The sequence below is a fragment of the Nocardia sp. NBC_01730 genome, assembly GCF_035920445.1.
Lineage (GTDB): Bacteria > Actinomycetota > Actinomycetes > Mycobacteriales > Mycobacteriaceae > Nocardia.
Genome location: NZ_CP109162.1, coordinates 5974526 through 6089868, shown reverse-complemented (window position 1 = coordinate 6089868; position 115343 = coordinate 5974526). Strand labels below are relative to the sequence as shown.

The following is a 115343-nucleotide window of genomic DNA, read 5'->3' as shown; positions in this document are numbered from 1 at the left end:
ACCGAGCACGGTGAGACCGACCAGCAACGGAACCACCGCGGTCGAGACGCCCACTTCCTCCGCCAGCAGAGCGAAGTACTCGTCGAATGCCGTGATGCCGAACAGCAGCGCCTCCAACAGCACGCCATAGCGCACCGTTCGAACCCGAACCGCTTCCCGCACACCGGCCTTCAGCATGCCGAGGTATCGCGCGAACGGCCGTGGCCGAGTGACATGCCGTTCCGGCACGGACACTCCCGCACACAGTGCGGCGTCGTGCACTGTCGGATGCGCCTCGAAGGGGGCCGACACCTCGTCTTCCAGATCGTCCACGTCCACCGCGGACACCGCCTTCGGCGCCGTGGGCAACGACAGTGCGAGTGCCGCGTGCACGGCGGCGAACGCGACGCTGGACCAGCCGACGAGCGCGTAGCCGCCGTAGCGGTAGAGCGGGGTCGCGGCGAGGATTGCGACCACGACGGCCGCTTCCGCACCCGCGCGCGTGTAGCCGAGGATGCGCGGGTAGGCGGCGGATTCGCCGCGGGCGGTGAGGTCGTCGTAGAGCAGCGCCTCGAACGTACCGGAGGCCAAGGCGCCCGAGGTACCCCACAGCACGAATCCAGCGGCGAAACCCGCGAAGCCGGGCGCGACGGTCCACAGCATGAAGCCCGCCGTCAGCAGCACACCGCTCAGCACGAGCAGCGCACGTCGCGAAACCGTGTCGGCCCACGCCCCGGAAGGCACCTCCAGCAGGAACGACGTCGTCGACCATATCGCGAACAGCACGGAGATCTGCATCGTGCTCATGCCATGGTCGGCGAACAGCAGGGCATAGAGCGCGTAGAGCGGGATCAATTCACCGATGCTCTTGAAGAGCACGGCCCGAACTGTCAGCGAGTGCAGGCTGAGGGGCTGCCCGGTGTGGGCGCTACCCGTCGGACGGGCGCGCAGCGATTCGACGAATCAAGAGCCATAGATGAGCAAACGCATGTCGTCAGCATGTACACCGTCGCAACACGGCGTCAAGAGAATTAGCTTCCTGCGCCGATCAGCCACACGGCGCCAAGAGATCGAGGCACCCGTGTCGAGGGAATCAGCCACCGAGCGCCGACGGAATCAAGACATCGGCACCCAGCCGTTGGCGTGGATCGAGTCTCCGTCGCCGAGTTCTCGGTCCACGACGCCGGGGCCGACCCGGCCCTGGTGCTCGTTGAGGTCGCTGATCAGCTCGGACACTGGATGCGAGTCACTGTAGTGGTAGCCCTGGGCGAGCGCGAAGCCCAGCTCGGTGAGCACCGCGGCCTGGTATTCCGTCTCCACGCCCTCGGCGATCACCTGCAGGTCGAGCGCGCTGGACAGGGCGGCGATCACACCAAGCAGTGGCGGCGCGGGCGAGTCCGAGCGGATCGCGGCGACGAAGGACTGGTCGACCTTGAGGATGTCGCTGGGCAGGGTCGCCAGCCTGCTCAGCGAGGAGTACCCGGTGCCGAAGTCGTCGATGGCGATGCGCACGCCCCGCTCGCGCAGAGTATGCAGATTCGCGATCGCGGTCTGAGATTCGGCGGCCAGCTCGCTCTCGGTTACCTCGAGCACCAGCTGATCGGCAGGCCAGCCGGTGCTGGCGAGGATGTTTGCCACCCGGTCGGCGTAACCGGACTCGGCCAACTCGAGCCCGCTGACGTTCACGTTCAAGGTCAGATCGAGCTGGGCGAAAGTCTCCTGCAGTCGCGCCGCGTCCGCACATGCCCTGCGCAGCACCAGTTCGTCCAGGTCGGAGATAAGGTCGTATTCCTCGGCGACGCGGATCAGGCCTTCGGTGGTGACGTCCGGCTGCGCACTGGATGACCAGCGCAGCAGCGCCTCGACGCCGACCGCCTTGCCGCCGCCCTCGGTCAGGCTGACGATCGGCTGGTAGTGCACGTCGAGGGCGCCTCGGTCGATCGCCTCGCGCAGTTCCACCGCCAGCGGCAGCTGCCGGGAAGACTCGAGCACTGTCCGGTTGCGACCCGCCTGCTTGGCCCGATACAGACCGACGTCCGCCCGGCTGACCAGCAGCGATCCGGACTCTCCCTGCTGCCAGGAGGTCACGCCTGCCGAACAGCCGGTGGTCACCGCCGCGCGGAGCTGTTCGGTGAGCAGGATCGCGGCCTGCTCGGTGGTGTTCGGCAGCAGCAGCGCGAACGCGTCGCCACCGTAGCGGGCCAGGCGCTGGTCCGGGACGAGCAGTTTGGACCAGGTATCGGCGACCCGCTGCAGGACCGCGTCGCCCGCGCGGTGACCGAGATGATCATTGATCTTCTGGAAGCGGTCCAGATCGACCAGCACGAGCGCCAGGCCGTGTCCGTTCCGGGTGGCCTGCTCGATCGCGGTGTTGAGTGCCCGATCGAAGCCGCGGCGGTTGAGCAGGCCGGTGAGCACGTCGATGTCGGCCTCCGACGCCATCCTGGTCAGCACACCGACGACCACGCCGACGCCGACGGTCACCCCCGCCGGTATCAGGCCCGACCACCAGGGCAGCGCAGGGGTCACCGGCCGCGCCGGCAGCACCCACAGGCACAGGACGAGCGCGAAAGCGATGTGAGCCGCCGCCTGTGACCAGGCGAAGAACAGCGCGGCGTCGCACGCGATGAACACGTAGAACGCGGCGAGGCTGATCGCGCCCACTGTGTTCGGGAACGAATGCACCGCGATCGTCACCAGCACCGTCGCGATCGCGACATAGATGTGGTGGATCGTATGGGGCAGCCGTGGCCCCCACGCGAGCAGCGTGAGACCGAGCGCCAGCGCTACCGCTGCCGCCCCACCAACCAGCGCCCGATTACCCTCGTCACCAGGGGCGATTCCGGTAATCAGCAGACCAAGAATCCCACCCATGACGTAGAACGCCCCGGTGGTTCGAGCCATGACCATAGCTGTCGCCAGCGCAGACGCGGCCCGTACCCGGGTTCGGGTATCGCCGCGAGACCCGATTCCTCGCACAGGGAATAGCCTAGACACAACGGATCTCGACGGTTGCCACATCCCGGGAATCCGGTGCGGCGAACCGGTGGCTATTCACTTGAAGATCATTGCACGCGCCTAGTTCGGCGGTCGCAACACGTCGGTGCCGACGAACGGAACCAGTGCCGCGGGAACGCGCACCGAGCCGTCGGCCTGCTGATGATTCTCCAGAATCGCCACGATCCAGCGAGTGGTCGCCAACGTACCGTTCAAAGTGGCTGCGATCTGCGGCTTTCCGTTCTCGTCGCGGTAGCGGACGGCGAGGCGGCGAGCCTGGAAGGTGGTGCAGTTGGAGGTCGAGGTGAGTTCCCGGTAGGTCTGCTGGGTGGGCACCCATGCCTCGCAGTCGAACTTGCGCGCGGCCGAGCTGCCCAGATCACCGGCGGCCACGTCGATCACCCGATAGGGCACCTCGACCGCCGCGAGCATGTCCCGCTCCCACTCGAGCAGGCGCCGGTGCTCGGCGTCGGCCTCCTCCGGCGTGGTGAAGACGAACATCTCCACCTTGTCGAACTGGTGCACGCGGATGATGCCGCGGGTGTCCTTGCCGTAGCTGCCCGCCTCCCTGCGGAAACACGACGACCAGCCCGCATACCGCTTGGCGCCGCCGCTCAAGTCGAGGATCTCGTCCGCGTGGTAGCCGGCCAGCGGCACCTCCGAGGTACCGACGAGGTAGAGGTCCTCGTCCTCGAGGTGGTACACCTCGGCCGAATGCTTGCCGAGGAACCCCGTGCCCGCCATGATCTCCGGACGAACCAGCACCGGCGGGATTATCATGGTGAAGCCGTTGGTCACGGCCTTCTGCGCGGCCAGCTGCAGCAGACCCAATTGCAGCAGCGCGCCGTAGCCGGTGAGGAAGTAGAACCGCGCGCCCGAGACCTTCGCGCCGCGCTCCATGTCGATCAGACCGAGCGACTCGCCGAGCCCCAGATGGTCCTTCGGCTCGAAGTCGAACTCCCGTGGCGTACCGGCGGTTTCGAGCACGACGTAGTCGTCCTCCCCGCCCGCGGGCGCGCCCTCTTGCACTACGTTCGAGATGGCGCGGTGCGCGGCGTCCAGGTCGGCGTCGGCGGCGTGCTGAGCGGCCTCGGCCTCCTTGACCTTGACCGACATCTCCTGCGCCTGCGCGAGCAGCGCGGACCGCTCCTCCTTGCTCGCCTTCCCGATCAGCTTGCCCATCGCCTTGTGCTCGGCGCGCAAGTTGTCCGCGGTAGCCACCGCGGCACGGCGCGCCGCGTCCACCTCGAGCAGGGCGTCGACGAGGGCGGGGTCTTCGCCGCGGGCGCGCTGCGAGGCGCGGACCGCGTCGGGGTTGTCCCGCAGGAATCGGAGGTCGATCATGGGCCATCAGCCTAGTGGTCGCAGTATTGCCGTTTCACGCCGATATCCCAGGATGTGAGCCAACCGCCCAGGATCGCGCGCATAGTTGGGTTGTGGGTACCCCATTCGACGAGACAGCCATCGACAACGCGCTGGCCGACCTCTCCGCAGGCGAGAAGGCGTGGGCCGCGACCTCGCTGCGCCGTCGCCGCGAACTTCTCGACGAGATCCACGCCCGAACCGGCCGCTTCGCCGAGGACTGGGTACGCGCGGCACGCACCATCAAGGGACTGGACGCGGACTCGTCGCTGGTCGGCGAGGAGTGGATGTCCGGCCCGCTCACCCTGCTGCAGGCCACCGCCGCGCTCTCGGCGACCCTCTCCGCGCTGGAGACCGGGTACAGCCCGCTGGCCGGCATCGCACTGCAGGAAGCGCCGGGCGGACGGGTCGCGGTGCCGATCCTTCCACGGGGCGTATACGACCGGCTCCTGCTCAACGGCTTCCGCGGCGAAGTGTGGCTGCGTCCCGGCGTCGACGCGGAGACCGCGCGCAAACGGGCCGGGCTCGCCCAGCTGGATCCCACTGCGACCCGCGGGATCGGCGCCGTCCTCGGCGCGGGCAACATCACCTCGATCGCGCCGCTCGACGCGCTCTACGAGCTGTACGCGCACAATCGGGTGGTTGCGCTGAAGCTGAACCCGATCACCGACCCGCTGTACACGGTGTTCGAGATGGTGTTCGCACCGCTGCTCGAGCTGGGCGTGCTCCGGATTCTCACCGGAGGCGCGGTGGAGGGCAGCTACCTGGTACACCACGACGACGTCGCGCACGTGCACATGACCGGAAGCGCACACACGCACGACACGATCGTGTGGGGGCCGGGCCAGGAGGGGCTGGAGCGCAAGAAGGAGCACCGGCCGCTGCTGGACAAGCCGATCACCAGCGAGCTGGGCGGCGTCTCGCCGACCATCGTGGTGCCCGGCGACTGGTCCGACGCCGACCTGCGCTACCAAGCGCAGCATGTGGCGACCCACCGGCTGCACAACGGCGGCTACAACTGCGTCGCCGCGCAGGCGATCGTGCTCAGCGCGGACTGGGATCGCAAGGACAGGTTCCTCGCCGAGCTGCGTACCGCGATCGAGCGGGCGCCGCGGCGCGCCGCGTACTACCCGGGCAGCGATGGGCGTGTCGCGGACGCGCTGGCATCCTATCCGGATGCCGAGCGCCTCGGGCCCGGGGCGGGCCGGGTCCTGGTCGAGCAGCTGCCGCGCACCGACACGCCGCTGCTGCGCACCGAATACTTCTCTCCCGTGCTCGGCGTGGTCGAACTGCCTCACCTGGGCGGTGCGTTCGTGCACCATGCAGTGGACTTCGCGAACACCGAGCTGACCGGAACGCTCGGCGCGAACGTCATCGCCCATCCGGCGACCATCCGCAGGCTCGGCATCGGTTTCGACCGCGCGATCGAGCGGCTGCGCTACGGCGCGATCGCGGTGAACACCTGGACCGGGCTTGCCTTCCTCGCGCCGCGCGCGGCATGGGGGGCCTTCCCCGGGCACACCCTGGACGACGTGCAGAGCGGAATCGGCGTGGTGCACAACGCTTTCCTCCTGGACGACGTGGAGCGCACGGTGGTGCGCGGTCCATTCCGGCCCGCGCCGCGCTCGCTGTTGCGCGGCGAGCCCACCCTCTCGCCGAAGCCGCCGTGGTTCGTCGACAACGCCACCGCCGCGACGACCGGACGGAGGCTGACCGAGTTCTACGCGAGCGCCAACCCGGCCAGGCTGCCCGGGATCTTCCTGTCGGCGTTGCGCGGCTGACCCGACGCGCGGGCTCGTGTCGATCAGGCCAGGTCGTAGCACCACGGCCCTGACACTGCCATGATGGATCGCGATGTCACCCGCACAAGTGCCCCCGCAGAAGCTCAGGCGTGGCGTGTCGACGCGCGCCGACGAGGTTCGCCGGTTGTTCGATTCCGCGAAGGCCGCGGTGTCCGACGGCAACCTGCACCTGTCCGCGCCGACCCTGCGCTGGGGTCTGCTCGCGGTGGCTGTCGGCGCGGTTCTGGCTGCCATGGTGACGCTGTTCGTGACCGGCTTCGACAACGGGAAGGGCCTTGCGGCGCACAACCCGGGCTCGCCGGCGCAGACCGTGCTGGACAAAGAGTTCGGCACCGCCGCGACGGGCGACTGCCTGAGCTGGACCAGGAACGACCGGTCCGACCTGGTCAAGGTGAACTGCTCGAGCAAGCACATGTTCGAGGTCGCGGCCGATATCGACATAAGCAGGTATCCGGGCAAGGAGTTCGGCCCCGGCTCGCGGTTCCCGGACTCACTGCGGCTCACCGAACTGAAGGAAGAACACTGCGTTCCGGCCGTGCAGGAGTACATGTCCGGGCACTTCGATCCGCGAGGCAAGTACATCGTCGGCCTGATGTATCCCAGCCCGGACGGCTGGCAACACGGTGACCGCACGCTGCGCTGCGGACTGCAGGTAGCGGCCAGCACGGGCACGCCACCCTCGGTCGGCCGCGCCGCCGAGCACGACCAGTCCAAGGTGTACGAGCAGGGCATGTGCCTCGGCATCAACCAAAACCTGCCGACCGATCCGGTGGATTGCGCACAGCCACACGCCGTGGAGATCGTCTCCACCGTCGACCTGGGCACGCGCTTCAACGGCGGACCGCCGCCGAAGGAGGAGCAGGACAAGTTCGTCGAGGAGGAGTGCGCGCGGACTTCGACCGACTATCTCGGCGGCCCGGACGTGATCCGCAACAAGACGCTGACTCTGTTCTTCGACTACATCGACGCCCGCAGCTGGATGGCGGGCAGTCGCAAGCTGGATTGCATGCTAGGCAAGGGTGCCGATCGGGAAGGCTTCGCGCCGATCACCGGTTCGGCCAGGGGAGACATCCTGATCAACGGCCAGGCACCGGTGCCGCCGCCGAACAACGGGCGCTCGACCCCCGCACCGCTGCCCGGCGCGGCTCCGCTGCCGCCGCAGTCCCAGCCGAGGTAGACCGGCGCCGATGTCCGTCTCGATGTCCGCGGACCGGTTCGAGGAATTGGTCGGTGACGCGCTCGATCTCATCCCGCCCGAGCTGACCCGCGCGATCGACAACGTGGTCGTGCTGATCGAACCGCGCGATCCGGAGGATCCACATCTGCTCGGGCTCTATCACGGCATCGCGCTCACCGAACGCGACAGCCATTACGGCGGAGCGCTTCCGGACACCGTGACGATCTACCGCGCCGCCATTCTCGACATCTGCGCCGATGAATCGGAGGTGGTGCGACAGGTGGCGATCACTGTGATCCATGAAATCGCACACTATTTCGGGATTGACGAAGACCGTCTGCATGAGCTGGGATGGGGCTAGTCTTGATCGAGCTGAATGGCGTACCCGGAACGTTGGGTGTGTAATCAGCAGGGAGACCGGAAAGTAGGGGATCCGATGGAACCGATCGCGTTGCTGTCGCGTCCTATCACTCGTAGGGGGAATTCTCGTGGTTCCGCCCCATAACCACTAGAAGGAGTCGAGTCATGGTCGGACATGTACTGATCGCACCCGAAGCCATTCTCGCCGCCGCGGCCGAGCTCGACCTCGTTGCCGAGCGGCTGGCCGCCGCAGCAGCGATAACCGCGCCCGCGACGCACGTGTTGCCCTCCGGCGCGGAGGAAGTCTCGTTCCTCGGCGCAGGCCATTTCAACCAAGGGGCGATGTCCCACGATCGTGCTGTCGCGCAGGCCATTCTGGAATGCCACCACGCCGCGGCAACGCTGCGCATGCAGTTGGCCCAGCACATCGCGGGTGATGTGGTGCGCGCCACGGGCATCAACGCCATCCAGGTGTAGTTCCGACACCGAGACCCGTCAGCAACACCTAGTCAGGGGAGAAGACAAACATGGTTGCAGGAGTCACCGGGGTGATCTGGGCCGCCCGGCCGTCGGAGATCAATTCGGCCACCCTTCACGCGGGCGCGCACGCGATTCCGATCTCGGCGGCCGCCACCGCCTGGGGTGGGCTCACCGCCGCCTGGGTCGACGCGACAACGACCGTCGCCAGGGTAATGGCCGAACTCGGCGTCGGTATGCAGGGCATCAACGGTATCGCCGTGCTGGGCAAGCTCACGGGTTTCCTCGGCTGGTCCGAACAGCAGGGCGTCCAAGCCGCCGCGATGGGCGCGAAAGCAGCGGGGAATGTCATCGCGTACACCGTCGCCGCGCTGGCGATGCCGAGCCCGCCGGAGATCGCGGCCGTCAACACCGCACTGGCCGCTTCCGCGAACCCGCCGGGGGTGTTGACCGGCGCCTTCGAGGCCGCGGAGGTCACAAGGAACCTCATGGACATCCGTGCCGCGCTGGTCATGGAGACCTATGAGGCCGCGACAAGCGCCATGCTCGCGACCCCCGCCGAGTTCCTGATGCCGCCGCCGATCGCCAGCGGCGCCGGAACGGCCAACCCGGGGCAGGCGGCAGACGCGGCGTTTGAGGTACCGGCCGATCCGATCCAGACGGCCATTGCCGCCACGCAGGCGTTCTTGAGCAACCCCGGCGTGGCGAGCGCTGCCACACAGGCCGCCCAGGCTGTCGGTTCGATCGCCACCACCGGTGTTTCGACCGTTGGCAATGTCGCGGGCAGTGCGATAGCGGCGGCCACCAACACCGCACCCGCCATGTCCGGCATCGCTCCGATGGCCATGGGCGCCGGTGTGGCTGCCGCCGGTAGCGCCGCCACGACCCGCGCCGTGTCGTTCTCCGGCACCGGGTCCCCGGCAGGCATGAACAACGGCTCCCTCAAGCTCCCAGAAGGCTGGGGCACGAACGGTACGGTCGGCGGCTCCCCAGCGCAGGAGACCGTCGCGGTCAACCGGGTCGACGCGGCGCCGGTCCGGTCGGCGAATACAGGCAACGGCAACCCCCTGCTGGGGAACCAGGCCCGCAGTGCCGAGGACGATGGGGCCGAGCACAACGGCCGGGACTACCTGCGGTCGACCGAGCACTTCAACGACGGTCGGTTTGCCGCCGATGGAGTCATCGGCGGCGGTGACTTCAGCGGGACGGCTAGGTGACCGTACTCGGTGCGGGCCACGGCCCATCGACGCTCGAGGCGGTCGTCCTGTCGCTCGACGAGATGCAGTTTCTCCTGGAGAAGCTGGAGATCGAGGTCCCGGTCGTGTTGAACGCGAGGGGACGCTACGACAACGTGACCCACCACAAGGCGGCGATGGACGTGGCCGCCGAGTCCCTCATCCAGCGGGAGCTACTCATCGATGATGTGGTGCACCTCGATCTGGAGGACCGGCTGCGCGCGCTGAACCGGCCGCACTGGATCATCGCGCTGCGGTTGGTTGTCGATGGGTACGTGAGCCGCTTCTGTCTGGCGAAGAGCGACGACCTCTCGGTCGTCACTCTTCGCGGGCAGGACTCCTACGTCATCGACGAGGCAGGGACCGATCTGCCTGGCACGGTGCTTGCGGCACTCGGCTACGCCGAACCGCTGGAGCTCTACGGTATGAACGCTCCGACCGACCAGCTCGCCACGATCTTCGCAGCCACCGGTGACGCCGCGGCCACCGCCGAACGGCTGACGAAAGTCGGCAACCCTGCACACGATGCGAGGACCCTGGCCGCCGCCCTGGTCGAGATCCACTCGTATGCCGAGGTCGTCGGCGTGATGTACGGCGACGGCACCCGGGACGCGGCCGACAACCACATCGCCGTATTCAACACGCGCGCAGGACGATTCATCGCGACCGCGAGCAAGTCCGACGACGGCGTCAAGTGGACGTCACTCAGCAGTGGAACCACCGCACGACTGCGCGCGGCAGTGCAGGATCTGATCAGCTCGCTGCCGGAACGCGAAGACTTCCCGAGGAACCCGAAGCTTTCCTGAACACGCGGTGTCCTGACACGCGACGGCACTCAGGTAAGTGCATGGCTCCTGCGCCGACGGTCCTGGCGCGCACCGTGGGCCCCGCACCATGCTGATCGGCGACCACCTGTATCCCGGGCGCGGATCACTGGATGGGCGACTTGACCTGGTGCAGGATGTCGATGAGGCCCTCCAGCGGGCGGCCCTGATTCAGGATGATTGCCGCCTGGGCGAGTTGCGCACAGGCATCGTCAAGAGCTGCCGTGGCGCGGTCGCGCTGCGCCGTGATCGTCGCGAGCAGCAGGGCGGTGAGAGCGACGGACCCGTTGAATGCCTGCAGCGTGATCATCCTGGCCGTGAGGTCGAGGCCGATGAATGTGGAGAAGTTCCGAGAAGCGGCGAAGATGACGACGACCGACCCGACCAAGGCGCACGGCAGCGCGCCGGACAGATGAAAGCGCAGTGCCGCCCAGATCAGGAACGGGAAGATCATGAACAGCAGGTTTGCCGACTGGAGCGTGGCCACCAGAACGACGACGAACGTGCCGAGAATCACTGTCACGGCCTCGAGTACCCGCAACGGGTTGACCCGCGTGGGTATTCGCCAGGACCAGGCGACGAGGATCAGCGGGGCGACGATGAGCACACCCATCGCGTCACCGGTCCACCACACCGACCAGGCCGCCCAGAACTCGCGTGCGGGGGTGGCGCCGACGACGACGCGGGTCAGGCTGCCTACGGTGGCGCTGATCAGCATTCCCACCATGGCACCGAGGAAGACCAGCGCCAGCGCGTCGGTGACCCTGTCGAAATTCCGACGGAATCCCACCCGCTCGAGCAGCAGATACGCGGCGATCGGTGCCAGTGTGTTCCCGGCGGCGATTATCAGTACCGCGAGCGCCGTCGGTCCGAGCAGGATGTTCACCGCGAACGCGCCGAGGGCAATGCCCGGCCAGATCCGCAATCCCAACAGCAGCAGGCACGCGAGGCCGACCCCGGTCGGGGGCCAGAGTGGGGTGACCTGGTTGCCCACCAGCGCCAGTCGCAGCCCGATCTGAGCAGCCAGGAAGTAAGCGCTGGCGGTGAAAATGATCCGCAGTGCCGCATCGGCATATCTGCGGGAACGGCCCACTAGCCGAGCATAGATCTGTTTCGCACGTGGCGGGAGGGTGTGTGGAATGCGCACCGGTCGGTGGATTCTTGTCCGCGGCGCACTGCCGACCGGCCCCGGTGTGGGCCACCGGCCGTCCCACTGCCAGTGGGCGTTCGGCCTAACCCATCGGGTCGTCGGAAGTCGGCGCGACGTCGTCACCGAACGGTGGGGTGAACCGCCCCCAGCGTGTGCACTCCCACCCACCGTCTGGCATCGAGACCAGCTCGATGGTTTCGGTGTTGTCCAGGTGGTTGTTCGTCGTGAACGGTGGTTGCACACCGGTGAGCGCGCGGCCGACGAGTCGCATGGCGGCGCCGTGGCTGACCAGCAGCACATCACCATCGCCCGATTCGGGCGTCAGATAGGTCTCCCGCAACTGCACGATCGCGGGCAGAAAGCGGTCCAGGACATCCTGGCCGGATTCCCCTCCTGGCACTCGCCGGGTGAGATCACCGTCGTGCCAGGCACGGTAGATCCGCTGAAAGGTCCGGTGCGCCTCTTCGCTGTGCTGTCCTTCCAGGTCACCGGCCTGCACCTCGTGCAGACCATCGAGCACGGTGGCGGTCACACCGGTGGCCGCCTCGATGTAGTTCGCCGTCTGCCGTGCACGCAGCGCCGCCGAGCTGAGCAGAACTTTCGGCGGATCGAGCAGCCCCTCGCCGAACGTCTTCGCCTGTGCGGCACCGCGTTCGGTGAGCGGGAAGCCCGGCACCCTGGTGTCGAGCAGCTTGGCGACGTTCCCTTCGGTCTCTCCGTGCCGGACCAGGATCAACCTTCCACTCACAGGTCCGCCACCCCCTTTCTCAGCTGAACCAACCACTCCGCCGCCGTTTCGTCCGATGGCGGCGGCGTGCCGGTCGCCGAGGTCGCCGCCCAGGATCCGAGAAAGCGGATCCGTGCGGTGCGGTGCAACGCCTTCAGCGCCTCGGCCACCGCCGTGTCGTCGATATGCCCGACGCAGTCGAGATAGAAACGGTACGTGCCCATGCCGGTTCGGGTCGGACGGGACTCGATCCTGGTCAGATCGATACCGCGCGTGGCGAACTCGGCGAACGCGCGCATCAGCGAACCGGACTCGTTCGGCAGCTCGAGCACGATCGAGGTGCGGTCCGTTCCGGTGGCGGGCGGCGCCACCCTGGGTCGGGTGCACAGCACGAAACGTGTGATCGCCTGCTCGTGGTCGGCGACACCGGAGGCCAGCGCGACCAGCCCGAGCCGTTCCCCCGCCAACGCCGTCGAGACGGCGGCATCCGCATTGCCCGCCACTACGTCTTCCGCGGCTGCGGCATTGGACGCCGACGTGTACAACCGGGCGTGCGGCAGGTGCCGTGAAACCCACAACCGCACCTGGGCGGCGGCAACGGGATACGCGGCGAGCGTGCGCACGTCCTGCTTGGTCGTCCCCGGCTTGCCGAGGATCGTGAAACTCACCTCGAGCTCGGTTTCGGCGATGATCTGCAGGCGCGGGCCGATCGCCAGGGAGTCGAGCGTCGCCGAGATCGAGCCCTCGACCGAGCTCTCGATAGGCACCACCGCCCCCTCGACGTCGCCGGAGCGGATCAGGTCCAGCGCGGCGCCTTGGCTGGGCGCGGCGACCCGCTCGACGGGCCCGTAGAAGGCCCCCGAGGATTCGAGTTCGGCGAGGGCCATCTCGGTGAAGGTTCCGGACGGCCCGAAGTACGCGATTCGCGGCACGGTTACGACAGTACTTGCGTGTTCGCCCGGCCCTTCGCGTATTGCGCCGAGCATGCCACACGCGACGGGTGTACGGCGGCCGTAAGTGTGCGGCTCAGCTGCCGGTCAACACACTCAGCGCACTGGTGACCTGGTCGGCGGCCTCGGTTTCGATCGCGAGCAGGACCGATCGGACGGCCTCGACCGCGGGCGGTTTCAGCGCGGTGAGGAATGCGACGTCGGGGTTACTCAGTGCGGCACGGATGTCGTCGCCGCACAACGCTGCGGCCGTAGCGGCGACAATGGCCAGCGCTCGTTCGCCGGACGAAGTGCGTGCTACGAAACCGCTGTCGGCGTGCGCCACACCTGCGAGGAAATCGGCGATCTCCGCGTCCGGCGCATCCAGCCTGAGGATCGGCGCGGCCGCGCCTGCGCCGACACCGCGCACCAAATCGTCGACCAGACTGCGCCGGGCGGGCGCCGACAACGTCACCAGCACCGGTTCCCCGGCCGCTTCCGTCCGCTCTGCCACGTCTTCACGGTAACAACCCGTCGAGGCGGCTCGAACGCAGGCGATTCGCGGGGCCTGCGGAATCTCGCTCCGATCAGGTCGATCGGAGCGCTTGCTAAATCCCACCCCACTCACTTAGCTTAGGGTAACCTAATCATTCTGGCGCCCGACTACCGGAGGTTTGTATGCCGCGTCCGACCCCGACCGTCGCACCTTCCACCGCCGAACGGGTACGCAGCGCATGCGCGCATGCCGAGCAGGCGGTGTTGGCCATGCCGGGCATCGACACGACGCCGACCTCGGTGCACCACGTGCGTCAGTGCGGTGACACGGTGATCGCGGTGCCGACCACCTCGGTCGCGGCGTTTCTGGCGAGCAATTCGGGCGACAGCGGAGCGCCCGCGGTGCTCGAGCTGACCGACCACGCACCGCTGCCGCTACGCGAACCGGTGCGCGCACTGGTCTGGTTGCGCGGCTGGATACGCGCGGTACCCGCCCGGGCGCAACGCGCCTTGGCCGGCGAAGTGGCCAAGGAGAACCCGCATCCCGGCCTGCTCGACATCGGCCACGGCGCGACCCTGCTGCGGCTGGTAATCGGCTCCGCGGTGGTGGCCGACTCGACCGGTGCGGAATCGGTGAGCAGCGACGAGCTACGGCTGGCCCAACCGGATCCGTTCTGCGCCATGGAATCCGCCTGGCTGCAGCATATGGACGCCGACCACGCCGACGTCCTCGCCCAGCTGGCCCGGCACCTGCCGCCCAGCCTTCAGCGCGGCATCGTGCACCCGCTGGCCATCGACCGCTACGGCCTCACCCTGCGCGTCGAAGGACTCGACGGCGACCACGACTTCCGCCTGCCGTTCAGCGCACCGGCCGACGATATCGAGGCGCTCAGCCGTGCCGTGCGGACCCTGGCCGGCTGCCCGTTCCTCAACGGCCTTCGCCGCATCTGATTCGCGGTTCACGGAGCCGGCCGCAACCAGCTCCCGACCATGGCCGCGGTTTCGTCGACCAGCCCCTCGGGATCCGGGTTCGCGGTCGCATCGATCCCGATCCGAGGAAGTCCGACACTGACGCGCCGCGCACCCCGCGGTCCGCGCGCAATAGATTCGACCCATGCGTGCGAAGTCCGGTGCCGAGTGGGACGAGGCCGAGCCGACGGCTCGGGAGCGGCTCGGGATCAAACTCGAGATCCTCGTGGTGTTGCTCGTCACATTCGGCCTGAGTGGGCTGAATGCGGCCCTCTCACTGGTGGACAGTGCGCTCGCACCAGGCGGCGTCCGCGAACGGACCGTCGCGCTGAATCCGTCGCGATCCACCCAATCCACGATCGATCTGCTCTTCCAGCTGCTCAGTGTGCTGCGCCTGGCCGGGTGGGCGGCGCTCGGCCTGTATCTGCTGTGGCGTGGCGGCATGGGACCGCGGCTGATCGGCCTGGCGAACCGGATCCGGTGGCGCGCGGACGTGCTGCCCGGCATGGTGCTCGCCGCGATCATCGGGTTGCCAGGGCTCGCGCTCTATCTCGTCGCGCACACCTTGGGCTTCAGCGTGACGATCGTGCCTGCCTCGCTCGGCGACTACTGGTGGCGTTTGCCCGCGCTGATCCTGTCGGCCTGCGCAAACGCGGTGGCCGAGGAGGTCGTCGTGGTGGCGTTTCTGATCACCCGGCTGCGCAAGCTCGGCTGGTCGGCGAACTCCGCGTTGCTGGCCTCAGCCCTGCTGCGTGGCAGCTACCACCTGTACCAGGGTCTGGGCGGCGGGCTCGGGAACGTGGTGATGGGATTCGTCTTCGGGCGCTACTGGCAGCGCACGAACCGGCTGTGGCCGCTGGTGCTGGCGCATGCGACCATCGACACGATCGCCTACCTCGGCTATACCGTTCTGCGCGGCCATGTTTCGTGGCTTCCGTGACGCAACTGTTCCCTCCGGCGCGCTAACGGCTGGGTTTCCCCCGCGAATTACGGAGGACAGCGTTCACCGCGGTGCTGACACACGCGGCACCCGAAGCCCACCCGATAAGTAGAGTCTCAGTGATGAACGGCGACGACCCCCAGCGCAACGCGCGGATGCGCCGGGTGCCGCCGCCCGGCCGGCCCGGTGTGCCGCCGGCGCGGGGCGGCGCGCCGGCGGCGGGTGATCCACAACCACCGCGCATCGAGCCCACCCAGGTGTTGCGCCGCGACGGCACATCGGGTCCGTATCCGCCACCGCTCGCTTATTCGCAGGTCCCGCCGGCGCCGGTGCCGCCGCGAATGCCGCCACGCAAACCCTCGCAGGCACGCACGCATGCGCCGACCCAGCGCCCGGTCCCGCACCACGAAGGCCCACCGCACGCCCCCACGCAGCGCCCGGTCCGGTACGGCGAAGGACCGCCACACGCACCGCCACAGCAGCCTCGGCCGTACCGCGAAGGTCCGCCTCCGCCACCGCCACCGCCGCCACGCGGCGAGCGACCGCCGAGAGCTCCGCGACCTCGCCGCAAGCGCCGCCCCTTCCGCTGGTTCCTGGTGTTCCTGCTGGTGCTGGTGCTCGCGGCGGTCGGAGCCGTCGTCCAGCTGGACGGCTCGCTGAACCGGATCCCCGCCCTGGCGAACTACGCCGACCGAGTCGGCAACACACCCGGAACGAACTGGCTGCTGGTCGGCTCCGACGGACGCGGCGGCCTGAGCCCCGAGCAGGAGCAGGAGCTCGCCACCGGCGGTGAGGTCGGGCCGGAGCGCACCGACACGATCATGCTGGTGCATGTTTCCGAATCAGGTAAGACCACCCTGGTCAGCCTGCCGCGCGACTCCTACGTGAGCATCCCCGGCCAGGGCAAGGACAAGCTCAACGCCGCGTTCGCGCTCGGCGGCCCTGCGCTGCTCGTGCAGACCGTGGAGATCGCCACCGGCGTGCGCGTCGACCATTACGCGCAGATCGGCTTCGGCGGTTTCGCCAGCGTGGTCGACACGCTCGGCGGCATCGACGTGTGCGTCCCGAAGCCCATCGACGACCCGCTCGCGGGCATCGACCTGCAGGCGGGCTGCCAGCGGCTGAACGGACCCCAGGCACTGGGCTTCGTGCGCAGCCGCGCCACCGCCCTCGCCGACCTGGACCGGATGAACAACCAGCGGATCTTCATGGCCGCCCTCCTGAAGAAGGCGACCAGCGGTGCCACCCTGGCCAACCCGTTCACGCTCTGGCCGCTGGCCACCGATACGGCAAAGTCGCTGAAGGTCGACGACGGCGACCACATCTGGGACCTGGCGAGGCTCGGCTGGGCGCTGAAAGGCGAAACGGTCACGACGGCGGTGCCGGTCGGCGGATTCGCCGACACCGATAGCGGCAACGTGCTGCTGTGGGACAAGGACAAGGCGAGCCGGTTCTTCGACGCGCTCGCCAAGGACCAGGCCGTCCCCGAGGATCTGCTGACGAGGTAGCGTCAGTGACATGCCGGACACCGATGTCGCTGAGTCCTTCCCCGACTTGCTGCGCGCACAGATCCGTCACGGGTTCACCGCCGCCCAGCAGTATCTCGCCGCGGCCGTGTACTTCGACTCGAACCGGTTGCCGCAGTTGGCCGGACACGGCTACGGCCGGTCGCGCGAGCAGTACGCGCACGCCCTGCGGATGGTGCAGTACCTGCTCGACCGTGACTTCTATGTGCAGATCGGCGGGTTGGACGAGATCTGCTCGACCTTCGAAGACCCTCGCGCCGCAATAGCTTTCCTGCTGGAGCTCGAACAGACCCGCAGCACACAGATCAGCGACCTGGCCCGCGCGGCGCGTGTGTCCGGTGACTATCTCGGCGAGCGATTCATCCAGTGGTTCCTCGAAGAACAGGTGCGGAACGTGGCCAGAACGACCACGCTGCTGACTGTCATCGATCGTGCCGCGGGCCAGTTGTTCGACGTCGAGGAGTTCGTCGCCCGCGAGCTTCAGGCACCGCAACCTTTCGACGGCACGGCGCCGAAAATGGCAGGGGCAGCGAAGAATTAATTAGGCAACACTAGCCTCAATAAGGTTGCACTTGGATGACATGCGGCATGACCAGCGCTAATGTCGCTGCTATGTCCAGCCATCCGGAATCCCCCCGCAGCAAATTCCATGGCCTGCTGCACGACCAGATCCGGCACGAATTCAATGCCGAACATCAATACATTGCGATAGCGGTGTGGTTCGATAACGCGGATCTGCCCCAGTTGGCCAAGCGCTTCTACGCGCAGGCGGTCGAAGAACGCAACCACGCGATGATGATCGTGCAGTACTTCCTCGATCGGGATATCAGTATCGAGCTTTCCGGCGTCGACGCCGCCAAATCCCACTTCGAGACTGCCCGCGAACCGATCGCGCTGGCCCTCGCCCAGGAGAAGACGGTCACCGACCAGATCATCCAGCTGGCGAGCACAGCCCGGGAAGAGGGCGACTACCTCGGCGAGCAGTTCATGCAGTGGTTCCTGAAGGAGCAGGTCGAAGAAGTCGCCAATATGACAACCCTGCTCACGATCGCCGATCGCGCGGGGTCGAACCTGTTCGACCTCGAAGAATTCATCGCCAGGGAAATGAGCGGCCCCAGTGATACATCCGGTGCCCCTTCGACAGCGGGCGGCAGCGTCTGACAGCGTTTCCGAAAGGTGACAGGCCCAGCTCCTCGCGAAGAGCTGGGCCTGTCACCGTGTTATAGGAATGCCTTACTGAAAGCTTCTCCGCTTTCCGAATCGGTTCGCCAGAGGACTGCCCTTACCTCCCACCAACGTTCGGTGGCATCGAGAACCCCACGAAATTCCCGGCGACAATCTCCCGGCTCAGCGCAGGGTGATCTGACGAGACCGCAGACCGTCCCGCGAACGCCGCTCGTCGGCCGTCAGCGGAACATCGGTGGCCAACGCCTCGGCCAGCCGGGCGCCGAACTCGATGGCCGGCTTCACCCACTCGTCGGCGTGCCGCTCACGATCCAGGTCGAACACCGGCACCAGCAGGCCGTGCGTGCGGAACGAACCCGCGAACCGCGAACCGTCACCGAGGTGCAGACCACCGGACGCGTGCAGGCGGGCCAGGGCCTGCATCAGATTGTCTTCCTCCTCCGGCCGGACCCAGCGGATGTGGGCCTTCTCGCCCGCGTCCACCCACCAGGCCGCGCCGATCACGTCCGCGTCCAGCCCGAGTCTCGCCGACGGCATGATCGCCTGCTTGGCCTGCTCTATAGTCGCCGCGACCTGCGGGTCGGGATCGACGCCCTCGGGCACCCACCAGTCGAAGTCCTGGTGCACAGTGAGATCCAGCGCCACACCGGGATCGATCACGTCGGCCAACCTAGGGCCGCCCGCCACGCTCTCCACGGAGGTCAGCGAGTCGCCGGGCTCGGCCGACTGCGTCCACAGGATCGCCGCGGCAAGATCAGCGGCCGGATCGGCACCCTGGAACTGCACCTGCGCACCGACGTAGCCACTCGGCTGATCATCGGCCCGGACCAGCGCGGCCACCGCGCCAGGCAGCACCGTGGCGAGCACGACCGTGCGCTCGGCCGCGACCTCGGGCGCCAGCGTCAGCTGCGCCGTCGCCGACGGAACGAACTCGCGCAGCGCGACGAGATCACACTCCGCGGCCAGGCCCTCGAACGGACGCGTGACGGCCTGCGCCGCCTGCTCCAGCGCCGCCCGCCGCTCCGCGAGACGCTGGGCCCGGTTCCCGCCGGGCTTAGGACTGTTGCGCTTGCTCTTACCCACGAGGGGTCAACCTACAGGGTGAGATGTTGAATTGGCAGCGCTGTGTTTTTGGCCGCGCGGGCGCGGCGTGTTCGCGGCCCCCTTATGGCTCGCGTCCGAGCGACCGACGCTGGCGACTTCGTCGCGGACGCGTCGGCCGCTCGGACGCGAGCCGGGCCGCGAACGGGGCAAAGCTCGGTCTCGCTGCGCTCGGAAGCGGGGGTTGGGCCGATCTGGTGTGTTCGGTCGGGGGCGGCTGCGGCACCAGCGGTTTGCGACAGGCGCAGCGCCCCTGAACAAGCTCCACTCAGAACGGGAGTGTCGCCGATGTGATTGTGTGAGGCGCTAGCCGTCGGTTTTGGAAGTACGCGCGACGGTCCAGGTGTGTAACCAGTTCAGGCGGCGCTGAGCAGTGATTTGGTGCGTCTGGGGTGGTTGGTGGCGATCCAGCTGACGCCGAGGTCGGCGCACAGCTGGACGTCGACGGGGGCGTCGACGGTCCAGCAGTAGGTGGCGCGTCCCGCGGCGGCGGCCTTGTCGACCAGGTCGGGGTGCTCGCGCAGCGTCTTCACCGACGGGCCTACGGCGGTCGCGCCGACCGTCGTGGCGGCCGATCCACCCAGGTAGCGCGACGATTCGCCGAGCAGCACGGTGGGCAGCAGCGGCGCGGCGCGGCGGATCCGCCAGACCGCGGTGGCCGCGAAGGACATGACCACGGCGCGGGAATGGGCGGCCGAGGCGGGAGTGGCGATGCCGAATCGCTGAAGTTCGGCGAGCACCTTGTTCTCCACCAGCGCCCCGTAACGGACCGGGTGCTTGGTCTCGATGAACAACTTCGTCGGCCTGCTGCGCCAGTCCAGCACCAGGCCGATCAGCTCGCTGAGGGTCAGCACCGTGGCGCGCTCGCCGCCACCGCCGAAGTCGAGCGCCTGGAGTTCGGCCAGGGTCATATCGCTGACCAGCCCAGTGCCCGAGGAGGTCCGGTCCACGGTGCGGTCGTGCACGCACACCAGATGTCCGTCACGGGTCAGCCGGACGTCGCATTCGACGCCGTCGGCGCCCTCCTGGAGCGCCAGCTCGTAGGCCGCGAGCGTGTGCTCGGGGCGCGCCGCCGAGGCGCCTCGATGCGCGACGACGAACGGCGCGCGATTGCCCTGGCTCACTTGGACACAACCTCCTCCTGCTCACGGTCCACAGCACCGTTGTCCTCGTCCGCTTCCACGGGCGCGTCGGTTGCCTCGGCTCGCGCGGTGTCGGCTTCGCGGTCCACGCCGCCGGGATGCACCGGCTCGATCACCGGCACGGCGGGATCGACCGCGATCAACCATCGGCGCGTGGTCCGGCCGCGACCGAGCAGATCATGCCCATCGATTGTGCGCAGCACCCACAGGGTCAGCAACGCGACGGCGACTGCGACTGCGTCGGTGAACGCGGTGAACATCACCCCGTCCGCCTTGGCCTGCAGCGAATCCGCAGTTCGCCACAGCAGTGCGGCCATCGCGACGACACCACCGAACACCCAGGTCACCCACCAGATCCGAACCGCGCGGATGGCGCGCGGATCACCGCGCCGCGCGACGACCTCGGTGAGGAAGATCCCCGGCCACAGCAGGTTGACCACCGGAACGAGGCACCCGAGCGCGAGCGCTCGCCATGAGCGCGGGTCGCGCCGACCGGCCTCCGCGTAGGCCGCCCGCCTGGTTTCGATCAGCCAGCCGAGCACGGCCACCGCCGTCACCAGCGCGAGCACCAGCGCGAGCACGGCGGAGCCGATGACAAACGCGTCGGAGCAGAACAGCACGGCGGGATGAATCAGGCGGGTCCGGTTACGCAGCAGGATCAGATAGCGCACAAGCTCGGCCACCGTGCCGACGGCGAACACGACCGCGGTCGCGACAAGCAGTTTGGTCACCGAGTCCGTCAGCAAGCCGAACCGGCGCGACGGTGCGGTAATGGCCTGCGCCGGCGGGTCGATCAGTCCCCAGCGCGGGGGCTGCGTGTAGCGGGGCGTCTCCGTCCGAGCTGCGGAGCGCCCGGGTTGCGCCCTGCGCCCGCGTTGGTCGGGTCTGCGCGCCACCCATCGGTAGTTGCGCCGGTCGGTGGGAGCGTCGATCGGCGCGGGCGAGAGCAGCACGCCGCGGCAGCGCGGGCACCAGTGCATCGGCGCCCCTTGCACGGCCCAGCGCGCGCCGCAGCGCGCACAAGGTTGCACCACCGTAGTCACCGCGCACCTCGTTCTTTCGTCAGTAGATCTTCGCCTGGTGGTCGCCATCCGCGACCAGGGGGCGTCCCGCGTGCTGCCACGCAACCATGCCACCGCAAACCTGGATGGCGTCGAAGCCGACGTGCGTGAGGTATTCGACCACCTGGAGCGACCGGCCGCCTTGCCTGCAGACAACGTAGAGATCGACGTCGTACTCCAGCTCGTCGAGCCGGGCGGGCACGTCGACCATCGGGATGTGGATCGCGCCTGGCGCGTGCCCGAGCTGCCACTCGTCATCCTCGCGGACGTCGAGCAGGATCGGTCGCGGAGTGTCGGCCGACGCGGGCACGCTGCCGTCGAAATCGGCGGGCACGTCCTCCACCGCGACCGACAGAACGTGGGGGCTCGTCACAGTTTCGATCCTGCCATGGGCGGCGGGCTGACGTGCAGTTCCGGGGCGGGGCGGGAGACTCGACCGCGACCCGCGACATCAGGTATGGTTTGCCTTCCGGAACGTGACCGCGCCCTCGCTGCGATGCTGGTTGTGCATAGGTCGGTCGAAGTTATCCACATAATCCACAACTTGATCCACAGGTCCAACTATCGGGCAGAACACACCGACAGTCTGTGGCTATCAAGCAACTGATCGGTTACCGACCGTCCGCCCCGGAGCTGCGGCTCCAGGTGCACCAGGGTGCCCTGGTGAAGCGAGTGATCCGAACGACCGATCCGGGACTCCCCTCCGTATCCATCCCGGAGCGGCCATTCGTCACCCACCTCGGAACCTGCAGCGATGGAGGCTCCGATACTTACTTGGACGGCGCCGGGCCGCTTTCGGTTCCATGCAGAACGCGAAACCGACGAGAATATGAAATACCCGGCACAGGCAGTGGCGGTCGGTAGCCTGAAGACATGGACGTGAGCAGGGGGCTACTCGGCGGAATGGACACAGCGGGCCTCAATGTCGCGTTGTCCGAGGCCGCGTGCCTCGGCCTCGCGGTAGACGAGGCGACCAATCAGCTACACCTCGACCTCGAGGTGCTGACGCTTCCGGAGAAGGGAACGGCATCCGACGATTACCGGGTCCGGGTGGTATTCACCGGCGTGAGCAGGGTCGCCGCGTCACTGCGCGCGCAGCACTGGGACGATATGGAACCACGGGTGCTGCCGCTGCAACTGGACGGCCTCGGCGAGGCAATCCGCAGCTTCGGCGGCGGGCGGCTGCACGGCTGGGAGTTCATCGACCTCGACGACAGTGGCTGGGCCCTGTGGAGTGAGCTGCTCAGCTTCGATACCGAGATCGACGACCACAGCTCCACCCATGTGCTGGAGTTCTCTCAGGAAGAGGGCATCGATCCGCGCGAGCTCGACGTGCGGGTGTGGTTCGACGACATCGCCATTCACGATTCGCGGGGCAAAGAAATCCCGCTGCCGGATTTCATCGAGGGCGGCGCGCGCTGGTGGAAAGCGCACGATGCGGGCGACCCGCGGGCAACCCGCCCCGGCATCGCTCCTCCGCTGTAACAGCCGACGCCGAACCGCCCATCCGGCCTGATCGCAAGGGCGGTTTTCGTTTTCCTGATTGCGGAACGTCAGGCACCCAAGCCCACCGGGCAGCTCACGCCGGTGGCATGGACCGGACAGTATCCGCCCGGGTTCTTCGCCAGATACTGCTGGTGGTAGCCCTCGGCGTAGTAGAAGCCCGACAACTCGGGCAGCGGCACGATCTCCGTGGTGATCTCGCCGTATCCGGCCTCGGCCAGACGCTTGCCGAAAACCTCCTCGGTCGAGTGGGCAACCTCGGCCTGCTCGGCGTCGAGAGTGAAGATGGCCGAACGGTATTGGGTGCCGCGGTCGTTGCCCTGGCGCATGCCCTGGGTGGGATCGTGGTTCTCCCAGAAGTATTTGAGGATGCCCGCGTAGTCGATCACCGCGGGATCGAACACGACGAGCACGGATTCCGTGTGCCCCGTCCGCCCGCTGCACACCTCTTCATAGGTGGGGTTCGGCGTGTACCCGCCGACATAACCGACCGCTGTCGTGTAAACCCCGTCGAGCTCCCAAAAACCCTTTTCCGCGCCCCAGAAGCATCCCATGGCGACGACGGCAATCCGCATGCCCTCCGAGAACTCCGAGAACTCCGAGAACTCCGAGAACTCCGAGAACTCCGAGAACGGTGGATGGATCGGGTGACCGTTCACAAAATGGGTATCCGCCACCAGAAGCGGTTCGGCCCGGCCGGGCAGCGCCTGCTCCGGGGTGATGACGACGGGCTCGGGAAGTCTGACGCGCCCTACTAGTTCGTCGTACCACGACATGGTTCGATGCTACGCGTGCGGTTCCTGTGGTGCCGATGTTCGTGCTGTGACGGTGCGCGACTCGCCTACTGCGTGGCGTCACCGGAATGCGGGGGCGTCAGGCCAGGTTGGAACCGATCGGGTGTACGAATGATGGCTGGGTGTGCTCGGAACTCCGTGCACATCCAGCCCGACTAGGAAGGGACATCGTGGCTGAGTACACGCTGCCAGATCTGGATTACGACTACAGCGCCCTGGAGCCCCACATCTCCGGGCAGATCAACGAGATTCATCATTCCAAGCACCACGCCGCTTACGTCGCGGGTGTGAACACCGCGTTGGAGAAGTTGGAAGCCGCCCGCGAGGCGGGCGATCACGGCGCGATCTTCCTGCACGAGAAGAATCTCGCGTTCCACCTGGGTGGGCATGTCAACCACTCCATCTGGTGGAAGAACCTCTCCCCCAACGGCGGTGACAAGCCGGTCGGCGAGCTCGCCGCGGCGATCGACGACCAGTTCGGGTCGTTCGACAGGTTCCGCGCGCAGTTCTCCGCCGCGGCCAACGGTCTGCAGGGCTCCGGCTGGGCCGTGCTCGGCTTCGATACCCTCGGCCAGAAGCTGCTGACCTTCCAGCTCTACGACCAGCAGGCCAACGTCCCGCTCGGCATCATCCCTCTGCTGCAGGTCGACATGTGGGAGCACGCCTTCTACCTGCAGTACAAGAACGTCAAGGCGGACTACGTCACCGCGTTCTGGAACGTCGTCAACTGGGCCGACGTCCAGGATCGCTTCGCCAAGGCGACCACCCAGGCCAAGGGCCTCATCTTCGGCTGAGCCATTCGGCTCCGGCATCGGGTCCGCGAATCCGCCGCGCCGCGCGCGGCTCGGGTTCGCGGACCTGTTCTGTGTTCGGCGCCCGCACCGGCGTCTGCGGAGCACACGCCCGGCCTCCGACCGTTAGGGTTCGGCCGGGCATGGGTCGAATCCGTCCGGTGTGCAGCAGGATCGCTCCTCGGCGCCGCCGCCTACCGTCCGACTGGCACTCTTTGGTACTTGTGTGCCAGGTGACTTGTGGTTCATATTCGGGATCCACAGTAAAGACGACGGGCAAGGCCGCCCCCGGTGTCACGACGGGAGGCAGAAATGCGCACCAACGAACCGATCGGCATCACGCCGTTCCACTCGCGCGGATCATTGCGGGGTTTCGTCATCTCCGGCCGCTGGCCGGACACCACCAAGGAATGGGCGCAGGTGCTCGTACTGGCCGTGCGCGTGGCCACGCTGCCAGGATTGCTGGCGACCTCGACGGTCTTCGGGGTGCGCGAGGAGCTGCCGGACGATCCAGCACCCGGCACGGTCGGACTGGTGCTGGCCGAAGGTCCCGTGCTCGGCGCGGAAGCCCTGGAGCCGGGGAGGTTTGCCGAGCATGTACCGGCCGCCCTCCTGATGCTGCATCCACCGTCCGAAACCCGCCCGTCGCTGCCCGAGTGCATGGGCGTGGCATCCGGCTGCGTCCTGCTGCCCGGCGTCCCGCATCTCGGACTGGAGCACCGCGCCGCTTGGGCCGAGACGGAATCCGACGGCACGGTCACCTCGCTGGTCAGCCGGGTCGGCCTCGACCCGATCAGTGATCCCGACACCGCGGTTCTGGCTATGCTTCTCGCCGCATGAGGGTAACCGAAACTTTCGCCGTGGATCGCCAAACTTATTGCGCGCATTGCGCTTTCGATTACAACAACTTGGCAACGCCACTCCGGCCGGGTAGGGTCGATAGCAGCGAAGGGGAGTAGCCCCCAATCACGCAGTCGACATACTGACCCACTGCCCCACCTAGGCAGGGTCCGGTTGCGTGAACCGGCATTCGATCGGTGGGCGAGACCTTCGGCCTGGACAACCATTTCGTTGTCGGCCGGAGGAAGACCGAGAACTCCGACCGACAGGCCGAAGACTCGGGAGCCGCCAACATGATCGCCACCGTATTGCTGAGTATCGGCATCGTCTTTCTTGCCGAGTTGGGCGACAAATCCCAGCTGATGGCGCTGACGTTCGCAATGCGCTATCGCTGGTGGGTGGTGCTCGGCGGCATCGCGACGGCCACCGCCGCGGTGCACCTGATCTCGGTCGGCGTCGGTTACTTCCTCGGCGCAGCACTGCCTACGAGGGCGATCTCATTGATCGCCGCGATGACCTTCCTTGCCGTCGGCCTGTGGACGCTACGCGAGCACTTCGGCGCCGCCGCGGACGACGAACCCGAGCCGAAGACCCAGCGGACCAGCACCGCGCCGTTCTTCGTGGTGCTCTCCGCGTTCCTGCTCGCCGAGTTGGGCGACCGGACCATGTTCGCCACCGCCGCGCTGGCCACCGACTACGACTGGGTCGGCGTGTGGCTCGGCTCGACCATCGGTATGGTCGCCGCCGACGCGCTCGCCATCGCGGTCGGCATCCTGGTCGGCAAGCATCTTCCCGAGCGTGCCATCGGCGTCGGGTCGGGCTTGCTGTTCCTCTACTTCGGCGCGACAACCCTGCTCGGAGCGGCAGTACCGGCCGTGGAGGGGCTGATCGTCGCAGCCGTGGCCATTGCCGTACCAGCAGTGGCCATCGGAGTGCTACTGACTCGCAGGGCGATCGCAGGCCAACAGTCCCGAGTCGGCGAACTGGGGACGATCACGGAGTTTGCGCAGATCGCAGCCGATCGGTTGCCTGGGCAACGCGGCCGTTGACCCCGGCGACGAACCGTGTCAGCAGCTCGATCTCGGCGGTGTCGTACCCGTCGAGATGTTCGCTGATCGCTGTACCCAGGCCAGAGAACAGCGGCGCGACCGTGGCGCTGGCCTCGTCGAGCGCGACGAGAACGCGACGCCGGTCGTCAGGATCGCGTTCGCGCCGAACGTAACCTGCGCGTTCGAGTCGGTCGATCAGGGCGGTTACCGCGCCACCTCGGGTGATCCCGATGCGATCGGCCAATCTGCCCGGAGTCTGCGGCCCATCGACGCCGAGAATATTGAGACAGCTGAGATCGGTCAGCGTGATGCCGAGCCGCGCCGCCACCGTCGAGTGGAACATGACGGTACGGGTCGCCTGCACCCGAAGCTCGTTCTGCAACGAATTCAGGGCCGCACTCCGGGTTTTCCCCGATGTCACCGCACTGCACTCCCTTCTATTCTCTCTGAAATAGAGAATCTCTTGTATAGAGAAAACGTGAAGTCAGGAGTTCGGACCCATGACCCCAAGACGCGCGATCCTGCTGTGGCTGCTGGTGATCTTCGTCAGTATCCAGTTCGGCGCCGGATGGTACGAGAAGCTCAGCATCATCCCGCTGTGGGAGGATGCCCCGCCCGACCAGGTACTCACCGCGATGGCGGAATCCGGCTTCAAGCGGGCGGGGCGGGCCTTCTGGCCGTTCGTCTCGCCCGTGGTTACGCTGCTGTCGCTGATCAATCTGTTCTTCGCGTGGCGCACGCCAGGCCCCTTCCGGCGCTGGTGGATCGCGGGCGCCGCGACCATGGCCTGCTACTCCGCAACAACCTACGGCTACTTCGCGACCCAGATGCTGCTGTTCCAGTCCGGCGGCGCCGAGTGGACACCCGATCGCGTCGAGTCGTTCGTCGAGTTGTGGACTGCGTTGAACTACCCGCGCATGGTTCTGGGCGGCATCGGCTGGCTCTGCGCCTTGCGCGCGCTGTCGCTGTCGGCCGCCCGCACGGACCGTCCGGTCGCTGCCAGGACCCTTGCCTGATCACTCGCCCTGGGGCCGGACGGACTCCGTCAGGGCGCATGATCGACCACTGCGCACCCGTACAGCTCGCCACCTCCACGCACCAGGTTCAGCAGAGGTTCCCGCAGCGCCAGCAGACCGTCCGGATCACCAGCCGCGATCCGAGCGGTGACCATCGAGCCGATCGCGGCGGCAAGCGCCTGACAGGCGAAGCGCTGCTGCTCGGTCCGCGCGTCGAGCACCCCGGCGATCAAGCCGACGAACAGCTCCTGGAGCTGGGCCCGGCGCGAGATCGCCGCGGACCCCACCGCGAAGACTTCGACCAAGAACAGCCGCGCGCTGGCCGGGTCGTCGATCAGATGTTGGAGATAGGCGCGGAAGATCCGGTCCATTCGCGCCATGGCATCCTGCTCCCCCGGCGCTGCGGAATCCTCTTCTCCCCCGGTCGCGTCGGCGATGCGGTCGAGCAGCATCTGTACGGCACGCTCGTATGCCGCGTCGAAACAGTGCTCCTTGGAACGGAATTGCTCGTAGAAAGTCTCTCTGGACACCCCCGCGCGTTTCAGGATCGCCGCGACCGACGTTCCGACATAGCCATTTTCGGCCATCGCCTGCGCTGTCGCGATCAGAATCCGCTCGCGCTGCGAAGCGATCACCAGCTCCCGCGGCAGGCCGTGCCTGCCACGAGGGAGTTGGCGTGCGCTGGTGGCCGATTCGGTCATTCGGTAACTCCGGTGTTCGGTCGGTCTTGGCTGACCGTTCCATTCTGCGGGGTCGTGTCGGTTGGCCCTCCGACAGGTGGCCGGTCGGATCGGGCCGACCCCGAACGCCGGCATGACCACTGACGCGGCGACGGCACCGCCGCCGAACATTCCCGTTCGCAAACAGTTCGCCAAGGGTGTCCTGGCGCGAGGGAGCCATGCTGGGCCTCTCATATAAGACCAGTTAGGGTGCAATTGACAAAGGGCCAACTGGCTGTCACGAACGAGAGGACCATCGTGGAGATTTCGGGTTCCGCCGCTATTGTCACCGGAGGTGCGTCCGGCCTCGGCGCCGCCACCGCCAAGCGTTTCGCCGAGCTCGGTGCCACCGTCTTCGGACTTGATGTGCCGCAGTCGATCGAGCGCGCCGGCGACAACATGCCCGCCGGGGTCACCCTGCTCCCGGCCGATGTGACCAGCAACGACGAGGTCGGCGCGGCGGTCGCGAAGGTCGTCGAGTCGGGCGCGCCGCTGCGCATCGTGGTCAACTGCGCCGGTGTCGGCTGGGCAGGCCGGATCCTGTCCAAGAACGGCCCGCACGACCTGGAACTGTTCCGCACGGTCATCACCGTGAACCTGCTCGGCACCTTCAACGTCATGCGGCTGGCCGCCGACGCGATCGCCAAGACCGACGCCGTCGACGAGTACGGCCAGCGCGGCGTCATCATCAACACCGCATCGGTCGCCGCGTTCGAGGGCCAGATCGGCCAGATCGCGTACTCCGCCTCCAAGGGCGGCGTGCACGGCATGACCGTTCCCGCCGCGCGCGACCTCGCCCAGTTCGGCATCCGCGTGAACACCATCGCCCCTGGCATCATCGACACCCCGATGCTGGCCGGCGTCACCGAGGAGTATCGCAAGGGACTCGAGGCCGGCGTTCCCTTCCCGTCCCGCCTCGGCCGTCCGGACGAGTACGCGCAGCTGTCGCAATACATCGTCGAGCACGACTACCTGAACGGCGAGACCATCCGCATGGACGGCGCGCTGCGCATGGCCCCGCGGTAATTCCGCGCCGACGCAGCGGCTGCGCATGGTCCTTCCTCGGAGGACCATGCGCAGTTCTCGTTTCAGCCCTCCGGCTTGTGCCCGATGCCGAGATAGGCGGTGGTGGACAGCGGACAGTTCGGCCGGTAATTCGCCACGAGAAAGGCCTTCATCAACGTCGCGCGCTCGGCCCACACCTCCGGCCCGACGCTGTGGCGCATGAGTTCCAGCGGCGCGCTGCTGCGCACCATGGTCTCCCACATCTCCTCGGGGCTGCCGAAGGTGAGCGCGATCGAATGCCGCTGGATCGAGACAGCTTCGAACCCGGCGCCGCGCATCTCGGATTCGAAGACCTGCGGGTTCTCCAGGCTCAGGAAGTTGGGCTGCGGCTCGTGAATGTTCGGATCGGCGGCAGCGAGGGCGCCGAACATCATCCGCATCAGCGGCGACTCCACGACCGGCGCCCAGCTCGACACCACCGCCGTTCCGCCCGGCCGCAGCACCCGGTACAGCTCGGCGAAACCTTTGGCACGCTCCGGGAAGAACATCAGCCCGAACATCGAGAATCCGGCGTCGAACCGGTCACTGTCGAACGGCAGCGCCTGCCCGTCCCCCACCTGCGCCGCGATGTTCGTCAGCCCGGCGGCCGCCGCGTTTTCCGCAAGCAGCGCGATCATCGACTCGGAGAAATCGATGGCCTCGACCCGCGCCACCTGGTCGGCTGCCAGCAGGCTGAGCGTGCCCGGTCCGGCGGCGACATCCACGACCTCCGAAACCGGCGACAGCGAGGCGAACCCGAGCGCACGCGCGGAGAACGGCTGCATGACAGCGGGGGCGAACTCGGCGTATCCATCGGCGACGAGATCCCACGGCTCGGCGATGGCAAACGGGTTTGCGGACATGCTCTGACGATCCTTTCGATCGTCCAAATCCTAACCGCGCCACACCGGTATCAGCGCCCCAGTTCTATGAATTTCACTGTGCGCGAAGGGAGTTCAACCGAACCCAGGCTGTGCCATTTCGAATGGCCAGCGGATATCCCGCCAAAGGAGTACCGGGATGAGCGCCCGTGCCCACTGGCACACACCGATGCCGCCGCAACGACAGCGTGGTTGCGGAGTGGCTCCGTCGGACAGGCCGCGACCGGAGGACATCGTCGATGGCCTCCGGTCGCAAGCGACTCAGAGCGTGCGGGTGAGCCGATCGGTGAGGATGTGCGCGAAGTGCGCCGGGTCCTTCAGCTCGCCGCCCTCGGCCAGCACCGCCGTGCCGTAAAGCAGTTCGGCGGTTTCGGCCAGATCGGTCGCAGTGCCGGCATCGGCCTCGTCCTTCTTGCCCGAGTAGGCATCTCGCAGGCCGGTGACCAGCGGGTGGGTCGGATTGAGCTCCAGAATCCGCTTGGACTCCGGCAGCGCTTGGCCTGAGGCGCGGTACATCCGCTCCAACATCGGCGTGAAGTCGAAGACATCGCCGACCAGGCAGGCGGGGGAGGTGGTGAGCCGGTTGGTCAGGCGGACCTCCTTCACATTCTCCTCCAGCGCCTTGCCCAGCCATGTGAGCACGTCGGAGAAATCCTTGTCCTGCTGTTCGCGCAGTGCTTCGGAGGCCTTCTTCTCCTCCTCGGTCTCCAGGTCGACCTCGCCCTTGGCGATGGACTGGAAGGCCTTGCCCTCGAACTCGGGCACCGAACCGACCCACATCTCGTCGACCGGGTCGATGAGGACCAGCACCTCGCGGCCCTTGGCCTTGAATGCCTCGAGGTGCGGGGAGCTCTCGATCTGCTGGCGGGACTCGCCGGTCATGTAATAGATCGTGTCCTGGCCCTCGGGCATCCGCTCCAGGTACTGCGCGAGCGTGGTCAGCTCGGTCTCGGAGTTGGTCGAGGCGAACGAGGAGACCTGCAGGATGGTGTCTCGGTTGTCGAAGTCCGACAGCAGTCCCTCCTTGAGGACGCGGCCGAATTCCTTCCAGAAGGTCTGGTAGTTCGTCTGGTCCTCGGCACCCTGCAGATCCTTGACCGTGGCGAGCACCTTCTTCACCAGCCGCTTGCGGATCATCTGGATCTGGCGGTCCTGCTGCAGGATCTCGCGAGAAACGTTCAGCGACAGGTCCTGCGCGTCGACCACACCTTTGACGAAGCGCAGGTACTCCGGCATCAACTCTTCACAGTTGTCCATGATGAACACCCGCTTGACGTAGAGCTGCACGCCACGCTTGTGCTCCCGGGTGAACAGGTCGAACGGAGCATGCGACGGAATGAACAACAAGGCCTGATACTCGAAGGTGCCTTCGGCCTTCAGCGGGATGATCTCCAGCGGATCGTCCCAGCCGTGGCTGACGTGCTTGTAGAACTCCTTGTACTCCTCGTCGCTGACCTCGCTCTTCGGGCGGGTCCACAGCGCCTTCATGGAGTTGAGGGTCTGCTCCTCGAGGATCGTCGTTTCTTTCGCATCCTCGCCTTCGCCCTCCTTGACCGTCCGCTCGACCTGCATACGGATCGGCCATGCGATGAAGTCGGAGTACTTCTTGATGATCTCCCGGAGCTTCCACTCCTGGGTGTAGTCGAAGAGGTGGTCATCCTCGTCGGCAGGCTTCAGGTGCAGCGACACGGCGGTGCCCTGCGGTGCTTCGTCCAGGGTTTCGATGGTGTAGGTCGAGCTGCCCGCGGCCGACTCCCAGCGGGTGCCCTCCGCCTCCCCCGCCCGCCGAGTGGTCAGCACAACCGTGTCGGCAACCATGAAGGTCGAGTAGAAGCCGATACCGAACTGGCCGATCAACTCCTCGGCCGCGGCCTCGGATTTGGCCTCGTTCAACTTCTTACGCAGCTCGGCGGTGCCCGACTTGGCGAGGGTGCCGATCAGGTCGACCACCTCGGCGCGCGACATTCCGATGCCGTTGTCCCGCACGGTCAGGATCCGGTTGTCCTTGTCGACCTCCAGCTCAATGTGCAGGTCCGACGTGTCGACGTGCAGATCCTTGTCCCTGAAGGACTCCAGCCGCAGCTTGTCCAGCGCGTCGGAGGAGTTCGAGATCAGCTCCCGCAGGAAAGTGTCCTTGTTCGAGTAGACCGAATGGATCATCAGCTCGAGGAGCTGATGCGTCTCTGCCTGGAACTCGAGTTGTTCGACGTGCTCTGTCACGTCGCGATGGTACCGCCGCGGCCGAGCGACGGAGCCAGCGGAGGCAGCACGGCGTAACCACGGAGGCTCCCGTCAGGCCGCAGATCAGGCACTTGCCCGAAATCGGCGAGGCCAGGAACCTCCACGTCGGCTCTGCGTGTCATCCATTCGCGCAGCACCTGGGTGGCGCGGACGTCGTCCTCGTTGTACTCCAGCAACCGGGTGCGCTGGGTGAGATCGGGCGCGCCGTCGTAGCCGACGGCCAGCCGATACCAGCTCATCGACGCCTCCCCGCCCGCCTCCGGGTCGCGCCAGGCGAATCCGGCGACCGGCGCGATCTTCTTGAGCCCCTTGCCGTTCGGGCAGATGAACTGGTCCGAGACGGCCTGGAACATGTCCACCCACTGCGGCCCGTCCACGAACGCGCGCACCTGGTCCACCGTGGGCACGCCGGGGCGACCCGCGAACCTGCGCGCCGACTCGTACAGCCATTTGTCCTCGGCGGTGCGCGAATAGCAATAGGCGGCGAAGGTTTTTCCGGCCGCTGCGGCCTCGGCACGCACCGTCATCAGCCAGGTCCAGAACTCGCCGAAGGAACGGCCCTCGTCATCGGTGGGCAGCGGGTCCCAGGTGACGAACGGGCGGTACACCCCGTCCAGCAGCGTCCCCCACAGGTAGGCGCCGTATTCCTGAAAGCTCTCCAGATCGACATCCACCTCGACGTCGGCTCGCCGCACCCGCACCGACTCGACCCTGCGGACCAACGGCGCGCCGGTGATCCACGCCCGCGCGGTGACTACCGCCTCGTCGAACGGGCCGTGCTGCCAGTCCTCGGGGTCCGGTCCGGCCCAGGAGGCGAGATCGTCGATCGTCTCGACGCCGTGCCCGCGAAGGACCTCGGCGCGCGAACCGGGCGCCACCAGGCTGACGTCGCGGCGTTCGATCAGCCGGTCTTCGCAGCTCGGCCCCTCGATGCCGCGCTTCCACCACGGACACTGCCTGCACTCGGGCACCTTCGACGGGGCGGTCGGCAGCTCACCGCGCACCACCGCGATCCGGTCGGCATAGCGCTGGTCGTAGTCGGCGAGCAGCGGGCCGAGGTCGTGCACGAGGATGCGGTCGAAGTGGTAGCCGATAACGCCGCCGACCAGCGCGGGGCTAGCCAGGCCGTGGCGCTGCAGCATCCGGTGGAGGTGGGCGAGGCGCTGCTGGTCGCGGGGTTGCGGGCGCAGTTTGCGGTGCGGATCTGGTTGCGGATGCCAGTGATATGGGTCCGACGTGGTCGGGTGGAAGTCGGCAGGCTCGGGCTGACGCGGGTCGGTCACCTTGTGGTTCACCACGATGATCGGGACGTACCCGCCGCGGTCGGGATCGCGGAGCAGGATCTCGGAGCCACCGCGTCTGCCGGTGTCGAGCTCCTGCGGCAGCAGACCACCCCAGATCCGTTGCGCCCCTGCCGCGCACGCGCGCATCGTCGCCTCGGCGCGCTCGGCGGCGCGCAGCCCGGGATCGATCACCACCCAGGCATCGGGCGCGGCCGCGACCAGTGTGTCGCGCACCTTGGTGCGGTGTGCGGTGGCTGCTTCCCTGCGCTGGCGTACACCCGGATCATCGGAAATCCCGACCAGCGCCTCGGGATGGGCGGCGTCCAGATGCAGCCGATGTCGGCAGCCGATCAGCGCCCTGGCATCGATGAAGGCGTTCGGCGCGCCGGCAGGCCGACCGACGGCCGTGCCGCTGCGCTTGCGACCATGTCGGTCACCGATGTCCGAATCCACGCTTAGCAGTATGGTCCCTCCCCCCGACAACTCCGCGAATCGAGGGTCACGGCCCGCACTGCCCTCGTGGCTGTCACCATGAACCCGATAGGGTGTCGGCAAACCGTGTGACATGGGCGGACGGCCTTCCCCGGCGTCGTACCGCCATGGCAAACCAGCATGACGGAGGGCCTTCGATGGGGTTGTTCACGAAGCGCAAGCGGCGGCCGAGCCGCAGGGCCGAGGCGAAAGCCCTCAAACACAAGGCCGCGATCGAGGCCAGGCTCGCAGCGAAGAACGACCGCAAGGCCCGCCGCGCCGAGGCGCGCACCCAGCGCAAAGTCGCCAAAGCGCAGATCGCCACGTTCCAGGCGGAGGAGAAGGCCGCGCTGAAGGTGGCCGCCAAGGCTGAGCGTGATCCGTTCAGCGCGAACCAGGTCAAGAAGTACATCGGCGTAGCTCGCGTCCTCATCCCGGTGCTCGCCCCGCTCGCCTATCGTGGTGCGACGTTCCTGCGCGGCAGGCTCGACACCCGCCGCGCCCAGCAGCTCGGAATCGGTGTCGAGCAGCTCGGCGACTTCACCGGGCACGGCGCCAAGCTCCAGGCCAGGATCACGAATGCCGAAGCGGCGCTGGAGAAGGTCCCCGCGCGGAACGGCAAGAACGAAGGGGAGGCGCACAAGTTCGTCGCCACCACTCGAGACCGCCTAGGCAGTCTGACCGCCGCCGTACGCACCACCGAACAGCTGCCCACGGCACGCCGCCGCGCCGTGCATGCGTCGATCGCCCACGAGCTGTCCGGGATCGAGGCCGACGTCCTGGCCCACCTCGGCGTGCGCTGACCGCCGTCGCGATGCCACCGCAACCGATCACCGGCCACCTGCGCGGTGGTCTGGTCGGTGCACTTGTCGGCGTGCTCGCCGTGGCCGCGCATGGTGCCGCGGGCGGCGGTTTCCCTGGCTCGACCGAGCTGACACTTGTTCTGCTGATCGCCGCGGCCGCGGGTTCGGCGGCGGGCGCGGTGCCGGTGCGCCGGGATCCGGTCGTCGTGGTCGTTCTGCTCGGATCAGGTCAGCTGGCGAGCCACGCGGCGCTGTCGGGTCTGCTCGGGCACAACCACGCCGGGACCACGGAATCCGCGCCGCCGACCGGGTGGATGCTTGTCGCGCACACCATCGCGACGCTGGGATGTGCGGCACTGATCGTGCTCGCCGAGGCGCTCTACGCGGTCGCGAGCGCCGCGCTGTGCGCAATGCTCGCTTCGCCACGGGCGCGAATCGTTGGCACTCCACACTGGTCCGATCCCGGTCTCCCCGCTTACCGCCTTCATCCGAACGGCTCGATCGGCCCCCGCGCGCCACCGGTGTCGGTCTGATACCCGACATCACTTTCCCTCGGACAGAAGGCTTTCCATGCACAGCTCGATTTCGCGCGCAGTCGGCACAACGGCGGTCGCCGCAGGTCTCGTCCTGGTCACCTGCGGGACCGCCGCCGCGCACGTCATGGTGGACGTGCCCGGCGCAACCCAGGGCGGGTACGCAGTGGCCACGTTCCGGGTCCCCACCGAATCGGACACCGCGAGCACCACGGCACTCACCGTCACCCTTCCCAACCTGAAATCCGCTCGGACCGAATCGATTCCGGGTTGGTCGGCCAAGGTCGAACGCAACGCAGCGGCGGAGATCACCGCGATCACCTGGACCGCGGACCCAGGGGCTCCCGGCATCGCGCCAGGTCAGTTTCAGCGTTTCACGGTGTCCGTCGGCCCACTGCCCAAGCAGGATTCGGTCAGCTTCCCCGCCAAGCAGACCTATTCCGACGGCAAGGTGGTCAGCTGGGATCAGTCGGTCGGCCCGGACGGCGACGAACCCGAACACCCGGCGCCGTCGGCCACCTTGGCCGCGGCGAAAGAAAACGCGGAAGACGGACACCAGGCGGACAGTGCGGCCGCGCGCGCCGACGAACACGACACCGACGACACCGCCCGCTGGCTCGGCGGCGTCGGCCTCGCGCTCGGCCTGCTCGGCGTCGCACTCGGTCTGGGCAACGTGATTCGCGGGCGGCGGTCGTGACCCGCCGTCTGCTCACCGCCATCGTGACGGGCCTGTTCCTGCTCGGATTCGGTGTCGCCGCGACCGGAGTCGCATCCGCGCATTCGACGCCGACCGCAAGCGTGCCGGACGACAACGCGACCGTCGACAGCGGCCCGGCGCGGGTCAGCATCACCTTCAACGAGGAGCTGCAACCCAGCTTCCCGTCGCTCACCGTGGTCGGCCCGGACGGCAACCTGTGGTCCAAGGGCGATCCGGTCGTCGAAGGCAAGACAGTCAGCGTCACCGTGGGCGAGCTGGGCCCGGTCGGCGAGTACACCATCGGCTATCGGGTGACCTCCGCCGACGGCCACCCGGTCAGCGGCAAACGGCACTTCACGCTCAGCAAACCCGGAAGCGGGACGCCGGGTCCCAAGGCGAACGCGACGGCGGGCGACGGCGACGCGGACGGCTCGGGCGGAATTCCGCTGTGGGTGTTCATCCTCGGCGCGATCGTGCTGTTCGGCGGTGGGCTGGCGTTCGCGCTGTTCGGTGGCAGGAGCCGGAACCCCGAACGGTGAACGGCATGGCGATCGGCGGCCCGGGTGGTGCGCGACGCGAGACCGCCCGGGCACCGTGGTCCTCGCCGCTGCTTGTCGCCGTGTCCGGGCTGGTCGGCGTGGCGCTCGCCTGGGCACTGAACTCGCAGCAAACGCTGCCCGCAGAGGCTGTCGTGCGGGTGTTCGCCGATGGTGTCGGTGCGACCGTGCTCGGGCTGGCCGCGGTGCCCAGGGTGCAGCCCCGGCTGCGGATCCCGTGGCGGCTGCTCGCGGTGCTGGTCGGGATCTGGGCGGGCGCCGAATTCGCCGTGCTGGTCTTCGAGGCGGCCGAGGTGGTCGGCGTTCCGGCGACAGACCTCGGCACAGGCGAGTTCGGGACCTACCTCGTCGATATCAGCGGCGGCCAGGTCGGAATCGCGATCCTGGTCGGAGTCGGCGTGGTGGCCTGCGGATCCGCGCTTGCCTTCCGGCGCCCCGGCTCCGCATCGCCCGACCTGGTGCTGGTGTTCGCCGCGGTCGCGCTGGCGCTGCGCCCGATCACCGGACACATGTCACAGCAGGCGTTCGGCTCGGTGCTCGCCGCGGTGCACGCGCTCGCGGCGGCGGCCTGGTTCGGGTTGTTGATCGCGCTGGCGCTGGTCGTACGGACGCGCGGAGAGTGGGCGGTCGCGCTACCCAGGTATTCGGCGGTGGCGCTGCCCTTGGTGGCGACGGTGGCAGTGACCGGCCTGCTGAACGGGATGGTTCGAGTCGGCGGGATCACGCCGTTCGTGACGACCGGCTACGGCAGGATCTTGCTCGCGAAGACCGTAGTCCTGATCGGGCTGCTCACGCTCGGCTGGTGGTGGCGGCGCACCTGGGTGCCGCGGGCTGCCGCCCATCGGATGGACGCGGAGGCTTCGCTGCACCGCGCGGTCGTCGAGGCCGTCGTGATGGCGCTGGCCTTCGGGCTGGCCGCAACGCTGGCGGTCACCGCCTGATCGGATGACCATTATCGAAGCCGGTTACTGTTTCGGCATGACCGAAGTGAAGATCGTCGAGGATTGCGCAGCCTCGGCGGAGTCCGCGTTCGCGTTCGTGAACGACTATCGGAATCTGTCGCGCTTCCTGCACGGCATCCAGTCCTTCACCCCGGTCGGCGAGCAGACCGAGGGGGTCGGCGCGATCTTCGACGGACACATGAAGCTCGGGCCCGCCGCGCTGAAGTCGCGGATCGAGGTGGTCCGCTGGGAGCGGAACTACGCCATCGCGGTGCGGTCGATCAAGGGCTTCGAGATCGAGTCCACCTTCCTGTTTCACGCCAAGGTCGATGCCATGTGCACCGTCGACGCGATCGTGGACTTCCGGGTACCCGGCGGTCCGGCGGGCCGTGCTCTCGGCAAGACGATCGAGCCGTTCGTGAAGATCGCCGTGCAACACACAACGCACAACCTGATCACCAAGATCAAGGACTTCCATGCCTTGCGTCTGTAGCGCTGGCGTACCTGTCAGCGCCGGTTGCGCGGGCGCCGACCAGGCCGGGATGCTGGAACCATGAACGAGCGCAGCGCGCGGACCATCGACGCCGCCGAGTTCTCGGTCATGCCGGAGTCGAGCGTCAGCGAGGCGCAGGTATGACCGAGAGCCCCTCCTTCACCCAACGAATCGGCTACATCTGTGGCCGCACGCTGCCGGACTCCATGTCGGAGTGGGTGCGTCACGACCTGGTCGGACCCGGCGCGACGCGACGTTATCTGCTCCGGTTCCTGGTGCCGATCATCCCGGTCCTCATGCTGTTCCTGCTGTTGCCGGGCCCACTGTGGATGGGCTTGGCGATGATGGCGCTGTTGTATCTGCCATTGATCTATTTCACCGTGGCACTGCTGTATGTCTACCGGCGCCATCGGCTGATCAAGCACGGCCTCGACCCGGCGCTGGCGGATGCCGACGCCCGCAGTCGAGCCGAGCGCGAACGCCTCGATTACGAGCGCAGGCACGGACGCGGATGAGCGGGAGCGCAGCACCGCAACCTAGCGGTGTCTTACATCACAGGCATAGCCTAGAGGCATGAAAGCTCCCACGATAAGGCAGCGGATCGCCTACGATCTGGGCCGCGAGCTCCCGGAGGAGCTGCACGAGTGGGTCATCCACGACCTCGTCGGGCACGGGGCCATGGAGCGATATCTCGTCCGGTTTCTCGGGCCGGTTATTCCGTTCTTTGCCCTGGTACTGCTTTTTCCAGGGCCGATGCCGCTGAAGATCGGCTTGATCGTGATGATGATCGTCCCGCTGGTCGTCTTCACGGTCGCGCTCAGCTACGTCTGGCGCCGCTTCCGCCTGGTCCAGCACGGATTGAGTGCGGATTTGGTGGACCACGGCAAGATCACCGATCACGATCGGGACCTCTACCAACTGCGCTACGGACATCGATAGGGCGAAATCGCCGAGCCGGAACGCGCGTACGGTGAGCAATCACTACGCGCGATGGTCTTGCGCAGACAATCTCGAGCACCGACTGAAACCACAGTGCCTTTACGCGTCATACGACGGCAACCCCGGAATTGCCGAGCCCCATAACTGCCGGTCGCTCAACTGATTCGGACCATCATTTCCCCACGCACCCCCAATGGCGCGAGTTTTACGAGAGCCCGTTCGCGGCCCGGTTCGTAGGGGTCACGAGCACGCCGTGCCGCAGGAACGGCAGAATCAACCCAGTGACCGAATCGCAGAATATTGTCGCCACCGCCGACTTGGCCGATGAGATCGGCCCGGAGATCCGTAGCTGCGATACGCAGTTCGTCGAGTTCGGCGGACGCGAAGCGTTTTCCGGGCGCATCACCACCATTCGCTGCTTCCAAGACAACTTGCTGGTCAAGCAGACGCTCGGCGAACAAGGCGAAGGCAAGGTGCTTGTGGTCGATGGCGGCGCGAGCGTGCACACCGCACTGGTCGGCGACATCATCGCGGGGCGCGGCGTCGAGAACGGCTGGGCAGGCGTCATCGTCAACGGCGCGGTCCGCGACTCCGCCATCCTGCGCACCCTCGACATCGGAATCAAGGCGCTGGGCACCAACCCGCGCAAGAGCACCCAGACCGGCAGCGGCGACCGCGACGTGCCGGTCGAATTCGGCGGTGTGACCTTCGTCCCAGGTGACACGCTCTACAGCGACCACGACGGCGTCGTCGTACGCGCCGAGGATTGAGCCCCCTTCGTCGGGCCTCCCGGGTCCCGCCTCAGTCACGCGAGCTGCCGCCTCCGGGGCCCTCGCTCGCGCGGCCGGTCAGCCCGACACCCTGGCCTTGTGACCAGCGAGGGCAACAACGTCGCCGACGTGCAACTGCCGGCCGCGACGTAGTTCGACCTCGTCGTTCACCCGCACCAACCCTGCGGCGATCACCGTCTTTGCCTCCGAACCGGATTCGATCAGGTTGGCCAGCTTCAGAAACTGACCGAGCCGAATAACGTCGTCATCGATCGGCACATCGACTGGTTCTGACATGGGGTAAATACTTACTCCCCCACCTGGACTCACCAGACACCGCCCTGCGCCCCCGGCTACCCGAGAGCAACGTTCAACCGCGGCCGCATCCGTGGCCCACACCCGAATCACCCGAACCCACAGCACGCCCGTGGTTACCCGGAACCGCGCATTCGACCAGGGCCGTCTGGCGGCCGAGACACAGGGGCCGGCCGAAGCCGACATGGCCGAGCGCACTGCTGCGCCGCAGCGCACTCCGGTCACCCCGGACCCACGCCGCGCCCCGATACTCGGCCTCTAAAGCCTCGAGTGCACTGGCCCAACACACGCAACCGACCACCGACCACCGACCACCGACCACCGACCACCGACCACCGACCACCGACGCCATGATCCGCCCGCCCTGATCACCCTGGTCCCCCATCGCACATCCTGATCACCCAGGACTCCCAAGACCCCTGATCACCCCGATCACAGCACACTTCTGACCACGCCGAACCTCATGACAGCACCACACGGCATCGCCCAACTTCCGAGCGCAGCGAGACCGAGCATTGCCCCGTTCGCGGCCCGGCTCGCGTCCGAGCGGCCGACGCGTCCGCGACGAAGTCGCCAGCGGCGGTCGCTCGGACGCGAGCCACCAGGGGCCGCGAACACGCCGCGCCCGCGCGGCCAAAGACACACGCGCCGCAGGCGTGGCAAATTCAACACAGCAACGTACACACTGGTTCCGTGACCTCCACGCAAGCCCAGCAACACCCGAACATCGAACCACTCGCTGACAGACCTACGCCGCCGGTTCCGCATCGGGGACACGGAAGACTCGCCGAGGTGCCGCACATCGCGGGATTGACGCTCGGTGTGTTCGCTGTGCTGTGCTTTCTTTGGAGCCTTTCGCCCGGGCTGCGCTTCCTGACTCAGGTGCCGCGCCGCTACATCGACAACTATTACTTCGACGCGCCGGACACCAACCTGATGTGGGCGTTGGTCGTCGGTCTGATGGCGGGCGCGATCGCCAGCCGGAAACGAATCGCTTGGTGGTTGCTGCTCGGCTATCTCGCGCTCTACGCGCTCGCCAACGGCGTCGACTTCGCCGAACAGGGCGATGTCAACGCCTTGGTCGCCATGGTGCTGCACATCGCGGTGATCGGCGTGCTCATCGCGGCGTGGCCGGAGTTCTACACCAAGGTGCGCCGCGGTGCGGGTTGGAAGGCGCTCGGTGTGCTGGTCGGCGGACTGACGATCGGCTGTCTGCTCGGTTGGGGCCTGGTGGAGTTGTTCCCCGGCAGCCTGCCGCAGGGCGTGCAGCGGGCCGGCTGGGCGGTCTATCGGGTGACTGCGGCGGTGTTGGTGGACAACGAGCACTTCGACGGCCATCCGCGCCCGTTCGTCAACTTCCTGCTCGGTCTGTTCGGTGCCATCGCGCTGCTGGCGGCGGTGCTCATCCTGCTGCGCTCGCAGCGTGCGGCGAACGCGATGACCGGCACCGACGAGTCCGCGATCCGCGGCCTTCTGGAGCGCTCGGACGTGGAGGATTCGCTCGGTTACTTCGCCACCCGGCGCGACAAGGCGGTGGTGTTCGCGCCAAGCGGCAAGGCGGCGGTGACCTACCGGGTGGAGCTGGGCGTCTGTCTGGCCAGCGGCGACCCGATCGGTATCTGCGAGGCCTGGCCGCAGGCGATTGATGCCTGGCTGCGTCTGGCCGACCAATTCGGCTGGGCCCCCGCGGTAATGGGGGCGAGCGAACTCGGCGCGACGGCCTATCGGCGCGCTGGCCTTTCCGCGTTGCGCCTCGGCGACGAGGCAATCCTGGACACCAGGAACTTCTCGCTGGCGGGCCCCGAGATGAAGCCGGTGCGTCAGGCCGCGAACCGGCTGCGCAAGCACGGCATCACAGTCCGTATCCGCAGGCATCGCGATACCCCAGCCGAGGAGTTCGCCGGGATCATCGCCCGCGCGGATACCTGGCGCGACACCGAGACCGAGCGTGGGTTCTCCATGGCGCTCGGAAGGCTCGGCGATCCGCTGGACGGCGACTGTCTGCTGGTCGAGGCGGTCAACCCGCAGGACCGGGTGCTCGGCATGCTGTCGCTGGTGCCCTGGGGTCGCACCGGCGCCTCGCTCGAGTTGATGCGCCGCGACCCGCAGAGCCCGAACGGCGTGATGGAGCTGATGATCTCGCAGCTCGCGCTGACCTCCGAGCAGCACGGCATCACCAAGGTGTCGTTGAACTTCGCCGTGTTCCGCTCGGTGTTCGAGGAGGGCGGCCGGATCGGCGCGGGTCCCGTGCTGCGGTTGTGGCGCGGCGTGCTGCTGTTCTTCTCCCGTTGGTGGCAGCTGGAGGCGCTGTATCGGTCGAACGTGAAGTATCAGCCGCACTGGGTGCCCCGGTTCTTCCTGTTCGAGGAGCGCAGGCAGCTGCCACGGGTCGCGGTGGCCAGCGCGCTGGCCGAAGGCTTCCTTCCTCGGTTCGGCAAGGACCCGGACACCGTGACGCACACCGGTGTGCACAGCGCGGTACCCGCGACGATGACGGGCCTGCACGGCGACGGCAGCCCACCCGACATCGCCGTAGTCGAGGGCGAGGAGCAGCCTTCCCGCAGGCCCGAGCAGGTGCGCGTGCGTATGGAGAAGCTTGCGCGCCTTGCCGATTCCGGTGTCGAGGCCTACCCGGTCGCCTACCCGCCGACGCACACGGTCGCCGAGGCGCGGCGTTCCCCGCGGGGCACCACGGTCCGGGTCTGCGGCAGGCTGCTGCGGATCCGCGACTACGGCGGCGTGATCTTCGCCGTGGTGCGCGACTGGACCGACGATATCCAGCTGGTCATCGATCGCGACCGGGTCGGCGCCGAACGCAGCGCCGAATTCGGTGAGTTCTTCGACCTCGGCGACCTGATCGAGGTGAGTGGTCAGATCGGGCGCAGCCGTCGCGGCGAGCTTTCGCTGCTCGCGGCGGACTGGCGGATGCTCGGCAAGTGCCTGCACCCGTTGCCGGACAAGTGGAAAGGTCTGTCCGACCCCGAAGCCAGGGTGCGCCAGCGCTATGTCGACATGGCGATCAACACCGAGATCCGTGAGGTGCTCGCCAAGCGCAGCGCGGTGTTGCGATCGCTGCGGGACTCGCTGAACTCCTGGGGATACCTGGAGGTGGAGACCCCGATCCTGCAGCAAGTGCACGGCGGCGCCAACGCGACGCCATTCATCACCCACATCAATGCCTACGACCTGGATCTGTACCTGCGGATCGCGCCCGAGCTGTACCTGAAGCGGCTGTGCGTCGGCGGCATGGAGAAAGTGTTCGAGATCGGACGGACCTTCCGCAACGAGGGCGTCGACTTCAGCCACAATCCCGAGTTCACCATCCTCGAGGCCTATGAGGCGCACAGCGACTACGAGCGCATGATGCATACCTGTCGTCAGCTGATCCAGAATGCCGCGCTCGCGGCCAACGGTGCGATGGTGGCATTGCGGCCCACTGACGATGGCACGTTCGAGCAGGTGGACATCTCCGGCGAGTGGCAGGTGAAGACGGTGCACGGGGCGGTGTCCGAGGCGATCGGCGCGGAGATCACGCCGGACACCGGCGTCGAGGAGTTGCGCGAGCTGTGCGACAAGGCCGACGTGCCCTATCAGCACGGCTGGGACGCGGGCCAGGTGGTTCTGGAGATGTACGAGCATCTGGTCGAATCCCATACCGAGGAGCCGACGTTCTACATCGACTTCCCCACCTCGGTGTCGCCGCTGACCAGGGCGCATCGCAGTATTCCAGGCGTCACCGAGCGATGGGACCTGGTCGCGTGGGGTGTCGAGCTCGGCACCGCGTACAGCGAGCTCACCGATCCGGTGGAGCAGCGGCGCAGGCTCACCGAGCAGTCGCTGCTCGCGGCCAACGGTGACCCGGAGGCGATGGAGCTGGACGAGGACTTCCTGCTGGCACTGGAACACGCGATGCCGCCCACCGGTGGCCTCGGGATGGGTGTCGACCGGATCGCCATGCTGATCACCGGACGCAGCATTCGCGAGACGCTGCCGTTCCCCCTGGTGAAGCCGCGCTGACCTGGGTCACCACCGGTGAAGAGTGCACATCGAACGAATCGGACAGCTACGCTTGGAAATTCGGCTCCGGGAGGAGGCCGATACACCGTAAGGGGTTCGGACATGTACCTTGACCTGCTGACCAACGCGACCTTGCTGGATCACACCGTGTGGACCAACCCGGATGTGGTGTTGAGTTCGGCAACCGAGTACGCCGCGAAAAAGAAGAAGAAGAGCGGCGGCGGGCTGATTTTCGGCGCGATCTGCTGCCTGCTCGTCGTCGCGCTGATCGTCGGCGGCATCTATCTGTTGGCCCAGCGCAAGAAGAACAACCATTGACATCCGTCGAGTTCAACGGCGAAGCGAGCCACGTGCACCTACTGGTCAACTTTGCGCCGAAAGTCGCCCTGTCGCGGCTGGTGAATTCCCTCGAGGGCGTGTCCTCACGGCGGATGCGCCAGGAGTTCCCCGAACTGGTCCGACACTACTGGCGCGCACAGACTCTGGTCCGGCTGCTACTTCGCTGGTTCTGTCGGCGGTGCACCAATCTCGATGCTGCGACAATACATCCAGCACGTACGCGCCGAGTTCGACCTTTACTTAGGGCCCGATTCCGGCATAGACGAATTCCACGCCGTAGTCGACGACGGCGCCCTCACCGTCACCCCAGGCGCGACCGGCATCGCCCCACCGCCATCCATGCAGACGTCCTCGCCTCGTCGCGGCCGTCTTCGACAAGCACTCCCTGCGCGAACGGTCACCATGGGAACCATGAATGTCTCCGGCGAACTCACGAACCGGTAGAAGCCCACTTCAGAGCCGGTCGATGTCGGTGAGATCGATGTCGATGTCGAACGGCACAGTCAGCCGGAGACGATCGTGATGAATTCCGGTGAGTGCGTAAGCCTTCGTCGCCGGGTCCAGTTCGTACACGTAGACCACCGGGCGGCCGTCGACGTTCTCGACCCGCCAGAAGTGGGCGATCCCCGCTCGGGCATAGAGCTGCGGTTTGCGCTCCCGGTCGCGTGTGCGAGATTCGGCGGACACCACTTCCACCGCCAGCATGACGTCATCGGCCTGATAGGTCGTCAGTTCGGGCCCGCCGTCGCGTTCTGCGTGGATCACGACGATGTCCGGTTCGGGACGCTGGTCCGGTCCGAGCGTCACGCTCATTTCCCGGCGCACACGCAGGTGTGCCGGGGCGAGGCGGCGAAGTAAGGAGTCAAGCAGCGTGATTACCAACATGTGGAACTTCGCCTGCGGGCTCACAAGAACGAGACTCCCGTCGATCAGCTCGGTGTGCGGGGGAAGATCGGGCAGGCGATCGAGATCTTCGGCGACGAATCCGCCCTGCGGCGGACGCAGCCACTGCGGAAACGGCTCGACGGTCATGTCTTCGAGTATGCCACCAAGGGCCTGATGCAGGGGCCCAACAGACCTGGATGGAGGCGGCAGCGGCCATGCGGCAGAGTGGGCCTGTGCAGTTGATCCTCGTTCGCCACGCCCAGCCGATCCGGATTCTGAACTCGGACGGCCCCGCCGATCCGGATCTGGCACCGGTGGGACTGGAGCAGGCCGAGCGGGTGCCTGCTGCGCTCGGTCACCATCGGATCTCCCGGGTGGTGAGCAGCCCCCAGCGCCGGGCTCGGGAAACGGCGGCACCGACCGCCGCGAAGCTTGGGCTCGATCTCGAGATCATCGACGACCTCGCCGAATACGATCGTGACCTACCCGCCTACATCCCGATCGAGGACGCGAAGGTCGAATTCCAGGACGCCTACGAGCGGATCAAGTCCGGGCATTTGCCGTTGCAGATCGACGGCGAGGCGTTCAAGGCCCGGGTGCACGATGCGGTCATCCACATCGCCGCGACCACCGACCCGGCCGACACCGTGCTGGCCTTCGCGCACGGCGGCGTGATCAACGTGCTGCTGCAAGACATGCTCGCGCTGGAGCGGCCGCTGACCTTCCCGATCGACTACTGCTCGATCACTCGAATCCTGTTCTCCCGGACCGGGCGCCGGACCGCGGCCACGGTCAACGAGAACGGACACGTGTGGGATCTTCTGCCGCGCAACCTTGCGGCGCGAACCTGAGCACGGTATTTCACAGTCGACTGCCAGTAGCGTCGCACCGGCGTCCCAGTGACGGAAACTTCGATGGGATCAGTGAGCCACTGAATCAGCGGCTCACGGTTCGAGAGAAAGGAATTCCGTGTCGCTCTCCAAAACCGCAACGCTGCGGCGCCTCACCCGGGTGGCCGCGGCAGGCGCGCTGGTCGTCGTCCCGCTCGCGGGCCTCGCGGCGACCGCCTCCGCAGAAGCCCCCAACCCCGCGCCCGACGTGGTACAGGTACAGCTGGTGGACGCGCCACAGCAGGGCGCCGACATCGACGGTCGAATCCATCATCACCGACATGACCGGCGCGGACCGGACGACCACGACTGGCAGGGCAACCAGCCCTGGCAGGGCGGCCCACCGGCGCCGCAACAGTTCCAGCAATTCTTGCCGTCGACCGGGTCGAGCTAGTCCTCTCCCGCCGAGAAACCGAAGGCCCACCTCCGAGTACTACGGAGGTGGGCCTTCGGTTTCGTTCGTGGATCAGGCCATGCCTGCGATCCAGTTGTGCATCCAGGAGATGGCGTTCTGTCCGCCACCCACCGAGTAGCTGCCGTACAGCGTGTGCGCATGCGACTTGTAGAAGCGCTCGAGATCCTTGGCCCGCTGCTCGTTCGCCGAATCGGTCAGCTGCGACTGCAGGGCCGGAACACCACCGAAGGCCATCAGGTCGCCGATGATGTTCCCCGCCTCGATCTGGTAGCGCCACAGGTTGGCCGGGTTGGCGTCCGACGCCTGGGCGAGGAAACCAGCGAACCGGGTGACGAAGTCATCGGTCGCGGTCGAGCAGTAGAGGTCGTCGAGTGCGCAGATGGTGCGCGTGCGGTCACTGATCCAGCCGAAGCCGCCGACCCGGGGGCCGCCTGCGCCCGCGCCGGGCGCGACCGGGCCGACCTGAATATCGGTGGGCGAACGACGCGGGTCGGAGATCAAGCCGACCCCCGCCATCCGGTCCGGCGACACGACGCCGAGACCGGTGCCGATCTCCGCCGCGAGATCACCGGCGGCGTCCGCGCCCTGGCTGTAGCCGAGGAGCGCGATCCTCGTCGCGCCGCACCGCTGCGCCATGCCCGCGATCAGGCCGCGCGCGCTGTCGACCGCTTCCTTCTTCGAGTTGCCGTAAACCTCACCCTCCCAGGGGAAGGCGGTCGCGGCGTAAGTCACATAGTCGACATCCGTGGAGGACGGGAGGCCTCTGGTGACGCCGGCCAGCATGCCGGGCTGCGGCGTCTTGTCGCGCCCGGTCTCCCAAGTGCCCGGGATCGCCACCACGTACAGGCTCGGGCATCCCGGGTCCGCGTTCGCCGAACCGCTGCCGAAGACCAAGCCGGACATCACTGCCGCGGACGCACCCAGAACCGCGACGACCCTTTTCAACTGCATATTGCTCCAGTCCAAAACCTTGCCCTCGTTGAACTTCTCCGCCGAGTTGCCGCGTTCCATGCTGAACTCGACGGGTGTCGTTCCAGTGCACGCCAGGTGAACACAAGTCACCCAACCGTTATGACGTGCACGACTCGACCTGCATCCCGAGATCGACGGCACGCCGCAGATAACAATAAGGCCACAACCGCCCCAGCGCCATTCGGACACTCGGATATGGTCCGATTTCCGTCGTGCGGCATCCTTCGGCCGGAAGCTTTCGAGCGCGTTTGTCGCCCGAGAACAAAGGCGCCTGTGGACGAATTGTCCGCAGGCGCCTTTGTTTCCGCTCCGGTAAGAGAGGAACTAGCGCTGGGCGACCATGGTGGGGGTGATCGGAGCAGGAAGGGCGGTTTCGCCTTCCAAGAACCGGTCGACGCCTGCGGCCGCGGCGCGGCCTTCCGCGATGGCCCAGACGATGAGGGACTGGCCGCGGCCGATGTCGCCCGCGACGAAAACGCCGGGGATGTTGGTCGCCCAGTTCTTGTCGCGCTGGACATTGCCGCGCTGGTCGTAGCCGACGCCGAGATCATTGAGCAGGCCCGGCTTCTCTGGGCCGACGAACCCCATGGCGAGCAGGACCAAGTCGGCCTCGAGGGTGAAGTCGGTGCCTTCGACCTTCTCGAAGCGGCCGTTGACCATCGTGACCTCGTGCGCCTCCAGGCCGGTCACCTTGCCGTCCGCACCGACGAAACGCTCCGTGTTCACCGAGAACACCCGCTCGCCGCCCTCTTCGTGCGCGGACGAAACCCGGTATATGAGCGGGTAGGTCGGCCACGGGGTCGAGTCGGCGCGCTCCTCGGGCGGACGCGGCATGATCTCGAACTGGTGCACGCTCGCGGCGCCCTGCCGGTGCGAGGTGCCCAGGCAGTCGGCACCGGTGTCGCCACCGCCGATGATGACGACCTTCTTACCCTTCGCGTGGATGGGCGGCAGGCCATCGGCATCGGTGACGTCGTCGCCGAGTTGCACCCGGTTGGACCAGGGCAGGAACTCCATCGCCTGATGGATGCCGTCCAGGTCGCGACCGGGGATCGGCAGGTCACGCGCCAGGGTGGCGCCACCGGCCAGCACAATCGCGTCGAACCGCTCGCGCAGCTGGTCGGCGGTGATGTCGACCCCGACGTTCACGCCGGTCTTGAAGATGGTGCCCTCCGCCTTCATCTGTGCGAGACGGCGGTCGATGAAGCGCTTCTCCATCTTGAATTCCGGGATGCCGTAGCGCAGCAGACCACCGATGCGGTCCGCTCGCTCGAACACGGTCACGGTATGCCCGGCGCGGGTCAGCTGCTGCGCGGCGGCCAGACCGGCCGGACCGGAACCGACGACGGCGACCTTTTTGCCGGTGAGGCGGGTCGGGTAGACCGGGGTCACCCAGCCTTCATCGAAGGCGTTCTCGATGATCTCGACCTCGACCTGTTTGATCGTGACCGGATCCTGGTTGATGCCGAGTACGCAGGACGCCTCGCACGGCGCGGGGCACAGCCGCCCGGTGAACTCCGGGAAGTTGTTGGTCGCATGCAGCCGGTCGATGCCCTCTCGCCAGCGGCCCTTGTGGACCAGGTCGTTCCACTCGGGGATCAGGTTCCCCAGCGGACAGCCGTTATGACAGAACGGGATACCGCAGTCCATACAACGGCTGGCCTGGGTCTGCAGGGTCTGGTGGGAGAATTTCTCCTCGTAGACCTCTTTCCAGTCCATCAAACGCAGCGGCACCGGCCGCCGCTTGGGCAGCTCCCGGGAGGTGTGCTTCAAAAATCCCTGCGGGTCAGCCACGGGCCGCCTCCGTACTCTCGCCTCTCAACATCGAACTCAGCTCTCGAACGCGTCTCGCGTCAGCCACGGGCCGCCTCCATAATCGCCTCGTCCACGTCCTTGCCACTCTTCTCAGCTTCGGAGATGGCGAGCAGAACTTTCTTGTATTCGCGCGGCATGACCTTGATGAAATGGTTCACCTGCTGCGACCAATCGCTCAGAATGCGGTCGGCGGCAGCGGAACCCGTCTGGTCACGGTGCTGGGTGATGATGTCGTGCAGCCAGGTGAAATCGTCACCGGACAGCTGCTCGACCGCGTCGGCCTGCTCGGGGTTGAGCTTCGCCTCGAAAGTGCCGTTCGGGTCGAAGACGAACGCGACACCGCCGGACATACCGGCGCCGAAGTTGCGGCCGGTCTCGCCGAGGATGACTACGCGACCTCCGGTCATGTATTCACAACCGTGGTCTCCGACGCCCTCGACCACTGCGGTGGCGCCGGAGTTGCGCACGGCGAACCGCTCGCCGACCACGCCGTTGATGAACGCCTGGCCACTGGTGGCGCCGAACAGGATCACATTGCCCGCGATGATGTTCTGCTCCGCGATGAACTCCGCGGGCGCGTTCAGCGACGGGCGCACCACGAGGTGGCCGCCGGAAAGACCCTTACCGACATAGTCGTTCGCGTCACCCTGCACTCGCAACGTGATACCCGCGGGCACGAAGGCGCCGAAGCTGTTGCCCGCCGATCCGGTGAAAGTGATGTCGATGGTGTCGTCGGGCAGGCCCGCACCACCGTACAGCTTGGTCACCTCGTGGCCGAGCATGGTGCCGACGGTGCGGTTCACGTTCGTGATCTTGGTTTCGAACTTCACCGCCCGGCCCCGCTCCAGCGCGTCCCGACTCTGCGCGATCAGCTGCTGGTCCAGCGCCTTGTCCAGCCCGTGGTCCTGCGACTTGGTGCAGCGGCGGTCCTGGGACATGAACGCCGTCTCGACGTCGTCGAGGATCGGCGACAGGTCCAGCTTGCTGGCCTTCCAGTGCTGCTTGGCCTTGGAGGTGTCGAGCAGGTCGACCCGGCCGATGGCCTCGGCCAGCGTGCGGAAGCCCAGCTTCGCCAGCAGTTCGCGGACCTCTTCGGCGATGAACAGGAAGAAGTTCTCGACGAATTCCGGCTTACCGGTGAAGCGTTCCCGCAGCACCGGGTTCTGCGTCGCGACACCGACGGGGCAGGTGTCCAGGTGGCAGACGCGCATCATGATGCAGCCCGAAACCACCAGGGGCGCGGTGGCGAAGCCGTACTCCTCGGCACCGAGCAGCGCGGCGATCATCACGTCGCGGCCGGTCTTCATCTGGCCGTCGACCTGCACCACGATCCGGTCGCGAAGTCCGTTGAGCAGCAACGTCTGCTGGGTCTCTGCCAGGCCGAGCTCCCAGGGACCACCCGCGTGCTTGAGCGAGGTCAGCGGCGACGCACCGGTGCCACCGTCGTGGCCCGAGATCAGCACGACGTCCGCGTGCGCCTTGGAGACGCCCGCGGCGACGGTGCCGACACCCGGCTCCGCGACTAGTTTCACGTGAATCCGTGCCTGCGGGTTCGCGTTCTTCAGGTCGTGGATCAGCTGCGCCAGATCCTCGATCGAGTAGATGTCGTGGTGCGGCGGCGGCGAGATCAGGCCGACGCCCGGCGTGGAGTGCCGCACCTCGGCGACCCACGGGTACACCTTGTGCGCCGGAAGCTGTCCGCCCTCACCGGGCTTCGCGCCCTGCGCCATCTTGATCTGGATGTCGGTGCAGTTGGTCAGGTAGTGCGCGGTCACGCCGAAGCGACCGGAGGCCACCTGCTTGATCGCGCTGCGCCGCCAGTCGCCGTTCTCCTCCGGCTCGTAGCGGGCCGGCGACTCGCCGCCCTCACCCGAGTTCGATCGTCCGCCCATGCGGTTCATCGCGATCGCCAAGGTCTCGTGCGCCTCGGACGAGATGGAACCGTAGCTCATCGCACCGGTCGAGAACCGCTTCACGATTTCGGCGGCGGACTCGACCTCATCGATCGGGATCGGGCTGCGTGCCCTGTCCTTGAACTTGAACAGACCGCGCAGCGATGCGAGCCGCTCGGACTGGTCGTCGACCAGCTTGGTGTACTCCTTGAAGATCGGATACTGGCCGGAGCGGGTCGCGTGCTGCAGCTTGAACACCGTGTCCGGGTTGAACAGGTGGTATTCGCCCTCGCGCCGCCACTGGTATTCACCACCGACCTCGAGCTCGCGATGCGCGCGCTCGTTGCGGTTCTCCAGGAACGCGACCCGGTGCCGCTCGGCGACGTCGGCCGCGAGGTCATCCAGGTCGACGCCGTTCAGGTGCGAGCGCAGGCCGGTGAAGTATTCGTCCACCAGTTCCTGCGACAGACCGATCACTTGGAAAAGCTGCGCGCCGTTGTAGGAGGCCAAGGTGGAGATGCCCATCTTGGACATCACCTTCAGCACGCCCTTGCCCGCGGCCTTGTTGTAGTTCGCAACGGCCTTGCGGTAGTCGGCGGCGAGGTCGCCGGTGCTGCCCGGCAGCTCCAGCGCGCCGCGTTCGAGCATGTCCTCGATGGTCTCGAAGGCCATGTACGGGTTGATCGCGGCCGCGCCGAAGCCGACCAGGGTCGCCATCTGGTGCACCTCGCGGGCGTCACCGGCCTCCACGACAAGGCCGACCATCGTCCGCGTGCGTTCGCGTACCAGGTGGTGGTGCACCGAGGAGGTCAGCAGCAGCGACGGGATCGGCGCCAGCTTCTCGTTGGACTCGCGGTCGGACAGCACGATGATCCGTGCTCCGCCGTCGATGGCGGCCGACACCTGGATGTTGATCGCCTCGAGCGCCTTGCGCAGGCCCTTGCCACCCTTCTGCACCGGGTACAGGCCGCGGACGACCACCGAGCGCAGCTCGGGGTGCGAGCCGTCGTCGTTGATGTGCACGAGCTTGGCCAGCTCGTCGTTGTCCAGGATCGGTCCCTCGAGGGCGATCTGGTTGCAGGACTCCGGTCCCGGATGCAGCAGGTCTGCCTCCGGGCCGATGTTGCGCTTCAGGCTGGTGACGACCTCTTCCCGGATCGCGTCCAGCGGTGGGTTGGTGACCTGCGCGAACAGCTGGGAGAAGTAGTCGAACAGCAGGCGTGGACGGGACGAGAGCACCGCGATCGGGGTGTCGGTGCCCATCGAGCCGAGCGCTTCGAGCCCGGTCTTGGCCATCGGCGAGATCAGCAGGTTCAGCTCCTCGGTGGTGTATCCGAAGATCTGCTGGCGAATCAGCACGCGGTCGTGCGACATGTGCACATGCGGGCGGTCGGGCAGGTCGGCGAGGCGGGATACACCCGCGTCCAGCCACTCCTGGTACGGGTGCTCGCTGGCAAGCTGGGACTTGATCTCCTCGTCGCCGACGATCCGGCCCTGTGCGGTATCGACCAGGAACATGCGGCCCGGCTGCAATCGAGCCTTCCTGACCACCTTCGACGGGTCGATGTCGAGCACGCCCACCTCGGAGGCCATCACGACCAGACCGTCATCGGTCACCCAGACGCGGCTGGGGCGCAGGCCGTTGCGGTCCAGCACGGCGCCGACGACCGTGCCGTCGGTGAAGCACACCGATGCGGGGCCGTCCCACGGCTCCATCAGCATCGAGTGGTACTCGTAAAAGGCCCGCCGCTGCGGGTCCATGGTGTCGTTGCGTTCCCATGCCTCGGGAATCATCATCAGCACGGCATGGGGCAAGGTGCGCCCGCCGAGATGCAGCAGTTCCAGCACCTCGTCGAACCGGGCGGTGTCGCTTGCCCCCGGGGTACAGACGGGGAAGACCTTCTCCAGCCGGTTCTTGCCCGCGGAGTCGATCCCGAAGACGTCGCTGCGCAGCAACGCTTCACGGGCGCGCATCCAGTTCTCGTTGCCGGTGACCGTGTTGATCTCACCGTTGTGCGCAACCCGGCGAAACGGGTGTGCGAGCGGCCAGGACGGGAAGGTGTTGGTGGAGAACCTGGAGTGCACGATGCCGAGGGCGCTCTCCACCCGGGAGTCCTGCAGGTCCAGGTAGAACGCGCGTAGCTGCGGCGTGGTGAACATGCCCTTGTAGACGAAGGTCTGCCCGGACAGGCTCGGGAAGTAGACCGATTCCTTACCGACCGCGCCCTCACCAGCACCGGCCGATCCCAGCTCGTGCTCGACCCGCTTGCGCACGACGTAGGCGCGACGCTCCAGATCCATCCCCGTCAACTGCTCGGCAGCGCTGGTCGGCGAGGCGATGAAGATCTGGCGGAAGGTCGGCATGGCATCCCGCGACAGTGCGCCGAGCGACGAGTCGTCGATCGGCACCTCACGCCAGCCGAGGACCACGAGGCCCTCTTCCTTGACGATCTTCTCTACACCGTAGGCGGCGCGCGCGGCTTCGCGACGGGCCTGCGGAAGGAAGGCGATACCGGAGGCGTAGGAGCCCTCCTGCGGCAGCTCGAAGTCCACGATGGCGCGGAAGAAGCGGTCCGGAATCTGGAGCAGGATGCCCGCACCGTCACCACTGTTGGGTTCGGCGCCCGCGGCACCACGATGCTCCAGGTTCAACAGAGCCGTAATAGCCTTGTCGACGATGTCGCGGCTGCGTCGGCCGTGCATGTCGACGACGAATGCGACGCCGCAGGCGTCGTGCTCGTTCGCCGGGTCGTAGAGCCCGATGGGTCCAGGGGACCTGTGGCCAGGAAGTTGCGTCATGCCTCTGCCTTCAAGAAAGTCGGCCTTCGAAGAAAAAACGGCCTTTCGTCGAACGCCTCCGTACAAGACTGCGCCCGTACGTTCCGAAGCCAGCCGCGCTGATGGTCTTCGGCGTGCAGTCAGGTCTGCAGTTGTTCCACCCGCTTCTGGGATGTAGTGGGTGCTCGTCGGTTACAGATCCATAACAAGATCCTTACCTCCGCGCGGGGTCTCGCCCGCTACGCTGAGCACCGGCTAGGGCTGCCCGAGCGGGCGATGTCGCCGGACATTCTGTGTTCGGCGTAAGAGCAAACGATAAGTCAGGTCCGGTGCCCAACCAACTTAGGTTGCGCTAATAACCCGGTCTAGCTGGGCTTCTTCAATGCGGTCCTCCACGTGTGCGCGTCGTCCAGTGTAAAGCAGCGAGTACCGCTTGATCGATACCATGGCACTCGATGCCAGCCTGGTGAAACAGGCGCGCGAAAGCGGGCCGAAACCAAGCAAGAAGGTCAGGAACCCACCCTCACCTGCATCGAAAAAGATTTCCCCGACCCGGGGCGCGGCAAACCACTCGACGGCGGCTAACTCGACGATCGGGTGGATGAGATATTTCCGACAGGGTGTGACATGCCAGGAATGCGATCCGACCGTACGGCCTCTTTTACCGCCCATGCCTTTCGGCACACTCTTAGCAAATGCCATGGAGTGGGGTTGGTCACATCCGATCGAGCACTGATCCGACCCGCCGTGCCACATGGCGGGACACCACCTAGGCCGGGCAGAGGGAAGCCGCGGCGCGCACCAGCGCGGCCTGGTGCAGCGCATCGCTCTTGCCCGCGGCGAACACTCCGAAGACGCTGCGCGCCAACCGTTCCGCGCAATCCGGTGCGGTCAGCTCGGCCCGGTGCGCGGCCAACTCGTCGAGGATCTCGATGTTCACCCGGTCGATGATCGGGCGGACGGACACGAGGTCGGCGGGGGTACTCGGCGCTGCGGCGGGGTCGAAGCGCCACCGCACCATAAGCCCGCGCTGCACCGTCTTGTTCGCTTCGATCTGCCCGAAGAACACCTGCCGCACCCGGTTCTCCGGCAAGTCGCGGCTATTGCCGAACCGGGCCATCGCGTCGTAGACCTCGGCCTCGCGGGCAGGATCGTCGATGGTCGGCTCGATGCCGCGTTCGTTCGCCGCCGCCCACTTCGCGGCCGCCACCACGTCGGCGGTATCCAGCCGCTCGACCACCAGCGCGACCAACCGGTCCATCGGCTCGTCGCCTGGGGACGCGCTAGCGCTAGCGGGCCACACGAGCAGCGCCGCCGAGAGGATCGTCAGCACGACTCTGCGCATGTCGGGACCTCCTGGGATCGCTCGCGCGGAAACGAATCACCGCGTCAGAGTAGGCGCAATCATCCACCGCACTCCGCGACGCACACAGGCCTGTGAGCCTGGACACATCCGGCCGCCCCTGCTCGGTATGTCGGACCTCGGCCTGTCACGCTGTCACAACGAATCCGTGACAATTTCGCCGCGCCCGCGAAAGCGACTGGGACGTAGAGGATGTGCATTCCGATGACCGTCACCGGCTTGTTCACCTGGCTCGGCGGGGGTCAGAGCAGCGAAATCACCGGCCGTCACGAGCGTGCCGGTTACGCCGTCACCGGCGCTGTGGTCCTGTTGTTCGCAACGGTTTCCGGTGCGGTTACCGCCCTCACCCTCGCCTCGACCGAAACCTGGCCGCTGTGGGCCGTCCTCGCGGTGGCCCTGGTGGTCGCGGCGCTGACGGGCGCGATCGCGCGGGCCCTCGCGACCGCACGGCCGAGCGGAGGACCGGATCGGCTCGGGCTGATCGCGCGGATCGCGATCGCGGTGCTGGCGGGCGGATTGATCGCTGAAATCGCCGCGGTCGTGCTCTTCGGCGCGACCGTCGACCGGCTGCTGGACGAGAAGGCCCAGCGATCGGTCGATTCGGCGCCGCTGGTCGTCGCCGCGCAGACCGAACTGGACCGGGCGAAGGCCGACTGGGCCGCGCTGGACCAATCGATCACCACGACGCAGGCCGATATCGACCGTGCGCTGGTGATCGCACGCTGCGAGTACAACCCGACGCCGGAGTGCCCGCAGACCAAAATCACCGGCGTCCCCGGCCGCGGCCCCGAGGCGCAGACCGCCAACGACATGCTCGACGACGCCCGCAAGCAGCTCGCCGCGGCCGAGGGCCGGGTGGACGCGGCCGACCAGCGGATCGCCGACGACGCGAACGCGGTCGCCGGCGCACGTACCGCCGCCTTCGATGGCGCCGACCGCGGCCTCGGCGCGCGCTGGCAGGCGATGAACGAGTACACGGTGCGTGACGCACTGCCGCTGCGCATCCTGACCATCGTGGCAGCGGTGGTGCTTGCCCTGCTGCCGCTGGTGCTGCGCTGGTGGCGCGGCGAGACATCGTTCGACCGGCACAACGCGGCGCGCACCGTGCATGACCGCGCCGAACGCGACGCCGACGCGGCCATCGCGGTCAGAATGGCCGAGGTGCGCGCCGAGGCCGAGACACTGCGCGCGGAACAGCAACTCACCGCCGCCCGGCTCGCCGTCGAGGCGGACACGGCCATCGACCGGGAACGGCAGCGCACCCGCATCGTCGCGGCCATCGGCGGCATCGAGATCGGTATCACCGAACCGCCGCGCCGCCCCGAACTTCCAGCCGCACCGGCTGACGATCGAAAGGACAGCTCCGTGTCTGAAGAGCGAGTCGTGACGCTGAACCTACCGATCCCTGCCACCGCGGCGGCGGTGCCCACCGTGCCCGCGACCGGCGGGGGTCTCGAGCTCCCGCTGATCGGCACCGTGCCGTTCACTGACACCGCGGCCCGCTTCATCCGGCCGCTTGTTCCTTCGTTCGTCGCCAATGCGATCGACACCGCGACGCACCCGCTGCGCACCGCGCGCCAGGCGTTCGAAGAGGTCGAGGAGATCACCTTCACCCTGCGCCGCACGCGCAAGGTCACCGTCGACGCACAGGACTCGCACGGTCAGCCCGTTGGCGCTCCGGTCGGCTTCCAGCCACCGGGATCCCCCGAGGTCTTGCACGCTCAGCGCGTCGCCTCCACCGTCGTCGATGCGGACTACCCGCCCCAGCCTCCGCGCTATTCCTCTCTCCCGCCGACCGGCGCGGCAGGCTATGGACTGCCGACCGCCGCCCGCAGGGACGAACTGGCCGGCCAGCGGAATCCCGAACTGCCCGGCAACAACCGCCGCGCGCTGCCGCCCGGCCACTGACCCGCTCTTAGGGGTCGAGATGATGAACTCCTGGTCCGACGGCCTGGACGCCGAGGTCACCGACCTGGTCCGGCCGACATCATCCAACTGGTCGGCGACGGCGTATACCTGCGCGCGCTGCTCGGCCTGCCGCCGATCGACCCGACCCGCTACCGGCACGTTGTGGACCGCCTGCTCGAGCGCTGACGGTTAGACTCGGCCCGTGCGACCAGCCGCCGACCCGGCCGGTGCCGTCGGGGCGGGAAAAGATCCGGTACCAGGGTCCTCTGAAACGACGGTGCCGATCCGACCGCTGACCTTCCGCGAACTGCTAGATGTGCCGTTCGCGCTGATCCAGGCGAACATCCGCGCCCTGGCCGGGTTGAGCGTGGCGGGCCTGCTCGCCGCCGAGGCCGTTGTCGTCGCGGTGACCGCGGGTGGCTCGGCGCTGACCGACGGCTCGGACGCGGGCACCGCATGGGCGGCGATCCTGTCGACGGCTGTCTGTGCGTGGCTGCTGCGGTTCGTGCTGCGCGGGACAACGGTGGCGATCGGCCTGGCGACCATGACTGGGAGGCCGATCGGCTGGCGCACCGCGCTGGGCCGGTTCGGTGCGGCGTTCGGATCGCTTCTGAAGTTCCAGGTGCTGTTCACGCTGGTGGGTGTCGGCGTGATCGCGGTGTGCGGCGTCCTGATCGTCACGCTGCCGCTGGCGTTGCTCTGGCTCGGCTGGCTGCGGGCGCGCCGCTGGGCCGCGGTCCCGGTGCTGTTCGTGGAGCGCACCTCGCACCGCGAGGCCGTCGCTCGTTCCAGGCTGCTTGTCGAGGGAGCGGATTGGCCGACGGCGGGACTGTGGACAACCCAGCGTGCCTTGTTCGGGCTGCTCGCGGTTCCGCTGCTGGGCATCCCGTGGTTCCTCACGGACTTCTCCGGCACCCATCAGTGGCCGGTGATCGTGCTGAGCACCGGTGCCGTGCTGCTGCTCACCGCGTTCGGCGAGGTGGTCGAGGCATCTTCGCGCGTGGTGTGCTACATCGATCGCCGCTGCCGCAGGGAAGGATTGGACATCCGCATCCCCGGTCAGGAGGCGCGATGAGAGACAATCGCGCAACGCTCATAGGCGCAGCCGAGCATCGCTCGGTCATGGCGGAGCCGAGCGCCAGCGAGGTGGAGTCATGAGCGAACGCGCGGACGCGGAGCGGCAGGTCGCGCTGACCAAGGGCACCGATGCCACGAATGACCAGGCACCCGGCACCCCTCGGCTCGGCGCCGCCGCCGACCATCGGGCCGCCGCGGAATCGGCAGCACAGCGCCGCGATTTCGACAGCGCGCTGCGTGAACGCTTCCGCGCGGTGCTGCGCGGCCTCGAACAGCGCGGCATGCTGGAAGTGCGGCGCTCGCGAACAGCGCGAGAGACCGCCGACGACGTGACAACCGCGCTGCCGCTCGCGGTCGCCACCGAATTACACCCCGCCGCATACAGTTTCGACGAGGTGGTCTACGGCGGACGCCGGGCCACCGAAGACGAGTATCGCAGGCTCGAATACGCTGACCGGTTCTCCGCGGCCGCGCCGCCGCCCGCACCGGCACCCCCCGAGATCGACGCGGTGAAACATGCGCCGCGGAACAAGCGCCGACTGCCGCCGCTACCGAATCTATTGCGCGACCCCAGATTCTGGGCAGGCTTGGCCGCGACGGCCGCACTGCTGCTGCTGCTCTACGGCGCGCTGCAGTCCTGTGAGGCGCCGACGGCCCCGCCACCACCGAAGGGTCCCCCGGACCTGCCGGACGTTCCGCCGGACGGCTCGTACGACGGCCCCGGCTTCGGCGTGGGTGACGACCCGATCTGGGAGCGGCTGCCCGCACCGGTCTTCTTCGGCGGCTTGCAGTTCCTCATCGCCGCCGCATTGGTGGTGTGGTGGCGGGCACGTCGGCGGGGCGTACTGGTACGCGAACCGCGCCCGGTCGAGGTCGCGGCAAACGAGCTGCTCGCCGGGCAGGCCACGTTGTATCGGCGATCGAAGGACCATGACCACGTCGCCGCGAAACTGCGCGCGGCCACCCTGCGTCGCATCCGGACACCGCTCGGTGTCACCGCTGACACCCCACCGGACCGAATCGTCGGCGTCATCGCCGCGCGCACCGGGGCCGACCCCAACCACATCGCCGCAGCCCTGTTCGGCCCGGTGCCGGATACGGGAACCCTGCGGATAGTCGCCACCCAACTCGAACGGATCGAATCGGAGGTCGGATGAGACACACTCGCGCAGTGCTCATTCGACCGACGGGGTGCGGGAATACCCGCAGAACACAGGAGGTCGGATGACCAGCACCGAGACCAACCACACCCCGACGGCCGAGGAAGCGGTCGCCGCGTTCAATGCGCTGCGCGCCGAGATCGGTAAGGCGGTGGTCGGCAACGACAACGCGATCATGTTCCTGGTGCTCGCGCTGCTGTGCCGCGGCCACGTCCTGCTCGAAGGTGTTCCCGGCGTCGCCAAGACGCTGTTGGTGCGGGCGCTGGCTACGGCGCTGGATCTGGAGCACGCGCGCGTCCAGTTCACCCCGGACCTGATGCCTGGCGACGTCACCGGTTCGCAGATCTACGATCCGCACTCGGCGGAATTCACCTTCCGGCACGGCCCGGTGTTCACCAACCTGCTGCTGGCCGACGAGATCAACCGCACGCCACCGAAAACCCAGTCGGCTTTGCTGGAATCGATGGAGGAGCGGCAGGTCTCGGTGGACGGGAAGCCCCGGCCACTGCCCGATCCGTTCGTAGTTGTCGCCACGCAGAACCCGATCGAGCAGGAGGGCACCTACCCGCTGCCGGAGGCGCAGCTGGATCGATTCCTGTTCAAGGTCGACATCCACCTGCCCGGCCGCGACGACGAATTCCGCATCCTGCAGCGGCATGCCGCGGGCTTCGATCCGCGCGATCTGGTCGCCGCCGGGTTGCGTCCTGTGGCGGGCCCGGCACACATCGCCGCAGCGCGCGCCGCCGTCGCGCACGTGACGATCACCCCTGAGGTACTCGCGTACACCGTCGACGTGTGCCGGGCCACCCGCGCCTCCCCAGCCGTGCAGCACGGTGCGTCGACCCGGGGCGCCACCGCGCTGATGGCGGCCTCCCGTGCGTTCGCCTGGCTCAACGGCCGCGGGTTCGTCACGCCGGACGACGTGAAAGCCGTCGCGGTCGCCGTGCTCCGGCACCGCCTGCATCTGCGGCCGGAGGCGGAGCTGGACGGGGTGACCACCGAGGGCGTGATGGTAGCGCTGCTGCTGTCGGTTCCGGTTCCGGTGTAGCCGTGGTCGTCACCGGTCGGCTGGCCGCCGCGGCAGGAGTCGCGGCGATGTTCGTCACCCTTGTCCTGCCGACCTGGCTGTCCGTGGTCGTGCTGACCTGCGCGCTGGCCGCGGCGCTGCTTCTCGATCTCGGCGCGGTGGGCCGAGCGCGGGATCTGGCGTTGTCCAGGGAACCGCTGACCGTGGTGCGGCTCGGGCGCTCCGTCGAGGTGGAAATTGTCGCGGTGAACACGGGCGCGCGGGTGCTGCGCGGAACGTTGTGGGACGACTGGCCCGACAGCGTGCACACCCGGAACCGGACGCACCGGGTGAATCTTGCGCCGGGCACCAAGGTCCGGTTCCGCACCACGCTCAGCCCGACCTACCGCGGCGACCGGGTCGCGGGCCAGGTCACCGTGCGGCTGCTCGGCCCGTTCGGGCTGGCGGGCAGGCAGACCAGGCACAGCGTGCCCGCCCGGGTGCGCGCGCTGCCCGCGTTCCGCAGCGAACGGCTGCTTCGTTCGAAAGTCAAGCGGCTGCAGCATCTCGAAGGTCGCAACGTGGCCGACCTGCGCGGGCAGGGCACCGAGTTCGACTCGTTCCGCGAGTACGTCGCGGGCGACGATGTGCGGGCCATCGACTGGCGGGCCACCGCCCGCGCCACCGACGTGCTGGTTCGTACTTGGCGCCCGGAACGCAACCGGCACATGCTGATGCTGCTGGATACCGGGCGGATCAGCGCGGGCCGGGTCGGTGCGGGCACCCGCCTGGACGCGAGCATCGAGGCGGCCCTGCTGCTCGGCGGACTCGCGGCCGCCGCGGGCGACTCGGTGGACCTGCTGGCCTTCGACCGGCAGCCGCGCGCCGAGGTGCGCGGTGTCCGCGGAAAGGGCTTGCAGCTGAAGCTGATGCACGCGATGGCGGGAATCATCCCTGCCCTCGTCGATACCGACAGCTCCGGGCTGGTGCGCGCCGCAATCCAGCGGACGTGCCGCCGCAGCCTGGTCGTGTGGTTCACCGTTCTGGACGGTGCAGCGGTCGAGGAGAACCTGCTTCCGGTATTGCCCGTTCTCGCGCAACGTCATCGGGTTCTCATCGTCTCGGTCACCGACCCGGATGTCGCCGCGGCCGCGACCCGTCGCGACACCCTCGCCGACCTCTACGCCGCGGCCACCGCCGAATCCGTGCTCGCCGAACGCGCCTTGGTCCAGGAATCCCTACGCCGCCGCGGGATCGCGGTCGTCGCCGCTCCCCCGGAGCGCCTGCCTGAGGCGCTCGCGGACGAATACCTGGAGCTCAAGCAGTCCGGCGCCATGTAGTCGACCCGCACACCCTCTCGGCCTTCCGACGGCATAGTCCAGGGCATCCCGGCGCGAGCGCCGATGAGCTGGTGCAGTTGGCTAGGAATCCGTTCCGGGCCTCCTGGATCACGCCAGCACGACTGGACGGATTCTTACGCGAGACCGACGATCACATCGCTGCGAACACCTAACTCGCTCGCACCGGGAACGGCGGCGGGAACATCGGCGGCGGCAGCACACGACGCTGTCGCTCGGCGACGATCGCGCCGAGAATCTGCAGCGGCGGATAGCCGGGCGGCGGCGCGACCCGTACCCGCCTGCACACCTCTGCCACGAGAGCTGTGCCCAAGTCGTGTTGTGCGGCGGGGGTCAGCGCGCGGAACCGCGTCAGATACTGCCGCACCGCCAACGCCAGATCCTCCGGCAGCCCGGACAGGTCGAGCTGTGCACTCCAGCCCGTCAGCCACGGCGGCGCGACCGCGAGCGCGGGTGGCGGCAGCGCCCGCTGCGCGTGTACCACGACGGTCCCGGCGAGCACGTCGCCGACGCGCCGCGCGTTGGGCGAGCACATCGAGGTGAGCACCGCGATGGCGCCGAACCCGCCGAGCATCCAGAAGTCGACGACGGCTCCGGCGAGGCCGCGGGTGAGCGCGTGCCGGAAGTCGATGGGTCCGCCGTCCGCTCGCACCACGCGCAGTCCGAGCAGCAGCTTGCCCAGCGTCCGCCCACGTGAAGTGGTCTCACAGGCCACCGGGTAGCCGACCAGGACACCGACGATGGTGACCAGTACGGCCACATCCAGCCAAGCCGAATCCACACCTGTGGGCAGCAGTACCGTCGCGATCAGGAACATGAGGGCGCAGCCGAGTGCGAACTGGACAACCACGTCGATCAGAAACGCGGTGGCCCTGGTGGGGATCCGCGCGATCGGCAGCTCCAAGGCCACCGCTTCGCCGGTTGTGAACTCAGCCATCTCGATAGCATTCTTCCGACCGGCGGTAGTGGGAGGCAACCGAATGGACGTGGACGCGTACAGCTTGGCGCACCGGCGGGCGTGGGAGCGGCTCGACTACCTGTCCAAGCGGAACAAGTTGACCGGCGCGGAGGCAGACGAACTCGTCATGCTCTACCGGCGCACCTCCCAGCAGCTGGCGCGTTTGCAGTCGCACAGCCCTGACCCGGAGCTGATCGCCGGTCTGAGCGCGCTGCTGACCCGTGCGCGCGGCCGAGTGCTCGGGACGAGAGCGGACACCTGGCAGGGGATCGGCCGCTTCTTCACCCACCGCTTCCCTGCGGCCCTGTACCGGGCGTGGCCGTGGTGGGTAGGCGTGGCCGCGGTGTTCCTGCTCGTGTCGGCGAGCCTGGCCGTCTGGGTAGACCGGTTCGATTCTGCGCGTACGGTTCTCGGCATTTCGGACGACACGGCGGACCTCACCGCGCCCGGTGGTGCGTTCGAGACGTACTACTCGGAGCATCCCCATGGAGCGTTCGCCGCACAGGTGTGGACGAACAATGCCTGGGTGACGGCGATGGCCTTGTTCACGGGCGTGTTGATCCTTCCCGCCGCCTACCTGCTGTTCATGAACGCACTGAATCTGGGCGTCTCCGCGGGGTTGATGGCCGATGCGGGGCGGCTGGATTCGTTCTTCGGTTTCATCCTGCCGCACGGCACACTGGAGCTGACTGCGGTCTTCGTTGCAGGCGGTGCCGGGCTGAAACTCGGTTGGACACTGATCGATCCGGGTCGGCTGAGCCGGGTGGAGGCGGTGGCCCGGCAGGGCCGGGCGACCGCGACGGTGGCGCTCGGGCTGGTTGGCGTGTTGCTGGTGTGTGGCTTCATCGAGGGTTTCGTGACGCCGAGTCCGCTGCCTGCACCGATCCGAATCGCGATCGGCTTCACCGCCGAAGCGTTGTTCCTGGTCTATGTGTTCGGGGTCGGGCGCAGCGTGGTCCTGGAACAGGTCGGCGGCCCTACTGACGAGCCGGGCCACTTGTCCACGAGCAATCTCTAGCGAACAACCAGCACACCACGAGTGGAGATGGTTGGCCAATCGGCAGCAGCACAAGGTCACGGATCGGTTTCGATGCCCCCCGGTTGAGTTCCGCTGGCCGCAGCGAGTCGTGCTCGAGCTGCGGCCAGCGTTACCGTCAACTCTACACAACCGTTATCCCTACGCAACCCTCCCCGCCGAGGTCAAGCGTATAAAGCAGCGGGCCAGCAAACGCTGGCGGCACCTCACAATTCCCATAGCCAGCTAACCCGAGGCTTTAGCCGCGACCACCGCCCGGGCAGGCAAACGGCTCTCCGATGAAACCGTCGATACACCCCTCCCCCGAGCACGAAGAGGGTGAATCGGTCTTTTTCCAGAGCATTAGCTACACCGGCGGAATAGACCACTCTATGGTAGCAGTTGTGCGCGCTCACCTGCGCGTTCACCTGTGGTTGATGACGATTGCTGAGTGCCGTACAGATAAAAGCGACCCAAGGTTTGTTTAACGCTCAATAAACAAGATGCACACTCGGCTAAACGAGCCGTTGCCATGCTTGTGTCTTGTCAAGATCGAGAATAACCGGCTGCGAAAGGGTCCATACGCAGCCATCTGAACAGCAGGTGTCAGCACCTCGACCGCAACCATAATCAGGTGTGTGATCTTCGCCTCATCGCCCCTTCAAACCTGGGCGAACCCGCGAAATCGACACCGCAGCACGGCTTCACGAGACCTACGTCACACCCCGTCAACGCGCTGGAGGCCTGCCGACAAACCCTCGATCAACTCTGTCGGCGGGGTGCTCCCGCTCACATCCGCCCTACGCTTCGAGCGACCGACGGCAGACGCGTTCGCTCATCCGGTCCGGCACTGTCCACAGCTGTGCACGTACAGAACTCCACCGCTGTGTACAACGAACCACCGCACTTGCGCATCAATCGACGATGCCGCGATCGACCCTGCGATATCCACAGCCCCCAACTCCCCGGCCATCCCCAGGAACCGTAGTTGCATCAATAATTTTGATCCACACCCATCCCCAAGCCGGTGAATACTTCCCCCGCCGGTCACACGCAGAACCAGAGCCGCGAGCAGGCTCCGGAGTTCCGAATCCCCCGCAGAGTTGTTGCGGACCCCCGGCACTGAATCCCGAAGCCACACACAGAGATATCCACAGCCCTGACCGCCCGTCGGCCGAGACTGCACCGCCGGCTTCCCGGACACGTTCACCGATCGGCGAAGACCGGCAATCCCGAAAGCGCTCACAGTGTCATCCACAGCGTGAACCTGCCGGTATCAGTTCGTCCCGCATCGATTCCGACACCCGGCTCCGCATCACCGTCGAGATCGGCAGCCCCGTCGTAAAGCACGGGCGGCCGATCTCAGCGGACCCGCAGAATTCCGGTGACCGTGTCATAGAGGACCTGGCCTGCGTGCGTGCAGGCGGCGAGGATGGTCAAAGGTAGGCGCATCGTGGCCGTCCTTCGGCTCACGACATCCGAGCTGTCACGCTGAAAATCCATCCGAATCGACCGATCCGGCGTAGCACCGGCCGAATCGATACGATGGCGGCATGAATGGAGTCCGGGCCTGCCTGCTGTCCAGCCTCGCTGGTCAGCTCGGTAACCCGCATGGCGTCCTCGGCAAGGGCGTCGCGTTCGTGCTGAACCGCGGCAACAAGCGCGCCATCGCGGGCGCGGTCGAGGCCGCCGTCGTCGCAACAGGCGGAACGGCCGCCGATATCGGATTCGGTGGCGGCGCAGGGCTTTCGCTCTTGCTGAAGCGCGTCGGCGACACGGGTGTGGTGCACGGCGTCGAGATCTCGCACGACATGCTGGCCCGCGCCCGCTCCGGCCACGCGGCCGAAATCGGCTCCGGCCGACTACGACTCGACGAAGGTTCGCTCACTGCGCTGCCGCTCGCGGACGACAGCCTCGACGCCGCGCTCACGGTCAACACCATCTACTTCGTGGCGGACCTGACCGCGGCCTGTGCCGAACTCGCCAGGGTGGTCCGACCGGGCGGCCGTCTGGTGATCGGGATTGGTGATCCGGACGCGATGGCGAAGCTGCCATTCACGCCCTACGGCTTCACCCTTCGCCCGGTGTCGGACGTGATCGCCGCACTGGAGCAGGCGGGCTGCGTTGTCGAGCACCGACAGTTGGCGCATCCGCCGATCCCACACCATCTTCTCGTCGCCACACCCACGTAGCTACATCAGCGCGCCGCCGTCGACCCGGATCTCGGTTCCGGTCATATAGCGTCCGTCGTCGGAGGCCACCATGGCGACCACCCCGGCGATATCTTCCGGACTGCCGAGCGCCCCGCCGTTGAGCCAGCCGGTCATCCTGGAGAACAGCTGCGGATCGAAACCCTCCGGCTGATCGCGGATGGACTTCGTGGTGATGCCGCTCGTGATACCGGCGGGAACGATGTTCACCGCGCGCAGCCCTTGCTTCGCGTACTCCAGCGCGATCGCATGGGTGAAAGCGTTCACGCCGCCCTTCGACGCCGCGTAGGACGCGAGGTAGGGCGCTGCGCTGAAGGCCGCGGTCGAGGAGATGTTGACCACTACCCCATGCCCGGTGTCCAGCAGCGCGGGCAGCGCCGCCTGGGTCATCAGGAATGTCCCGGTGAGGTTCACCGTGATCACCTGGTTCCACACCTCGAGCGGCATCTCGTGAGTGCGCGCAGGCCGCAGGATGCCCGCCCCGTTCACCAGCACATCCAGGCCGCCGAGGAATTTCAGCGCCTGCCTGGTGGCCGATCCCACCGACTCCGGGTCGGCGACGTTCACCTCGACCGTTCGCAATCGTTCGGTGGCATCGCCTGCCTTCGCCGCGGTGGCCGCGAGGCCCGTCGCGTCGATATCGGCGGCGACCAACTGTGCCCCCTCGTCGAGCAGCCTCAGGGCGATGCCCTGCCCGATGCCGGAACCCGCTCCCGTCACCACCACACGGCGGCCTTCATATCTGCGCATGCCAAGAATTAGAACAGGTTCTCATTGTGAGTCAAGCCACCTCCGTCAGGTCGGCCGGGACCCGGTGCGATTCGGTAGACGGCCTTCGGCAAGCTGTTTCGAGGCCCTAACGACCAGTGACAACCACGCATCGGTCGGAGCAGGATCAACTGGATCTGCCTTTCGGGTTGTCGCCACAGATGGGGGATATAGGCGACGGCCGGTATTCACAACGCTTCACACCACTCCACGGGAATCATTCGCGTGCCAGGAGGTGCAACGATGCGTCGACTCGTCATGTGCTGCGACGGCACTTGGAACACGTTGGGCCAGATGGCGGTGACGAATGCGCGCCGCTTGTACAACGCTCTCTCGGACACCACGAAGGACGGGCAGGACCAGCTGACGCGGTACCAGTCGGGGGTGGGAACCGAGAGCGGTGGTCTGTTCGGCTGGCTGCTGGGGGGAATCGCCGGAGCCGGGTTGTCCGGCAACGTGATGGACGCCTACCACTGGCTGACCACCACTCACCGGCCTGGGGACCGAATCGCGCTGTTCGGTTTCAGTCGCGGTGCTTTTACCGCACGCAGCCTCGCCGGGCTGATCGCGGCGTGCGGGCTGATCCAGACCACCGGCCTGGACGAAGACGAGGTCTGGCGTCAGATCCGGCGTGTGTACCAGCGGTACCGTCTGGGGCAGGACGCCGATCCCGGGTGGAGCGACGGTCTCCGATTCACCTATCAACCGGGGCGGCACAATCCGATTCCGTTGGACTTCGTCGGAGTGTGGGACACCGTCGGTGCGCTGGGTATCCCGGACACCTTCGGCTGGCTCAACCTCCTGGACCCCGCCCGGAGGTATGCCTTCCATGACGTGAAGCTCGACCCGGCCGTTCGCCACGGTCGCCACGCGGTCGCACTCGACGAGCAGCGGGGGCCGTTCACTCCGACGTTGTGGTCCAACCCGGCGCCGGGTCAAGACATCAAGCAGGTGTGGTTCCCCGGCAGCCACATGGATGTGGGCGGCGGGCGCTGGGAGACAGGTCTTAGCGACGGCGCGCTGAAATGGATGATCGACGAGTCACGCACCGCGGTCGGGCTCGAGTTCCGCGAAGATGTGGAGAATCAGATCCGACCCGACGCACTCGGTGTGCTGCACGACGACAACCAAGGCGTCTACGGCTTGCTCGAGCCGTTGTACGAGCCTCTGTTGCGCCCGATACTGGAGTCGTTTATCGAGCCGCGTCCCCGCGCCACCCCCATGATCGACAAGGTCGGGAACAACCCATTGCTGCACTGTTCGGTGTACGAGCGTCACCGGACTCCACCAATCACCAGCGGACCCTACCGGCCCACCCGGACGCTCGCGCCGGGCGAATCCAGCACGGCGAGCGTGTCTGCCCGTGATCCGTGGAACTGGACAGGCCTCTACCTCGAAGCGGGCGAATACACCTTCTCCGCCAAGGGACAGTGGCTGGATCTCGACATCCCGTCCGGGCCCGCGGGCACCACCGGCCTGCGCGTCCGCCTGGGCGAGGCTTTCCGCTTCGCCAGCACACTGATCGGTCAGGGCGAGCGGATCATCCGGCGCCTGACCAGAAGCCCGAGGGCGAACTTCCTGACCCGCCGGGACGAAGGCATGCCGTGGATGTCGCTGATCGGTGTTGTCGCCAACACGATCCCGCCCGAGGGTGCAGAGGCCCCGTACAAAAACATCCCCATCGGCGCAGGCACCAACCACCAGGTATCCCGCTCCGGGTACCTGTACGCGTTCGCCAACGACGCGTGGAGCTTCTACGGGAACAACCGGGGCAGCGTGCAGCTCGAGGTGACCAGGAAGGAGTGACCCGGTCCCCCGTTCGGTTCCCGGACGATCCGAACCAGCCGTAGTTCCACCGCTCGAAGCCTTCCGCGCCCCGTGCGGCGGCCACGTCGGCGGCAACAAAGCGGGCGATGTCGGTCGGATCCTTGCGGCCACCCATCAGGAGGATCCGCTCCGCGCCAAGGCATTTGGTGGCGATACAGCCGCGAGTCCCGCCCGCACGTCACCGATGACAACCATTATTATCGTAACGCTATCTGATGGCACGTTAAATGACGGGAAGGTATCTATGGCGAACGCAAGGATGCTCGGGACCGTGCGTCGAGCGGTGGCCGCGATCCTGATCGGAGGCGCGATGGTGACACCGGCAATCGTCTCGCCCCAACCTATCGTGGCCGTCACCGCAGACCGTTATTCGCACGACCCTGCGGATCGGCGCGGCTACGGTGTGGGAGAGCGCGGAACGAGCAGCAATCACGGCGCGTACAGAGGCCGCAACGAAAGGCCCTGTCAGTACACCCCCGAGGGCGTTTGCACCGGAGGGCGCTGACGATAGCAACACGAAGTGGCAGTCGCGCCACATCGGATTCCTCACTTACCGGCAGAGGCCGGGTAGATGCCGCCTGCGAGGCCCCGCACTGCGCTGGCGGTCAGCTCCTTCACTCGGCCGGAAGCACCGCAACTCCAGGGGTCTCGAGGAACCAGCGGTACGTCTCGTCCTGGGTCAACTCCCTCCGGGCGTTGCGCAGGGAAGTACGGCTGCACATAGACCGGTGTGCCGGGTTCACTGCACAACTGTCGGCAAAGGCGCCGATGTCCACCGCGTCGTAGCCGAGGGCGTTCAGCAGCGCGGCCACCTCGGCCTTGGCAGCTGCGTCGTCGTCAGCGATAGGCAGGGCGCTGCGATCGGCGGCGCCCGAGGGCCGGGCACTGGTGAGCAGGCGACGAAAGTCGATGTTGTTGAACGCCTTGACTACACGAGAGCCGGAGAGGTGGCGCTGCACCAGGGCGCTCGAGGTCAGCTCGGCGGAATCCAGCACGGCGACGCGCCCGTCGCGCTGCGGGTAGTAGTTCATCGTGTCGATGACGGTCTTGCCGGCCAGGTCGGCGGCGGGAAGCCGGTCGTAAGCGTTCAGCGGGATGGTCGCCACCACGAGATCGCCGGCGGGCTCATCGGCGTGGCCACCGACTGGCTCCAGCGCGGATGCCCGCGGGCACCAGTGGAGATGGCCACCCTGACCCGGCCGATCCGCACGGCCCATCACGTCGGCACGCCGTGTGCACAGGTCGATCCCGACGCGCTCGCAGCACCGGCCAGCCGGGCGCCGCGCCACGATCGATGAGCAAGAACGACGCAGATCTCTCTCGATGTGACCGCCTGGCCCGCCACATCGCCGCCTGCGAGAAACTGATGTCGCCGCGACGCGGGAAGCCCGTCTCCTGCATGCGGTTGTCGACTGTACGACAGGTATCGGCGGGTGATTGTCGGCGGCGCGACATCAACAAGTTTCGCTGACCGAAATGGCCGCAGGTCAGAGAAAGCTCTCTGACCTGCGGCCATTTCGAACTACACTGTGGGCGAAGGGGGACTTGAACCCCCACGTCCCGAAGGACACTGGCACCTGAAGCCAGCGCGTCTGCCATTCCGCCACTCGCCCGAGCGACTGAGAGACAGTATCACGCCCCTGCGCCGGACATGAAATCCCCATTTCAGAGCCCTGACATGGGGGCTCGACAGGTGCGGGAACCTGGGGCCACCGCCAATAGTTACAGGTGTGGACGATCGTGGATATCATGCAATGAACGTGGTTGATAAGCGACACGCCATACTCGCGTGTCGTTGTTACGAATCAGGAAAGAGACGCTCACCGAGAGGAGGCCGAGATGGGCATCGTTTCGCGGTTCGAGCGTCGCCTACAGGGCGCCGTCGGGGATGTCTTCGCCAGAGTGTTCGGCGGCAATGTCGTGCCACAGGAGGTGGAAGCGGCGCTGCAACGTGAGGCTGCCGATCACGTCCAGGATCTCGGCGGCGGCCATCTCCTGGCGCCCAACAGTTATGTGATCACGATCAACTCCTCGGATCACCAGCAACTGGATGCCGATCACGACCTCACTACCCGCGCGTTCGCCAAACATCTACAGGATTACATCCGCGAGCAAGGCTGGCAGACCTACGGCGAAGTACACGTGGCGTTCGAGGCATCACCTACGCTGCACACCGGACAGTTCAGGGCAAGTGGCCGCGTCGATCCGGACGTCGGGCACAGAGCCACAGCGGCTCGCGGCCCCGAATCACCGCCACAACGACCTGCAACCCCGCAACCAGGAGCTGGCCCCATGACGCAGAACTCAGGCTACGACCCGAGCCGTGAGCCCGCGGAGTCCGATCCACGCAACCGCGGGTACGCCCCACCGCCTGCTGGTCGCGGCGGTCCGCAGAACGGCGCGTACCGCGACGACTACGGCCGCGGCGGCGGCGCGTACGCAGCGGATTACCAAGCGCCGGACGCTCAGCAGGGGTACGGCGACTACCAGAACGGCTACGACTACCAGCAAGGCGACCGCGGCTACGGCCAGCAGGGGTACGGTGACCCAGGTTACGGCCAGCAGGGGTACGGCGACCGCGGCTACGGCCAGCAGCAGGGCTATGCCGATTCCGGGTACGGCCAGCAAGGCTACAGCGATCCCGGCTACGGCCAGCAGCAGGGCTATGCCGATTCCGGGTACGGCCAGCAAAGCTACAGCGATCCCGGCTACGGCCAGCAGCAGGGCTATGCCGAACCCGGGTACAGCCAGCAAGGCCAGGGCTACGGCCAGCCGGGCTACGCTGAACCCGGCTACGGCGACCAGACCTACGGCGATCAAGGCGGCTACGGCCAGGATGAGCAGGGCGGCTACGGCCAGGCCTACTCGCAGCAGCAGGGCTACGGCGCGCAGCAGGGCTACGGCGGCGGCCAGGGTTACGGCGCCGCGGCCGCGGCCGGTTCGGGCTACTCCGCGACCCTGCAGCTCGACGACGGCAGTGGTCGGACTTACCAGCTACGGGAAGGCAGCAACATCATCGGCCGCGGCCAGGACGCGCACTTCCGGCTGCCGGACACCGGTGTCTCGCGCAGGCACATCGAGGTGCGCTGGGACGGCCAAACCGCGATGTTGTCCGATCTCGGCTCCACCAACGGCACCCTGGTGAACGGTTCCCCCGTGCAGGATTGGCAACTCGCCGACGGCGATGTCATCCGCGCCGGGCATTCCGAGATCCTGATCCGTATCCTCTGATCCCGTAAGCTCGCGGTGCAGGTCACGACATGGCTCTCGAGGATTCGTCGGTCGTATCGTGATCGAAATCGACCGACGGCCCTATGATGCTGCCAACACACGCGCGGCACCGATACCGGGGCCGGCAAGACCAGCAGGCTGGTGGGGGTGGTCGAACCGCACCTACGGCACCGACGTACACGGTCGAACAGGAGGTGGAGCGCCGTGCAGGGACTGATCCTGCAACTGACCCGTGCGGGGTTCCTTCTGCTGTTGTGGTTGTTCGTGTGGGCTGTGCTGCGCACGTTGCGCAGCGACATCTACGCGGCATCCGGCATTCGGATACAGCCCAGGGCCGCACGCGGTTCCGCGGTGCTGCCTTCCTTCAGCCGGGGCCAGAAGGGCGCCAAATTTCTTGTGGTGACTCAAGGTTCACTCGCCGGCACTCGCATCTCGCTCGGCACCCAACCGGTGCTGATCGGACGTGCGGATGATTCCACGCTGGTACTCACTGATGACTACGCCTCGACCAGACATGCGCGACTTTCTCCGCGTGGTGACGACTGGTACGTCGAAGATCTCGGCTCGACGAACGGCACCTATCTCGATCGCGCGAAAGTCACGACCGCGGTCCGAGTTCCACTCGGCACGCCCATCCGTGTCGGTAAAACAGTGATCGAGCTCCGATCGTGACACTTGTTCTCCGCTACGCAGCGCGCAGCGACCGCGGTCTCGTCCGAGGCAACAACGAAGACTCCGTGTATGCGGGCGCGCGACTACTCGCACTCGCCGACGGCATGGGCGGCCACGCCGCGGGAGAAGTCGCCTCTCAGTTGATGATCGCCGCGCTCGCCCACCTCGACGACGACGAGCCGGGCGACGATCTACTCGGCAAACTCGACGCGGCGACCCGAGAGGGCAACGCGGCCATCGCCGACCAGGTCGAGGAAGAGCCCGAGCTCGACGGCATGGGCACCACGCTCACGGCAATCCTGTTCGCGGGCAAGAAGCTCGGCCTCGTGCACATCGGCGACTCGCGCGCCTACATGCTGCGCGGCGGTGAGCTCGCCCAGATCACCAGGGACGACACGTTCGTCCAGTCCCTGGTCGACGAGGGCAGGATCACACCCGAGCAGGCGCACACGCACCCGCAGCGTTCGCTGATCATGCGCGCGCTCACCGGCAACGAGATCGAGCCGACGCTGATCATGCGCGAGGCACGTGCCGGGGATCGCTATCTGCTGTGCTCCGACGGCCTCTCCGACGTGGTCAGCGACGAGACCATCGCGAACACCATGCGCGAGGGCACGACCGACGAATGTGCCGACCGGCTCATCGAACTCGCGTTGCGCAGCGGTGGTCCCGACAACGTGACCGTGGTCGTGGCCGACGTCATAGATCTGGACTACGGGCAGAGCCACCCGATCGTGGCGGGCGCCGCGTCCGGCGTCGACGACGACACGCCGCCGCCGAACACGGCCGCGGGCCGCGCCTCAGCGCTGCGTCCGCCACGGGCCGCGCCGCGCAGATCCGCCGCCACGCCGGAGCCTCCCGAGAAAGGGAAGTCATACCGGCTGCGCTGGATCGTGCTCGCGGTGGCGCTGGTCGTTGCCGTCTGTATCGGACTTCTGGTCGGCTACAAGATGATTCGCAGCAACTACTACGTCGGCGCCGATGACGGTTCGGTGGTGATCCTGCGCGGGCTGCCCGGATCGATCCTCGGCTACTCGATCCACGACGTGAACCTGGTCGGCTGCGTGACCCGCGGCGGTGAACTCACCCTGACCGAGCATCGCGACGACCTGCCGTCCTCCTGCAAGCCGCTGACGGTCGGCGATCTGAAGCAGACCGGCCGCGATCAGGTGGACAAGGGGTTGCCTCCGGGTTCGCTGGACAAGGCCAAGGACTCGATGACCTATCTCGCCCAGCGAGAACTGTTGCCGCCGTGCCCGGCCAAGGGGTCAGTGCCGCAGCCGGGGGTCATCCCGTCCACCGAGCCCGCGCCGCCGGGACCCGCCGGCGCGGCGCCTGCCCCGACCACCACGCCCGCGCCCGCGCCCGGCGAGGGTGACATCAGGGGCACCGAGATCAAGACACCGACGAAGTCGGAGGCTCCTGCCCCGCCGTCGAGCACGTCGTCGAACCCCCAGACCGCGGGGGAGAACTGCCGGGTGACGGACTGATGTCCGCACCGTCACCGCCGTCCGCGGGGGCCTTTCCCAGTCCCCCGGGCGGATTCGCTCCCGCGCCCCCGCCGAGCACCAGACGCAACGTCGAACTGTTGCTGCTTGCCGGGGCGGCAGTGATCACCACAGGCTCTCTGTTTCTGGTCGAGGCCAGTCAGGAGCAGTCGATCACCTGGGAGATCGCCAAGTACGGTCTGGCGTATCTGGCGTTGTTCGGTGTCGCGCATCTGACCGTGCGGCGATTCGCGCCGTTCGCCGACCCGCTGCTGCTGCCGATCGTCGCGCTGCTCAACGGCCTCGGCCTGGTGCTGATCCATCGGCTCGACCTCGCCGACGAGCAGACCGCCGCGTACAACTCATGGGCGGTTCCCTCTCCCGACGCCAACCAGCAGATCCTATGGACCGCGTTGGGCACGGCCGTGTTCATCGTGCTGCTGATCGCGCTGCGCGATTACCGCACGCTGGCTCGCTACAGCTACACACTCGGCCTCATCGGACTTGTCGCACTGGCCATTCCGGCCATCCTGCCCAGCAAGTTCTCGGAGACCAACGGCGCGAAGATCTGGATCCGCCTGCCCGGATTCAGCGTGCAGCCGGGTGAGTTCGCCAAGATCCTGCTGATCATCTTCTTCGCGTCCGTGCTGGTCGCCAAGCGCGATCTGTTCACCGCCGCCGGGCGCCATGTGCTCGGCATGGAGTTCCCCCGCGCCCGCGACCTCGGCCCGATCCTGGTGGTCTGGCTCGTCTGCATCGGCGTGCTGGTGTTCGAGAAGGACCTCGGTACATCGCTCTTGATCTTCAGCACCGTGCTGGTAATGCTGTACATCGCCACCGAGCGTGTCGGCTGGCTGATCATCGGAGGCGGGCTGCTCGCGCTCGGCTTTTTCTTCGCCTACCAGCTGTTCGGTCACGTCCGGGTCCGGGTGGAAACCTGGCTGCACCCATTCGACGACTACAACAACACCGGCTACCAGATCTCGCAGTCACTGTTCGGCCTGGCCACCGGCGGCCTCGCGGGGACAGGGCTCGGCAGCGGCAGGCCCAACCAGGTGCCTTTCGCCAAGACCGACTTCATCATCACCACGATCGGTGAGGAGCTCGGGCTGATCGGGCTAGCCGCGGTGCTCGTGCTGTTCCTGGTGTTCGTGGTACGCGGCCTGCGCACGGCGCTCGCGGTGCGCGACAGCTTCGGCAAACTGCTCGCCGCCGGCCTGTCGTTCACCATCGCGATCCAGCTGTTCGTAGTGGTCGGCGGCGTCACCAAGCTGATTCCGCTGACCGGTCTCACCACGCCGTTCATGTCCTACGGCGGCTCCTCCCTGCTCGCCAATTACGCGCTGCTCGCGTTGCTCATCAAGGTTTCGGACGCCGCACGGGCGCCCGCCCCGGTGCGCAAGAAGGAACCAGCGCCGATCGCCGATGCGCAGACCGAACTGCTGCGCCGCGACGCGGCACGACCGGAAGCGGGGCCCGTGACATGAACACTCCGCTACGCCGAGTCGCGGTCGCGGTGATGCTGATGATCGTCGGTCTGCTGCTGAACGCCACCTACGTTCAGGTGATCAAGGCCGACGATTACCGCAACGACCCGCGCAACTCGCGGGTGCTGCTCGACGAGTATTCCCGCCAGCGCGGACAGATCTCCGCGGGCGGCACCGTATTGGCGAGCTCGGTCGCCACCGACGACCGCTACAAATACCTGCGCACCTACCCGACCGACCCCGAGGCATTCGCGCCCGCCACCGGCTTCTACTCGATGCAGTACGGCAGCACAGGGCTGGAGCGAGCCGAGGACGCGCTGCTGAACGGGTCCGACAGTCAGCTGTTCGGCAGCCGTCTCGTCGACCTCGTGTCCGGCCGGGATCCACGCGGCGGCAACGTGCTCACCACCCTCGACCCGGTGATGCAGCAGGTCGCCTATGACCAGCTGACCAGCAAGGGTTACACCGGCTCGGTGGTGGCGATCGAGCCGAGTACCGGCAAGATTCTCACCATGGTTTCCACGCCGAGCTACGACCCGAACCTGCTCTCGGGGCACGACGGCGCGCGCGGCACCCAGGCATGGGAAACCCTGAGTGCGGATCCGCGCCATCCGATGTTGAATCGGGCTATCTCACAGACCTACCCGCCCGGCTCCACGTTCAAGGTGGTGGTCACCGCCGCCGCGCTGGCCAACCGCACCGCCACCCCGGAGGACCAGTTCACCGCGGCGCCGAATATCACGTTGCCCGGCACCACCACCACGCTGGAGAACTACAACGGCTCCACCTGCGGGCCGAACCCGACCGCCTCGCTCTACGACGCGTTCCGGCTGTCCTGCAACACCGCGTTCGCCGAACTCGGAGTCAAGGTGGGCGCCGCGAACCTCAAGGACGAGGCGGCCGCATTCGGCATCGGCCCGCACCGTGGGATCCCGATGCCGGTAGCGGAGAGCACCGTCGGCACGATCTCGGACAACGCCGCGCTGGCCCAGAGCAGCATCGGCCAGCGGGACGTGGCGTTGACCCCGCTGGACAACGCGGTCGTCGCGGCGACCATCGCCAACGGGGGCGTCCGAATGGAGCCCTACCTGGTCGATCAGCTGCAGGGCCCGGACTTGAGCGAGCTCTCCAAGACCAAGCCGGTCTCGGTCGGACAGGCGGTCAGCGCCCAGGTAGCGTCGACCGTAACCAACCTGATGATCGCGTCGGAGAACAACACCGCCGGAGGTGCCCAGTCCCGCTATCAGATCGCGTCCAAGACCGGCACCGCGGAACACGGGTCCAACCCGCGCAACACGCCGCCGCACGCTTGGTACATCGCGTTCGCCCCCGCGCAGAACCCGAAGATCGCCATCGCGGTGATCGTGGAGAACGGCGGGGATCGGGCGCTTGCCGCGACCGGCGGCTCGGTGGCCGCGCCGGTGGCTCGTGCGGTCCTGGACGCGGGTCTTCGAGGGGGCTGAACGATATGGATGTGCGAGTGAAGGTACGGGGACCTCGATGCTGAACAACGGTGCGATGATCGCCGACCGGTACCGGCTGCAGAGACTGATCGCGACCGGCGGCATGGGCCAGGTCTGGGAAGCCCTGGATACGAGGCTGGACCGCCGGGTCGCGGTCAAGGTGCTCAAGTCGGAGTTCTCGGCCGACCCGACGTTCCGGCATCGATTCCGCACCGAGGCGAAGACCACCGCCCAGCTGAATCACCCCGGTATCGCCGGTATCTACGACTACGGCGAGACCATCGACCCGCAGGGCAGCGAAACCGCCTACTTGGTCATGGAATTGGTCCAGGGCGAGCCGCTGAACACGGTGCTCAACCGGCTCGGCAGACTGTCGGTGGCCCAGGGCTTGGACATGCTGGAGCAGACCGGGCGCGCGCTCGAGGTGGCGCACCGCGCAGGCGTGGTGCACCGCGACGTGAAGCCGGGCAACATCCTGGTGACGCCTACCGGCCAGGTGAAGATCACCGACTTCGGCATCGCCAAGGCGGTGGACGCTTCCCCGGTGACCAAGACCGGCATGGTGATGGGCACCGCCCAGTACATCGCGCCTGAGCAGGCGGTCGGCGAGGACGCCACCGCGGCAAGCGACGTGTATTCGCTCGGCGTGGTCGGCTACGAGGCGCTCGCCGGGCAGCGGCCCTTCATCGGCGACGGCGCGATCACGGTGGCGATGAAGCATGTTCGGGAGACTCCGCCGCCGATGCCGTCCGATCTGCCCGGCAACGTCCGCGAGCTGATCGAGATCACCATGGCCAAGGAGCCGGGGCGCCGCTACGCCCGCGGCGGTGAGTTCGCCGACGCGGTTGCCGCGGTGCGCGCGGGCCGCCGCCCGCCGCCGCCGAGCGGCTCCCATCCCTCCACCCCCCTCACCGGAGCCACCCGGGTGCTGCCGCCCGGCCCCACCGCCGTCATTCCCTCCACAGCACATGATTTCGACGGTGCTACGGTGCGCTACTCGACGCCCGCGGCTGGGGCGATCGGCGCGGCGGGCCATGCGGGTGCGCCCGCCGCGGCGCCGGCGACTTTGATGAGCCATGGCACCGGCGGCGATACCCGGCCCCCCGATGACGGCAAGCGATTCACCGCGACGCAGAAGTGGTTCGCCGGGCTCGGCATCGGCGCCGTCCTGGTCGGTGCCCTCACGCTCTACCTGCTGTTCGGCGGTGACACCAACCCGAATTCGACGCCGTCACCGACCTCGACGACCGCGCCGAGTCCGAAGCCGGTGCCGCCGATCGTCACCACGACCACCCCCAAACCCGCACCGCCGCCGGTGGTCACGACCGTCCCGGAACCGACAACCACCGAGCCACCGACTACGACCCCGGAGCAGACGACGACCACCCCGCCGCCCAGCACCACGGCACCGAGCACGACGAAGCCGACCCCGACCGCGCCGACCACCACCACGCGGCCACGAATTCCCACCTTCGACTTACCATTTCCGGAGATTCCTGGTGCCCGAGGACCCTCGGCCACCGTCAGCGTGCCCGCTACTCCTTGGCAAGGACAACCATGACGACCCCGAAGAATCTCTCCTCCCGCTACGAGCTGGGCGAGATCATCGGGTTCGGCGGAATGTCCGAGGTGCACAAGGCGCGCGATGTCCGGCTGAGCCGGGACGTGGCGATCAAGGTGCTGCGCGCCGACCTGGCGCGCGACCCCACGTTCTACCTCCGGTTCAAGCGCGAGGCGCAGAACGCCGCCGCGCTCAACCACCCGGCCATCGTCGCGGTCTACGACACCGGCGAGGCCGAGGTGGACGGCGGTCCGCTGCCGTACATCGTGATGGAGTACGTGGACGGTGACACGCTGCGCGACATCGTCCGCGGCAAGGGTCCACTACCGCCGCGCCGCGCGATGGAAGTTGTCGCCGATGTCTGTGCCGCATTGGATTTCAGCCACAAGGCCGGAATCGTGCACCGCGACATGAAGCCCGCGAACATCATGATCAACCGAGCCGGCGCTGTGAAAGTGATGGACTTCGGCATCGCCCGTGCGATCGCCGATAGCGCCAACCCGATGACGCAGACCGCCGCGGTCATCGGGACAGCGCAGTATCTTTCGCCGGAACAGGCCCGCGGCGAGACGGTGGACGCGCGTTCGGACGTCTACTCCGTCGGCTGCGTGCTGTTCGAAATCCTCACCGGGGAACCACCTTTCACCGGCGACTCGCCGGTTGCGGTCGCTTACCAGCATGTCCGGGAGGACCCACGGCTTCCCTCGCACGTGTACTCGGGCGTGCCACGCGAGCTCGACTCGGTCGTGCTCAAAGCGATGAGCAAAAACCCGGCCAACCGGTACCAGACCGCGGCCGAGATGCGCGCCGACCTGATCCGGGTGCTCGGCGGCCAGAAGCCGAGCGCCCCGATGGTGATGACCGAGGAGGACCGCACCACCATCATGGGCGCGGACGAGCCCGCGCCGCGCAGCTACCGCACCATCGAGCGCAACGACGACACCGCGGAGCAGGACCCGACCGATCCTGCCAATCAGCGCCGCACCGCCTACATCGCGATCGGCGCCGCCGCCGCGATCGCGGTGGTGTTCGCGCTGTTCTGGGTGTTACTCGGCCCGGGAAGCAGACCGGACCAGGTAGCCGTTCCCGACATGTCGAACAAGTCTTCCCAGCAGGCACAGGACTCGCTGCAGAAGCTCGGGTTCACGGTGGCGATCCAGCAGAAGCCGGACAGCAAGGTCGCGACGGGCAATGTGATCGCCACCCAGCCGCTCGGCGGATCGCGGATCGACAAGGGCAGCACCATCACGGTCCAGGTCTCCACCGGTCCCGCACAGGTTCAGGTGCCGAAGCTGACGGGCCTGTCGCAGCAGCAAGCCGAGCAGGAGCTGAACGCCAAGGGTCTGCGGTTGAACTCGAACGTCGACCGCAAGCCGTCGAGCACCGCGGAGAAGGACACGGTGATCGAGCAGAACCCGTCGCCGGGTTCGAAGGTCGATGTCGATTGGGAAGTGATCGTCACCGTCGGCACCGGCCCCGAAGCGGTTCGCGTTCCCTACGTCGTCGGACAGCAAATCGATGTCGCCGAGCCGAATATCGAGGGCAACGGCTTCAAAGTGTTCGTCCAAGAAGTGCAGTCGTCGAAGCCGAAAGGCGAAGTGATCGCGTCCAGCCCCTCGGGCGGCAGCACGGCGGACAAGGGATCCACGGTTACCGTGCAGGTGTCCGCAGGCGATCTGAAGATGCCTTCATTGATCGGTCTCACGGTCTCGCAGGCGGTGGACAAGCTCCGCGCGGAGGGCTGGACCGGCAGCACGAGCCAGGTCAGCCAGTCCCCGCAGGGCACTTTCGACGCGGGCAACGTGGGCCGCGTCCTCAGCCAGCAACCGTCCGCCGGAAGTTCGGTCCAGAAGAACGGGTCCATTGCGGTCGGCGTGGGAGTTATCGGCCCGCCGTGAATGGTGTCGCCGTTTCCGTGGGGTCGTCCCCACGGAAACGTCTGGTATCGAGAAAAACGAGACCACTCGGTGTGAAAGTGCGGGAGAATGAGCGTGCTTCATCCCAATCAGCGCAGCTGAGCACGAGGAGGTAGCTCATGACCACCGCCAGGGACATCATGAAACCCGGCGCACAGTGGATCTCCAAGGACGAGACCGTCGAAAAGGCCGCCCGCATCATGGCCGAACTCGGCGTCGGATCCCTGGTCATCTCGGATGAGAACGAGCGGATGTGTGGCATCGTCACCGACCGCGACATCGTTGTGAAGTGCATTGCCCAGGGTCTGCCCCCGGGCAAAACCCGGGTCGCCGACCTGTGCGAGGCGACGCCGCGCTGGGTCGACGCGAACGCCGACATCGAGGTCGTGCTCGACGAGATGGAAAGTCATCGGGTCAAGCGGATCCCGGTGATCGAGAACAAGAGGCTCGTCGGCATGATCAGCGAGGCGGACCTGGCCAGGCATCTGGACGACAATCAGCTCGGCGAGTTCGTGACCGCGGTCTACGGACGGCCTTAGGTTCCAGGACAGGTCCAGGTGGCGGTTCGTAGACATCGCCGCCTGGGCCGGTTCGACCAACTCGACACCATGCTGCCGTAGTTTCGAGCATGTGGCTCGTCGTCACGGACAGCCATCAGCCAGGAAACGCGCGACCGTTGCGTCGCAGTGCGCTCTAGCACCTGGGGCGTCACCGCACGACGCATTCCGATCAACCGATCCGCCGATCAACCGATCCGCCGATCGGCACTATTCGCTTTCGGTAGGTAGCGCAGCACGGCGACGTCGCCCACTCGGGTCACGTCCGCGAGCCGCATCCTGCGGTGCGGCGCGCCCGGGTAGTCGGCGGCGGCGAGGAAGCGTGGCGCCGCGACGTCGCCGACCAGGATCGGGGCGACGGCCAAGTGCAGTTCGTCGGCCAGATCGGCCGCGAGGAAGGCGGTGTGGACGCGGGTGCCGCCCTCCACCATGAGGCGGGCGATGCCACGCCGACCCAGGTCGTCCAGCAACGCGCCGAAGTCGAGGTCGGCGCCGAGGCTCGTCACCTCGGCCAGACCAGCCAACCGATCGGTGAGCCGTGCTGCGCCCGCGTCGGTGGTGTAGGCGAGCTTGCCGCCGCCATGGTGCCAGAACCGCAAGCCGGGATCCAGGTCGCCACTCGCCGACACTGTCACCTTGAGCGGATACTCCGGTTTGCCCGCCGCGACACGCGCGGCCCTACGGTCGGCGCTGTCGACAAGCAGCCGCGGGTTGTCCCTGCGCAGGGTCTGCGCGCCGACGAGGATCGCGTCGGAGTCCGCGCGCACCTGGTCCACGCGATCGAAATCTGCGGCGTCCGAGAGCCGCAGCCGCTCAGGGCTCGCGTCGTCGATGTATCCGTCGACGCTCATCGCGACCGACAGCAGTACATGCGGACGGGTCACTGCAGCACCAGAGCGGCGACCTCCGCCTCCAGCCTCTCCACCAGCCCCTCGGTCGGACGCTCGCCGCACACGCCGAGCCAGTTGGCGAGCATGCGGTGACCGCCCTGAGTCAGCACCGATTCGGGATGGAACTGCACGCCATGGATCGGCAGGGTGCGGTGGCGCATGGCCATGACGATCCCGCTCTCGGTGCGTCCGAGCACCTCGATCTCCTCCGGCAGGGAGTCCTCGACAACCGTGAGCGAGTGATACCGAGTGGCGGTGAACGGGTCGGGTAGACCTACCAGCACGCCGGCGCCGATGTGGAACACCGAACTCGTCTTGCCGTGCAACAGTTCGGGGGCTCTGGTGACGGTGGCGCCGAACGCCTCGCCGAACGCTTGATGGCCCAGGCACACGCCGAGCAGCGGAACGTTGTGCGCGGCGCAGGCGCGCACAAGAGCGATACTGGCCCCCGCGCGGTCCGGGGTGCCTGGCCCGGGGCTGATCAGGATGCCGTCGAAATCGCGCACGACCGCGTCGACATCGGCCAGGTTCGGATCGTCGTTGCGCCAGACCACGGCGTCGACACCGAGCTGTCCGAGGTACTGCACCAGATTGAAGACGAAGCTGTCGTAATTGTCGACGACCAGAACACGCATGGGATCGAGATTACGTCCCCGCCCGGCACCACGTCGCATCCATTAGCAGTTGGGATAGCCTAGAGGCACACCGGAGGGCGCCGGAGCCTCGTCCACAGCGGCGAGTGGGCTCGGCAGATGAACCGAACTGAATCCGCCCTGCTGGTACCGACCTGTACGCCGAATACGAGGACGTCATGCCCAAGTCGAAGGTCCGTAAGAAGACCGACTATACGATCAACCCCGCCAGCCGGACCCCGGTGAAGGTGAAGGTAGGGCCGTCGCCGGTCTGGTATGTCACGATCATGCTCGGGTTCATGCTGGCCGGGCTCGTCTGGCTGCTCGTCTACTACTTGGCCGCCGAGCACATCAGCTGGATGAACGACCTCAACGCATGGAACTTCCTGATCGGATTCGGCCTGATGGTGGTCGGCCTGATCATGACCATGCGCTGGCGCTGATCGCGACGGATTACAGACGTGTCATTCATGCACACCTGTGGATGAACCTGTGGACAACTCGAGGAGCGATTGGGGAGCGTCTTGACTCCTGAACCTGGGGATCCTGGACCACGGGATACCGAGCCCCGCATCGCCTGGACCACCCCAACCCCCGCACTCGTCGCGGTCACGGTAGGCGGCGTCATCCTGGCTGGTGCCGCGATCCTCGGCACCGACGCCGCCAGTCGCCTGCTCGTCGGGCTCGCGGCGGTCGGCCTGCTCGCCCTTGCCGGGCTCGGATTCCGGCAGAGGCCACGACTGTCCGTGCTGCCCGGCGCGGAGCCGCGCCTCGTGGTCCGCACTCTGACCGGCCCCGACGAATACTCTCCCGATCAGATCCTCCGCGCCCGGGTGGTCAGCTACCGCCGCCTCGGGCGGAAGGTGCCAATGCTGGAGCTCGACGTCGAGCATGCGGGCGCCGAGCGACTGCTGATCTTCGGCCGCTGGGATCTGGGCGCCAATCCCGAATTCGTGTACCGCGACCTGGTCGAGGCCTTGCGCCTGTCCGAGGACAACACCCGCTGAATCCGCAGCCGCGGATCGATGAGGAACCACGGCGTACCGCACACGCGGATGTTTCACGTGAAGCACGAATTCCCGGGTCAGGAAGTCAGTGTCACCGCGGTCGCGCCCACCACCGATAACGCCACGATCGCAACGACAGCCACTGCCACCCAACCGATCATCCGGGCGGTTTCCTGGGATTTCGCCCGCAACCAGCTCGGCAGGAACAGGATGCCGAGCGTCGCGAGAGTGCCTGCGGCCAAACCGCCGAGGTGTCCCCAGAGCGAGATTCCGGGCAGCGAGAAACTGATGAACACGTTGATGCCGATGACGATCAACATCTGGTTCGGGCTCTGCCGCAACCGGATCAGGATGACCGTGATCGCGCCGAACAGGCCATACACCGCACCGGACGCGCCTGCCGTCACGGTGTTCTGCGCCAACGCCATGACAGCGGCGGAGCCGCCGAGCAGCGAGACCAAGTACACCGCAAGGTAGCGCATCCGCCCGAGCACCAGCTCAGCGTCTCGGCCAACCACATACAGCGCGAACATGTTGAGCAGCAGATGGATCGGACCGTAGTGCAGAAATCCCGAACCGAGCACCCGCCACCACTCGCCGTCCGCGACAGCAGGAGCGAAGAGCACCCAATCCAGGAACAGCGATGAGCCCCGCTGGTTGTCCAACAGGCTCTCCGACTGTGCTGCCGTGATCGCGAAGACGACTATGTTGACCGCGATCAGGGCATAGGTCACATACGGCATCGGCGCCCTTGCCGTCTGGGCGCCGGCGACCGTGCGCACCGCCGACGCGCTGCGCTGGTCCTGGCGCAGGCAATCCACGCAATGCTGGCCTACCGCCGCTGGACGCAGGCACTCCGCACAGGACGGCCGCCCGCACCGAGTGCAGGCCAGGCCGGTCGGGCGATTCGGGTGGCGGACACACGTCGGTGCGGGCGGCTGAGGGTTCATAGTCTCATTCGATCGTGATACTGGTGATGACGACAGGGTCGAGCGGACGGTCGTTGCGATCGGTCCTGGTGGTCGCGATCGCGTCGACCACCTTGCGCGAATCCTCGTCGACCACTTCGCCGAAGATCGTGTGCTTACGGTTCAGGTGTGGCTGCGGCCCGACCGTGATGAAGAACTGCGAGCCGTTGGTGCCCGGTCCGGCGTTGGCCATCGCCAGCAGGTAGCCGCGGTCGAAGCGCAGTTCCGGGTGGAACTCGTCACCGAACTCGTAGCCCGGACCGCCGCGTCCGGTGCCGGTGGGATCGCCGCCCTGAATCATGAAGCCGTCCATAACCCGGTGAAATAGGGCGCCGTCGTAGAACGGGCCAGTATGGCCCCCGCCGGCGTTCGCGGTGGTGTACGTTGCCGAACCGTCGGCGAGCCCGACGAAATTGCGAACCGTCTTGGGGGCGTGGTTACCGAAGAGCGAGATCTTGATATCGCCGTGATTCGTGTGCAACGTTGCCACGGACGTCTGATTCGGTGAGGTCACGCCGCCCATCGTGCCACGACCGTCGGTGCAGGCGGGAAACCGGATGGGACCGCGCTGTGAGCTGGGCCTCCTGCGCGAATCGCCGGGCTGTGCCAGAGTGGTCCAATGACCTTGGGGCGCCTACATGTCTCTGCACGTTCGCGTAATCGACTCATTGTCACGGCCGCCGTCGCGCTGGCGGGTGGCGTGGCCTGGTTGGTACGCAACCGGCGGCCCCAGCCGCCGGAACCCGCACCCGCGCCGCCGCGGATCGGCTACTCCCGGAACGGCTCCGCGCCGACGCCCTTGACGGAGGCCGGCGCGGAGAATGGCCGCTGATACCGCCGCGGGTCAGCGGCTGACCGTCTTCTTGTACTGACGCAGGGCGAGCGGCACGAACACCGCCAGGATCACTACCACCCAGATCAACGAGGTGGCCACCGGGTGCTGCATCGACCAGGCATCCGACTTGGGCGCCAGCGGGCTGGTGTTGCCGAACAGCTCTCGCGTCGCCTGGGTGAGCGCGGATACCGGGTTCCATTCCGCAACCACCCGCAACACGGTGGGGAGCTTGTCACTGGGCACGAACGTGTTGGCGATGAAGGTGAGCGGGAAGACCACCATGAAGCTGGCGTTGTTGAACACCTCCGGCGCTCGCACCAGTAGGCCAACCACGGCCATGATCCAGGACACCGCGTACGCGAACAGCAGCAACAGCACGTACGCCACCACCGCGTCCAGCAACGAGCCGCGAATCCGCCAGCCGACGACCAGGCCGGTCAGCGACATCACCGTCAGGCTGACCACATTGATCACCACGTCGCTCAGGGTGCGGCCGACCAGCACCGCCGACGACGCCATCGGCAGCGAGCGGAAGCGGTCGATAATGCCCTTCTGCATGTCCTCGGCCAGGCCAGCGCCGGTGAAGCTCGCGCCGAACACCACGGTCTGGGCGAAAATGCCGGCGATGAGGAACTCTCGGTAACCGCCGGAGAGGCCGGGCACGTCGATGGCCGCGCCGAAGATGTAGGCGAACAGCAGCACGAACATGATCGGCGAGAGCGTCGAGAAGATCAGGACGTCGGGTACCCGCTTGATCTTGATGACGTTGCGCTTCGCGATGGTCAGACTGTCGCTGACCACGATCGACAGTCGTTCTCCCATCGAGAGTCGTTCCAGGACCGGAGCTGCCGCGGTCATCGGGTCGTTCCTTCCGTAGCTTCCAGTTTGTCGTTCGCGTTGTCGGTCGCGGCGGGGCCGTCGCCGTTGGTCAGCGCCTCGGCCTCATGGCCGGTGAGGGTGAGGAAGACGTCGTCGAGCGAAGGACGCCGCAGGCCGACGTCGTGGATCTGCACGTTGTGCTCCGCCAGCTTGCCGACCGCCTCGACCAACGCCTGCGATCCGTCGGAGACCGGTATGGTGATCCGGCGCAGCCCCGGCTCGAGGTGGATCTCGCCGTCGGCCAGGCTCTTCAGCGCGGCCTCGGCGGTCGCGAGGTTGTCGGCGTGGTCGACGGTGAGTTCGATGCGGTCACCACCGACCAGGGTCTTGAGTTCGTCCGCGGTGCCCTTGGCGATCACCTTGCCGTGATCGATCACCGCGATGGAGTCGGCGAGCCGGTCGGCCTCCTCCATGTACTGCGTAGTGAGCAGCAGCGTGGTGCCACCCGCGACCAATTCCTCGATGACATCCCAGAGATCGAGGCGCGCACGGGGATCGAGCCCGGTGGTCGGCTCGTCGAGGAACAGCACCGGCGGGTTCGCGACCAGGGCGCCCGCGAGGTCGAGGCGACGTCGCATGCCGCCGGAATAGCCCTTGACCGGCCGGTCCGCGGCATCGGTCAGCCGGAATCGCTCGAGCAGCTCGCGAGCGCGTTCTTTACTCCGCTGCACGCCCATGTGATACAAACGTCCCACCATTTCCAAATTCTCGAAACCGGTGAGATATTCGTCGACGGCGGCGTATTGACCCGACGCCCCGATCCGTGAGCGCAATGCCTGGGGCTCGCGCAGCACGTCGATTCCCGTGACAATCGCGCGACCCGCGTCCGGCACCAACAATGTGGTGAGCACTCGGACGGTAGTGGTCTTACCTGCACCGTTGGGTCCGAGCAGCGCGGTAACGGTCCCCTCCGGGACTGTGAGGTCAAGGCCGTCGAGGGCGACCAGCTGGCCGTATCGTTTGACCAGACCCTCGGCGACTATTGCGTCGGGCATGATTCTCCTGAGGTTTCGTGAGTTTTCGATGTCGGTGATGTGCGGCGCCAGGAAGCTTCCAGGGCCTGCTGATTCGCTGGATCGGTCGACCGGCCGATACCCGAGTCAGTATTGCTGCGCCCGTCGACAAATTCATCCGATTTGTTCGGCTCGTTGGGCGTGACTGGACGCATGAGTGGCAAGAAAAGGGCCCCATTCCGATTCAGGCCGTGCTCGGAGCACCGGATCGGAATGCGACCGTTTCCATGATCCGATGTGCCGGCGCGCCGGGTCCGTGTGTCGCGAACTACCCGATTCGGCGCCGACCGATACTCGCGGCGGGTGCGCTCAGGCGAACTATGACCCGCCGAGCGGGCGCGGTCGGTCGAAGTGGTCGAGTTGGTGGACACGAACACATGTTCGCATCTGGGTACGACAGTTTCGCCGTCGCGACATGCCGGGACTATTCGACACGCGGCGCCGATCGGCCCGGGGTATACGCGCAGACAGCGTATTCCGGCAGCGACACACAGCGGCTGGTGGGCGTGTTTTCACGTCGATCGCAGCACCAGATCACGCGGCGGAAGATGCCGAACAGCCTGCTCGTGAAAGCTTTTGGCAAACAACAAGCCACCGGACTCGAGCAGCGGGAACAGGTGGTCTCTCAGCCGTTCCGGCTACCAGTAGTTCAGGGGGTAGGCCGACCCGAAAAAACTTGGAAAAGTGGCAGGCCCCACGCACGCGGAAATGCAGATCATCGAGTAGCATCATTCACGTCGGCCCCTCCCCCCCGGGCCGACCCTACGCGGGCCTCGGCTAACTCCCCCCCTTCGCCGAGGCCCGCTCCCCATTTCTGGACCAGGTCAGGTCTATTCCGGCCGGTCGGCTTCCGGCAACACGGACCGCCACGCCGCGGCCAACCTCTGGTCGCGCGCCCGGCTCGCCGTCGCGAGCAAGGGGCGGTCGCGCGCCCACCGCTGCCGTGTCTCCGGGTCCACGGACTCCCACAGTGGGACCAGCTCGACCAACACTTCGCCGAACAACTCGAAGGTCCCGCCGAGCGCGATATGTACGCCCGGGGAACTCGGCGCATCAATATCCAGCCCACGCACGGCGGCTATCGCGGTCAGCAATCGCTGCCGACTTGCCTGCGGCCAGCCCGACGCACGGGCCACGCGCAGCAGCCAGCCGAGGGTGGCGGCCAGCACGTGGATATCCTCGATCGTGCGGAACGGCTTCAGGTAGTCCAGGTATCCGTCGCCGGGCAGCACCCGCACCGGCACATCGGTCAGCCGCACCAATGCGTGCGAAATCTCCGGCGCGAACGGAAGCGCGGGCTGATCCGTCACTCGCACCCCCGTTTCCTTCGCGTCGACCATGGTGGCGCGCAGTCGATTCCGTCCATCGGACGCCGTGCCGACGCTCGCGATCACCACCAGTCGCTGAGCGAGCACACCCATGGTCGCGAACGACTTCGTACCGTTCACCAGCCACGCACCGCCGCACTCAGTGAGCGTCGTGCGGATCGCCGACGGATGGCCGCCGCCCTCCTCGGTCGCGCACATCGCGACCAGCTCGTCGTCCGGCAGATCCGGGATCAGCGCACGCAACGCCTCCTGATAGCCGGACAGGAACGCAAAGCCGAGCCGGTCGGCGCCGAATCCGGCCGCGATCGCGACATCGACCGGCCGCTCGAACCGGTTCGCCGCCACCTGATGGCACATCCACGCCGCGGCGATATCGTCGAGCGGAGCAGTCGCCGCGGGCTCGGTCAGCAGGAAGTCGAGCAGAGAGTCCACGTCAGCACGGTAGCCCGTGCGCGTGCCGATTCTGCTGGATCGGCCTGCCACAGCGCGGCGGAGACCTGCCAGATCCGGCTGCGTTGGTCCATGTTGGTCCATGCCACGGATGGATCCGGCACTCGGTGACGTGTGTCGGCTGACAAAAACAGTCCCACACACACCCGGAGGCCGCTGGTGATCCGCTGGCAACCGCGGCGCTGCGCAAGAGAATTCTCCGGGCGAGCCTGTATCACTGAGTGATCCACTCCATGGCGGAAGGAGCCTGACCGGTGCCGAAGCCAGACGAAGATCGCCGAAAGGCACTATTCGACGCAGAAGCCAGGCTGTCCTGGGTGCTCGCCGCGCTCGCCGGTCTCATCGGTGCCGCAGCGTTCATGCACACCGCTGGCTATTTCGTCACGTTCATGACGGGCAATACCGAACGGGCCGTGCTCGGGTACTTCCACGATGAGCCCGACCTAGCGGTCGCGGCCACGGGACTTCTGGTGTCGTTCCTGTCCGGTGTCGTGGTCGCGTCATGGTGCCGCAGGCGCTACTGGTCCGGGCACCCGCACGGCCCCACCCTGCTGACCACATTGTGTCTGGCGGTCGGCTCGGCTGTCGACACCATCCTGTACCAGGCGGACACCGACCGGATCGACTTGGTGCCGATCATGTTCGTCGCGTTCGGTGTCGGAGCCCTCAACACCTCGTTCGTGCAGAACGGCGAGGTTTCGGTGCCGTTGAGCTACGTCACCGGCACGCTGGTCAAGATGGGCCAAGGCATCGAGCGCCACGTCAGCGGCGGTGACTACGCCGACTGGCTCGGATACTTCCTGCTCTACGCGAGCTTCGCGCTCGGCGCCCTGCTCGGCGGACTGCTGAGCATGGTGGTCGCGGGCTGGGCCATGCTGATCACCGCCACCACTGTCTGCCTGATCGTCACCGGCGTCACCTACTTGCACTTGGACCGGCACGGACCCCTTACGCGGTGAAGCCGGCGGGCTGCGCCTGTCGGTGTCCGCGGCTACGGTGGCCGCGTGGAAAGTATCGAAGACGAAACCGCCGCGTTCGCCGCACTCGTCGTGCAACACCTGTCCGCACGCGGCGAGAACGAGGTCGAGTACGACGAGGACGCGTTCGCGCTAAACAGCGGTGATCTGGTCCTCAACCTGCACAATATCTTTCGCGAGACCCGCGGGCTCGACGCGGAGGAGCGTGACGCCCGCATCGCCCGGCACCTCGACGCCATGCAGGATGCGTGCGATCCGGAGCAGGACTGGGCATCCGCGAGGTCGGCACTGCGACCTGTGTTGCGGCCCAACAGCTTCGGCATGGACGTTCCCGAGCTCGATATGCGACCAGTCGCGCGGCCCGCTTTCCCGTTCGTCGACGAGATGGTCGCCATCGACATGCCCGACGCCCGCTCGATCGTCTCCTACGCAACGCTGGAACGATGGGGCATCACCGCCGACGAGGTGTTCACGGCCGCGCGCGAAAACCTCGAAGCTATGGTTGGTTTCACCGGAATCAAGGAGCCGGGCATCCTGCAATTCGTCGACGATGGTGACGGCTACTGCGCCTCCTGGCCGCTCATCCCCGGCTGGCTCGCGGGCTCCGGCGACAGCGCCCAGCCGGCTGTCGCCTTTATGCCCGATGTCGACACCTTGATCATCGCTCCCAGCGGTGCCGAGCTGGAGGACGTCTTCGAGGTGGTCGAGGAGCAGTACCGCGACGCCGTCCGCCCGATCTCGCCGCAGGGCTATACCGTCGACGGCGAGGGAGCGGTTATTCCGCTCGACCACTCACCCGCGCATCGCCACCTGCCCGCGGTGCAGCGCGCTCGGTGTGGTTTGGCAGTCACCGAATACGACGCCCAGGCCCAGTTGCTCAACGAGATCGTCGAGCGCGATTTCGAGTTCACGCCCTATGACATCGAGCCCGCCTATGTCGCTTCGGTCATGTACGGCCACGGCGACAACGGCCCCTACACAATGACCGTCTGGGGCGAGGGCGTCGACTATCTGCTCCCGGAAGCCGACTACGTCGCGTTTTGTCGAAACGACGAAAACGGCGAGCTGGAGCGACTTTTCGAAGTCCCTTTTCCCGCCGTTGCCGATCTCGCGGGGCTGACGCCGATCCCGGATCTGTTGCCCCGCAGGTACGAGATCCGTGAGTGGCCCGACGCCGGGACGTTGGCACAACTGCGGGCTGCGGCTGTCTCCCCCTGAGCCTCCCGCGACGACAAGGCGCAGCGCAGAGCGACGCCACCACCGCGGCAAGGGCCCCGTGTCAGCGGGTGGTGACCTCGTGCCACATGTCGTCGCCGCGCCGGCGCAGCTTGGAGATTCCGACAAGGACCAGAACCGCGACACCGACTGTGAGGAGAAGTTTCATGGTTCCCACCCTACTGTGATGACCGAGTGTCAGCCCAGGAGGATTGACCGTATAGAGGCAGTGATTGTACAGTCACTCACTATGACGAAGCGGAGTGTCACCCTCTCCACATCGGACATCCGGCGCGAAGCCGTTGTCGATGCGGCTATCGCCGAGTTCGCTCGGTCAGGGTTTCACGGGACGCCGATCAATACCGTGGCAATGCGGGCGGGGATCTCGCCGGCGTATGTGTTCAAACTGTTTCCGAGCAAGGTGGAGCTGTTCGTGGCCGCACTGGATCACTGCTACGAGCTGGTCCAGCAAGCCCTGGCCACGGGAGCCACGCGGGCGGGTGATGGCGACCCGGAGCAAATTCTCCACGAAATGGGCGGCGCTTATGCCCAGTTGATCGTCGACAAGAGTCTGCTGATGTTGCAAGTGCACGCCCAGTCGGCGGCCGACATCCCCGAGATCGCCGAGGCGGTGCGCCGGGGACTCCGGGGAGTGACCGAGCATGCCAAGGCCCGTTCGGGCGCCGAAGACGACCAGGTACAGCGGTTCATGGCCTATGGCCAACTGTGCCATCTGATCACCACCCTCGAGTTGGACGGGCACGACGGCGGGTGGGCAGGAATCCTCACCGCGGGCATCCGCCATCCGAAGGCCCCCGAGACGCCCGAAAGGAAGTGAACGCGATGAGCAAGCGCACCTACCCACACCCGCCGCGGACCGGGCGATAGCCTGGGCCAAGATCTTCCCGCCGCCCCAATTCCGGGGCCATTCTTTGACCAACGGGTGATTGATCAATCACACACCATATGCATGCGCGCCGATCGTGCTCCCGAGCGCACCGCCCTAGCGGTCCTGCCCGCCGCCCTGACGACGCGGGGACCGTCGACCCCATCCCGAAAGAGGAGAAACACCGATGACAACAGAAGCCACGTCCCCTACCACTGCCGTCGAGGTCGTCCTGCCCGGCCGGGTCGAGCCGGACGAACTGGTGATCACCCGTCGTAGTCTGCCGCCGCTGGGGTCCGGACAGGCTCTGGTACGAGTCGACGCCACCGGCGTCTCGTTCGCCGAGCAGCAGATGCGGCGCGGAAAGTACTACGACCAGCCGCCTTTTCCCTTCGTACCCGGTTACGACCTGGTGGGCACCGTCGTCGACGTCGGCGCCGGAGTCGACCGGACACTTCTTGGTCGGCGCGTTGCCGCGCTGACCAAGATCGGCGGCTGGAGCAGTCACATTGTGCTGGAGGCCGCCGACCTGGTGGACGTCCCGGAGGGCCTCGACGCCGCCGAGGCGGAGACCTTCGTCGCCAACGGGATCACGGCCTGGCAGATGCTGCACCGGATCGCCAGGGTGGGTGTGGGACAGACGATCCTGGTGCACGGCGCGAGCGGCGGGGTCGGTTCGACGCTGGTCCAACTGGCCCGCATCGCGGGAATTCGGGTGATCGGCACCGCATCGGCGCGCAATGCCACGGCCGTGGACGCGCTCGGGGCAATCCCGGTCGACTACCGCGGCGATGTGCCGCAGCAGGTTCGGGCGATGGCACCCGAGGGGGTGGACGCGGTGTTCGATCACGTGGGCGGTCCCGGGATCGTGGATTCATTCCGTCTGCTGGCACCCGGTGGCACGCTGGTCGCCTACGGCAGCGCCTCGACGAAGGACCATGCGGGTAACTCCCGGCTGCCGGTGCTGAAGCTGTTCACGCGACTACTGTGGTGGAATTTACTGCCCAACAGCCGATCCGCGCACTTCTACAACATCTGGGCGGGCAAACGCCGCCTCTCCCGGTTCCGCCGACGGGTCGCGGAGGACCTGGGCTCCGTATTCGTTCTAGCTGCCCAGGGCCGATTGCATGCCCAGGTGGCCGCCCGCTTCCCGCTCTCGGACGCAGCTCAAGCCCTGGAGCTGGCCGAATCCCGCACTGTCACCGGCAAGGTCGTGATCCTCCCCGACCTCGAACTCTGAACTGATCCCCGCATACTCATGAATTCGAGGACACCATGATCGCCGTATCGCACGGCCCACTACGAACAACCCCATCACCGGCCAGAACCCGCAGTCCAGCGTCGCCACCGCGCAGCGACTGCTCGCCACGCTGGGCGGCTGACCGAGACTCCTTCGCGGGAGCTGGAAGGTGGCCGCTACTCTGCTCGCAACTCCGGCCGACGATTCGAACCGGAGTTGCCAGCGAAACGAGTTGTGGAGCCTAGGGGAATCGAACCCCTAACCCCTGCCTTGCAAAGGCAGTGCTCTGCCAATTGAGCTAAGGCCCCTTACCGCGTGCACGACGCGGAATCCAGACCATCTGAATGGTGGATGACCAGGAGTATGGGGAGTGGGCCTAGGAGGACTTGAACCTCCGACCTCTTCGTTATCAGCGAAGCGCTCTAACCGCCTGAGCTATAGGCCCGTACCGGTGTTGTGTCGCATGCACTCAATTGCTTACACACAACTCATCGACCGAGAACAGAGACTACCCGACGCCCCCGAGAACGGCCAAAACAGCTGGTAGCGACCTTCGGGTGATTGGCCGACTACCTGGAACGGCCGGTACCGACCCACCGTGTGGGCGGGCACCGGCCGTTCGGTAAGCCGACCTAGTCGGGATCGGCCAGGGTCACCTGGATTCCACCAACGAGGTCGCAGCACTGGTTGTAGATGAACGTGCCGACGGTGCCGAGCGCAGTGAACAGCACGACGTTGATCAGACCGATCACGCCGGCGTAGCCGAACACTGTGCCCGCATCGATCAGACCCACCGACCCGCTGTCCTGCGACACCATGTCGGTGAAAGTGTTGTTCAGCCGCTCCCACACGCCCATGCCTTCGAGCACGATGTAGAGCAGTCCGACCGCCAGCATCCATACGAAGAACATCGCCACGCTGATCACCAGCGAGATCTTCAGCGTCGACCACGGGTCGATGCGACGGATCTGCACCGTGGCCCGTAGCGGCTCACCAGTGGCAACGGCCGCAGCGACCGCGACCGGGACCGCGGGCGAAAGTGGCGAAAGCGGCGACGACTGCGGAACGGCACTTTCGGTAGGCGGCAGCGGGTGGCGAATGTCGGACAGGTCGGGCATGTCCTTGATCAGCTCCGGGCGAGCGATACTGCGGGTGGGTCCGTCGATGCCGACGGACTTCACCATCGCCGCTTCCTTGCGCGCAGCCTTTGCCGCCAGATCGGCGGTGGTGCGCGCGTTGCCGGCGCCGCCACCGAGGCCGACCGGCGCAGCCGAGTTCGGGCGCCCGGTGACCGGCGCCTGACCCGGACGGTACAGATTGGACTGCGGCTCCCGCTGCGGGAGCTGCGACCACCCGTCCTGGTATGGCGACTGGCCACCGTTGGACGCGGACTTGTCCCCGCCCTCGGGCGCGGACTGCTCGACCGGGTTGTTGATCCGCAACGGCTGGTCGAACTGTTCTTGGCGGTTGCCGCCGGGCGCCTGGTCCGGCGTCCCCTGCTTGGGTGCGAAATCACCCTTCTGGTCACGGATCTCGTGCGGCTGGGCGTTGGGTTGGTTGCCACCCGGCTGATTGCCGCCTGGCTGGCCGCCGCCCTGGTGACCGCCAGGCTGGCCGCCACCTTGGTGACCGCCGGGCTGACCGCCACCTTGCTGACCGCCCGGCTGACCGTTCTCAGCCGAGGCGACCGGCCGTGGGATCGGCCGCGGCGGGATCGGTGACGGTGCGATCCTTTCGGTCACACCGTTCGTCTGGTGCCGCTCGTCATTCGGCTGATTCGGAGTGGTCAATGGGAATCCTTAGATCCGTTCGTTGCCGCCGCTGTTGGGTTACTGCTCAGAAGAACTGGTGTCGCCGCTGCCGGCGACCTGATCGGGATCGGGCTCGTCGGCATTGCGCGCGATCGCAAGCAAAGTATCGCCAACCGCGAGGTTCATCAATCGCACACCCTTGGTCTGTCGTCCAGCCTTACGAACCTGCTTTGCCGCCGTCCGGATAACGCCGCCCCCGGAGGTGATCGCGTACAACTCATCCTCGTCATCGACGATGAGCGCCCCGACCAGGGTGCCACGTTTCGCGTCGAACTGGATTGTCAATACGCCTTTACCTCCGCGACCCTGCGCCGTGTACTCCTCGATCGCGGTCCGCTTGGCGTAGCCCCCAGACGTCGCGACCAGCAGATAGGTGCCGTCGCGGACCACATTGAGCGACAACAGTTCGTCACTGGTATTGAACCGCATGCCCTGCACGCCCGAGGTGGCGCGTCCCATCGGGCGCAGCGCCTCGTCGGTGGCCGAGAAGCGGATCGACTGGCCGAGCGCGGACACCAGAAGCAGATCGTCGTCGGACGAACAGAGCACGGCACCGACCAGTTCGTCCTCGTCGCGCAGATTCACCGCGACGATACCGCCGCTGCGGTTGGAGTCGAAGTCCGACAGCTTCGACTTCTTCACCAGGCCGTTCTTGGTGGCAAGCACCAAGTATGGGGCATCATCATACGACTTGATCTGGATGATCTGGGCGATCTTCTCGTCCGGCTGGAAGGCCAGCAGGTTCGCCACGTGCTGTCCACGCGCGGTCCGGTTGGCCTCGGGCAGCTCGTAGGCCTTGGCGCGGTAGACCCGGCCCTTGTTCGTGAAGAACAGCAGCCAGTCGTGCGTCGAGGTGACGAAGAAGTGCTTGACGATGTCGTCCTGCTTGAGGCCCGCGCCCTGCACACCCTTGCCGCCGCGCTTCTGGCTGCGGTAGAGGTCGGTCTTGGTGCGCTTGGCGTAGCCGGTCTCAGTGATGGTGACGACCACGTCCTCGCGGGCGATCAGGTCCTCGTCTGCCACGTCGCCGTCGGCCGCGATGATGCGGGTCCGCCGATCGTCGCCGTACTTCTCGACGATCTCGGCCAGCTCGTCGTGGACGATGGCGCGCTGACGCTCCGGCTTCTCGAGAATGTCCTTCAAATCGGCGATCTCGGCCTCGATTTTGACCAATTCGTCGACGATCTTCTGCCGCTCCAAGGCGGAGAGCCGACGCAACTGCATGTCGAGGATCGCGGTGGCCTGGATCTCATCAATATCCAGCAGGTCCATCAGTCCGGTCCGGGCGGTGTCGGTGTTGGCCGAGCGCCGGATCAATGCGATGACCTCGTCGAGCGCGTCGAGCGCCTTGACCAGGCCACGCAGGATGTGGGCTCGCTCCTCCGCCTTGCGCAACAGGTAGCGGGTCCGCCGGACGATGACTTCCAACTGGTGCCCGACGTAGAGCCGGATCATCTGATCCAGGCGCAGCGTCCGCGGCACCCCGTCGACGATCGACAGCATGTTCGCGCCGAAGCTGGTCTGCAGCTGGGTGTGCTTGTAGAGGTTGTTCAGCACCACCTTGGCAACGGCGTCGCGCTTGACGGTCACGACGATCCGCATGCCTGCGCGGTCCGAGGACTCGTCGTGAATGTCGGAGATGCCGGCGATCTTGCCGTCCTTCACCTGCTCGGCGATCGAGTTGATGAAGTTGTCGGTGTTGACTTGGTACGGGAGCTCGGTGATGACGATGGTCGTGCGACCCCGGTTGTCCTCTTCGATCTCGACGACGCCGCGCATCCGGATCGAGCCGCGTCCGGTGGTGTAGGCGTCGTGGATGCCCTGGTTGCCGACAATCAGGCCGTGCGTCGGGAAGTCCGGCCCCTTGACGCGCTCCATGCACGCCGCCAGCGTTGCTTCCTCGTCGGCGTCGTGGTTGTCCAGCGCCCAGTAGATCGCCTCGGCGAGCTCGTTGAGGTTGTGCGGCGGGATGTTCGTCGCCATGCCGACCGCGATGCCATTGCTGCCGTTCATCAGCAGGTTCGGCACCCTGCTCGGGAGCACCGTCGGCTCCTGGGAACGACCGTCGTAGTTCGGCGTGAAATCGACCGTCTCGTGGTCGATCTCGCGCAGCAGCTCCATCGCGAGCGGGGTAAGACGGCACTCTGTGTACCGCATCGCGGCAGCGCCGTCGTTGCCGCGGGAACCGAAGTTGCCCTGGCCGTCGACGAGCGGATAACGCAGCGACCACGGCTGGGCCATGCGGACCAAGGTGTCGTAGATCGACGCGTCACCGTGCGGGTGATAGTTGCCCATGGTCTCGGCGACCGGGCGGGCAGACTTCACATAGCCGCGATCCGGGCGATAGCCGTTGTCGTACATCGCGTAGAGCACGCGACGGTGCACCGGCTTGAGGCCGTCGCGCACATCGGGCAGCGCGCGGCCCACGATTACGCTCATCGCGTAATCGATGTAGCTGCTCTGCATTTCGTTCTGGATGTCGACCGGTTCGATACGGTCGCCTGCACCGCCGTTCGGGGGCAGCGTGGTCTCGGTCATGCGGTCTCCTTACAGGGCCTGGCGTGGAGGGGCTGTGCAGCAGCGGAACTCACGCCGGCTATACGTCGAGGAAGCGAACATCCTTGGCATTGCGGGTGATAAAGCTGCGACGCGCCTCGACGTCCTCGCCCATCAGAACAGAGAACAACTCATCGGCCGCGGCCGCGTCGTCGAGCGTCACCTGACGAAGCACCCGCACCGCGGGGTCCATGGTGGTCTCCCACAGCTCTTTGGCGTTCATCTCGCCGAGACCCTTGTAGCGCTGCACACCATCGTCTTTGTTGATCTTCTTGCCTGCTGCGAGACCCGCCTCCAGCAGACCGTCGCGCTCGCGGTCGGAGTAGGCGAACTCCGGCTCGCTGCGCTGCCACTTGAGCTTGTACAGCGGTGGCTGCGCCAGGTATACGTGCCCGTGCTCGACCAGTGGGCGCATGAACCGGAACAACAGCGTGAGCAGCAGCGTCGAGATGTGCTGGCCGTCGACGTCGGCGTCGGCCATCAGCACGATCTTGTGGTAGCGCAGCTTGGCGATGTCGAACTCGTCGTGGATGCCGGTGCCGAACGCGGTGATGATCGACTGGACCTCGTTGTTCTTGAGCACCCGGTCGATACGCGCCTTCTCGACGTTGATGATCTTGCCGCGTAGCGGCAGGATCGCCTGGTACATCGAGTCGCGGCCGGACTTGGCCGAGCCACCGGCGGAGTCACCCTCGACGATGTAGATCTCGGACTTGCTCGGGTCCTTCGATCGGCAGTCGGCCAGCTTGCCGGGCAGACCCCCCAGGTCGGTGGCGGACTTGCGGCGCACCAGCTCTCGTGCCTTACGCGCGGCGACACGGGCTTGGGCCGAGGACACCGCCTTGTTCACGATGGTCTTCGCGTCGGCAGGGTTGGCTTCGAACCAGTGCGTGAGGTGCTCGTTGCAGGTGCGCTGCACGAACGACTTCACTTCGGTGTTGCCGAGCTTGGTCTTGGTCTGGCCCTCGAACTGCGGCTCGCCCACCTTGACGCTCACGATGGCGGCCAAGCCCTCCCGGATATCGTCGCCGGTGAGGTTGCCGTCCTTCTCCTTGATGAGCTTCTTGTCTTTCGCGTACTTGTTGACCACCGTGGTCAGCGCCGCGCGAAAGCCTTCCTCGTGGGTGCCGCCCTCGTGGGTGTTGATTGTGTTGGCGAAGGTGTGTACCGACTCGGAGTAGCCCGAGTTCCACTGCATAGCGACCTCGAGCTCATGGCCGGTGCCCTTGCCGGTGAACCCGACGACCGAGTTGTGGATCGGCTGCTTGGTCCGGTTGATGTGGCGGACGAAGTCCTCCAGACCGCCCGGGTAGTGGTAGGTCCGCGTCTTCACCTTGTGCTCGACGGGCGCGGCGTTCTCTTCCGCGTGCTTGGGCGCTTCGGCGGTCTCGCTGACCACTTCGTCGGTGACGTCGTTGTCGCTGACACGTTCGTCGGTGAGCTTGATGGTCAAGCCCTTGTTCAGGAAAGCCATCTCCTGGAGCCTGCGGGCCACGGTCTCGAAGTTGTACGTGGTGGTCTCGAAGATCTCCGGGTCCGCCCAGAAGCGAATGGTGGTGCCGGTCTTCTTGGTGGGCTCGCCCTGGGTCAGCTTGCCTGGGGTGGAGTCCTTGTAGGTCTGGCTCCAGTGGTAGCCGTCGCGGTCGATCTCCGCCTCCAAGCGGCTCGACAGCGCGTTGACCACGGAGATACCGACGCCGTGCAGACCACCGGACACCGCGTACGAGTCCGAGTCGAACTTGCCGCCTGCGTGCAGCTGGGTCATGACGACCTCGATGGTGGGGACGCCCTGAGCATGCATCGCCACCGGGATGCCTCGGCCGTCATCGACCACCTCGACACCGCCGTCAGCCAGCAGGGTGACCTCGACCTTCGTTGCGTACCCGGCCATCGCCTCGTCGACGGAGTTGTCGACGACCTCCCAGATCAGGTGATGCAGGCCGCGCTCACCGGTGGAGCCGATGTACATACCCGGACGTTTGCGGACCGCCTCGAGCCCCTCGAGAACCGTAATGGAGGAGGCACCGTAGTCCTGCTTCCCGGTTGCCCTGGTCGAACCCGATGCGTTGGAGTCGTTGGCAGCCACTGGTCGGTAGCTCTCCTTACTTGCTGATCCTCGGTGTGTGACGCTTGGACAGCACACGTGGGGCCCTGGTCATGTCTGCTCGAGAATTACGGGGTCCACACGGGCTGTGCCGAACGCGCCGAAGGTATCGCCGCTAGTTACGTCACCATCCTACTGGTACACCCAACTTACAATGCACCTCCGACACCCCTGACAGCTCCGTGGATGCGAGAAATCGGATTACCACGACTCGGTTCCGCCTTCCGGCGGTTTTCATCCACCAGGCGTCGGCTGAGAGATGCGTTGCGCGTTAGCTGCTTCGGACCGGCGGTTCAGCGGTCGGCGCCGATCCGGTCGACGAAGGCGGCAGTGCGGCGAGCCAGGTCGGCCGGATGTGAGATCGGCGACCAGTGCCGCGCCGGGATCTCGGACCGGGTCAGGTTCGCCACCCACCGGTCGGCCGCGGCATTCACCACCGGCCGCACCGCGCGGTCGCCAGTCGAGACGATCACCTGCACGGGCACGTCGATCCGGCGCGGCCGGGGATTACGCAGGTGGGTCCGGATGTTTGCGCGATAGAGCTTCAGGTTGTTGATCATGTCGGCGCGCAGCGTAGGGGCCGTCACCACCAGTTCGGGGTTCAGGCCGTCGAATAGGGCGAGGAAGCGCGGCCAGCGGTTGGACAGCACTCGCAGCGCCGGATTCGGCAGGCCGGGAATCTGGAAGGCGACGGTGTAAGCCGAGGCGATCGCTTGGGACAATGCGCCACGTAGCCATACCGGGGAGAAGGGGCCGCGCAGGTAGGCGCCGAGGAAGTCGAGATTGGGACCGGACACCGAGGTGAACGACGCGATCGCGGACGCGGCGTCCGGGGCGGAGACCAACTCCCAGCCGATCACCGAACCCCAGTCGTGGCCGAGGACGTGTACCCGCTCGCCCGGCGCGACAGCCTCGATCACCGCGCGGACGTCGGCCGCGAGCTCCTCGACGCGGTAGGCGGCGACACCCGCGGGCACCGAGCTATCGCCCGCCCCGCGGTTGTCGAAGGCGATCACACGAAGACGGCCCGCGAGCAGCGCGGCGACACGGTTCCACAGCAGATGGGTATCGGGCCAGCCGTGGACCAGCAGGACCGGCTGCGCCGCGGGTTCGCCGCATTCGTACACGGCGAGTTCGACCGCGCCGCGGCGAACGGTGCGCGTCGCGGACGCGGGAAACGGACCGCCGGTGGTGGTTGCCATCGAAACCCCTTCTGCCCGGACGCTTTCGATCCGACGCCGGAGGCTCCGGGCGCGACATCGGGCCGAGGCGTTCCACGTGAAACGCCCGTGTCGCGTAAACGTAACACTGGGTATCAGATATTGACCAGTGCGCTCATCCGTAGGTGTCGCGCGGCCCGCGGCCTTTGATGTGCCGGTCACCCTTGCGCCAGCTCGGCGCGGCCGGACCGGAGATCTTCAGCGATGTGACCACCCCCTGACCGACGGCGGCATTGATCTTCGCCAGGATCTGGCCCTGGAGCATGCGAAGCTGGGTAGCCCACGCGGTCGACTCGGCGGCGATGCTCAATACACCGTCCTTCAGGGTGACCGGTGTGGCGTGCCCGGCGATGTCCTCGCCGACGACGCTCGACCAGCGGCCGAACACCATGCCCTCGGCGACCTTGTTCGACCACCCACGGCTCTTCGCGATGGACCCCGTCAGCTTGGACAACAGCTGGGGATCGCGATCGTCCGGCCGCGCGCCGGACCATCCGGTGCGCCTGCGGGCTCCGGCACGGAACCTGCGCTGTGGTGAGGAACGACCCTGGCCGACAGCCTTGCCGCTGGCCCGCGCCGCGGCGCGGGCTTCCTCCAGCGCGCGGCGCGCCAGATCGATGCCGCGCAGCTCAGGTTCCTTGCCTTCGGATTCGGCGGCTCCGGGCTGATCGCTCATCGCCCCTCTCGCTTCCCGGACACTCGTTTGTCCCCAGTTCTGGCCGAGTTGTCCCCAACTGCTGCCGTATGTTGCCAACCGAGGGAATTCGCATGTTGCCCAGTGGCGGACAAGCGGTAAAACGACCTGTTCGACGCCCATATCGGGCATTTGCGGACGAGAACGGTCGCTCGCTCAGCTGTTGCTGAACCGGATTTCACCGATTCAGCGGAGATGGCCGAGCTGAGTTCTCCACAGGTATTGGTTGATCGAACTCGGCTGTTCGCACGTGCGGGGCGGTGGTCCCGACGAAGGGTCACTTTAGTGGACCGCACCGGTCGCTGCCGGACGCGGCACGGGCGCCCGAATCGCTTATCGGCGGAGCTGCTGCGAGCACCACCATCGGCTCCGCTGTCGGGAAGCGTCGACCCGAAACCACTGTGGACAAACACGGGCGCGGACCTACGAATCAGGCTCGGCGCCGGCCACGGAATCCTCCGGCAGTTCCGTGATCTGGGCCGAGTCGGTGATACGCGAAATCCGGCCGTCGGGCCCTCCAATGGTCTCGACCCGCAGCGGCACTGCGGCGAGTTCGGCGGGCACGTCCTTCGGCACCGCGGCGGTGATCAGCACCTGCTCCGCCCCGGCGGCCACAGCGGCGAGTGCGGTGCGGCGCCGGTGGTCGAGTTCGGCGAACACGTCGTCGAGCAGCAGCACGGGTTCGGCTCCTGTGGTGCGCAGTAGTTCGAACGACCCGAGCCGTAGGGCCAGCGCGAACGACCATGATTCGCCGTGACTAGCGAACCCCTTCGCCGGCGCATCCCCCAGCGTCAGCTCCAGCTCGTCGCGATGTGGGCCGACCAGGCACACGCCGCGCTCGAGTTCCTTGGTCCTGGCCGCGGCGAGTTGGCGCAACATGATCGCCTCCAGCGCCTCCGGGTCCTCCGGCCGTGGTTCCCTGTCCGGATCAAGAAACTCCGGCGGCACCGCGGCGCTGCGGTAGGCGATCGAGGCAGGACGCGATTCGGGAGCGATCGAGGCGTAGGACTGCCCGAGATACGGAGCGAGGTCGTGCACTAGGCGCAGCCGCTGTGCAAGCAGCACCGACGCGTGGATAGCCAAATGCCCATCCCACACGTCGAGGGTGCTCAGATCCGCCTTCGACCGGGCTTGCCGCCCAGCGGATTTCAACAATGCGGAGCGCTGGCGCAGCACACGGTCGTAATCGCTGCGGACTGCGGCCAACCTGGGCAGCCGGGCTGTGCACAACTCATCCATGAAGCGACGGCGCTCCCCAGGATCGCCGCGCACCAGCGCGAGGTCCTCCGGCGCGAACAACACCATCTGCAGGATGCCGAGTATTTCGCGGGTCCGGCGGACCGGTGAGCGATTGATTTGTGCGCGATTGGCGCCTGCCTGGTTCAGTTCGATATCGATCCGCAGCTCGCGACCGGTGTTGACCACCGTCGCGCCGACCCGGGCGCGTTCGGTGCCCAGCCGTATCAACGGGGCATCGGCGGACACCCGGTGCGAGCCGAGCGTCGCCAGGTAGCCGATCGCCTCCAGCAGGTTGGTCTTGCCGTTGCCGTTCGATCCCAAGAAGACTGTGCGACCTGGGGATAATTCGAGTTCCACATGCTCCCATGAGCGGAAGTCGCGCAGCGACATGGACCGGATGAACATCCGCTATCGAGCCCCTACCTGGAGCGAAGCGGTCATTTCTGCTGGTCTGGACACCATCCGCACCCGCGTCGGCCGGTTTTCCACGCGCCGACCCCCTGTGGAATACCTGTGGATAAATTTTGCGTTCACCTGCCGTGCGACCGAATTCCAGGAGGTCGCTGCCGGTCTCGAAGCGGTGCGGGCGATTGTCCGCACCCGATCACATGATGTGGATCCGCACGATACCCGACCACACACCGGTGATCAGCCCGGGAGCCGGACCGGCATCAGCAGATAGATGTACGGGCTGGCCAGCGCCGCGAACGCGCCGGAGTCGAGCGCCTCGGGCTCTTCCTCAGAGGCGGGCAGCAGTACCGCGGGCCTGCTCGGCGTGGTGAAGCCGAAGGTGACCCGGTCCGCGTGCAGCGCGGAGAGCCCGTCGATGAGATAGCCGGGGTTGAAGGCGATGGTCAGCGATTCGCCGCGGAAATCGGCTTCCAGCCACTCCTCTGCGCGTCCCGCGTCGTCACCGCCCGCGGACAAAAGCAGGCCCTCGGCGGAGAACTCGAGTCGTACCTGGGCGCCACGCTCGGCAACCAGCGCGACGCGCTTGATGGCTTCGGTCAGTGCGGCCACCGTGAGTGTGGCGATCGAAGTGTGTTCCTTCGGGAGCAGCTGGCGGAACTTGGGGAATTCCGCGTCGAGCAGGCGGGTGGTCGTCCTGCGGCCCGCGTTCACGATGCCGAGCAGTCCGTCCGATCCCGCTCCGGTGCCCAGGGACAGCTGCACGGGGGCGTCGGACGCTCCGAGGGTCTTGGCGGCCTCGGACAGCGTCTTGGCCGGAATGAGTACCGCGGTCTCGATATCGGCGCGGGCGGGCCGCCATTCGATGTGCCGGACGGCGAGGCGGAACCGGTCGGTGGCCGCGAGGACGACTTGCTGACCGTCGATCTCGACCCGGATACCCGTGAGCATCGGGAGGGTGTCGTCACGGCCCGCGGCGACGGCGACTTGGCCGACGGCCTCGGCGAAGACATCCACGCTCAGTTCACCGGTCTGCTGCGGCACTTCGGGAAGCTGGGGATAGTCCTCGACCGGCATCGTGGGCAGGGAGAACTTCGCGCTGCCACAGGTGATCAGCACGCGGGTGCCGTCCAACGCGACGTCGACGGGCTTGTTGGACAGCGCCTTGGTGATGTCGGCCAGAAGGCGACCGGAAACGAGCACTTCGCCGGGCCCCGCGACCTCGGCTGCCACCCGCATCTGCGCGGAGACCTCGTAGTCGAAGCCGGAGACGGTCAGACCGTCATCGCTCGCGACCAGCAGCACACCACCGAGCACCGGGACGGGAGGACGGGACGGGAGGCTACGCGCCACCCAGGCGACGGACTCGGCGAAATCCTCTCGGGCGACCCGAAACTTCATGCCTGCAAGCTCCATCGCCCGATCTGTCCTCTCCCGGTTCCGTGATCTGTTGTCGGCTCGTCAGTGTCGGTTCTCGAAAGGGTTCTGCCGATCGGCCGTCTACGAAGTCTGGCACAGGCGACCGACATCAAACCGTACCCGCGTGTGAGACGTGTACCTAGCCCGACCCTCCGGTGGTTCCGGCTGTCTGTGCCGTGAGCGCTGACAGGTGTGCCGGGAAGAGGGGGATCGAGTCGGGCGGCGGGCGGCAGCGTGCTCTGGATCGATCCGGCGTCTCCCGTCGGTCTGTCGGTTGATCGGTGTCGAGGGCGAAGCGATGTGTGGAGATTGGTCTGCGTTCTTCTCCGTGCCGAAAACCGGAGCCGCTCCGAAGGTGCGTTGTGCGACCAACTTTCCACACACCCTGTTTTGAAGAGAGATCTCTAATGAGAAGAACTGAAGTAGTAATAGGTGCTGTGGATTCTGTGGACTGCGGCCGAATCCGCTGGTCAGTGAGCGTGGTGCGGTGGGGATGACCGTGGGGTGTCTCGAGGATGAACGCGAGGCGTCTGTGGACGCTCTCTGGTTATCCCCCGTTCATCCTCGAGTGCTCCTCGAGTTGTTCCACCAGATTCGCCGGGTTGTTCCATGTGTGCACGGAATCGTGGACAGCTCGAGGATTCCTCGAGGACTCCACAGGGATTCCTCGAGGAATCCACAAGGCTCGATTCGGACACCATGCTGGTCAGCGGGTGTGGACAACCATCGATGTGGAAGCTGTTGAATTCGACCTGTGAGTTTCCAGTTGTGGACGCCCTTCCCGCCTGTGAGCGAATCGGTGGACAAACCAGTGGATTCCTCGAGGAATCCACAGGGATTCCTCGAGGAATCCACAACCCACAAAAAAGCACCGCCCCAGGTCAGGGGCGGTGCTCAGCTGTGTATGGCGCTCAGCGCGAGCGCTGCTTGATCCGAGCTGTGAGTTCTTGCACCTGGTCGTAGACTCGGCGCCGCTCGGTCATCTCCTTGCGCACCTTCTTCTCCGCGTACATCACGGTCGTGTGGTCGCGGCCGAACGCCTGGCCGATCTTCGGCAGCGACAGATCCGTCAGCTCACGGCACAGGTACATGGCGATCTGCCGGGCCTGAGCCAGTGGCCGCGCCTTGCCGGGGCCGGTGAGCTCTTCCAGAGTGGTATTGAAGTACTCAGCGGTGACGGCCATGATCGTCGCCGCGTTGATCTCCAGCGCCGCCGTGTCGGGCATCAGATCGCGCAGCACCACCTCGGCCAGTGGCAGATCCAGCGGCTGACCATTCAACGAGGCGAACGCGGTCACGCGAATCAGCGCGCCCTCCAGCTCGCGGATGTTGCGCTCGACCCGGCTGGCGATCAGCTCCAGCACGTCGTGCGGCACATCGAGCCGGTCCATCCGCGCCTTCTTGCGCAGGATGGCGATCCGGGTTTCCAGCTCGGGCGGCTGCACGTCGGTGATCAGTCCCCACTCGAACCGCGTCCGCAGCCGCTCCTCCAGGGTGGCAAGCTGCTTGGGCGGACGGTCAGAGGAGACGACGATCTGTTTGTTCGCGTTGTGCAAGGTGTTGAAGGTGTGGAAGAACTCCTCCTGGATACCTTCCTTCCCCTCGATGAACTGGATGTCGTCGACCAGCAGGATGTCGGTCTCCCGGTACCGGCGCTTGAACGCGACCTTGCGGTCGTCACGCAGGCTGTTGATGAAGTCGTTGGTGAACTCTTCGGTCGAGACGTACTTCACCCGCATGCCAGGAAACAGGCGCTGGGCATAGTGGCCTGCCGCGTGCAGCAGGTGTGTCTTGCCGAGTCCCGAGGCGCCCCAGACGAACAGGGGGTTGTAGGCGCGCGCGGGGGCCTCGGCGATCGCGACGGCCGCGGCATGCGCGAAGCGGTTGGACGCACCGATGACGAAAGTTTCGAACGTGTATTTCGCATTCAAACTGGCCGAGGAGGTCGCGGGTGCCGGTGTCTCCTGTGACTTGGTGAAGTAGGTCGGCCAGGAATTGCGGACGTTCACCACGGGCTCGTCGTCACGGTCGCCGCGGGGGTTGTCGCCCACCGGCTCACGTACTGGATTGTGCGCCAGTCCCGTGTCGTCGGCTTCCGGCGCTTCGCGCACCGGTGCGCGGACCGGACCGCGCACCGTGCCGGGACCAGGGTCGGGGTTGAACAACGACTCCTGCCCGGGCGGGATCGCCTGCTCACGGCGCGGAGGAAGTCCTGGCTCGCGCCGCGGGGCGGGGTCCTGGGCCGATACCGAGGGCAACTCGGCTGTCGCCGAGTAATCGCCACGGGGCCGGTAGTCGGTATGGGAGTACTCCGGCTGGGGATACTCCTCCTGCGGCATGTACTCCTGCCCGTACTCGGCGACGGCATACTCGGAGGCGTCGCTGTAGGACGCGGCAGGTGCGAAGTCCGGGGGCTGTGCATAACGGGGTGCTGGGTACTCGTCGCGGCCAGAGAAGTCGGACCTCGGGTATCCGGCGGGGCTGCGGCCGGTGTCGCGTGCGCGTTCAGGTCTGCTCGTCATCCTGGCGTGCCGAGGATTGCTGCTCTGCCGGTCGGCGGTCGGCGCGGTCGGCGCGGCGATCCGGACACCGAGTCCCTCCACCTGGGGACCGAGCCGGCGGGCGAGCGAGCGCAGGATGGGCTCGCGCAGATCGCGTTCGATGGCCTCTTGTGCCAGCGACGAAGGGACTGAGAGCAGGGCGAAACCCTGTGCGACCGTCAGCGGCTTGACCAGTTTCAGCCAGGCCTGCTGTGCTCTGGTCACCGGGGGGATTGCACCGTCCGGTGAGCCGGTGGTCAGCTCGGTCACAACCTCGGGCCACACCGTGGCCAACACGTTCTGCTCGTCGTCCATGCAGTTTCCTCCCCGGAAGTAGGTCGATAGGAGCAGACGGCCGGAGCACGCGGGGAGGGTGTGATGCGACCGTTCTCGAGGTCGGTACCGTGATCCTGCGTACGTCCGTAACCGGTTCAGACACTGCCCGGGTCCCCCGTCCAGGCGGCGGCGTGGCACCGTCGGCCCTACGAATATGCCACTCCGGGGGTCTTTCCACACAATTATCCACAGATGTGGAGAACCTTGGGGAACAGGGAAACGCGCACACGCGTGTCGACCACAACGCTACGACCTGCGGTTCTTTAGCAATCGCCTGGCTAAGTACGGTGGTGGTCGAAGTGAGCTGTGACCAGGGGTATAGACGAACTCACGGTTACCGCGAGGACGCCGATGCTCTTCGGCGCCGGATACTGCCTGGTCGAGCGGCCTGATCCGGTCGGGTGGGGCGAGTTTGACCCGTCACGGGCCGATCAGTACCCTCGTACAGTCACCCCTTGGTGCGGTGGCGGTCTTGTGCTGACCGCGTTTAGGTCGTGATCGACCGACTGTGCGCCAGGACCGACGCGCGCTGATGATGACCAGACCTGCGATTCATTCGCGCAATACACGTATCACCGACAAGCTTCGGGCACTACCTGGTGCCCACCTACTCGAGGAGTGTTGACCGTGGCCAAGGGCAAGCGGACGTTCCAGCCGAACAACCGTCGTCGGGCGCGGGTTCACGGCTTCCGCCTCCGGATGCGCACCCGTGCGGGCCGCGCCATCGTATCGGCGCGTCGCCGTAAGGGCCGCGCAGAACTCACAGCCTGATCCTCGCTCTCGGACGCTCGGGTGTTGCCTGAGCCGTATCGGTTGCATCATCGTGCCGACTTCTCCCGGACGGTGCGCCGCGGCCAGCGAATCGGGAGGCGGGATCTGGTCGTGCATGCGTTCGTTCACGGGTATGACGGAGTCGTGGGCGCTGATAGACGACACGACGATCCGATCCCGAACGATGCGCTGATCCGCGTAGGTGGGCCGCGATTCGGGTTGATCGTCAGCAAGGCGGTGGGCAATGCGGTGATTCGACACCGCATCGCCCGCCGCCTGCGTCATATGTGCGCCCAGGTGATTGCCGAACTGCCCGCCGGGACGGACGTCGTGATCCGCGCGTTGCCGGGCGCCGCGACAGTGTCCTCGGATGACCTCTTCCGCCAGCTTCACGGCGCACTACGCAAGCTCGGCGTCGCCGCCACGGTCTCGGGCGGTCCGGCATGAGCGTGTCCGCGCAGATCGCCCGCCTGCCCGTGAACGCACTGATCTTTCTGATCGAGCTGTATCGGACCTATATCTCCCCCACCCGCATGCCGGTGTGTCGATTCACCCCGACCTGCAGCGAGTACGCGGTCACCGCACTTCGCACCCGCGGCCTGTTCATCGGGCTCGGATTGACGGTCGTGCGCTTGGCCAAATGCGCGCCCTGGCACCCTGGTGGGTGGGACCCCGTCCCGGAACGGAAGCGGAGCACCCTTCGCACCGATCCGGCAGACGAGGCAGCTACCGACGCGGCGCCGCAGGAACCGAACCTGCCTGCCGAGCCTCCGTCGGGGCCGAACGCTTGTAAAGGATCGCCGCACGCGGTGATCGGCGACACGAACGACGGGAGTGCATAGAGCCGTGCTCGACTTCATTTATTACCCGGTGTCCTGGATCCTCTGGTTCTGGCATCGGGTCTTCGGGTTCGCGTTCGGCGCGGACAACGGCCTCACCTGGGCGCTGGCCGTGGTGTTTCTGGTGTTCACATTGCGTCTGGTGCTCTACAAGCCGTTTGTGAAGCAGGTGCGCACCACAAAACAGATGCAGGAGCTGCAACCGCAGATCAAGGAGCTGCAGAAGAAGTACAAGAACGATCGCCAGAAGATGGCGGTCGAGATGCAGAAGCTGCAGAAGGACAACGGCTTCAACCCGCTGATGGGCTGCCTGCCGATCCTCGCTCAGGTGCCGGTGTTCCTCGGGCTGTTCCACGTGCTGCGCTCGTTCAACCGGACCGGTCACGCCTTCGGCCAGCTCGGCCTGACACCCGAGCAGAACGCGAATACCGCGAACTACGTCTTCAGCGCCGCTGACGTCCAGTCCTTCCTGAGCGCCCGTATCTTCGGCGCGCCGATCTCGGCGTTCATCACCACGCCGGTCAACGAACTGCAGGCGTTCGCCGACTTCGGCGGCGTGCCGAGCAAGCTGAGCATCGCGCTGGTCGCCATCCCGCTGATGGTCATCGCCGGTCTGGCGACCCACTTCAACGCGCGCGCGTCGGTCACGCGGCAAACCCCTGAGGCCGCCGCCAACCCCCAGGCCGCGATGATGAACAAGCTCGCACTGTGGGTGTTCCCGCTCGGCGTGCTCGTCGGTGGTCCCTTCCTGCCGATCGCGATCCTGCTGTACTGGGTCTCCAACAACATCTGGACCTATGGGCAGCAGCACCTCGTCTTCGGCCGCATGGCGAAGGAAGAGGAAGCCAAGAAGCAGGCGAAGCTGGAGCAGCGCGCGCAGAACGCTCCGAAGCCGGGCGCCAAGCCGGTCAACGTGAAGAAGAAGCCGGCGCCTGCGACAGAGGCCGAGCCGTCGGAGGCGGCCGACGCCGCTCCGTCCACGAACGGCACCGCCAAGCCGACGAAACAAGCCGCGGGTCAACGCCGTTCGAGCAGCCAGAAACGGTCGGGCAACCGAGGCAGGCCGAACCAGAAGCGCAGGCGCTGACTACATGATCGGCGGGCTAGTTGGTCCGCCGCGATCGCTGAGCAAACCTTGATCGCGAATACCGCCCGGCGGCGAGTGCCCGGCGCGCGCGATGAGCAGATGAAGGAAATCAAATGACTATTGAGACTGACGGAGGGGACGCCACAGTGGCGACGACGATGGTGAACGCCGAGACGGACACCGGCGATGTCGTGAACGATGCAGAGGATGCACTCATCGAAGAAGGCGAGATCGCGGGCGACTACCTCGAGCAGTTGCTCGATGTGCTGGACTTCGACGGCGACATCGATCTCGACGTGGAAGGCGATCGCGCCATCGTGAGTATTGACGGCGGCCGCGACCTGGCGAAGCTCGTCGGCCGCAACGGCGAGGTACTCGATGCTCTGCAGGAGCTGACTCGCCTGGCCGTGCAGCAGGCGACGGGTGTGCGCAGTCGGTTGATGCTGGACGTGGCGGGGTGGCGTGCCAAGCGTCGGTCGGAGCTGAGCGCGCTCGGCGTGGCCGTGGCGCAGCGCGTGCTGGATTCGGGTGCGCCGGAGCCGCTGGCGCCGATGACGCCGTTCGAACGCAAGATCGTGCACGACGCGGTGGCCGCGGTCGATGGTGTCAGCAGCGAGAGCGAAGGTGTCGAGCCGAACCGTCACGTGGTGGTCGTTCCCTCCTGAACATCAGACTTTCCCGAGGGCGTCATGTTTCGCGGCGGGGACGGGTAGTGGTTGGATAGGGCCTCTGGTCTTCGGACCGGGGGCCTTATTCGTGCCCGGCGCCCGACTGCTCGCTCGCTGATCGACTCGAGTTCGGAAGGATGTTTCACGTGGAACGAGATCTCGGTGGAATCACCGCGGTGCCAACAGAGCTGGAGCCACCCGCGTCGGCGGCAACCGTTTTCGGTGACCGACTCGATCTCGCGCGGCGATACTGCGCGGCGCTCGCAACCGCCGGTGTGGAGCGCGGGTTGATCGGCCCCCGTGAGGTGCCACGCCTCTGGGATCGGCACATCCTCAATTGCGCGGTGCTCGGCGATCTGATCGCCGAGGGCGCGTCCGTGGTTGACATCGGTAGTGGCGCCGGGCTGCCTGGCATCCCGCTCGCGATCGCTCGACCGGACCTCCGGATCACCCTGGTCGAGCCGCTGCTGCGCCGCACGATCTTCCTGAGCGAGTTCATCGAGTCGGCCGGGTTGGACATGACCGTTGTGCGCGGCCGCGCCGAGCAATCGGGCGTGATGAAGGAGGCGGGCGGAGCCGACGTCGTCACGTCGCGCGCGGTCGCCCCCCTCGGGAAGCTGGCCCAGTGGTCGCTCCCTCTCCTCCGCGACCACGGACACATGCTCGCGCTCAAGGGAGCCAGCGCGGCGGAGGAACTTGAACGCGATGGAGAAGCGCTAGCTCGGGCCGGCGCGGGTAACGCGATCGTTCTCCAGTGCGGTGTCGGGTTGGTGTCCACGCCGACGATGGTGATCAGCGCCGAGCGGCTTCCCCGTGCCGAGCGGAGCTCGCGGCGGCGGGTAGAGCGGACGGTCGAGCGCCGAGCGAAGGGCGCAGGCCGCAGCGGGACGGACGAGCGTGGGCGAGTGAGGCGTTCGGCTCGGAAGGCCAAGTAGGAGAATTCGGTTCGCCCAACGGGTGCGTGTGAGGTCCGTTCCATCGGGCACCTCGTGCTGGCCTAACAGGTGCGGTCGATTGCGGGTAGCGGACGGGCGCCTCTGAGGGGCGGCGCATTTCGTCACTCTGACGGAAGGTAGCGGACCCGCGGGACAAGCGGTGTGGATCCGAGTCACTCTCGCATCACTCCCCGACTGGAAGCGCCGTGCATCCGTTGCTACCTCGACACCGAGAGGCGACCCACAGTGGCTTTCGCCGTCTCCGGCCGTGTCCATGTTCCCGCAAGGTTGATTCCTGCAGTCCATTCGTCGCAACAGCGTTCGTGATTGAAGTAGCTGGGGTTCTTCAGGTTCTTGTCCGATCGCATGGGAAGAGGCAGCGGACCAGATCTGGAGCTGCTTGACGAACTGTTCTGTGGTGACTCGCCGATGTTTCACGTGAATCAACCTCGGCGCCATGTCGGCACCTAGTCCGTCGCATTGCATGACAGGGGGCTAACGAGGCGACTCTCAGGTTTCAGACGACGCGAGGGCTTCCGGGGCGCGCCAGTATGGAAGTTGCGATCCGAGCGGCGGTACCGGTTGGCTCAGTGTCGAAGAAATCTAGCTCGCCCGAATGGATTCACGTGAAACATCTGCCTGAGGCGCGTCGCAGGAAAATTCCGCAGAGCAGTGCCAGTCTGTGTGGCGGGGCGCAGCTCGCTCCCCCGATCAATCGGGATCGAATCCGCCGAGCCGCTTGCGGCATAACCCTGCACTGGTCCGCGCCGCCACACCGGTTCGGCCCCGCCGACTCTCCTGGAATCATGCAGAAGCCAACGCCGCATCCTCGCATCGTGATTCGATCCCACTCGCAGTACCGCTTCCGCCAGGATCAGGCCGTTGGGCCACGGCAACTCCGACGACCATTTGGTGCGGGCACATCAAGGTCCCGTCCACTCACCCGTGCTCCACCGCGCATGGGATGCACGTTGGGACGGAAAGCCAAGGGGGCCGATCCGCCGGAAGCCTCTTGTGGCACCAATGTTTCATGTGAAACAGCGAACACCGAGTCTCGAATCCTGCGGTTTTGCGTGTCCCTTTGCGCGTCGCCGCGATTCAGCTTTCTTATCGCGCTCAGTGCTGGCAAGCTAGTGGGCGTTGGGCGTGAGCGTAGATGCCACGGAGGAATCTGGTTGTCACATCGGCAAGGGCTCCGCTCGGTCGATCGGGCGCCGCGAACCCGGTTGAGCATCATGTTCGATCTCGACAAAGGCTGTTGCCAGACACGGCGCCGTCCCCGCCTGGCGCGTACACGTCGTCTGAAGTTCTCGGGTAAGGAGCTGTCTATGTCGAGCGGTCCGGCGAATGTTTCACGGGAAACGACGTCGCGCGTGCCGGGGATGCTGGACTCCAGCAATTTCGACGCGGAAGCATTCGGAAGCACACCGTTCGGGCACATCTCCCCCAGTGAGACCCCGATAGCCGCCGAAGCTCAACGTGCAAGTCAGGTCCTCCATCCAGGAAAGGTGACTGTGCCGAAACCGCACGAGCAACGCATCATCACGATCGCCAATCAGAAAGGCGGCGTCGGGAAAACGACCACCGCGGTGAATCTGGCGGCCGCTCTGGCTCATCAGGGGATGACGGTGCTCGTGATCGATCTCGATCCGCAGGGCAACGCCAGTACTGCCCTCGGTATCGAGCATCACTCGGGCGTCCCTTCTAGCTACGAGCTCCTCATCGGCGAGGTCTCCATCAGGGACGCGATCCAGCAGAGCCCGCATAGTGAACGACTCCTGTGCGTTCCCGCGACTATCGATCTGGCGGGCGCCGAGATCGAACTGGTGTCGATGGTGGCCCGGGAGGGGCGACTGAAGGCTGCTATTCAAGAAGCGAACATCGCCGGGTACGACATCGACTACGTGATGATCGACTGCCCGCCCTCACTGGGTCTGCTCACCGTCAACGCGATGGTCGCGGCTAAGGAGGTGCTGATCCCGATCCAGTGCGAGTACTACGCGCTGGAAGGCGTCGGTCAGCTCCTCCGCAACATCGGTCTGGTGCAGGCGCACCTGAATCCGGAGCTTCATGTGTCGACCGTGATCCTGACGATGTACGACGGCCGGACCAAGCTGGCGGACCAGGTCGCCGAGGAGGTCCGTGGGCACTTCGGCGATGTGGTGCTGCGCTCGGTGATTCCGCGCAGTGTGAAGGTGTCGGAGGCGCCGGGCTACGGCATGACGGTTCTCGATTATGATCCAGGCTCCCGGGGCGCGATGAGCTACCTGGATGCTGGTCGCGAGATCGCGGCCCGCGCGATAGTGCTTGGCCCCGCGACGAAGTCGGTGGAGTGACTCGGCGTGCCGATCTGATGCTCGGCAAGTCCGGTTTGGTGGCGGAACGAGGAAGGGGTCGATAGACCGATGAGTCAGGCGAAGAAGGGTGGGCTAGGGCGCGGTCTAGCCGCGCTGATACCGACGGCACCGGCGGCCACGCCGGGCCTCAGCAGCGCCGCGGCAAGCGTCATCGGTCTGGATCCGATCGGGCCGCAGCCCGCCTCAACCTACCTGCACCGGGTTCCCGACCCCACCGACGACAGCGCCGAACTCGCGGCCGGTGGCGCGATCTACCGAGAGATTCCGCCGGATCAGATCGAGCCGAACCCCAGGCAGCCGCGCACGGTCTTCGAAGAAGAAGCGCTGTCCGAGCTGGTGCATTCGATCCGCGAGTTCGGTCTGATGCAGCCGATCGTGGTGCGCAGGGTCGTGCCAGGCGCCGACCGCTATCAGCTCGTCATGGGCGAGCGACGCTGGAGGGCCTGTCAGGAGGCCGGCCTGGCAATCATCCCCGCGATCGTCCGGGAGACCGCGGACGAGTCGATGCTCCGCGACGCCCTGCTGGAGAACATTCACCGGGTACAGCTGAATCCGCTCGAAGAGGCGGCCGCCTACCAGCAGCTGCTGGAGGAATTCGACGTTACGCACGAGGAATTGGCGGCCCGGCTCGGTCGTTCCCGCCCCGTGGTGACAAATATGATCCGTCTGTTGAAGCTGCCTATTCCGGTGCAGCGCAGGGTCGCAGCGGGCGTGCTGTCCGCCGGACACGCGCGGGCACTGCTCGGTCTCGAGGCGGGTGCGGATGCTCAAGAGGTGCTCGCCGCCCGCATCGTCGCCGAGGGCCTCTCGGTTCGCGCCACGGAGGAATCCGTCACGCTGGCGAACCGGGATCCGGACGCCACAGCGCCCTCCCCCGCTCCCCAGCGGAAACCG

Annotated in this window: 102 protein-coding genes, 3 tRNA genes and 1 pseudogene (2 of these 106 running past the window's edge); 62 read left to right on the top strand and 44 right to left on the bottom strand. The window is 66.7% G+C overall.

Annotation, left to right across the window (positions count from 1 at the left end; translation table 11 throughout):
* The 3 genes from OHB12_RS25515 to serS form a co-directional block, all read right to left on the bottom strand.
* Window positions 1-858, bottom strand: partial view of an MFS transporter gene (locus tag OHB12_RS25515; protein ID WP_327111388.1) — the 5' portion only. Its footprint begins 450 nt before the window's first position; only the first 858 of its 1308 coding nucleotides appear in the window; its start codon is at window positions 856-858; its stop codon lies beyond the left edge, outside the window.
* A 237-nt stretch (window positions 859-1095) separates the two neighbouring features.
* The gene (locus OHB12_RS25510) at window positions 1096-2883 is read right to left on the bottom strand and encodes a putative bifunctional diguanylate cyclase/phosphodiesterase (protein WP_327111386.1); all 1788 of its coding nucleotides are present in this window, start codon (window positions 2881-2883) and stop codon (window positions 1096-1098) included.
* 174 nt (window positions 2884-3057) lie between these two features.
* On the bottom strand, window positions 3058-4320 hold the full coding sequence (serS, locus tag OHB12_RS25505; protein WP_327111384.1) for a serine--tRNA ligase: 1263 nt from the start codon (window positions 4318-4320) through the stop codon (window positions 3058-3060).
* A 92-nt stretch (window positions 4321-4412) separates the two neighbouring features.
* On the opposite strand from serS, the gene OHB12_RS25500 reads away from it, so the two are divergent.
* The 6 genes from OHB12_RS25500 (at window position 4413) to OHB12_RS25475 (ending at window position 10195) form a co-directional block, all read left to right on the top strand.
* Window positions 4413-6119 carry an aldehyde dehydrogenase family protein gene (locus OHB12_RS25500; protein ID WP_327111382.1) on the top strand — a complete coding sequence of 569 codons (1707 nt, stop codon included), beginning with the start codon at window positions 4413-4415 and terminating at the stop codon, window positions 6117-6119.
* Window positions 6120-6192: 73 nt separating this feature from the next.
* Entirely contained in the window at window positions 6193-7317 is a 1125-nt protein-coding gene (locus OHB12_RS25495) for a septum formation family protein (protein ID WP_327111380.1), read from the top strand.
* A gap of 10 nt (window positions 7318-7327) precedes the next feature.
* Complete coding sequence (locus tag OHB12_RS25490) at window positions 7328-7678, top strand: metallopeptidase family protein (protein ID WP_327111378.1); 351 nt, start codon at window positions 7328-7330, stop codon at window positions 7676-7678.
* 164 nt (window positions 7679-7842) lie between these two features.
* Window positions 7843-8154: a PE domain-containing protein gene (locus OHB12_RS25485; protein ID WP_327111376.1), complete on the top strand. Its 312-nt coding sequence runs from the start codon at window positions 7843-7845 to the stop codon at window positions 8152-8154.
* Window positions 8155-8204: 50 nt separating this feature from the next.
* Window positions 8205-9371 (top strand): PPE family protein, encoded by a 1167-nt coding sequence (locus OHB12_RS25480; RefSeq protein ID WP_327111374.1) that lies wholly within the window; start codon window positions 8205-8207, stop codon window positions 9369-9371.
* On the top strand, window positions 9368-10195 hold the full coding sequence (locus OHB12_RS25475; protein WP_327111372.1) for an ESX secretion-associated protein EspG: 828 nt from the start codon (window positions 9368-9370) through the stop codon (window positions 10193-10195). The genes OHB12_RS25480 and OHB12_RS25475 overlap by 4 nt, the downstream gene beginning before the upstream one ends.
* 124 nt (window positions 10196-10319) lie before the next feature.
* Here OHB12_RS25475 and OHB12_RS25470 read toward each other — a convergent pair whose 3' ends face one another.
* From OHB12_RS25470 to OHB12_RS25455, 4 genes are all read right to left on the bottom strand, one after another.
* The gene (locus OHB12_RS25470) at window positions 10320-11306 is read right to left on the bottom strand and encodes an MASE1 domain-containing protein (protein WP_327111370.1); all 987 of its coding nucleotides are present in this window, start codon (window positions 11304-11306) and stop codon (window positions 10320-10322) included.
* 139 nt (window positions 11307-11445) lie between these two features.
* Entirely contained in the window at window positions 11446-12111 is a 666-nt protein-coding gene (locus OHB12_RS25465) for a histidine phosphatase family protein (protein ID WP_327111368.1), read from the bottom strand.
* Window positions 12108-13022: a prephenate dehydratase gene (gene pheA / locus OHB12_RS25460; protein WP_327111366.1), complete on the bottom strand. Its 915-nt coding sequence runs from the start codon at window positions 13020-13022 to the stop codon at window positions 12108-12110. Before pheA ends, OHB12_RS25465 begins: the two co-directional genes overlap by 4 nt.
* Before the next feature lie 94 nt (window positions 13023-13116).
* The gene (locus OHB12_RS25455) at window positions 13117-13533 is read right to left on the bottom strand and encodes a hypothetical protein (protein ID WP_327111364.1); all 417 of its coding nucleotides are present in this window, start codon (window positions 13531-13533) and stop codon (window positions 13117-13119) included.
* Window positions 13534-13697: 164 nt separating this feature from the next.
* Here OHB12_RS25455 and OHB12_RS25450 point away from each other — a divergent pair, with 164 nt between their 5' ends.
* The 5 genes from OHB12_RS25450 (at window position 13698) to OHB12_RS25430 (ending at window position 18110) form a co-directional block, all read left to right on the top strand.
* Entirely contained in the window at window positions 13698-14465 is a 768-nt protein-coding gene (locus OHB12_RS25450) for a DUF2470 domain-containing protein (RefSeq protein WP_327111362.1), read from the top strand.
* A gap of 163 nt (window positions 14466-14628) precedes the next feature.
* Entirely contained in the window at window positions 14629-15423 is a 795-nt protein-coding gene (locus tag OHB12_RS25445; RefSeq protein ID WP_327111360.1) for a CPBP family intramembrane glutamic endopeptidase, read from the top strand.
* A gap of 122 nt (window positions 15424-15545) precedes the next feature.
* The gene (locus OHB12_RS25440; protein ID WP_327111358.1) at window positions 15546-16931 is read left to right on the top strand and encodes an LCP family protein; all 1386 of its coding nucleotides are present in this window, start codon (window positions 15546-15548) and stop codon (window positions 16929-16931) included.
* A gap of 10 nt (window positions 16932-16941) precedes the next feature.
* Window positions 16942-17490 (top strand): ferritin, encoded by a 549-nt coding sequence (locus OHB12_RS25435; RefSeq protein WP_327111356.1) that lies wholly within the window; start codon window positions 16942-16944, stop codon window positions 17488-17490.
* A gap of 71 nt (window positions 17491-17561) precedes the next feature.
* Complete coding sequence (locus tag OHB12_RS25430; RefSeq protein ID WP_327121440.1) at window positions 17562-18110, top strand: ferritin; 549 nt, start codon at window positions 17562-17564, stop codon at window positions 18108-18110.
* 186 nt (window positions 18111-18296) lie between these two features.
* On the opposite strand, the gene OHB12_RS25425 is transcribed toward OHB12_RS25430, so the two are convergent.
* The 4 genes from OHB12_RS25425 to OHB12_RS25410 form a co-directional block, all read right to left on the bottom strand.
* The gene (locus OHB12_RS25425) at window positions 18297-19217 is read right to left on the bottom strand and encodes a DUF5926 family protein (RefSeq protein WP_327111354.1); all 921 of its coding nucleotides are present in this window, start codon (window positions 19215-19217) and stop codon (window positions 18297-18299) included.
* A 374-nt stretch (window positions 19218-19591) separates the two neighbouring features.
* Window positions 19592-20359 (bottom strand): glycerophosphodiester phosphodiesterase, encoded by a 768-nt coding sequence (locus OHB12_RS25420; RefSeq protein ID WP_327111352.1) that lies wholly within the window; start codon window positions 20357-20359, stop codon window positions 19592-19594.
* Window positions 20356-21420 carry a DUF4328 domain-containing protein gene (locus OHB12_RS25415; RefSeq protein ID WP_327111350.1) on the bottom strand — a complete coding sequence of 355 codons (1065 nt, stop codon included), beginning with the start codon at window positions 21418-21420 and terminating at the stop codon, window positions 20356-20358. The genes OHB12_RS25420 and OHB12_RS25415 overlap by 4 nt, the downstream gene beginning before the upstream one ends.
* A 19-nt stretch (window positions 21421-21439) precedes the next feature.
* Window positions 21440-21811, bottom strand: a complete 372-nt coding sequence (locus tag OHB12_RS25410; RefSeq protein WP_442799845.1) for a rhodanese-like domain-containing protein — start codon at window positions 21809-21811, stop codon at window positions 21440-21442.
* Window positions 21812-22311: 500 nt separating this feature from the next.
* On the opposite strand from OHB12_RS25410, the gene OHB12_RS25405 reads away from it, so the two are divergent.
* A complete protein-coding gene (locus OHB12_RS25405; RefSeq protein WP_327111348.1) occupies window positions 22312-22923 on the top strand; it encodes a hypothetical protein in 612 nt (203 codons plus the stop codon).
* Window positions 22924-22991: 68 nt separating this feature from the next.
* Here OHB12_RS25405 and msrA read toward each other — a convergent pair whose 3' ends face one another.
* The gene (gene msrA / locus OHB12_RS25400) at window positions 22992-23717 is read right to left on the bottom strand and encodes a peptide-methionine (S)-S-oxide reductase MsrA (protein ID WP_327111346.1); all 726 of its coding nucleotides are present in this window, start codon (window positions 23715-23717) and stop codon (window positions 22992-22994) included.
* Between the two features lie 188 nt (window positions 23718-23905).
* On the opposite strand from msrA, the gene OHB12_RS25395 reads away from it, so the two are divergent.
* From OHB12_RS25395 to OHB12_RS25385, 3 genes are all read left to right on the top strand, one after another.
* Entirely contained in the window at window positions 23906-24529 is a 624-nt protein-coding gene (locus tag OHB12_RS25395) for a superoxide dismutase (RefSeq protein WP_327111344.1), read from the top strand.
* Window positions 24530-24838: 309 nt separating this feature from the next.
* Complete coding sequence (locus tag OHB12_RS25390; protein WP_327111342.1) at window positions 24839-25366, top strand: peptidase; 528 nt, start codon at window positions 24839-24841, stop codon at window positions 25364-25366.
* 293 nt (window positions 25367-25659) lie between these two features.
* Window positions 25660-26415 carry a TMEM165/GDT1 family protein gene (locus OHB12_RS25385; RefSeq protein ID WP_327121436.1) on the top strand — a complete coding sequence of 252 codons (756 nt, stop codon included), beginning with the start codon at window positions 25660-25662 and terminating at the stop codon, window positions 26413-26415.
* Here the strand turns inward: OHB12_RS25385 and OHB12_RS25380 are convergent.
* Window positions 26360-26779: a MarR family transcriptional regulator gene (locus OHB12_RS25380; protein WP_327111340.1), complete on the bottom strand. Its 420-nt coding sequence runs from the start codon at window positions 26777-26779 to the stop codon at window positions 26360-26362. The genes OHB12_RS25385 and OHB12_RS25380 overlap by 56 nt on opposite strands.
* Window positions 26780-26915: 136 nt before the next feature.
* Here OHB12_RS25380 and OHB12_RS25375 point away from each other — a divergent pair, with 136 nt between their 5' ends.
* A complete protein-coding gene (locus OHB12_RS25375; protein WP_327111338.1) occupies window positions 26916-27431 on the top strand; it encodes a DUF1772 domain-containing protein in 516 nt (171 codons plus the stop codon).
* 29 nt (window positions 27432-27460) lie between these two features.
* Here OHB12_RS25375 and OHB12_RS25370 read toward each other — a convergent pair whose 3' ends face one another.
* Complete coding sequence (locus tag OHB12_RS25370; RefSeq protein ID WP_327111336.1) at window positions 27461-28132, bottom strand: TetR/AcrR family transcriptional regulator; 672 nt, start codon at window positions 28130-28132, stop codon at window positions 27461-27463.
* A gap of 276 nt (window positions 28133-28408) precedes the next feature.
* Here OHB12_RS25370 and OHB12_RS25365 point away from each other — a divergent pair, with 276 nt between their 5' ends.
* Window positions 28409-29176: an SDR family NAD(P)-dependent oxidoreductase gene (locus OHB12_RS25365; RefSeq protein ID WP_327111334.1), complete on the top strand. Its 768-nt coding sequence runs from the start codon at window positions 28409-28411 to the stop codon at window positions 29174-29176.
* Between the two features lie 62 nt (window positions 29177-29238).
* On the opposite strand, the gene OHB12_RS25360 is transcribed toward OHB12_RS25365, so the two are convergent.
* The 3 genes from OHB12_RS25360 to OHB12_RS25350 all read right to left on the bottom strand — a co-directional run bounded on the left by OHB12_RS25360 (window position 29239) and on the right by OHB12_RS25350 (window position 33968).
* Window positions 29239-30057 (bottom strand): class I SAM-dependent methyltransferase, encoded by an 819-nt coding sequence (locus tag OHB12_RS25360; protein ID WP_327111332.1) that lies wholly within the window; start codon window positions 30055-30057, stop codon window positions 29239-29241.
* Window positions 30058-30336: 279 nt separating this feature from the next.
* A complete protein-coding gene (gene htpG / locus OHB12_RS25355; RefSeq protein WP_327111330.1) occupies window positions 30337-32295 on the bottom strand; it encodes a molecular chaperone HtpG in 1959 nt (652 codons plus the stop codon).
* Window positions 32292-33968, bottom strand: coding sequence for a TM0106 family RecB-like putative nuclease (locus OHB12_RS25350; RefSeq protein ID WP_327121434.1), 1677 nt, complete (start codon window positions 33966-33968; stop codon window positions 32292-32294). The genes htpG and OHB12_RS25350 overlap by 4 nt, the downstream gene beginning before the upstream one ends.
* 260 nt (window positions 33969-34228) lie before the next feature.
* Between OHB12_RS25350 and OHB12_RS25345 the strand changes: the two genes are divergently transcribed.
* The 9 genes from OHB12_RS25345 (at window position 34229) to rraA (ending at window position 39803) form a co-directional block, all read left to right on the top strand.
* Window positions 34229-34873: a DUF6474 family protein gene (locus OHB12_RS25345; protein ID WP_327111328.1), complete on the top strand. Its 645-nt coding sequence runs from the start codon at window positions 34229-34231 to the stop codon at window positions 34871-34873.
* A gap of 11 nt (window positions 34874-34884) precedes the next feature.
* Complete coding sequence (locus OHB12_RS25340) at window positions 34885-35406, top strand: hypothetical protein (RefSeq protein WP_327111326.1); 522 nt, start codon at window positions 34885-34887, stop codon at window positions 35404-35406.
* Window positions 35407-35443: 37 nt separating this feature from the next.
* Window positions 35444-36103: a YcnI family copper-binding membrane protein gene (locus OHB12_RS25335; RefSeq protein WP_327111324.1), complete on the top strand. Its 660-nt coding sequence runs from the start codon at window positions 35444-35446 to the stop codon at window positions 36101-36103.
* Window positions 36100-36642 carry a copper resistance CopC family protein gene (locus OHB12_RS25330; RefSeq protein ID WP_442799844.1) on the top strand — a complete coding sequence of 181 codons (543 nt, stop codon included), beginning with the start codon at window positions 36100-36102 and terminating at the stop codon, window positions 36640-36642. Before OHB12_RS25335 ends, OHB12_RS25330 begins: the two co-directional genes overlap by 4 nt.
* A gap of 5 nt (window positions 36643-36647) precedes the next feature.
* Window positions 36648-37601 (top strand): copper resistance D family protein, encoded by a 954-nt coding sequence (locus tag OHB12_RS25325; protein WP_327111322.1) that lies wholly within the window; start codon window positions 36648-36650, stop codon window positions 37599-37601.
* A gap of 37 nt (window positions 37602-37638) precedes the next feature.
* Window positions 37639-38094, top strand: a complete 456-nt coding sequence (locus tag OHB12_RS25320; RefSeq protein WP_327111320.1) for an SRPBCC family protein — start codon at window positions 37639-37641, stop codon at window positions 38092-38094.
* A gap of 140 nt (window positions 38095-38234) precedes the next feature.
* Complete coding sequence (locus OHB12_RS25315; RefSeq protein WP_327111318.1) at window positions 38235-38609, top strand: DUF5313 family protein; 375 nt, start codon at window positions 38235-38237, stop codon at window positions 38607-38609.
* 58 nt (window positions 38610-38667) lie between these two features.
* Window positions 38668-39033 (top strand): DUF5313 family protein, encoded by a 366-nt coding sequence (locus OHB12_RS25310; RefSeq protein WP_327111316.1) that lies wholly within the window; start codon window positions 38668-38670, stop codon window positions 39031-39033.
* Between the two features lie 281 nt (window positions 39034-39314).
* Window positions 39315-39803 (top strand): ribonuclease E activity regulator RraA, encoded by a 489-nt coding sequence (gene rraA, locus OHB12_RS25305; protein ID WP_327111314.1) that lies wholly within the window; start codon window positions 39315-39317, stop codon window positions 39801-39803.
* Window positions 39804-39881: 78 nt separating this feature from the next.
* On the opposite strand, the gene OHB12_RS25300 is transcribed toward rraA, so the two are convergent.
* A complete protein-coding gene (locus OHB12_RS25300; protein ID WP_040772585.1) occupies window positions 39882-40100 on the bottom strand; it encodes an RNA-binding S4 domain-containing protein in 219 nt (72 codons plus the stop codon).
* 711 nt (window positions 40101-40811) lie between these two features.
* Here OHB12_RS25300 and lysX point away from each other — a divergent pair.
* The 3 genes and pseudogenes from lysX to tnpA form a co-directional block, all read left to right on the top strand.
* Window positions 40812-44135, top strand: a complete 3324-nt coding sequence (lysX, locus tag OHB12_RS25295; RefSeq protein ID WP_442799843.1) for a bifunctional lysylphosphatidylglycerol synthetase/lysine--tRNA ligase LysX — start codon at window positions 40812-40814, stop codon at window positions 44133-44135.
* Between the two features lie 102 nt (window positions 44136-44237).
* Complete coding sequence (locus tag OHB12_RS25290; protein ID WP_327111310.1) at window positions 44238-44453, top strand: hypothetical protein; 216 nt, start codon at window positions 44238-44240, stop codon at window positions 44451-44453.
* A gap of 5 nt (window positions 44454-44458) precedes the next feature.
* A pseudogene (tnpA, locus tag OHB12_RS25285) lies at window positions 44459-44687 on the top strand (IS200/IS605 family transposase); the annotation flags it as partial.
* A 240-nt stretch (window positions 44688-44927) separates the two neighbouring features.
* On the opposite strand, the gene OHB12_RS25280 reads toward tnpA, so the two are convergent.
* Window positions 44928-45506: a Uma2 family endonuclease gene (locus OHB12_RS25280; RefSeq protein ID WP_327111308.1), complete on the bottom strand. Its 579-nt coding sequence runs from the start codon at window positions 45504-45506 to the stop codon at window positions 44928-44930.
* Between the two features lie 86 nt (window positions 45507-45592).
* Here OHB12_RS25280 and OHB12_RS25275 point away from each other — a divergent pair, with 86 nt between their 5' ends.
* Window positions 45593-46210, top strand: a complete 618-nt coding sequence (locus tag OHB12_RS25275) for a histidine phosphatase family protein (RefSeq protein WP_327111306.1) — start codon at window positions 45593-45595, stop codon at window positions 46208-46210.
* Between the two features lie 118 nt (window positions 46211-46328).
* Entirely contained in the window at window positions 46329-46643 is a 315-nt protein-coding gene (locus OHB12_RS25270) for a hypothetical protein (RefSeq protein WP_327111304.1), read from the top strand.
* A 72-nt stretch (window positions 46644-46715) separates the two neighbouring features.
* Here OHB12_RS25270 and OHB12_RS25265 read toward each other — a convergent pair whose 3' ends face one another.
* The 4 genes from OHB12_RS25265 to aroQ form a co-directional block, all read right to left on the bottom strand.
* A complete protein-coding gene (locus tag OHB12_RS25265; protein ID WP_327121428.1) occupies window positions 46716-47615 on the bottom strand; it encodes a cutinase family protein in 900 nt (299 codons plus the stop codon).
* A gap of 345 nt (window positions 47616-47960) precedes the next feature.
* Window positions 47961-49430: a glutamate synthase subunit beta gene (locus OHB12_RS25260; protein ID WP_327111302.1), complete on the bottom strand. Its 1470-nt coding sequence runs from the start codon at window positions 49428-49430 to the stop codon at window positions 47961-47963.
* A 59-nt stretch (window positions 49431-49489) separates the two neighbouring features.
* Window positions 49490-54142 carry a glutamate synthase large subunit gene (gene gltB, locus OHB12_RS25255; RefSeq protein ID WP_327111300.1) on the bottom strand — a complete coding sequence of 1551 codons (4653 nt, stop codon included), beginning with the start codon at window positions 54140-54142 and terminating at the stop codon, window positions 49490-49492.
* Between the two features lie 748 nt (window positions 54143-54890).
* Window positions 54891-55466, bottom strand: a complete 576-nt coding sequence (aroQ, locus tag OHB12_RS25250) for a gamma subclass chorismate mutase AroQ (RefSeq protein ID WP_327111298.1) — start codon at window positions 55464-55466, stop codon at window positions 54891-54893.
* 222 nt (window positions 55467-55688) lie between these two features.
* On the opposite strand from aroQ, the gene OHB12_RS25245 reads away from it, so the two are divergent.
* The 6 genes from OHB12_RS25245 (at window position 55689) to OHB12_RS25220 (ending at window position 61975) form a co-directional block, all read left to right on the top strand.
* Complete coding sequence (locus OHB12_RS25245; protein ID WP_327111296.1) at window positions 55689-57392, top strand: DUF4407 domain-containing protein; 1704 nt, start codon at window positions 55689-55691, stop codon at window positions 57390-57392.
* A gap of 30 nt (window positions 57393-57422) precedes the next feature.
* The gene (locus tag OHB12_RS25240; RefSeq protein WP_327121426.1) at window positions 57423-57578 is read left to right on the top strand and encodes a hypothetical protein; all 156 of its coding nucleotides are present in this window, start codon (window positions 57423-57425) and stop codon (window positions 57576-57578) included.
* Between the two features lie 91 nt (window positions 57579-57669).
* Window positions 57670-58467, top strand: a complete 798-nt coding sequence (locus OHB12_RS25235) for a hypothetical protein (protein WP_327111294.1) — start codon at window positions 57670-57672, stop codon at window positions 58465-58467.
* Between the two features lie 79 nt (window positions 58468-58546).
* Window positions 58547-59626, top strand: coding sequence for a DUF4129 domain-containing protein (locus OHB12_RS25230; protein ID WP_327111292.1), 1080 nt, complete (start codon window positions 58547-58549; stop codon window positions 59624-59626).
* 67 nt (window positions 59627-59693) lie between these two features.
* Window positions 59694-60677, top strand: a complete 984-nt coding sequence (locus OHB12_RS25225) for an AAA family ATPase (RefSeq protein WP_327111290.1) — start codon at window positions 59694-59696, stop codon at window positions 60675-60677.
* A gap of 2 nt (window positions 60678-60679) precedes the next feature.
* Entirely contained in the window at window positions 60680-61975 is a 1296-nt protein-coding gene (locus tag OHB12_RS25220; protein ID WP_327111288.1) for a DUF58 domain-containing protein, read from the top strand.
* A 169-nt stretch (window positions 61976-62144) separates the two neighbouring features.
* Here the strand turns inward: OHB12_RS25220 and OHB12_RS25215 are convergent, their stop codons facing one another.
* Window positions 62145-62930 carry an RDD family protein gene (locus tag OHB12_RS25215; protein WP_327111286.1) on the bottom strand — a complete coding sequence of 262 codons (786 nt, stop codon included), beginning with the start codon at window positions 62928-62930 and terminating at the stop codon, window positions 62145-62147.
* Between the two features lie 43 nt (window positions 62931-62973).
* On the opposite strand from OHB12_RS25215, the gene OHB12_RS25210 reads away from it, so the two are divergent.
* Window positions 62974-63969, top strand: a complete 996-nt coding sequence (locus OHB12_RS25210) for a stage II sporulation protein M (protein ID WP_327111284.1) — start codon at window positions 62974-62976, stop codon at window positions 63967-63969.
* A gap of 1550 nt (window positions 63970-65519) precedes the next feature.
* Window positions 65520-66158 carry a class I SAM-dependent methyltransferase gene (locus OHB12_RS25205; RefSeq protein ID WP_327111282.1) on the top strand — a complete coding sequence of 213 codons (639 nt, stop codon included), beginning with the start codon at window positions 65520-65522 and terminating at the stop codon, window positions 66156-66158.
* Here the strand turns inward: OHB12_RS25205 and OHB12_RS25200 are convergent, their stop codons facing one another.
* On the bottom strand, window positions 66159-66926 hold the full coding sequence (locus OHB12_RS25200; RefSeq protein WP_327111280.1) for an SDR family NAD(P)-dependent oxidoreductase: 768 nt from the start codon (window positions 66924-66926) through the stop codon (window positions 66159-66161). It lies immediately after the preceding gene.
* 261 nt (window positions 66927-67187) lie between these two features.
* Here OHB12_RS25200 and OHB12_RS25195 point away from each other — a divergent pair, with 261 nt between their 5' ends.
* The gene (locus tag OHB12_RS25195; RefSeq protein ID WP_327111278.1) at window positions 67188-68750 is read left to right on the top strand and encodes a DUF2235 domain-containing protein; all 1563 of its coding nucleotides are present in this window, start codon (window positions 67188-67190) and stop codon (window positions 68748-68750) included.
* 635 nt (window positions 68751-69385) lie between these two features.
* On the opposite strand, the gene OHB12_RS25190 is transcribed toward OHB12_RS25195, so the two are convergent.
* Together OHB12_RS25190 and OHB12_RS25185 are read right to left on the bottom strand one after the other, a co-directional pair.
* Window positions 69386-69877 carry a hypothetical protein gene (locus tag OHB12_RS25190; protein ID WP_327111276.1) on the bottom strand — a complete coding sequence of 164 codons (492 nt, stop codon included), beginning with the start codon at window positions 69875-69877 and terminating at the stop codon, window positions 69386-69388.
* A gap of 424 nt (window positions 69878-70301) precedes the next feature.
* Window positions 70302-70384: transfer RNA gene (locus OHB12_RS25185), tRNA-Leu, on the bottom strand.
* A gap of 226 nt (window positions 70385-70610) precedes the next feature.
* Between OHB12_RS25185 and OHB12_RS25180 the strand changes: the two genes are divergently transcribed.
* From OHB12_RS25180 to OHB12_RS25145, 8 genes are all read left to right on the top strand, one after another.
* Window positions 70611-72002 carry a DUF3662 and FHA domain-containing protein gene (locus tag OHB12_RS25180; protein WP_327111274.1) on the top strand — a complete coding sequence of 464 codons (1392 nt, stop codon included), beginning with the start codon at window positions 70611-70613 and terminating at the stop codon, window positions 72000-72002.
* A 204-nt stretch (window positions 72003-72206) separates the two neighbouring features.
* Window positions 72207-72674 (top strand): FHA domain-containing protein FhaB/FipA, encoded by a 468-nt coding sequence (locus tag OHB12_RS25175; protein ID WP_327111272.1) that lies wholly within the window; start codon window positions 72207-72209, stop codon window positions 72672-72674.
* Window positions 72671-74164, top strand: coding sequence for a PP2C family protein-serine/threonine phosphatase (locus tag OHB12_RS25170; RefSeq protein WP_327111270.1), 1494 nt, complete (start codon window positions 72671-72673; stop codon window positions 74162-74164). The genes OHB12_RS25175 and OHB12_RS25170 overlap by 4 nt, the downstream gene beginning before the upstream one ends.
* Entirely contained in the window at window positions 74164-75648 is a 1485-nt protein-coding gene (locus OHB12_RS25165; RefSeq protein WP_327111268.1) for an FtsW/RodA/SpoVE family cell cycle protein, read from the top strand. The genes OHB12_RS25170 and OHB12_RS25165 overlap by 1 nt, the downstream gene beginning before the upstream one ends.
* Window positions 75645-77111, top strand: a complete 1467-nt coding sequence (locus OHB12_RS25160) for a peptidoglycan D,D-transpeptidase FtsI family protein (RefSeq protein ID WP_327111266.1) — start codon at window positions 75645-75647, stop codon at window positions 77109-77111. Before OHB12_RS25165 ends, OHB12_RS25160 begins: the two co-directional genes overlap by 4 nt.
* 37 nt (window positions 77112-77148) lie before the next feature.
* Window positions 77149-78672: a protein kinase domain-containing protein gene (locus tag OHB12_RS25155; RefSeq protein ID WP_327111264.1), complete on the top strand. Its 1524-nt coding sequence runs from the start codon at window positions 77149-77151 to the stop codon at window positions 78670-78672.
* Window positions 78669-80570 carry a Stk1 family PASTA domain-containing Ser/Thr kinase gene (pknB, locus tag OHB12_RS25150; RefSeq protein WP_327111262.1) on the top strand — a complete coding sequence of 634 codons (1902 nt, stop codon included), beginning with the start codon at window positions 78669-78671 and terminating at the stop codon, window positions 80568-80570. Before OHB12_RS25155 ends, pknB begins: the two co-directional genes overlap by 4 nt.
* Window positions 80571-80707: 137 nt before the next feature.
* Window positions 80708-81127: a CBS domain-containing protein gene (locus OHB12_RS25145; RefSeq protein WP_327111260.1), complete on the top strand. Its 420-nt coding sequence runs from the start codon at window positions 80708-80710 to the stop codon at window positions 81125-81127.
* Between the two features lie 206 nt (window positions 81128-81333).
* Here OHB12_RS25145 and OHB12_RS25140 read toward each other — a convergent pair whose 3' ends face one another.
* Together OHB12_RS25140 and OHB12_RS25135 are read right to left on the bottom strand one after the other, a co-directional pair.
* Entirely contained in the window at window positions 81334-82029 is a 696-nt protein-coding gene (locus tag OHB12_RS25140) for a RibD family protein (protein WP_327111258.1), read from the bottom strand.
* Entirely contained in the window at window positions 82026-82670 is a 645-nt protein-coding gene (locus OHB12_RS25135) for an aminodeoxychorismate/anthranilate synthase component II (protein WP_327111256.1), read from the bottom strand. Before OHB12_RS25135 ends, OHB12_RS25140 begins: the two co-directional genes overlap by 4 nt.
* A 176-nt stretch (window positions 82671-82846) precedes the next feature.
* Here OHB12_RS25135 and crgA point away from each other — a divergent pair, with 176 nt between their 5' ends.
* Together crgA and OHB12_RS25125 are read left to right on the top strand one after the other, a co-directional pair.
* Window positions 82847-83110: a cell division protein CrgA gene (gene crgA, locus OHB12_RS25130; RefSeq protein WP_327111254.1), complete on the top strand. Its 264-nt coding sequence runs from the start codon at window positions 82847-82849 to the stop codon at window positions 83108-83110.
* Window positions 83111-83191: 81 nt separating this feature from the next.
* Complete coding sequence (locus OHB12_RS25125) at window positions 83192-83674, top strand: PH domain-containing protein (RefSeq protein WP_327111252.1); 483 nt, start codon at window positions 83192-83194, stop codon at window positions 83672-83674.
* Window positions 83675-83751: 77 nt separating this feature from the next.
* Here OHB12_RS25125 and OHB12_RS25120 read toward each other — a convergent pair whose 3' ends face one another.
* The 5 genes from OHB12_RS25120 to OHB12_RS25100 form a co-directional block, all read right to left on the bottom strand.
* Window positions 83752-84624, bottom strand: a complete 873-nt coding sequence (locus OHB12_RS25120) for a rhomboid family intramembrane serine protease (protein ID WP_327111250.1) — start codon at window positions 84622-84624, stop codon at window positions 83752-83754.
* Between the two features lie 4 nt (window positions 84625-84628).
* Entirely contained in the window at window positions 84629-85156 is a 528-nt protein-coding gene (locus tag OHB12_RS25115; protein WP_327111248.1) for a peptidylprolyl isomerase, read from the bottom strand.
* A gap of 330 nt (window positions 85157-85486) precedes the next feature.
* Entirely contained in the window at window positions 85487-86299 is an 813-nt protein-coding gene (locus OHB12_RS25110) for an ABC transporter permease (protein ID WP_442800135.1), read from the bottom strand.
* Window positions 86300-86331: 32 nt separating this feature from the next.
* A complete protein-coding gene (locus tag OHB12_RS25105; protein WP_327111244.1) occupies window positions 86332-87351 on the bottom strand; it encodes an ATP-binding cassette domain-containing protein in 1020 nt (339 codons plus the stop codon).
* A gap of 848 nt (window positions 87352-88199) precedes the next feature.
* Window positions 88200-89129, bottom strand: a complete 930-nt coding sequence (locus OHB12_RS25100) for an acyl-CoA dehydrogenase family protein (RefSeq protein ID WP_327111242.1) — start codon at window positions 89127-89129, stop codon at window positions 88200-88202.
* Window positions 89130-89401: 272 nt separating this feature from the next.
* On the opposite strand from OHB12_RS25100, the gene OHB12_RS25095 reads away from it, so the two are divergent.
* From OHB12_RS25095 to OHB12_RS25080, 4 genes are all read left to right on the top strand, one after another.
* Complete coding sequence (locus tag OHB12_RS25095; protein ID WP_327111240.1) at window positions 89402-90106, top strand: YoaK family protein; 705 nt, start codon at window positions 89402-89404, stop codon at window positions 90104-90106.
* 45 nt (window positions 90107-90151) lie between these two features.
* On the top strand, window positions 90152-91342 hold the full coding sequence (locus OHB12_RS25090; RefSeq protein WP_327111238.1) for a hypothetical protein: 1191 nt from the start codon (window positions 90152-90154) through the stop codon (window positions 91340-91342).
* A 247-nt stretch (window positions 91343-91589) separates the two neighbouring features.
* Complete coding sequence (locus OHB12_RS25085) at window positions 91590-92177, top strand: TetR/AcrR family transcriptional regulator (RefSeq protein WP_327111236.1); 588 nt, start codon at window positions 91590-91592, stop codon at window positions 92175-92177.
* Between the two features lie 235 nt (window positions 92178-92412).
* Window positions 92413-93465 (top strand): medium chain dehydrogenase/reductase family protein, encoded by a 1053-nt coding sequence (locus tag OHB12_RS25080; RefSeq protein ID WP_327111234.1) that lies wholly within the window; start codon window positions 92413-92415, stop codon window positions 93463-93465.
* A 235-nt stretch (window positions 93466-93700) separates the two neighbouring features.
* On the opposite strand, the gene OHB12_RS25075 is transcribed toward OHB12_RS25080, so the two are convergent.
* From OHB12_RS25075 to dnaA, 10 genes are all read right to left on the bottom strand, one after another.
* Window positions 93701-93773: transfer RNA gene (locus OHB12_RS25075), tRNA-Ala, on the bottom strand.
* 63 nt (window positions 93774-93836) lie between these two features.
* A tRNA-Ile gene (locus OHB12_RS25070) sits at window positions 93837-93910 on the bottom strand.
* A gap of 187 nt (window positions 93911-94097) precedes the next feature.
* Window positions 94098-95255 carry a DUF3566 domain-containing protein gene (locus OHB12_RS25065; protein WP_327111232.1) on the bottom strand — a complete coding sequence of 386 codons (1158 nt, stop codon included), beginning with the start codon at window positions 95253-95255 and terminating at the stop codon, window positions 94098-94100.
* Between the two features lie 39 nt (window positions 95256-95294).
* Entirely contained in the window at window positions 95295-97814 is a 2520-nt protein-coding gene (gene gyrA, locus OHB12_RS25060) for a DNA gyrase subunit A (protein WP_327111230.1), read from the bottom strand.
* A 58-nt stretch (window positions 97815-97872) separates the two neighbouring features.
* Window positions 97873-99918 carry a DNA topoisomerase (ATP-hydrolyzing) subunit B gene (gene gyrB / locus OHB12_RS25055; protein WP_327111228.1) on the bottom strand — a complete coding sequence of 682 codons (2046 nt, stop codon included), beginning with the start codon at window positions 99916-99918 and terminating at the stop codon, window positions 97873-97875.
* 311 nt (window positions 99919-100229) lie between these two features.
* On the bottom strand, window positions 100230-101138 hold the full coding sequence (locus tag OHB12_RS25050; protein ID WP_327111226.1) for an alpha/beta fold hydrolase: 909 nt from the start codon (window positions 101136-101138) through the stop codon (window positions 100230-100232).
* A 133-nt stretch (window positions 101139-101271) separates the two neighbouring features.
* Entirely contained in the window at window positions 101272-101832 is a 561-nt protein-coding gene (locus OHB12_RS25045) for a DUF721 family protein (RefSeq protein ID WP_327111224.1), read from the bottom strand.
* Between the two features lie 441 nt (window positions 101833-102273).
* Window positions 102274-103494, bottom strand: a complete 1221-nt coding sequence (gene recF, locus OHB12_RS25040) for a DNA replication/repair protein RecF (RefSeq protein WP_327111221.1) — start codon at window positions 103492-103494, stop codon at window positions 102274-102276.
* Window positions 103495-103737: 243 nt separating this feature from the next.
* The gene (dnaN, locus tag OHB12_RS25035) at window positions 103738-104913 is read right to left on the bottom strand and encodes a DNA polymerase III subunit beta (RefSeq protein ID WP_327111219.1); all 1176 of its coding nucleotides are present in this window, start codon (window positions 104911-104913) and stop codon (window positions 103738-103740) included.
* Between the two features lie 914 nt (window positions 104914-105827).
* Complete coding sequence (gene dnaA / locus OHB12_RS25030) at window positions 105828-107771, bottom strand: chromosomal replication initiator protein DnaA (protein WP_327111217.1); 1944 nt, start codon at window positions 107769-107771, stop codon at window positions 105828-105830.
* Window positions 107772-108419: 648 nt separating this feature from the next.
* Between dnaA and rpmH the strand changes: the two genes are divergently transcribed.
* The 8 genes from rpmH to OHB12_RS24990 form a co-directional block, all read left to right on the top strand.
* Complete coding sequence (gene rpmH / locus OHB12_RS25025; RefSeq protein WP_005516618.1) at window positions 108420-108563, top strand: 50S ribosomal protein L34; 144 nt, start codon at window positions 108420-108422, stop codon at window positions 108561-108563.
* Window positions 108564-108584: 21 nt separating this feature from the next.
* Window positions 108585-109010, top strand: a complete 426-nt coding sequence (gene rnpA / locus OHB12_RS25020; protein ID WP_327111191.1) for a ribonuclease P protein component — start codon at window positions 108585-108587, stop codon at window positions 109008-109010.
* The gene (yidD, locus tag OHB12_RS25015; RefSeq protein WP_327111189.1) at window positions 109007-109405 is read left to right on the top strand and encodes a membrane protein insertion efficiency factor YidD; all 399 of its coding nucleotides are present in this window, start codon (window positions 109007-109009) and stop codon (window positions 109403-109405) included. The genes rnpA and yidD overlap by 4 nt, the downstream gene beginning before the upstream one ends.
* Before the next feature lie 4 nt (window positions 109406-109409).
* A complete protein-coding gene (gene yidC, locus OHB12_RS25010) occupies window positions 109410-110489 on the top strand; it encodes a membrane protein insertase YidC (protein WP_327111187.1) in 1080 nt (359 codons plus the stop codon).
* A gap of 113 nt (window positions 110490-110602) precedes the next feature.
* Window positions 110603-111154, top strand: a complete 552-nt coding sequence (locus OHB12_RS25005) for a Jag family protein (RefSeq protein ID WP_442799842.1) — start codon at window positions 110603-110605, stop codon at window positions 111152-111154.
* Window positions 111155-111294: 140 nt separating this feature from the next.
* A complete protein-coding gene (gene rsmG / locus OHB12_RS25000; protein ID WP_327111185.1) occupies window positions 111295-112092 on the top strand; it encodes a 16S rRNA (guanine(527)-N(7))-methyltransferase RsmG in 798 nt (265 codons plus the stop codon).
* A 1382-nt stretch (window positions 112093-113474) separates the two neighbouring features.
* On the top strand, window positions 113475-114428 hold the full coding sequence (locus OHB12_RS24995; protein WP_442800134.1) for a ParA family protein: 954 nt from the start codon (window positions 113475-113477) through the stop codon (window positions 114426-114428).
* A gap of 69 nt (window positions 114429-114497) precedes the next feature.
* Window positions 114498-115343 carry the 5' portion of a ParB/RepB/Spo0J family partition protein gene (locus tag OHB12_RS24990; RefSeq protein ID WP_327111183.1) on the top strand. It continues 171 nt past the right edge of the window, so 846 of the gene's 1017 nt are visible here — the first part of the coding sequence; it begins with the start codon at window positions 114498-114500; its stop codon lies beyond the right edge, outside the window.

Coding starts and splice junctions, on each gene's coding strand:
- OHB12_RS25510 (WP_327111386.1), bottom strand. CDS start 2,883: ATGGCTCGAACCACCGGGGCGTTCTACGTCATGGGTGGGATTCTTGGT.
- serS (WP_327111384.1), bottom strand. CDS start 4,320: ATGATCGACCTCCGATTCCTGCGGGACAACCCCGACGCGGTCCGCGCC.
- OHB12_RS25495 (WP_327111380.1), top strand. CDS start 6,193: ATGTCACCCGCACAAGTGCCCCCGCAGAAGCTCAGGCGTGGCGTGTCG.
- OHB12_RS25490 (WP_327111378.1), top strand. CDS start 7,328: ATGTCCGTCTCGATGTCCGCGGACCGGTTCGAGGAATTGGTCGGTGAC.
- OHB12_RS25485 (WP_327111376.1), top strand. CDS start 7,843: ATGGTCGGACATGTACTGATCGCACCCGAAGCCATTCTCGCCGCCGCG.
- OHB12_RS25480 (WP_327111374.1), top strand. CDS start 8,205: ATGGTTGCAGGAGTCACCGGGGTGATCTGGGCCGCCCGGCCGTCGGAG.
- OHB12_RS25450 (WP_327111362.1), top strand. CDS start 13,698: ATGCCGCGTCCGACCCCGACCGTCGCACCTTCCACCGCCGAACGGGTA.
- OHB12_RS25445 (WP_327111360.1), top strand. CDS start 14,629: ATGCGTGCGAAGTCCGGTGCCGAGTGGGACGAGGCCGAGCCGACGGCT.
- OHB12_RS25440 (WP_327111358.1), top strand. CDS start 15,546: ATGAACGGCGACGACCCCCAGCGCAACGCGCGGATGCGCCGGGTGCCG.
- OHB12_RS25435 (WP_327111356.1), top strand. CDS start 16,942: ATGCCGGACACCGATGTCGCTGAGTCCTTCCCCGACTTGCTGCGCGCA.
- OHB12_RS25430 (WP_327121440.1), top strand. CDS start 17,562: ATGTCCAGCCATCCGGAATCCCCCCGCAGCAAATTCCATGGCCTGCTG.
- OHB12_RS25405 (WP_327111348.1), top strand. CDS start 22,312: ATGGACGTGAGCAGGGGGCTACTCGGCGGAATGGACACAGCGGGCCTC.
- msrA (WP_327111346.1), bottom strand. CDS start 23,717: ATGTCGTGGTACGACGAACTAGTAGGGCGCGTCAGACTTCCCGAGCCC.
- OHB12_RS25390 (WP_327111342.1), top strand. CDS start 24,839: ATGCGCACCAACGAACCGATCGGCATCACGCCGTTCCACTCGCGCGGA.
- OHB12_RS25385 (WP_327121436.1), top strand. CDS start 25,660: ATGATCGCCACCGTATTGCTGAGTATCGGCATCGTCTTTCTTGCCGAG.
- OHB12_RS25375 (WP_327111338.1), top strand. CDS start 26,916: ATGACCCCAAGACGCGCGATCCTGCTGTGGCTGCTGGTGATCTTCGTC.
- OHB12_RS25370 (WP_327111336.1), bottom strand. CDS start 28,132: ATGACCGAATCGGCCACCAGCGCACGCCAACTCCCTCGTGGCAGGCAC.
- OHB12_RS25360 (WP_327111332.1), bottom strand. CDS start 30,057: ATGTCCGCAAACCCGTTTGCCATCGCCGAGCCGTGGGATCTCGTCGCC.
- OHB12_RS25345 (WP_327111328.1), top strand. CDS start 34,229: ATGGGGTTGTTCACGAAGCGCAAGCGGCGGCCGAGCCGCAGGGCCGAG.
- OHB12_RS25340 (WP_327111326.1), top strand. CDS start 34,885: ATGCCACCGCAACCGATCACCGGCCACCTGCGCGGTGGTCTGGTCGGT.
- OHB12_RS25335 (WP_327111324.1), top strand. CDS start 35,444: ATGCACAGCTCGATTTCGCGCGCAGTCGGCACAACGGCGGTCGCCGCA.
- OHB12_RS25325 (WP_327111322.1), top strand. CDS start 36,648: ATGGCGATCGGCGGCCCGGGTGGTGCGCGACGCGAGACCGCCCGGGCA.
- OHB12_RS25320 (WP_327111320.1), top strand. CDS start 37,639: ATGACCGAAGTGAAGATCGTCGAGGATTGCGCAGCCTCGGCGGAGTCC.
- OHB12_RS25315 (WP_327111318.1), top strand. CDS start 38,235: ATGACCGAGAGCCCCTCCTTCACCCAACGAATCGGCTACATCTGTGGC.
- OHB12_RS25310 (WP_327111316.1), top strand. CDS start 38,668: ATGAAAGCTCCCACGATAAGGCAGCGGATCGCCTACGATCTGGGCCGC.
- OHB12_RS25300 (WP_040772585.1), bottom strand. CDS start 40,100: ATGTCAGAACCAGTCGATGTGCCGATCGATGACGACGTTATTCGGCTC.
- OHB12_RS25290 (WP_327111310.1), top strand. CDS start 44,238: ATGTACCTTGACCTGCTGACCAACGCGACCTTGCTGGATCACACCGTG.
- OHB12_RS25280 (WP_327111308.1), bottom strand. CDS start 45,506: ATGACCGTCGAGCCGTTTCCGCAGTGGCTGCGTCCGCCGCAGGGCGGA.
- OHB12_RS25265 (WP_327121428.1), bottom strand. CDS start 47,615: ATGCAGTTGAAAAGGGTCGTCGCGGTTCTGGGTGCGTCCGCGGCAGTG.
- gltB (WP_327111300.1), bottom strand. CDS start 54,142: ATGACGCAACTTCCTGGCCACAGGTCCCCTGGACCCATCGGGCTCTAC.
- aroQ (WP_327111298.1), bottom strand. CDS start 55,466: ATGCGCAGAGTCGTGCTGACGATCCTCTCGGCGGCGCTGCTCGTGTGG.
- OHB12_RS25245 (WP_327111296.1), top strand. CDS start 55,689: ATGACCGTCACCGGCTTGTTCACCTGGCTCGGCGGGGGTCAGAGCAGC.
- OHB12_RS25230 (WP_327111292.1), top strand. CDS start 58,547: ATGAGCGAACGCGCGGACGCGGAGCGGCAGGTCGCGCTGACCAAGGGC.
- OHB12_RS25225 (WP_327111290.1), top strand. CDS start 59,694: ATGACCAGCACCGAGACCAACCACACCCCGACGGCCGAGGAAGCGGTC.
- OHB12_RS25215 (WP_327111286.1), bottom strand. CDS start 62,930: ATGGCTGAGTTCACAACCGGCGAAGCGGTGGCCTTGGAGCTGCCGATC.
- OHB12_RS25210 (WP_327111284.1), top strand. CDS start 62,974: ATGGACGTGGACGCGTACAGCTTGGCGCACCGGCGGGCGTGGGAGCGG.
- OHB12_RS25205 (WP_327111282.1), top strand. CDS start 65,520: ATGAATGGAGTCCGGGCCTGCCTGCTGTCCAGCCTCGCTGGTCAGCTC.
- OHB12_RS25200 (WP_327111280.1), bottom strand. CDS start 66,926: ATGCGCAGATATGAAGGCCGCCGTGTGGTGGTGACGGGAGCGGGTTCC.
- OHB12_RS25195 (WP_327111278.1), top strand. CDS start 67,188: ATGCGTCGACTCGTCATGTGCTGCGACGGCACTTGGAACACGTTGGGC.
- OHB12_RS25180 (WP_327111274.1), top strand. CDS start 70,611: ATGGGCATCGTTTCGCGGTTCGAGCGTCGCCTACAGGGCGCCGTCGGG.
- OHB12_RS25165 (WP_327111268.1), top strand. CDS start 74,164: ATGTCCGCACCGTCACCGCCGTCCGCGGGGGCCTTTCCCAGTCCCCCG.
- OHB12_RS25160 (WP_327111266.1), top strand. CDS start 75,645: ATGAACACTCCGCTACGCCGAGTCGCGGTCGCGGTGATGCTGATGATC.
- OHB12_RS25155 (WP_327111264.1), top strand. CDS start 77,149: ATGCTGAACAACGGTGCGATGATCGCCGACCGGTACCGGCTGCAGAGA.
- pknB (WP_327111262.1), top strand. CDS start 78,669: ATGACGACCCCGAAGAATCTCTCCTCCCGCTACGAGCTGGGCGAGATC.
- OHB12_RS25145 (WP_327111260.1), top strand. CDS start 80,708: ATGACCACCGCCAGGGACATCATGAAACCCGGCGCACAGTGGATCTCC.
- OHB12_RS25135 (WP_327111256.1), bottom strand. CDS start 82,670: ATGCGTGTTCTGGTCGTCGACAATTACGACAGCTTCGTCTTCAATCTG.
- crgA (WP_327111254.1), top strand. CDS start 82,847: ATGCCCAAGTCGAAGGTCCGTAAGAAGACCGACTATACGATCAACCCC.
- OHB12_RS25120 (WP_327111250.1), bottom strand. CDS start 84,624: ATGAACCCTCAGCCGCCCGCACCGACGTGTGTCCGCCACCCGAATCGC.
- OHB12_RS25110 (WP_442800135.1), bottom strand. CDS start 86,299: ATGGGAGAACGACTGTCGATCGTGGTCAGCGACAGTCTGACCATCGCG.
- OHB12_RS25105 (WP_327111244.1), bottom strand. CDS start 87,351: ATGCCCGACGCAATAGTCGCCGAGGGTCTGGTCAAACGATACGGCCAG.
- OHB12_RS25085 (WP_327111236.1), top strand. CDS start 91,590: ATGACGAAGCGGAGTGTCACCCTCTCCACATCGGACATCCGGCGCGAA.
- OHB12_RS25080 (WP_327111234.1), top strand. CDS start 92,413: ATGACAACAGAAGCCACGTCCCCTACCACTGCCGTCGAGGTCGTCCTG.
- gyrA (WP_327111230.1), bottom strand. CDS start 97,814: ATGACCGAGACCACGCTGCCCCCGAACGGCGGTGCAGGCGACCGTATC.
- OHB12_RS25050 (WP_327111226.1), bottom strand. CDS start 101,138: ATGGCAACCACCACCGGCGGTCCGTTTCCCGCGTCCGCGACGCGCACC.
- OHB12_RS25045 (WP_327111224.1), bottom strand. CDS start 101,832: ATGAGCGATCAGCCCGGAGCCGCCGAATCCGAAGGCAAGGAACCTGAG.
- recF (WP_327111221.1), bottom strand. CDS start 103,494: ATGTTCATCCGGTCCATGTCGCTGCGCGACTTCCGCTCATGGGAGCAT.
- dnaN (WP_327111219.1), bottom strand. CDS start 104,913: ATGGAGCTTGCAGGCATGAAGTTTCGGGTCGCCCGAGAGGATTTCGCC.
- dnaA (WP_327111217.1), bottom strand. CDS start 107,771: ATGGACGACGAGCAGAACGTGTTGGCCACGGTGTGGCCCGAGGTTGTG.
- yidD (WP_327111189.1), top strand. CDS start 109,007: ATGAGCGTGTCCGCGCAGATCGCCCGCCTGCCCGTGAACGCACTGATC.
- OHB12_RS25005 (WP_442799842.1), top strand. CDS start 110,603: ATGACTATTGAGACTGACGGAGGGGACGCCACAGTGGCGACGACGATG.
- rsmG (WP_327111185.1), top strand. CDS start 111,295: ATGTTTCACGTGGAACGAGATCTCGGTGGAATCACCGCGGTGCCAACA.
- OHB12_RS24995 (WP_442800134.1), top strand. CDS start 113,475: ATGCTGGACTCCAGCAATTTCGACGCGGAAGCATTCGGAAGCACACCG.